The sequence below is a fragment of the Polynucleobacter sp. JS-JIR-5-A7 genome (assembly GCF_018687935.1).
In the GTDB taxonomy this organism is placed as follows: domain Bacteria; phylum Pseudomonadota; class Gammaproteobacteria; order Burkholderiales; family Burkholderiaceae; genus Polynucleobacter.
Window position 1 is genome coordinate 1782253 of the sequence record NZ_CP061308.1, and the last position, 115343, is coordinate 1897595.

General features: G+C 45.5%; 111 protein-coding genes (1 of these 111 running past the window's edge). 60 read left to right on the top strand and 51 right to left on the bottom strand.

Annotated features, from left to right (window positions below):
• Positions 1-454, bottom strand: partial view of an SDR family oxidoreductase gene (locus AOC29_RS09295; RefSeq protein WP_251369984.1) — the 5' portion only. 443 nt of this gene lie to the left of the window's left edge; 454 of the gene's 897 nt are visible here — the first part of the coding sequence; the start codon lies at positions 452-454; its stop codon lies beyond the left edge, outside the window.
• 27 nt (positions 455-481) lie between these two features.
• Between AOC29_RS09295 and AOC29_RS09300 the strand changes: the two genes are divergently transcribed.
• Together AOC29_RS09300 and AOC29_RS09305 are read left to right on the top strand one after the other, a co-directional pair.
• Entirely contained in the window at positions 482-1522 is a 1041-nt protein-coding gene (locus tag AOC29_RS09300) for a CDP-6-deoxy-delta-3,4-glucoseen reductase (protein ID WP_215295716.1), read from the top strand.
• 59 nt (positions 1523-1581) lie between these two features.
• Positions 1582-2772: an acetylornithine transaminase gene (locus AOC29_RS09305; RefSeq protein ID WP_215295717.1), complete on the top strand. Its 1191-nt coding sequence runs from the start codon at positions 1582-1584 to the stop codon at positions 2770-2772.
• A gap of 30 nt (positions 2773-2802) precedes the next feature.
• Here the strand turns inward: AOC29_RS09305 and AOC29_RS09310 are convergent, their stop codons facing one another.
• The 7 genes from AOC29_RS09310 to AOC29_RS09340 all read right to left on the bottom strand — a co-directional run bounded on the left by AOC29_RS09310 (position 2803) and on the right by AOC29_RS09340 (position 8986).
• On the bottom strand, positions 2803-3516 hold the full coding sequence (locus AOC29_RS09310; protein ID WP_215295718.1) for an ABC transporter ATP-binding protein: 714 nt from the start codon (positions 3514-3516) through the stop codon (positions 2803-2805).
• On the bottom strand, positions 3513-4289 hold the full coding sequence (locus AOC29_RS09315) for an ABC transporter ATP-binding protein (RefSeq protein WP_215295719.1): 777 nt from the start codon (positions 4287-4289) through the stop codon (positions 3513-3515). Before AOC29_RS09315 ends, AOC29_RS09310 begins: the two co-directional genes overlap by 4 nt.
• Positions 4289-5350 carry a branched-chain amino acid ABC transporter permease gene (locus AOC29_RS09320; RefSeq protein ID WP_251369985.1) on the bottom strand — a complete coding sequence of 354 codons (1062 nt, stop codon included), beginning with the start codon at positions 5348-5350 and terminating at the stop codon, positions 4289-4291. The genes AOC29_RS09315 and AOC29_RS09320 overlap by 1 nt, the downstream gene beginning before the upstream one ends.
• A 19-nt stretch (positions 5351-5369) precedes the next feature.
• Entirely contained in the window at positions 5370-6305 is a 936-nt protein-coding gene (locus AOC29_RS09325) for a branched-chain amino acid ABC transporter permease (protein ID WP_215295721.1), read from the bottom strand.
• Between the two features lie 72 nt (positions 6306-6377).
• Positions 6378-7541, bottom strand: coding sequence for a branched-chain amino acid ABC transporter substrate-binding protein (locus tag AOC29_RS09330; protein WP_215297490.1), 1164 nt, complete (start codon positions 7539-7541; stop codon positions 6378-6380).
• 53 nt (positions 7542-7594) lie between these two features.
• Positions 7595-8536, bottom strand: coding sequence for a 4-hydroxy-3-methylbut-2-enyl diphosphate reductase (gene ispH, locus AOC29_RS09335; protein WP_215295722.1), 942 nt, complete (start codon positions 8534-8536; stop codon positions 7595-7597).
• Between the two features lie 3 nt (positions 8537-8539).
• Positions 8540-8986 carry a peptidylprolyl isomerase gene (locus AOC29_RS09340; RefSeq protein WP_215295723.1) on the bottom strand — a complete coding sequence of 149 codons (447 nt, stop codon included), beginning with the start codon at positions 8984-8986 and terminating at the stop codon, positions 8540-8542.
• Positions 8987-9016: 30 nt separating this feature from the next.
• Here AOC29_RS09340 and radC point away from each other — a divergent pair, with 30 nt between their 5' ends.
• The 3 genes from radC to rpmG all read left to right on the top strand — a co-directional run bounded on the left by radC (position 9017) and on the right by rpmG (position 10280).
• Positions 9017-9712, top strand: coding sequence for a DNA repair protein RadC (gene radC / locus AOC29_RS09345; RefSeq protein WP_215295724.1), 696 nt, complete (start codon positions 9017-9019; stop codon positions 9710-9712).
• A 155-nt stretch (positions 9713-9867) separates the two neighbouring features.
• Positions 9868-10101: a 50S ribosomal protein L28 gene (rpmB, locus tag AOC29_RS09350; protein WP_088526345.1), complete on the top strand. Its 234-nt coding sequence runs from the start codon at positions 9868-9870 to the stop codon at positions 10099-10101.
• 11 nt (positions 10102-10112) lie between these two features.
• Positions 10113-10280 (top strand): 50S ribosomal protein L33, encoded by a 168-nt coding sequence (gene rpmG, locus AOC29_RS09355; RefSeq protein WP_015421876.1) that lies wholly within the window; start codon positions 10113-10115, stop codon positions 10278-10280.
• A 92-nt stretch (positions 10281-10372) separates the two neighbouring features.
• On the opposite strand, the gene AOC29_RS09360 is transcribed toward rpmG, so the two are convergent.
• From AOC29_RS09360 to purN, 3 genes are read right to left on the bottom strand one after another with little or no spacing between them, the layout of a single operon-like run.
• Complete coding sequence (locus AOC29_RS09360) at positions 10373-11572, bottom strand: acyl-CoA desaturase (protein WP_215295725.1); 1200 nt, start codon at positions 11570-11572, stop codon at positions 10373-10375.
• Positions 11573-11614: 42 nt separating this feature from the next.
• Entirely contained in the window at positions 11615-13159 is a 1545-nt protein-coding gene (locus AOC29_RS09365; RefSeq protein WP_215295726.1) for an RsmB/NOP family class I SAM-dependent RNA methyltransferase, read from the bottom strand.
• On the bottom strand, positions 13156-13785 hold the full coding sequence (gene purN / locus AOC29_RS09370; RefSeq protein WP_215295727.1) for a phosphoribosylglycinamide formyltransferase: 630 nt from the start codon (positions 13783-13785) through the stop codon (positions 13156-13158). Before purN ends, AOC29_RS09365 begins: the two co-directional genes overlap by 4 nt.
• Positions 13786-13824: 39 nt before the next feature.
• On the opposite strand from purN, the gene AOC29_RS09375 reads away from it, so the two are divergent.
• The 5 genes from AOC29_RS09375 to dut are packed head-to-tail and all read left to right on the top strand — an operon-like array spanning position 13825 to position 19843.
• Positions 13825-14775, top strand: a complete 951-nt coding sequence (locus tag AOC29_RS09375) for a bifunctional riboflavin kinase/FAD synthetase (protein WP_215295728.1) — start codon at positions 13825-13827, stop codon at positions 14773-14775.
• Positions 14750-17629, top strand: coding sequence for an isoleucine--tRNA ligase (ileS, locus tag AOC29_RS09380; RefSeq protein ID WP_371819558.1), 2880 nt, complete (start codon positions 14750-14752; stop codon positions 17627-17629). Before AOC29_RS09375 ends, ileS begins: the two co-directional genes overlap by 26 nt.
• Before the next feature lie 25 nt (positions 17630-17654).
• A complete protein-coding gene (lspA, locus tag AOC29_RS09385) occupies positions 17655-18131 on the top strand; it encodes a signal peptidase II (RefSeq protein WP_251369987.1) in 477 nt (158 codons plus the stop codon).
• Positions 18132-18140: 9 nt separating this feature from the next.
• Entirely contained in the window at positions 18141-19352 is a 1212-nt protein-coding gene (coaBC, locus tag AOC29_RS09390) for a bifunctional phosphopantothenoylcysteine decarboxylase/phosphopantothenate--cysteine ligase CoaBC (RefSeq protein WP_215295731.1), read from the top strand.
• Between the two features lie 41 nt (positions 19353-19393).
• Positions 19394-19843: a dUTP diphosphatase gene (gene dut, locus AOC29_RS09395; protein WP_215295732.1), complete on the top strand. Its 450-nt coding sequence runs from the start codon at positions 19394-19396 to the stop codon at positions 19841-19843.
• A 74-nt stretch (positions 19844-19917) separates the two neighbouring features.
• On the opposite strand, the gene AOC29_RS09400 is transcribed toward dut, so the two are convergent.
• From AOC29_RS09400 to clpS, 3 genes are read right to left on the bottom strand one after another with little or no spacing between them, the layout of a single operon-like run.
• Positions 19918-20151 carry a hypothetical protein gene (locus AOC29_RS09400; protein ID WP_215295733.1) on the bottom strand — a complete coding sequence of 78 codons (234 nt, stop codon included), beginning with the start codon at positions 20149-20151 and terminating at the stop codon, positions 19918-19920.
• A gap of 33 nt (positions 20152-20184) precedes the next feature.
• A complete protein-coding gene (gene clpA, locus AOC29_RS09405; protein ID WP_215295734.1) occupies positions 20185-22491 on the bottom strand; it encodes an ATP-dependent Clp protease ATP-binding subunit ClpA in 2307 nt (768 codons plus the stop codon).
• Positions 22488-22844 (bottom strand): ATP-dependent Clp protease adapter ClpS, encoded by a 357-nt coding sequence (gene clpS / locus AOC29_RS09410; RefSeq protein WP_215295735.1) that lies wholly within the window; start codon positions 22842-22844, stop codon positions 22488-22490. Before clpS ends, clpA begins: the two co-directional genes overlap by 4 nt.
• Before the next feature lie 274 nt (positions 22845-23118).
• Between clpS and AOC29_RS09415 the strand changes: the two genes are divergently transcribed.
• On the top strand, positions 23119-23322 hold the full coding sequence (locus AOC29_RS09415) for a cold-shock protein (protein WP_011903586.1): 204 nt from the start codon (positions 23119-23121) through the stop codon (positions 23320-23322).
• Positions 23323-23406: 84 nt separating this feature from the next.
• Positions 23407-23859, top strand: a complete 453-nt coding sequence (locus AOC29_RS09420; RefSeq protein ID WP_215295736.1) for a DUF192 domain-containing protein — start codon at positions 23407-23409, stop codon at positions 23857-23859.
• A 73-nt stretch (positions 23860-23932) separates the two neighbouring features.
• Here AOC29_RS09420 and AOC29_RS09425 read toward each other — a convergent pair whose 3' ends face one another.
• The 3 genes from AOC29_RS09425 to argF form a co-directional block, all read right to left on the bottom strand.
• The gene (locus AOC29_RS09425; protein WP_215295737.1) at positions 23933-24238 is read right to left on the bottom strand and encodes a pyrimidine/purine nucleoside phosphorylase; all 306 of its coding nucleotides are present in this window, start codon (positions 24236-24238) and stop codon (positions 23933-23935) included.
• 42 nt (positions 24239-24280) lie between these two features.
• Positions 24281-25513 carry an argininosuccinate synthase gene (locus AOC29_RS09430; RefSeq protein ID WP_215295738.1) on the bottom strand — a complete coding sequence of 411 codons (1233 nt, stop codon included), beginning with the start codon at positions 25511-25513 and terminating at the stop codon, positions 24281-24283.
• A 68-nt stretch (positions 25514-25581) separates the two neighbouring features.
• Positions 25582-26529, bottom strand: coding sequence for an ornithine carbamoyltransferase (argF, locus tag AOC29_RS09435; protein WP_215297492.1), 948 nt, complete (start codon positions 26527-26529; stop codon positions 25582-25584).
• Positions 26530-26680: 151 nt separating this feature from the next.
• Between argF and AOC29_RS09440 the strand changes: the two genes are divergently transcribed.
• Positions 26681-26995 (top strand): DUF3579 domain-containing protein, encoded by a 315-nt coding sequence (locus tag AOC29_RS09440; protein ID WP_215295739.1) that lies wholly within the window; start codon positions 26681-26683, stop codon positions 26993-26995.
• Positions 26996-27070: 75 nt separating this feature from the next.
• Here AOC29_RS09440 and rpsT read toward each other — a convergent pair whose 3' ends face one another.
• Entirely contained in the window at positions 27071-27337 is a 267-nt protein-coding gene (rpsT, locus tag AOC29_RS09445) for a 30S ribosomal protein S20 (RefSeq protein WP_068949332.1), read from the bottom strand.
• 151 nt (positions 27338-27488) lie between these two features.
• On the opposite strand from rpsT, the gene murJ reads away from it, so the two are divergent.
• Both murJ and AOC29_RS09455 read left to right on the top strand, forming a co-directional pair.
• Positions 27489-29042: a murein biosynthesis integral membrane protein MurJ gene (murJ, locus tag AOC29_RS09450; RefSeq protein ID WP_215295740.1), complete on the top strand. Its 1554-nt coding sequence runs from the start codon at positions 27489-27491 to the stop codon at positions 29040-29042.
• A gap of 5 nt (positions 29043-29047) precedes the next feature.
• Positions 29048-29890, top strand: a complete 843-nt coding sequence (locus tag AOC29_RS09455) for a SirB1 family protein (protein WP_215295741.1) — start codon at positions 29048-29050, stop codon at positions 29888-29890.
• Positions 29891-29919: 29 nt separating this feature from the next.
• On the opposite strand, the gene AOC29_RS09460 is transcribed toward AOC29_RS09455, so the two are convergent.
• Positions 29920-30564: a DedA family protein gene (locus AOC29_RS09460; protein WP_215297495.1), complete on the bottom strand. Its 645-nt coding sequence runs from the start codon at positions 30562-30564 to the stop codon at positions 29920-29922.
• A 58-nt stretch (positions 30565-30622) separates the two neighbouring features.
• On the opposite strand from AOC29_RS09460, the gene miaA reads away from it, so the two are divergent.
• Positions 30623-31627 carry a tRNA (adenosine(37)-N6)-dimethylallyltransferase MiaA gene (miaA, locus tag AOC29_RS09465; protein ID WP_215295742.1) on the top strand — a complete coding sequence of 335 codons (1005 nt, stop codon included), beginning with the start codon at positions 30623-30625 and terminating at the stop codon, positions 31625-31627.
• A 15-nt stretch (positions 31628-31642) separates the two neighbouring features.
• Here the strand turns inward: miaA and purM are convergent, their stop codons facing one another.
• Positions 31643-32695 (bottom strand): phosphoribosylformylglycinamidine cyclo-ligase, encoded by a 1053-nt coding sequence (gene purM, locus AOC29_RS09470; RefSeq protein WP_215295743.1) that lies wholly within the window; start codon positions 32693-32695, stop codon positions 31643-31645.
• A 72-nt stretch (positions 32696-32767) separates the two neighbouring features.
• Between purM and AOC29_RS09475 the strand changes: the two genes are divergently transcribed.
• From AOC29_RS09475 to panB, 6 genes are read left to right on the top strand one after another with little or no spacing between them, the layout of a single operon-like run.
• Complete coding sequence (locus AOC29_RS09475; protein ID WP_215295744.1) at positions 32768-33757, top strand: AI-2E family transporter; 990 nt, start codon at positions 32768-32770, stop codon at positions 33755-33757.
• A gap of 10 nt (positions 33758-33767) precedes the next feature.
• Entirely contained in the window at positions 33768-34532 is a 765-nt protein-coding gene (gene hda, locus AOC29_RS09480) for a DnaA regulatory inactivator Hda (protein WP_215295745.1), read from the top strand.
• 19 nt (positions 34533-34551) lie between these two features.
• The gene (locus AOC29_RS09485) at positions 34552-35232 is read left to right on the top strand and encodes an HAD family phosphatase (protein ID WP_215295746.1); all 681 of its coding nucleotides are present in this window, start codon (positions 34552-34554) and stop codon (positions 35230-35232) included.
• A complete protein-coding gene (pcnB, locus tag AOC29_RS09490; RefSeq protein WP_215295747.1) occupies positions 35229-36632 on the top strand; it encodes a polynucleotide adenylyltransferase PcnB in 1404 nt (467 codons plus the stop codon). The genes AOC29_RS09485 and pcnB overlap by 4 nt, the downstream gene beginning before the upstream one ends.
• A gap of 52 nt (positions 36633-36684) precedes the next feature.
• Complete coding sequence (gene folK, locus AOC29_RS09495) at positions 36685-37212, top strand: 2-amino-4-hydroxy-6-hydroxymethyldihydropteridine diphosphokinase (protein ID WP_215295748.1); 528 nt, start codon at positions 36685-36687, stop codon at positions 37210-37212.
• Positions 37213-37229: 17 nt separating this feature from the next.
• Positions 37230-38045 carry a 3-methyl-2-oxobutanoate hydroxymethyltransferase gene (gene panB, locus AOC29_RS09500; RefSeq protein WP_215295749.1) on the top strand — a complete coding sequence of 272 codons (816 nt, stop codon included), beginning with the start codon at positions 37230-37232 and terminating at the stop codon, positions 38043-38045.
• On the opposite strand, the gene dnaJ is transcribed toward panB, so the two are convergent.
• From dnaJ to hrcA, 5 genes are all read right to left on the bottom strand, one after another.
• Complete coding sequence (dnaJ, locus tag AOC29_RS09505; protein WP_215295750.1) at positions 38046-39185, bottom strand: molecular chaperone DnaJ; 1140 nt, start codon at positions 39183-39185, stop codon at positions 38046-38048.
• Between the two features lie 111 nt (positions 39186-39296).
• Positions 39297-41228, bottom strand: coding sequence for a molecular chaperone DnaK (gene dnaK / locus AOC29_RS09510; RefSeq protein ID WP_215295751.1), 1932 nt, complete (start codon positions 41226-41228; stop codon positions 39297-39299).
• A 192-nt stretch (positions 41229-41420) separates the two neighbouring features.
• Positions 41421-41969: a nucleotide exchange factor GrpE gene (gene grpE, locus AOC29_RS09515; protein ID WP_215295752.1), complete on the bottom strand. Its 549-nt coding sequence runs from the start codon at positions 41967-41969 to the stop codon at positions 41421-41423.
• Between the two features lie 66 nt (positions 41970-42035).
• On the bottom strand, positions 42036-43136 hold the full coding sequence (gene hemH / locus AOC29_RS09520) for a ferrochelatase (RefSeq protein WP_371819559.1): 1101 nt from the start codon (positions 43134-43136) through the stop codon (positions 42036-42038).
• Positions 43137-43171: 35 nt separating this feature from the next.
• Entirely contained in the window at positions 43172-44182 is a 1011-nt protein-coding gene (hrcA, locus tag AOC29_RS09525; protein WP_215295754.1) for a heat-inducible transcriptional repressor HrcA, read from the bottom strand.
• A gap of 37 nt (positions 44183-44219) precedes the next feature.
• Here hrcA and AOC29_RS09530 point away from each other — a divergent pair, with 37 nt between their 5' ends.
• Both AOC29_RS09530 and recN read left to right on the top strand, forming a co-directional pair.
• On the top strand, positions 44220-45125 hold the full coding sequence (locus AOC29_RS09530; RefSeq protein ID WP_215295755.1) for an NAD kinase: 906 nt from the start codon (positions 44220-44222) through the stop codon (positions 45123-45125).
• Positions 45126-45151: 26 nt separating this feature from the next.
• Entirely contained in the window at positions 45152-46822 is a 1671-nt protein-coding gene (gene recN / locus AOC29_RS09535; protein ID WP_215295756.1) for a DNA repair protein RecN, read from the top strand.
• A 6-nt stretch (positions 46823-46828) separates the two neighbouring features.
• On the opposite strand, the gene glnE is transcribed toward recN, so the two are convergent.
• Entirely contained in the window at positions 46829-49633 is a 2805-nt protein-coding gene (glnE, locus tag AOC29_RS09540; RefSeq protein ID WP_215295757.1) for a bifunctional [glutamate--ammonia ligase]-adenylyl-L-tyrosine phosphorylase/[glutamate--ammonia-ligase] adenylyltransferase, read from the bottom strand.
• A gap of 78 nt (positions 49634-49711) precedes the next feature.
• Between glnE and AOC29_RS09545 the strand changes: the two genes are divergently transcribed.
• The 4 genes from AOC29_RS09545 to AOC29_RS09560 are packed head-to-tail and all read left to right on the top strand — an operon-like array spanning position 49712 to position 57339.
• Positions 49712-53842 carry a YhdP family protein gene (locus tag AOC29_RS09545; protein WP_215295758.1) on the top strand — a complete coding sequence of 1377 codons (4131 nt, stop codon included), beginning with the start codon at positions 49712-49714 and terminating at the stop codon, positions 53840-53842.
• A 6-nt stretch (positions 53843-53848) separates the two neighbouring features.
• Entirely contained in the window at positions 53849-54673 is an 825-nt protein-coding gene (locus tag AOC29_RS09550; RefSeq protein ID WP_215295759.1) for a carbon-nitrogen hydrolase family protein, read from the top strand.
• A gap of 20 nt (positions 54674-54693) precedes the next feature.
• The gene (tldD, locus tag AOC29_RS09555) at positions 54694-56184 is read left to right on the top strand and encodes a metalloprotease TldD (RefSeq protein ID WP_251369988.1); all 1491 of its coding nucleotides are present in this window, start codon (positions 54694-54696) and stop codon (positions 56182-56184) included.
• A 30-nt stretch (positions 56185-56214) separates the two neighbouring features.
• A complete protein-coding gene (locus tag AOC29_RS09560; protein WP_215295760.1) occupies positions 56215-57339 on the top strand; it encodes a 3-deoxy-7-phosphoheptulonate synthase in 1125 nt (374 codons plus the stop codon).
• Between the two features lie 39 nt (positions 57340-57378).
• On the opposite strand, the gene AOC29_RS09565 is transcribed toward AOC29_RS09560, so the two are convergent.
• The gene (locus tag AOC29_RS09565) at positions 57379-57948 is read right to left on the bottom strand and encodes a cob(I)yrinic acid a,c-diamide adenosyltransferase (protein ID WP_215295761.1); all 570 of its coding nucleotides are present in this window, start codon (positions 57946-57948) and stop codon (positions 57379-57381) included.
• Between the two features lie 27 nt (positions 57949-57975).
• On the opposite strand from AOC29_RS09565, the gene AOC29_RS09570 reads away from it, so the two are divergent.
• From AOC29_RS09570 to proC, 5 genes are read left to right on the top strand one after another with little or no spacing between them, the layout of a single operon-like run.
• Positions 57976-59481 (top strand): FAD-linked oxidase C-terminal domain-containing protein, encoded by a 1506-nt coding sequence (locus AOC29_RS09570; RefSeq protein ID WP_251370115.1) that lies wholly within the window; start codon positions 57976-57978, stop codon positions 59479-59481.
• Positions 59481-60626: a glycolate oxidase subunit GlcE gene (gene glcE, locus AOC29_RS09575; RefSeq protein WP_215295762.1), complete on the top strand. Its 1146-nt coding sequence runs from the start codon at positions 59481-59483 to the stop codon at positions 60624-60626. Before AOC29_RS09570 ends, glcE begins: the two co-directional genes overlap by 1 nt.
• Positions 60627-60634: 8 nt before the next feature.
• Positions 60635-61912, top strand: coding sequence for a glycolate oxidase subunit GlcF (gene glcF / locus AOC29_RS09580; protein ID WP_215295763.1), 1278 nt, complete (start codon positions 60635-60637; stop codon positions 61910-61912).
• Entirely contained in the window at positions 61909-62634 is a 726-nt protein-coding gene (locus AOC29_RS09585; RefSeq protein WP_215295764.1) for a YggS family pyridoxal phosphate-dependent enzyme, read from the top strand. The genes glcF and AOC29_RS09585 overlap by 4 nt, the downstream gene beginning before the upstream one ends.
• Positions 62631-63500: a pyrroline-5-carboxylate reductase gene (gene proC / locus AOC29_RS09590; protein ID WP_215295765.1), complete on the top strand. Its 870-nt coding sequence runs from the start codon at positions 62631-62633 to the stop codon at positions 63498-63500. The genes AOC29_RS09585 and proC overlap by 4 nt, the downstream gene beginning before the upstream one ends.
• A gap of 1 nt (position 63501) precedes the next feature.
• On the opposite strand, the gene ubiA is transcribed toward proC, so the two are convergent.
• Together ubiA and recG are read right to left on the bottom strand one after the other, a co-directional pair.
• Complete coding sequence (gene ubiA, locus AOC29_RS09595; protein WP_215295766.1) at positions 63502-64365, bottom strand: 4-hydroxybenzoate octaprenyltransferase; 864 nt, start codon at positions 64363-64365, stop codon at positions 63502-63504.
• A gap of 8 nt (positions 64366-64373) precedes the next feature.
• Complete coding sequence (gene recG, locus AOC29_RS09600; RefSeq protein WP_215295767.1) at positions 64374-66440, bottom strand: ATP-dependent DNA helicase RecG; 2067 nt, start codon at positions 66438-66440, stop codon at positions 64374-64376.
• 30 nt (positions 66441-66470) lie between these two features.
• On the opposite strand from recG, the gene queA reads away from it, so the two are divergent.
• The 5 genes from queA to secF all read left to right on the top strand — a co-directional run bounded on the left by queA (position 66471) and on the right by secF (position 71994).
• Positions 66471-67517: a tRNA preQ1(34) S-adenosylmethionine ribosyltransferase-isomerase QueA gene (queA, locus tag AOC29_RS09605; RefSeq protein ID WP_215295768.1), complete on the top strand. Its 1047-nt coding sequence runs from the start codon at positions 66471-66473 to the stop codon at positions 67515-67517.
• Positions 67514-68671 (top strand): tRNA guanosine(34) transglycosylase Tgt, encoded by a 1158-nt coding sequence (gene tgt / locus AOC29_RS09610; protein WP_215295769.1) that lies wholly within the window; start codon positions 67514-67516, stop codon positions 68669-68671. Before queA ends, tgt begins: the two co-directional genes overlap by 4 nt.
• Before the next feature lie 133 nt (positions 68672-68804).
• Positions 68805-69131 (top strand): preprotein translocase subunit YajC, encoded by a 327-nt coding sequence (yajC, locus tag AOC29_RS09615; protein WP_215295770.1) that lies wholly within the window; start codon positions 68805-68807, stop codon positions 69129-69131.
• Between the two features lie 25 nt (positions 69132-69156).
• Entirely contained in the window at positions 69157-71016 is a 1860-nt protein-coding gene (gene secD / locus AOC29_RS09620) for a protein translocase subunit SecD (protein WP_215295771.1), read from the top strand.
• Between the two features lie 3 nt (positions 71017-71019).
• Positions 71020-71994, top strand: a complete 975-nt coding sequence (gene secF, locus AOC29_RS09625; protein WP_215295772.1) for a protein translocase subunit SecF — start codon at positions 71020-71022, stop codon at positions 71992-71994.
• A 24-nt stretch (positions 71995-72018) separates the two neighbouring features.
• On the opposite strand, the gene AOC29_RS09630 is transcribed toward secF, so the two are convergent.
• On the bottom strand, positions 72019-73356 hold the full coding sequence (locus AOC29_RS09630; protein ID WP_371819522.1) for a 3-deoxy-D-manno-octulosonic acid transferase: 1338 nt from the start codon (positions 73354-73356) through the stop codon (positions 72019-72021).
• 2 nt (positions 73357-73358) lie between these two features.
• Positions 73359-74738: an adenylosuccinate lyase gene (purB, locus tag AOC29_RS09635; protein WP_215295774.1), complete on the bottom strand. Its 1380-nt coding sequence runs from the start codon at positions 74736-74738 to the stop codon at positions 73359-73361.
• Between the two features lie 95 nt (positions 74739-74833).
• On the opposite strand from purB, the gene AOC29_RS09640 reads away from it, so the two are divergent.
• Entirely contained in the window at positions 74834-75448 is a 615-nt protein-coding gene (locus tag AOC29_RS09640) for a glutathione S-transferase (protein ID WP_215295775.1), read from the top strand.
• Positions 75449-75463: 15 nt separating this feature from the next.
• Here AOC29_RS09640 and mnmA read toward each other — a convergent pair whose 3' ends face one another.
• Positions 75464-76576: a tRNA 2-thiouridine(34) synthase MnmA gene (mnmA, locus tag AOC29_RS09645; protein ID WP_215295776.1), complete on the bottom strand. Its 1113-nt coding sequence runs from the start codon at positions 76574-76576 to the stop codon at positions 75464-75466.
• Between the two features lie 180 nt (positions 76577-76756).
• On the opposite strand from mnmA, the gene AOC29_RS09650 reads away from it, so the two are divergent.
• The 4 genes from AOC29_RS09650 (at position 76757) to AOC29_RS09665 (ending at position 80741) form a co-directional block, all read left to right on the top strand.
• A complete protein-coding gene (locus AOC29_RS09650; protein WP_215295777.1) occupies positions 76757-77887 on the top strand; it encodes a Re/Si-specific NAD(P)(+) transhydrogenase subunit alpha in 1131 nt (376 codons plus the stop codon).
• Between the two features lie 26 nt (positions 77888-77913).
• Positions 77914-78255, top strand: coding sequence for a proton-translocating transhydrogenase family protein (locus tag AOC29_RS09655; RefSeq protein ID WP_173956392.1), 342 nt, complete (start codon positions 77914-77916; stop codon positions 78253-78255).
• Between the two features lie 29 nt (positions 78256-78284).
• Complete coding sequence (locus AOC29_RS09660) at positions 78285-79652, top strand: NAD(P)(+) transhydrogenase (Re/Si-specific) subunit beta (protein ID WP_215295778.1); 1368 nt, start codon at positions 78285-78287, stop codon at positions 79650-79652.
• A gap of 174 nt (positions 79653-79826) precedes the next feature.
• Positions 79827-80741 (top strand): tripartite tricarboxylate transporter substrate binding protein, encoded by a 915-nt coding sequence (locus tag AOC29_RS09665; RefSeq protein ID WP_215295779.1) that lies wholly within the window; start codon positions 79827-79829, stop codon positions 80739-80741.
• 89 nt (positions 80742-80830) lie between these two features.
• On the opposite strand, the gene groL is transcribed toward AOC29_RS09665, so the two are convergent.
• Positions 80831-82483, bottom strand: a complete 1653-nt coding sequence (gene groL / locus AOC29_RS09670) for a chaperonin GroEL (protein ID WP_215295780.1) — start codon at positions 82481-82483, stop codon at positions 80831-80833.
• A 28-nt stretch (positions 82484-82511) separates the two neighbouring features.
• A complete protein-coding gene (locus AOC29_RS09675) occupies positions 82512-82802 on the bottom strand; it encodes a co-chaperone GroES (protein WP_215295781.1) in 291 nt (96 codons plus the stop codon).
• Positions 82803-83116: 314 nt separating this feature from the next.
• Between AOC29_RS09675 and AOC29_RS09680 the strand changes: the two genes are divergently transcribed.
• Genes AOC29_RS09680 through dacB form a run of 4 tightly spaced genes read left to right on the top strand, consistent with a single transcriptional unit; the run spans position 83117 to position 88585 of the window.
• Positions 83117-83959 (top strand): diguanylate phosphodiesterase, encoded by an 843-nt coding sequence (locus AOC29_RS09680; RefSeq protein WP_215295782.1) that lies wholly within the window; start codon positions 83117-83119, stop codon positions 83957-83959.
• Complete coding sequence (locus AOC29_RS09685; RefSeq protein ID WP_215295783.1) at positions 83959-84582, top strand: response regulator transcription factor; 624 nt, start codon at positions 83959-83961, stop codon at positions 84580-84582. The genes AOC29_RS09680 and AOC29_RS09685 overlap by 1 nt, the downstream gene beginning before the upstream one ends.
• Positions 84583-84587: 5 nt before the next feature.
• Complete coding sequence (locus tag AOC29_RS09690; RefSeq protein ID WP_215295784.1) at positions 84588-87005, top strand: ATP-binding protein; 2418 nt, start codon at positions 84588-84590, stop codon at positions 87003-87005.
• A 47-nt stretch (positions 87006-87052) separates the two neighbouring features.
• Positions 87053-88585 (top strand): D-alanyl-D-alanine carboxypeptidase/D-alanyl-D-alanine-endopeptidase, encoded by a 1533-nt coding sequence (gene dacB / locus AOC29_RS09695; protein ID WP_215295785.1) that lies wholly within the window; start codon positions 87053-87055, stop codon positions 88583-88585.
• On the opposite strand, the gene AOC29_RS09700 is transcribed toward dacB, so the two are convergent.
• The 7 genes from AOC29_RS09700 to AOC29_RS09730 all read right to left on the bottom strand — a co-directional run bounded on the left by AOC29_RS09700 (position 88531) and on the right by AOC29_RS09730 (position 96051).
• A complete protein-coding gene (locus tag AOC29_RS09700) occupies positions 88531-89628 on the bottom strand; it encodes an L-threonylcarbamoyladenylate synthase (RefSeq protein ID WP_215295786.1) in 1098 nt (365 codons plus the stop codon). The two genes, dacB and AOC29_RS09700, sit on opposite strands and share 55 nt — an antisense overlap.
• Before the next feature lie 2 nt (positions 89629-89630).
• On the bottom strand, positions 89631-90815 hold the full coding sequence (locus AOC29_RS09705) for a 5-(carboxyamino)imidazole ribonucleotide synthase (protein WP_215295787.1): 1185 nt from the start codon (positions 90813-90815) through the stop codon (positions 89631-89633).
• A 4-nt stretch (positions 90816-90819) separates the two neighbouring features.
• Positions 90820-91314, bottom strand: a complete 495-nt coding sequence (gene purE / locus AOC29_RS09710) for a 5-(carboxyamino)imidazole ribonucleotide mutase (protein WP_215295788.1) — start codon at positions 91312-91314, stop codon at positions 90820-90822.
• Between the two features lie 68 nt (positions 91315-91382).
• On the bottom strand, positions 91383-92276 hold the full coding sequence (locus tag AOC29_RS09715) for a phosphoribosylaminoimidazolesuccinocarboxamide synthase (protein ID WP_215295789.1): 894 nt from the start codon (positions 92274-92276) through the stop codon (positions 91383-91385).
• A gap of 7 nt (positions 92277-92283) precedes the next feature.
• The gene (fba, locus tag AOC29_RS09720; protein WP_215295790.1) at positions 92284-93348 is read right to left on the bottom strand and encodes a class II fructose-bisphosphate aldolase; all 1065 of its coding nucleotides are present in this window, start codon (positions 93346-93348) and stop codon (positions 92284-92286) included.
• 52 nt (positions 93349-93400) lie between these two features.
• Positions 93401-94837 (bottom strand): pyruvate kinase, encoded by a 1437-nt coding sequence (pyk, locus tag AOC29_RS09725; RefSeq protein ID WP_215295791.1) that lies wholly within the window; start codon positions 94835-94837, stop codon positions 93401-93403.
• Between the two features lie 2 nt (positions 94838-94839).
• Positions 94840-96051 carry a phosphoglycerate kinase gene (locus AOC29_RS09730; protein WP_215297500.1) on the bottom strand — a complete coding sequence of 404 codons (1212 nt, stop codon included), beginning with the start codon at positions 96049-96051 and terminating at the stop codon, positions 94840-94842.
• Between the two features lie 209 nt (positions 96052-96260).
• On the opposite strand from AOC29_RS09730, the gene AOC29_RS09735 reads away from it, so the two are divergent.
• Genes AOC29_RS09735 through AOC29_RS09755 form a run of 5 tightly spaced genes read left to right on the top strand, consistent with a single transcriptional unit; the run spans position 96261 to position 99567 of the window.
• Positions 96261-97184 carry a branched-chain amino acid transaminase gene (locus AOC29_RS09735; protein WP_215295792.1) on the top strand — a complete coding sequence of 308 codons (924 nt, stop codon included), beginning with the start codon at positions 96261-96263 and terminating at the stop codon, positions 97182-97184.
• A gap of 33 nt (positions 97185-97217) precedes the next feature.
• Positions 97218-97406: a zinc-finger domain-containing protein gene (locus AOC29_RS09740; RefSeq protein ID WP_215295793.1), complete on the top strand. Its 189-nt coding sequence runs from the start codon at positions 97218-97220 to the stop codon at positions 97404-97406.
• Between the two features lie 51 nt (positions 97407-97457).
• On the top strand, positions 97458-98492 hold the full coding sequence (waaF, locus tag AOC29_RS09745; RefSeq protein ID WP_215295794.1) for a lipopolysaccharide heptosyltransferase II: 1035 nt from the start codon (positions 97458-97460) through the stop codon (positions 98490-98492).
• 20 nt (positions 98493-98512) lie between these two features.
• The gene (locus tag AOC29_RS09750) at positions 98513-98947 is read left to right on the top strand and encodes a nuclear transport factor 2 family protein (protein ID WP_215295795.1); all 435 of its coding nucleotides are present in this window, start codon (positions 98513-98515) and stop codon (positions 98945-98947) included.
• Positions 98948-98952: 5 nt separating this feature from the next.
• On the top strand, positions 98953-99567 hold the full coding sequence (locus AOC29_RS09755; RefSeq protein ID WP_215295796.1) for a DUF2946 family protein: 615 nt from the start codon (positions 98953-98955) through the stop codon (positions 99565-99567).
• A gap of 16 nt (positions 99568-99583) precedes the next feature.
• Here AOC29_RS09755 and AOC29_RS09760 read toward each other — a convergent pair whose 3' ends face one another.
• A complete protein-coding gene (locus AOC29_RS09760) occupies positions 99584-101287 on the bottom strand; it encodes a M48 family metalloprotease (protein WP_215295797.1) in 1704 nt (567 codons plus the stop codon).
• A 23-nt stretch (positions 101288-101310) separates the two neighbouring features.
• Here AOC29_RS09760 and moaC point away from each other — a divergent pair, with 23 nt between their 5' ends.
• Complete coding sequence (gene moaC / locus AOC29_RS09765) at positions 101311-101790, top strand: cyclic pyranopterin monophosphate synthase MoaC (RefSeq protein WP_215295798.1); 480 nt, start codon at positions 101311-101313, stop codon at positions 101788-101790.
• Positions 101791-101851: 61 nt separating this feature from the next.
• Here the strand turns inward: moaC and AOC29_RS09770 are convergent, their stop codons facing one another.
• The 7 genes from AOC29_RS09770 to AOC29_RS09800 all read right to left on the bottom strand — a co-directional run bounded on the left by AOC29_RS09770 (position 101852) and on the right by AOC29_RS09800 (position 107829).
• Positions 101852-102373: a pilin gene (locus tag AOC29_RS09770; protein ID WP_215295799.1), complete on the bottom strand. Its 522-nt coding sequence runs from the start codon at positions 102371-102373 to the stop codon at positions 101852-101854.
• A gap of 108 nt (positions 102374-102481) precedes the next feature.
• Positions 102482-103186 (bottom strand): TerC family protein, encoded by a 705-nt coding sequence (locus AOC29_RS09775; protein WP_215295800.1) that lies wholly within the window; start codon positions 103184-103186, stop codon positions 102482-102484.
• Between the two features lie 95 nt (positions 103187-103281).
• Complete coding sequence (gene sucD / locus AOC29_RS09780) at positions 103282-104175, bottom strand: succinate--CoA ligase subunit alpha (RefSeq protein WP_215295801.1); 894 nt, start codon at positions 104173-104175, stop codon at positions 103282-103284.
• Positions 104176-104190: 15 nt separating this feature from the next.
• Positions 104191-105360, bottom strand: coding sequence for an ADP-forming succinate--CoA ligase subunit beta (sucC, locus tag AOC29_RS09785; RefSeq protein ID WP_215295802.1), 1170 nt, complete (start codon positions 105358-105360; stop codon positions 104191-104193).
• Between the two features lie 188 nt (positions 105361-105548).
• Positions 105549-106067 (bottom strand): recombination regulator RecX, encoded by a 519-nt coding sequence (recX, locus tag AOC29_RS09790; protein WP_215295803.1) that lies wholly within the window; start codon positions 106065-106067, stop codon positions 105549-105551.
• Between the two features lie 17 nt (positions 106068-106084).
• Entirely contained in the window at positions 106085-107176 is a 1092-nt protein-coding gene (gene recA, locus AOC29_RS09795; protein WP_215295804.1) for a recombinase RecA, read from the bottom strand.
• 119 nt (positions 107177-107295) lie between these two features.
• The gene (locus AOC29_RS09800) at positions 107296-107829 is read right to left on the bottom strand and encodes a DUF2878 domain-containing protein (RefSeq protein WP_215295805.1); all 534 of its coding nucleotides are present in this window, start codon (positions 107827-107829) and stop codon (positions 107296-107298) included.
• Between the two features lie 234 nt (positions 107830-108063).
• Here AOC29_RS09800 and AOC29_RS09805 point away from each other — a divergent pair, with 234 nt between their 5' ends.
• From AOC29_RS09805 to AOC29_RS09815, 3 genes are all read left to right on the top strand, one after another.
• Entirely contained in the window at positions 108064-109374 is a 1311-nt protein-coding gene (locus AOC29_RS09805; protein ID WP_215295806.1) for a hypothetical protein, read from the top strand.
• A 61-nt stretch (positions 109375-109435) separates the two neighbouring features.
• Positions 109436-109870 carry a hypothetical protein gene (locus tag AOC29_RS09810; protein WP_215295807.1) on the top strand — a complete coding sequence of 145 codons (435 nt, stop codon included), beginning with the start codon at positions 109436-109438 and terminating at the stop codon, positions 109868-109870.
• Positions 109867-110031 carry a hypothetical protein gene (locus tag AOC29_RS09815; protein ID WP_215295808.1) on the top strand — a complete coding sequence of 55 codons (165 nt, stop codon included), beginning with the start codon at positions 109867-109869 and terminating at the stop codon, positions 110029-110031. The genes AOC29_RS09810 and AOC29_RS09815 overlap by 4 nt, the downstream gene beginning before the upstream one ends.
• Here the strand turns inward: AOC29_RS09815 and AOC29_RS09820 are convergent.
• Positions 110028-110681, bottom strand: coding sequence for a hypothetical protein (locus AOC29_RS09820; protein ID WP_215295809.1), 654 nt, complete (start codon positions 110679-110681; stop codon positions 110028-110030). The two genes, AOC29_RS09815 and AOC29_RS09820, sit on opposite strands and share 4 nt — an antisense overlap.
• 178 nt (positions 110682-110859) lie before the next feature.
• Between AOC29_RS09820 and AOC29_RS09825 the strand changes: the two genes are divergently transcribed.
• The 4 genes from AOC29_RS09825 (at position 110860) to AOC29_RS09840 (ending at position 113814) form a co-directional block, all read left to right on the top strand.
• Positions 110860-111066: a hypothetical protein gene (locus AOC29_RS09825; protein WP_215295810.1), complete on the top strand. Its 207-nt coding sequence runs from the start codon at positions 110860-110862 to the stop codon at positions 111064-111066.
• Positions 111067-111242: 176 nt separating this feature from the next.
• Positions 111243-111923, top strand: a complete 681-nt coding sequence (locus AOC29_RS09830) for a hypothetical protein (RefSeq protein WP_215295811.1) — start codon at positions 111243-111245, stop codon at positions 111921-111923.
• Positions 111924-112926: 1003 nt separating this feature from the next.
• Positions 112927-113124 carry a hypothetical protein gene (locus AOC29_RS09835; RefSeq protein WP_215295812.1) on the top strand — a complete coding sequence of 66 codons (198 nt, stop codon included), beginning with the start codon at positions 112927-112929 and terminating at the stop codon, positions 113122-113124.
• A 219-nt stretch (positions 113125-113343) separates the two neighbouring features.
• Complete coding sequence (locus tag AOC29_RS09840; protein ID WP_215295813.1) at positions 113344-113814, top strand: hypothetical protein; 471 nt, start codon at positions 113344-113346, stop codon at positions 113812-113814.
• A gap of 49 nt (positions 113815-113863) precedes the next feature.
• Here AOC29_RS09840 and AOC29_RS09845 read toward each other — a convergent pair whose 3' ends face one another.
• A complete protein-coding gene (locus tag AOC29_RS09845) occupies positions 113864-114493 on the bottom strand; it encodes an ATP-dependent Clp protease proteolytic subunit (RefSeq protein ID WP_215295814.1) in 630 nt (209 codons plus the stop codon).
• Positions 114494-115343 lie beyond the last annotated feature (850 nt).

The following is a 115343-nucleotide window of genomic DNA, read 5'->3' on the forward strand; positions in this document are numbered from 1 at the left end:
CCCATAAACGGAGTGCCTGCTCTGCGTCTACTCTTCTCTGGGCTCGCTCACTCTGAGGATTAACGGGGGTTGCCTCACTCACCTTAGCGCCACGATGATCGCCATATACGCCTGTGGTGCTGACATAGATCAAACGCCTGACGACATTGGAGCCTTGGGCTAAAATTCTCAATAGGTTGCGGGTTCGGCAATCACGATTTCCTTGGTTTTGGGGTGGCGCTAAATGAATGACGGTTTGAGCTAAACCGGATAGACGCCATAAAGTTTCTGGATGATCCAGATTCCCCAACATCGGAGTCGCGCCAACCTCCCTCAACTCCTGAAAACGATTTTGCGAAGATGTGAGTGCAAAAACTCGATGACTACGGGAAAGCTGTTTTGCTACCCGAAGACCAATGTCACCGCAGCCAATAATCAGGATTGAAGGTTTACCAAAAGATTGCATAAGTGACATCGTAACGATTTATTGAAAGGAATGAGAGTGTCTCATCAGGTCACGCTCAAAACGAGCGGCAAACAATTTACTGTAACCCAGGATGAAACCGTCCTGGAGGCCGCTCTTCGCCAAGGCATTAAGCTACCCTATGGCTGCAAAAATGGTGCCTGCGGCTCTTGTAAAGGTAAGGTCTTGGAGGGTCAAGTCAGCCATGATCAACACAGCGAGAGCGCTTTAAGCAAAGCCGATGAAACAGCAGGCGGCATCTTGTTTTGCTGCTCTCATCCACAATCCGATCTACTCATTGAGGCTCGTGAAGTCCAAGGCGCAGGCGATATCGCGATTCGGAAGATTCCTTGCCGGGTTAACACCATTACTAAGCCTAGTGACGATGTGGTGATTCTGAAGTTGCAACTTCCAGCTGCTGAACGCTTCCAGTTCTTAGCGGGGCAATACCTCGAGTTTCTTTTAAAAGACGGGCAACGTCGTGCTTATTCGATCGCCACTGCGCCCGAGCAAGAAGGTCCATTAGAACTGCATATCCGCCACTTACCTGGCGGCGTATTTACAGACTTTGTATTTGGGGCTGCAACGCCAGCACTAAAAGAAAAAGATATCCTGCGTTTCGAGGGGCCCTTGGGTAGCTTCTTCCTCAGAGAGGACTCTAAAAAGCCCATCATTTTTGTCGCCGCTGGTACTGGCTTTGCGCCAATTAAATCCATCATTGAACAAATGCAAGCCAAGAAAATGGATCGCCCGATTAAGCTGTATTGGGGCGGTAGGCGCCCAAGCGATCTGTATCTCCATGATCTATGCAAAACCTGGGAACAAGACATCCCCCATTTCCAATACATCCCAGTGATCTCAGACGGTTTACCAGAAGATGCGTGGCAGGGCCGGACAGGCTTTGTACACCTTGCGGTCATAGATGACCACCCTAGCCTCAAGGACTTTCAGGTCTACGCCTGTGGGGCGCCTGTCATGGTCAACGCAGCCCGTGAGGACTTTTCATCCAAATGTCATCTGCCTGAGGAAGAATTCTTTGCTGATTCTTTCACTAGCGCGGCAGATTTAGCCACAAACTAATCTCCATAAAGTTAGATAATAGAAACTTCACTAGCCTTATTTATTTACCCTAGCCCAGCATGAACACTCCAGCCCCTATTGACACCCATTCAGTCATGTTTATTACTCAACGCCCAGACGTAGTGATGGTTGAGGGTGATGGCTCATGGCTAACGGATAACAACGGCAAACGCTATTTAGATTTCTTACAGGGGTGGGCGGTAAATTGCTTGGGTCATAGCAATCCAGGAATGATTGCAGCACTAAATGCTCAAGCCAAGAAACTGATTAACCCCAGTCCAGCGTTTTATAACGAGCCGATGATTGGCTTATCCAACCTCTTGACTGCTCATAGCTGCTTTAACAAAGTCTTTTTTGCCAACAGTGGCGCCGAAGCCAATGAAGGCGCGATTAAGCTAGCCCGCAAATGGGGTCAGCTGAATAAAAATGGTGCCTTTGAAATCATCACTTTTGATCACAGTTTTCATGGTCGCACCATAGCCACCATGAGCGCCTCTGGTAAGCCAAACTGGGACACCATGTTTGCACCACAAGTTGCCGGTTTTCCGAAAGCAGATTTGAATGATTTGGAATCTGTTAAGAAGTTAGTGACGGATAAAACAGTGGCCGTGATGTTAGAGCCTATTCAAGGTGAAGGCGGCGTCATTCCCACCACGAAAGAATTTATGCGTGAACTACGCCAGTTCACTAAAGAAAATAATATTCTGCTCATCGCCGATGAAGTACAAGCGGGCTGCGGCCGCACAGGCACCCTGTTTGCTTATCAGCATTACGGTATCGAGCCAGATATCATGACCTTAGGTAAAGGCATTGGTGGTGGCGTTCCCTTAGCAGCCTTAATGGCGACTGATGCGGTAGCTTGCTTTGTGCCTGGCGATCAAGGTGGCACCTATAACGGTAATCCTTTGATGACTGCGGTAGGCATCAGCGTCATCAAGCAATTACTGGCTCCCGGATTTTTAGAGAGCGTGAAAGCCAAGGGTGAACTACTCAAATCAGAATTACTCAAGCTTTGCGCTGAATTTAATCTGGAAGGTGAGCGTGGTGAAGGTTTATTGCGCGCCCTAATGCTCGGTAAAGATATTGGCGGTAAGCTAGTTGATTTAGCCCGTGAGCGTAGCCCTGAAGGCTTGTTGATTAACTCCCCCAGACCTAACTTGTTACGCTTTATGCCAGCACTCAATGTGAGCGATGATGAGATTCATCAGATGTGCAGCATGCTACGTGAGTTGCTGAAGGAAACGGCTTAAGCAATTTTCCTAACTGCTTAGTCGCCTACCTTACTCCCCTAAATAAGCAGTACGCACTCTCGGGTCTTGGAGCAATTCTTTGCCGGCTCCTGTAAGCGTGATCAAACCACTCTCCATCACATAAGCACGATCGGCCATCTCTAAGGCTAGACGGGCATTTTGCTCAACTAGCAGAATGGTCATCCCGTTTGCTGAAAGATTACGAATCACATCAAAAATTGTTTCCACCATGATGGGGGATAAACCCATAGATGGCTCATCTAGCAATAAGAGCTTAGGTTCAGCCATCATCGCTCTACCCATCGCCACCATTTGTTGCTCGCCACCAGACAGTGTGCCAGCGAGTTGCGAGAGCCGCTCTTTCAGTCTCGGGAAATAAGAAAATACTTCCTCTAGTTTTTGATGGATGGCTTTGGTGTCTGTTTTCAGAAATGCGCCCATCTGCAGATTTTCTAAAATGCTCATGCGCTTAAATACGCCACGCCCCTCAGGAACAAGACCTAAGCCAAGACGAACCAATTCATAAGCGGGTAGCTGATTAGTTTTGTGCGCAAGAAATTCAATCTCACCTGATGTAGGAGTCAGTAAGCCTGCAATCGCTTTCAGAGAGGAGCTCTTACCTGCTCCGTTAGCACCAATCAAGGCTACTAACTCACCTTGATTGACATGTAGGTCAATACCTTTAACGGCGTTAATGCCGCCATAGGCTACCTTGAGATCTTGTACTTGCAGCAAGGCGCTCATGACACTGCTCCCTGACCAAGATAGGCTTTAATCACTTCAGGGTGTATGCGAACATCGGCTGGCTTGCCTGCAGCAATCACCTTGCCGTAATCGAGCACCGTTAAGCTATCGCAAATCCCCATCACCAAACTCACATCGTGCTCTATCAAGAGAATAGTTTTGCCATCCGCCCGAATACGCAGCAACAACTCACGCAGTTCTAATTTCTCGGTCGCATTCATGCCAGCAGCAGGCTCATCTAAAGCGAGGAGCTGAGGCTCAGTTGCTAAGGCTCTAGCAATCTCTAAGCGACGTTGATGCCCATAAGACAAATGACGCGCCTGCATTTCTGCATAATTACTCAAGCCCACGTAAGCCAGCAATACAAGAGATTCCTCCCGAATCGCTTGCTCCTCGTGCTGCGTGGATGGAAAGCGGAAGATAGCGCCCAAGAAACCCGCCTTAGATCGGCAGTGACATCCCACCATCACATTTTCTAAAACAGACATTTCTCCAAAGAGACGGATGTTCTGAAAGGTTCTCGCTAATCCCGATTTAGTGACTTCTGAGACTGACTCTGGGAAATAGGATTGACCATCAAATAAAAAGATGCCGGAATCTGCAGGGTAGAGGCCAGTGATGACATTAAAGAAAGTAGTCTTGCCTGCGCCATTGGGGCCAATCAAACCGACAATCGATCCCTTTGGCACCTGCAAACCGACAGAATCTAAGGCTTGCACTCCACCAAAGCATTTAGAAACATCCGTGACATCAAGTAGCAAAGGAGCAGACATTATTTGCCTCCTCCTTTTTGCCAAATACCGCCTGGGCGATACAGCATGATCAAAATCAGTGCTAAGCCATAGATCAATTGACGAATCACTTCAACATCAACAATTACATGACCAAAGAGCGCCTTTTGCACTGGCTCGGCTACGCCCCGTAATACTTCTGGAAAGACTGCCAATACGATCGCGCCTAAGATCACTCCAGGAATATGTCCAATACCGCCCAACACCACCATCGCTAAAACAACGATTGATTCCCAAAGGGTGAACGACTCAGGGGAAACAAATCCCTGAAATGCAGAAAAGAGCACCCCCGCAACGCCAGCAAATGAAGCGCCAATCGCAAAAGCGAGCAACTTCATATTGCGTGTGTTGATACCCATCGCTTTAGCAGCGATCTCGTCTTCTCGAATCGCAACCCAAGCCCGACCGATACGAGAGTTCTGTAAATGCAAACACACAATGGTCACAGCAATAGCTAAAGCCAGAAAAAGGTAAAACACCAAATACAAACCCGGGATCTGTACAAAGCCCAGGTCAAGCGGTTTGGTAAATGAAACCCCAAACATCTGAATCGGATCAATTGCTGTAATGCCTTTAGGGCCATTGGTGAGATTCAATGGGCGATCTAGATTATTCATAAAGATCCGAATAATTTCACCAAAACCTAAAGTGACGATCGCCAAATAATCCCCGCGCAATTGCAAGGTGGGCAGCCCCAAAATAATCCCGAAGAGAGCGGCCAAGATGATGGAAAACACTGCCACCATCCAGGGAGAAAAATGCATGCCTTGCGGAAATGCAGAGGCAATCGTTTCAAAATGCTGAGGCAAATGTGGCGAAGCTAATAAGGCATAGCTATAAGCACCTAATGCATAAAATGCGATGTAACCTAAGTCGAGCAGACCAGCAAAACCGACAACTACATTGAGGCCAAGGGCGAGAACGATATAGAGCAAAGCAAAATCAAGCACGCGCACCCAATAGTTACCGCCACTCGCACCCACAATCCATGGCAACAGTATTAATGCAAACGCGCCTAAGTAAAGATAGGTAGATTGACTCAAATGATTTGAGACAAGCTTCTTAAGCACGGTCAGAAACCTTCTCACCCAGCAAACCAGTAGGTCGTAATATCAGCACTAAGATCAATACCAAGAAAGCAAAAATATCTTGATAGTTCGAACCAAATACGCCACCAGTGAGCTCGCCAATGTAGCCAGCGCCCAAAGACTCAATTAAACCAAGCAGCAAACCCCCAAGCATCGCACCCTGCAAGTTACCAATGCCGCCCAACACCGCCGCTGTAAAGGCTTTTAGGCCAGGAATAAAGCCCATATAAAAGTGCACATTACCGTAGTTGCTAGCGATCATGACGCCAGCCAAACCTGCTAAAGCACCACCCAACATGAACGTAATTGAGATCACCCGGTTTGGGTTCACACCCATCAAGGCGGCAATTTGGGTTTGCTCTGCAGTAGCGCGCATAGCCCTACCGAGTTTGGTTTTCTCAACCAAGAACAATAGGCCGCACATCACTGCCAAGGCAACCGCAACAATCACAATCTCTTTACCGGTAATCGTTGCACCAGTAGCGCCTATTTCGATAGGACTGGATGGCAATAATTGTGGATAGGTCATCGGATTTCGAGACCAAATCAACATGGCGATTGTTTGTAACAGTATGGACATACCGATCGCAGAAATCAGTGGCGCCAAGCGTGGCGCATGACGCAGAGGGCGATAAGCAATACGCTCAATCCAATAACTCAGACCCGCACAGACAGCCATCATGATGGGCAAGACAATCAGGAGTGTGAGCCAGCCCGGTAAATCACTAGTCAAACTTAAAATCAAGCGCAGCAATGAGAGCGAGACCATTGCGCCGATCATCAACACCTCGCCATGGGCGAAATTGATAATCCCCAGCACGCCGTAGACCATGGTGTAACCCAAGGCGATCAAGGCATAGATACTACCCAGCACCAAACCATTGATGATCTGCTGTAGAAAAATATCCATTAAAAAATATTTATCAGAAATGTAGAGCACAAAAAAAAGAGCACCGCATTTGCGGCGCCCTTTTCATGTTTCTTACATATTGATGACGTCAAGGACCGTTTTCTTTTTGTCTTTAAAGTCATAGAGGGTAATGACGCCCTCTTTCATATCGCCCTTACTATCAAAAGCAATATTACCTACCAAGCCATTCATTTTAGTTTCAGGCATGACTACCAAGATCTTCGCTGGATCAGTTGAATTAGCACGCTTCATCGCATCCACTAATACATAGACAGCGTCGTAAGTAAATGGTGCATAGATTTGTACATCAGCATTAAAGCGCTCTTTATAACGCTTTTGGAAATCAGCGCCTTGCGCCATCTTCGTGAGCGCCTTGCCTGCCTCAGAGCAAGTGACATTGACAACTGCGTCGCCAGCCAATTCAGCCAGCTTCTCAGTGCACATACCATCACCGCCAACAATCTTAGACTTGATGCCCAACTCAGTTGCTTGCTTCGTTAATGGGCCACCGGTTGCATCCATGCCACCGTACATGATGACATCAGGTTTACTGCCTTTGACCTTAGTCAAAATAGCCTTGAAGTCAGTTGCTTTGTTATTGCTCGCTTCACGCGTGACTACTTTCACACCAGCTGCTTTCACCGTCTTCTCAAACTCATCAGCTAGACCTTTGCCGTACTGAGTCGAGTCATCAATGATGGCGACTGTTTTGGCATTCAAAGTCTTGGCAACATAATTAGCTAAAGCAGGGCCTTGCTGCGCATCGGTTGCTACTAGGCGATAGGTAGTTTTAAAGCCTTGCTTGGTGTAATCTGGGTTGGTAGCGGACGGAGAAATCTGCGTAATGCCAGCATCACTGTAGATTTTTGAAGCAGGAATACTAGTGCCAGAGTTCAGATGACCTACAACACCAACGACTTTTGCATCTACTAATTTTTGCGCTACTTGCGTTGCAGTTTTTGGATCTTCAGCATCATCTTCAGGCACTAAAGTGAGAACTACTTTTTTGCCATCAATCGTCAAGCCTGCTTTATTAATTTCTTCTAGCGCCAAGCGTGCGCCATTTTCATTATCTTTACCCAAGTGGGCGATAGGGCCAGTCAATGGAGCTACATGGCCAATTTTGACTTCAATACCATCTGCCGGTACAGCCGCAGATTTATCTGCGCCCTTACCGCAACCTGCCAGAATCAAGGCTGCTGCCGATACAGCAATAGCACTCTTCATAAAAATCATTTTTGATGCACTTGAATGAATCATCTACAGCTCCTTGGTTATAAATCAATACTTCAATCGACTAAATTTTTTGGCAGGGAGAATGTGACATCCTCAACTACCCCAGAGAGAGCCCTTACGCTGCGCGGCCCAAATTCTTGAATGCGCGCAACGATCGCTTGCGCCAAACTCTCTGGAGCAGATGCTCCAGCAGTCAATCCCACGCGCTTCTTGCCAGCAAACCATTCTGGTTTCAATTGATCAGGTGCATCGACCATGTAAGACGGTACACCCAATTTTTCTGACAATTCACGCAAGCGATTGGAGTTCGAGCTAGACGCACTCCCCACCACAATGACTACCTCCACTTGCGGTGCCATAAATTTCACTGCATCTTGACGATTCTGAGTGGCATAACAAATATCTTGCTTACGCGGTTGAACAATATCAGGGAATTTTTGAGTGAGTGCCGCAACAATTTCTTTAGTCTCATCTACTGACAAAGTCGTTTGCGTGACAAAAGCCAGTTTTTTATCGCTTGTAAAAGACAAATTGGCAACATCGGTCGAATTTTCAATCAAGAACACGCCTTCTTTCACTTGTCCCATCGTGCCCTCCACTTCAGGGTGGCCAGCGTGACCGATCATCAAGACCGTGTAGCCTTCTTTACACAACTTAATCACTTCGAGATGCACTTTGGTTACCAGTGGGCAAGTAGCGTCATACACCTGCAAGCCACGTTCCTCAGCATCTTTTCGCACCTCCTGAGAAACGCCATGGGCACTAAACACCACAATGCCACCCTTGGGCACCTCGTGCAACTCTTCGACAAATACGGCGCCCTTACTGCGCAATTCATTCACGACATGGGCGTTATGCACAATTTCGTGACGAACGTAAATAGGTGTACCAAAGCGTTTAAGTGCTTCATTCACAATATTGATTGCACGATCAACGCCCGCACAAAAACCGCGGGGTTGCGCCATCAAGATCTCTGCGTTATCAGTTGTATTCATATATTAGAGAATAGCCACAATTTGTGCTTCAAAGGTAACCTCTCTTCCAGCCAGAGGATGATTGAAATCAAACCAGGCGCCCTGCTCATCAATAGACTGCAAAACACCCGCATATTGAGCTCCACCCGGCGCATTAAATTCAATTACATCACCGGGATTAAATTCAGCATCGTCATCACGACCTTCTTTGAGCGCCTGCAAAGTAACCCATTGCACCAAATCTTTTTTACGCTCACCAAAACTTTCATCGGGCGATAACAAAGCGCTTTTTTTATCGCCAACACTTAACCCTAGCAACACTTTTTCAAAGCAAGGTGCAAATTGTCCAGAGCCCATCAGAACCGTCGCAGGACGATCAACAAAAGTATTGATGTAATCCTCCCCGTTGGGCAGAGTAAGCCGGTAGTTGAGAGTCAAATAGGAGTTGGGCAAAACGTTAAGCTTGGTCATAAGGTAATTGTATCTAGCCCTGCGTCGGCTATGGATTCTCCCATCCCAAATTGGCCCAAAAATGAGCAACCTCGAGAAAAGCTTCGTCTGTATGGCGCCCGCTGCCTCACAGATGCTGAATTACTCGCCATTTTTTTGCGGGTCGGCGTCAAGGGGAAAAGCGCTGTCACCTTAGCCAATGATGTATTGCGCTACTTTGGCAGCCTTCCTCGCCTCTTGGCCAGCACCCCCGAAGAATTGACCCGCATCCACGGCATGGGGATCTCAAAATGGTCTCAAATACAGGCTGCCTATGAACTCGTAAAGCGCAGCCTTGAGGATAGTCTGGCTCAAGGCTCGATTTTTTCATCACCAGGTCACGTTAAGGAGTTTTTACAGGCCAAAATTGGCGGTCTACCCCATGAGGTCTTTTTATGCCTTTATTTAGACTCAAACCTACATCTCATAGAGTGCCAAGAGCTTTTTAGAGGCTCTATTACCCAGACCGCCGTCTATCCCCGAGAAATCCTCAAAGAGGCGCTAGCCAGAAATGCAAGCGCCATGATCGTGGCCCATAACCATCCCAGCGGCAACCCGCTCCCCAGTTCAGCAGACCAAGAACTCACCAAGACCCTGACTAAGGCCCTCCAGTTGGTAGATATTCCGCTTTTAGACCACTGCATTGTCAGTAATAGCGGTTTTTTCTCTTTTTCAGAATCAGGCCTTATGAATATTAAGAAAAATTGATAGTAATTGCTAACTTACAATAATGAGCCAGAGATTTTTGCAGGCCTTATGCACCCTATGAGATTCAAACCCCAAAGCAAAAGCCAATAAGGACTAGCCCAAAATAGGCTTAGGCTGATACAATCTTCTTTTTTCGCAATTAATGGAGTTATGTCATGGCAAAAGTTTGCCAAGTCACTGGGAAGAAGCCGATGGTTGGCAACAATGTATCCCATGCAAACAATAAAACGAAGCGTCGCTTTTTGCCGAATTTGCAAAACCGTCGTTTCTGGGTTGAATCTGAAAACCGTTGGATTAGCTTGCGCTTAACCAATGCTGGCTTGCGCGTTATCGACAAAAACGGCATCGATGCTGTTTTGACTGATCTTCGTGCACGTGGCGAAATTTAAGGAGCACGCAAATGGCTAAAGGCGGCAGAGAAAAAATCAAGTTAGAGTCATCAGCAGGTACTGGTCACTTCTATACAACTTCAAAAAACAAGCGTACTAAGCCTGAAAAAATGGAGATCATGAAGTTTGATCCAACCATTCGCAAGCATGTTGCTTACAAAGAAACTAAGCTGAAGTAACTCATCCTTACTTCATGCAAATAAAAAACCCGCTTAGTTGCGGGTTTTTTATTGCCTCAATCTTTGCGCTCTTTTAGATCGCTACTACCTGCCTAAGCATAACGACGCAATCGCAAAGAGAACTCACGCAAGCTTGTTAGACCGCTATCTTCAGCGCGTTGACACCAAGTATGCAACTGTGAAAGTAATTGCTCTCTGGTGGCGCTAGAACGACCCCAGATTGCCTGTAGATCACGACGCATCTCAATCATCTTACGCAGCTGTGCATTGCTCGCCATCAGCTCCTCTAGCTTAGCCTTCTCATCCTCGCTCAAGCGAGACTCATCCTTGGATAGCCAAGTACGGGCGTCGCTTAAATGTAAGGCAAGAACTTGCATGTGTTGCACTTCATTACTAAAGAAGTTGCGTAATGTTTTGCTATAGCGCGCCATGATTTCATAGCGATTAGCAATGATGGCCTCTAAGGTGTTTTGATCGGCAGGACGCAAATCACTCAAGACGGGTTTAGGTGGCGTTTTCTTTACTGTCGCCAAACCAACTGCACTCATCATCTGAATATAGAGCCAACCAATATCAAACTCGTACCATTTATTGGAAAGCTTAGCACTCGTTGCAAAGGTATGGTGATTGTTATGCAGTTCTTCACCACCAATCAAAATGCCCCATGGGAAAATATTGGTTGAAGCATCTTCGCAATCGAAGTTGCGATAGCCCCAGTAGTGGCCAATACCATTAATCACACCAGCCGCTGTAATTGGGATCCACAGCATTTGCACCGCCCAGACGGTTAATCCAATACCGCCAAACAAGAACACATCAATGATCAACATGATGGCAACGCCCTGCCAAGAAAACTTGGAATAGATATTGCGCTCGAGCCAATCATCGGGAGTGCCGTGGCCAAACTTCTCCATCGTCTCTGGATTCTTGGCTTCATTTTTATAAAGCTCAGCACCACGTGAGAGGACAGTGTTAATGCCTAAAATTTGCGGGCTATGGGGATCATCTACGGTTTCACATTTCGCATGGTGCTTACGGTGAATCGAGGCCCACTCCTTAGTCACCATGCCGGTGGTCAACCAAAGCCAAAAGCGGAAGAAATGGGAAACTATCGGATGCAGATCCAAAGCCCGGTGCGCTTGGCAGCGATGCAAGAAGATGGTGACTGCAGCAATAGTGACATGGGTAACAGCCAAGGTAAACAAGGCAATCTGCCACCAAGACCAATCTAAAGATCCATTGGCAAGCCAATTGAGGAATAAATCAAAACCTGAACTTGAAACTGTATTCAAAAGAGAGTCCTATTTAAGTATTAGCTCTTATTTTAGATCTTTTTAGGTCTTTTTGGGCTTATCTTTCGTTATCTCTGGGGTTTTTGGCTTTTCTGCTTTTTCCAGCTTACTACCTTTTTTCTGGAAAACAGCACCAAAAAAGCCGTCTGTGCCATGAATATGCGGCCACAACTGCCACCAAGGATTATCTGACGAGCACCCTAAAGGAAATTTATCCTTTGGAAACAATGGCTTAAGTGCTTCAGCCGCTGGAACCACCTCAAATTCTGGGTGTTTCACCAAGAAATCTTCTGCAATGGCTTGATTTTCTTGGGGCAAAAGACTGCAAGTGGCATAAACCAGGCGACCACCCGGCTTTAATAAGCGAGCTGCTGAACCCAAAATATTCATTTGCTTCTGATTGAGCTCTAGAACACCTTCTGGAGTTTGACGCCACTTCAAGTCAGGATTCCGGCGCAATGTACCCATTCCACTACAAGGGGCATCTACCAAGACTCGATCAATCTTTCCAGCCAAGCGTTTGATCTTGGCATCGTTCTCGCTATCGATCCATACAGGATGCACGTTTGAAAGGCCACTACGGGCTTGTCTTGGTTTTAAATTTGCCAAACGACGCTCAGATGTATCAAAAGCATAAAGGCGTCCTGTAGAACGCATCAAGGCACCAATCGCTAAAGTCTTACCGCCAGCACCAGCGCAAAAATCAACCACCATCTCACCACGCTTGGGTGCAAGTAAATATGCCAAAAGCTGACTACCTTCATCTTGTACCTCAAACATACCCGCCTTAAAGCCAGCAGTATTTTGTAATGCCGGCTTGCCCATGATGCGCACACCATCGGGTGCATATGGCGTTGGGATCGCTTGGTAGCGACCGCCCAAGGCATTCATCTGCACGAGCAATTCTTCCCGATTCATCTTCATGGTGTTCGCACGCAAATCTAGGAGTGCAGGATGCATCAATGATTTTGCAAGTTCTTCACGGGTTGCTTCACCAGGATATTTTCCAAAAGCATCCCATAACCACTCAGGTAAATTGTTGCGTACCAAAGGATTTAATGCAGCAGGATCAACCATTGGAAATCGTTGCAACCATTCATATTCACCAGGCTTGAGAACATGCGCCAAATCGGCGATAGCACTCTCGGCACGGTTCGCGGAACCCAAACCACCCTCAGACAAAGCGGACAGCAAACCCAATAGGGCTAAGCGTCTAGCCTGTGAGCCTTCACCACTGACAGCAAATTGAGAGAACTCATTTTTACGACGCAAAATAGCAAAGGCACTCTCTGCAATTAAGGCGCGATCACGATTACCGAGCTGTGGTTCTGCGCGAAAATAGCGACTCACTACACGATCTGCTGGCTGCTCAAAACTGAGTAACTCAGGAAGTAGACGCTCCAAGTGAATGGCATGCTGAGGTAATGCTTTTGCATTCGAAAAATTCTTCTGACCTTCGGGCGCAATGAGATTGCCACTCGCATTACGTCGTTCAGGACGGCGCAAGGGATCTTTAGATTTAGCAGCGTAACTTTTTTGTGAGCTTAGGCGGGTGCCGGATTTACGGGGTGGACGTTCTGCGCTCATAATTTAAAAAATTGCGATTCTGGGGGTTGTAACTTCACTTGATTACCTTCTATTCGCAATCGTCCATCAAGGAACCATTTTACGGCCCGCGGGTAAATTTGATGCTCAGCAGTTAAAACACGAGCCGCCAAAGTCTCTGCATCATCCCCACCCAGGACTGGAACAGAGGCCTGGCAAATAATAGGTCCTTCATCAACACCCTCATTTACAAAGTGAACTGTGGCGCCATGCTCTTTAACGCCGGCCTCTAAAGCCCGCTCATGGGTGTGCAATCCTGGGAATGCTGGCAGGAGCGCTGGGTGAATATTGATTAATCGACCATCGAAATGACGAATAAAACCTGGCGTCAGAATCCTCATAAAACCGGCTAGAACCACCAAATCAGCCCCTAAGTCATCAATTTTCTGGGTGAGGGCAGCATCAAAGGATTCGCGACTTGCATGCTCTTTGTGCTCCAGGACATGGGCTGGAATACCCTGCGCGCGAGCAAAATCAAGGCCCTTGGCCCCAGAGCGATTGGCGATGACCCCTGCAAACTTGACTGGCCACTGCTCTTTTTGAGCTGTTTTGACGATCGCCTCGAAATTGGATCCGCGGCCTGAGATTAAGGTAACGATAGAAAGCATGCCCACAATATAATTGATGGCTACCCTGAAAGCGATTTTGTGAACGTATTCCGCGGCCCGACCCAGTTTTCTGCAGGACCTGCTTGTGCCTTAAGCATCGGTAATTTCGATGGCGTGCACAGGGGTCATCGCGCCCTGCTCAAGCAGTTAGTTGATGGCGCCCATGAAAGAGGTTTGGTGAGTTGCGTCATGACCTTTGAGCCGCACCCCAAAGAATTCTTCTCTCCGGAGCAAGCACCACCCCGCATTCTGAATCTACGGGACAAACTAGCCGCCTTAGCCGAACTTGGTATTGACCGTGTCGTGGTCGAACATTTCAATGCTGCTTTTGCTCGCCTCACACCCGATGAGTTTGTTTCAGAAATCATTGTGAAACGTCTCAACGCCAAATGGATTTTAATTGGCGATGATTTTTGCTATGGCGCAAAACGTGCCGGGAATTTTGCAAGCCTCCAAACAGCAGGTGAAAAATATGGCTTCAAGGTATCGAGTATTCAAACTATCTTAGAAGATGGCGAGCGCATCTCCAGCTCAGCCTTGCGTACTGCCCTTGCTCATGGCGATATGACTCTAGCTGAAAAATTATTAGGTCGTCCTTATGGAATTTCCGGACATGTCATACATGGACAGCAACTCGGACGCAAACTCGGATTCCCTACCTTGAACTTAGCAGTTGCCAATCACTTACACCATCGCAAGCCAGCAACTACCGGGATCTTCACTGCACAGGTATTGGGACTTAGTGATAAACCCCTACCAGCAGTGGCTAGTTTAGGAGTAAGGCCTACCGTTGAAGATGAAGGTCGTGTTCTGCTTGAAACACACATCTTTGACTACCAAGAAGATGTCTACGGAAAAATTATTACCGTTGAGCTCTTAGAAAAAATTCGTGATGAGGCCAAGTACGATGACCTCGACACCTTAACAAATGCGATTGCAGCGGATGCACAGCACGCCAGAAATTATTTCCAGAAAAAAGCTTATGTCTGAAAAAGAAAATTCCTATCCAGTCAATTTACTAGATACCTCCTTCCCAATGCGAGGGGATCTGGCTAAGCGTGAACCGCAATGGGTTGCTCAGTGGCAAAAAAATAAGCTCTACGAAAAGATTCGTGCAGCTCATGCTAATCAACCTCAGTTCATCTTGCATGATGGTCCTCCGTATGCAAACGGCGATATTCACATTGGTCACGCAGTAAACAAGATTCTGAAAGACATGATTGTGAAGTCGCGCTGGCTCATGGGTTATGACTCTGCCTATGTACCTGGATGGGATTGTCATGGCATGCCAATTGAAATTCAGATTGAAAAACAATTTGGCAAGAACTTGCCAACTGCAGAGGTGCAAGCTAAAGCACGTGCCTACGCCCAAGTACAAGTAGATAAGCAGAAGATAGACTTTGAGCGCCTTGGCGTTTTGGGTGACTGGAACAATCCCTATCTCACAATGAACTACCGCAATGAGGCTGATGAAATTCGTGCACTAGGTAAGATCTGGGAAAAAGGATACGTCTTTCGTGGTCTCAAACCAGTGAACTGGTGTTTTGATTGTGGCTCTGCACTCGCTGAGGCCGAAGTGGAATACCAAGATAAAACTGATCCAACGGTTGATGTTGGCTTTGCGTTTGATGATGCACAGCGACCACAGCTCGCAAAAGCATTTGGTCTTCCTGAGTTACCTAATAAGCCTGGCCAGATTGTCATCTGGACAACAACGCCTTGGACTATTCCTGCAAACCAAGCAATGAATGTTCATCCAGAGGTGACTTATGCACTAGTAGATGTTGGCGATAAGTTATTGATCCTGGCAAAAGATCTTGTTGACACATGCTTACAGGACTATGGTCTTGAGGGCAAAGTGATTGCTACCTGCCTAGGCGCGCAACTAGCGAATATTTCTTTCTGGCATCCGCTAGCCCCATTACACGAGGGATATAAGCGCCTCTCTCCAATCTATCCCGCTGAATACGTCACGCTCGATACTGGCACAGGCATTGTTCACTCTGCGCCTGCTTACGGCGAAGAAGACTTTAAGTCTTGCAAAGCAAATAAGCTAGCCGATAAAGATATTCTGAATCCTGTGATGGGCAATGGTGTCTATGCCTCTTGGTTGCCACTCTTTGCAAACGAATATATTTGGAAAGCCAATCCCAAAATTGTGGAAGCAATGCGTGAAGCGGGCAGTTTGTTGCGCGACAAAACGTATACCCACTCTTACATGCATTGCTGGCGTCATAAGTCGCCGATTATTTATCGCGCTACTTCACAATGGTTTGCAAGCATGGACAAGAAGCCATCTGATGGCAAAGCTAGCTTGCGTGAGACTGCCTTAGCTGGCATTGATAGTACCGAGTTTTTTCCGGCTTGGGGTAAACAGCGCCTCCATAGCATGATTGCCAATCGCCCTGATTGGACCTTGTCACGCCAACGCCAGTGGGGTGTACCCATGGCCTTCTTTGTTCATAAGGAAACGGGTGATCCACATCCTCGCACTGTTGAGCTACTGGAAGAAGTTGCTAAGCGTGTTGAAAAAGGTGGCATTGAAGCTTGGCAGCAACTGGAAGTTTCTGAGTTGCTTGGTGAAGAAGCATCACAATACGAAAAGAATCGTGACACCTTAGATGTTTGGTTTGATTCAGGGACAACACACTGGCATGTGATTCGCGGATCACATCGCAATGAATTACTAACTACCGATGCTGAGACACCGAACGGTCGATTAGCCGACTTATACCTCGAGGGCTCAGACCAACACCGCGGCTGGTTCCATTCCTCCTTACTCACCGGCGCCATGCTCGATGGCAAGCCACCCTATAAAGCACTACTCACTCATGGCTTTACTGTTGATGGTCAAGGCCGCAAGATGAGTAAGTCCGTAGGCAATGTCATCGCACCACAACAAGTGGCTGACAAACTCGGCGCTGAAATCATTCGCCTCTGGGTTGCCTCAACCGACTACTCCGGTGAAATGACTATCTCTGATGAGATTCTGAAGCGCGTGACTGAAAGTTATCGCCGCATTCGCAATACCTTGCGTTTCTTGCTCGCCAATCTTTCTGATTTTGATCCTAGCAAGCACACAATGCCTGCTGAACAATGGCTTGAGATCGATCGTTACGCAGTGGCACTTGCTAATCAATTACAAGGCGATATCGAAGCCCATTACAAGGCTTATGAGTTTCATCCAGCTGTGACTCGCATGCTCACTTTTTGCTCAGAAGATTTAGGCGGCTTCTACTTAGACATCCTCAAAGATCGTCTCTATACCAGTGCGCCAAACTCACCTGATCGCAGAGCCGCCCAGAATGCGCTCTTTCACATCACTCGCAATCTCTTGAAGTGGTTATCGCCATTCCTCTCCTTCACCGCTGAAGAAGCATGGCAATCATTCCCGCATGGCTCAGGTAGTAAACCGTCTGAATCCATCTTTATGGAAGGGTTCGGCGCATTACCAGAAGTCTCTCATGCCGATGAATTGCTGGCCAAATGGAATCGCATTCGTGAAATCCGCTCTGAAGTGACCAAAGCCATTGAGTTAGAACGTGAGGCCGGTAATGTTGGCTCATCCCTACAAGCTGAGCTGACCATTAAATTAGGTGATGTTGACTTTGCTATCTTGCATTCACTTGAGGATAACTTGCGTTTCGTAACCATCACCTCAAGCGCTAAGATTGAACTCAGCAATGATGGTCTCGAGGTCCTAGTACGCGGTAGTCAATATAAAAAATGTGGTCGTTGCTGGCATCACACTAAAGACGTAGGTGCCAATGCTGATCATCCAGAGCTCTGTGGTCGCTGTATCAGCAATCTCTTTGGCGCCGGTGACCACCGCTTGTTTGCCTAAGTACCAGCAATTGATGAGCCTACCAATGCTTCGCTATCTTGCTATTGCAACGATGATTCTGCTCTTAGACCAGTTGAGTAAGTGGGCTGCGTTAAGCAATTTGCAAATGGGTGTGCCTGAACCCGTCCTTCCTTTTCTGAATTGGCTACTGCTTTTTAATCCAGGCGCGGCGTTTTCATTCTTGGCACAGGGATCAGGTTGGCAGCGTTGGTTCTTTACTATTCTTGGTCTCATAGCCAGTATCTACATCATTTACTTATTACGTAAAAGCCTTGGCGAGAAACTACTGTGCCTGGCACTCAGCCTGATTCTGGGTGGTGCGCTAGGCAATGTTTTAGACCGAATCATGTATGGTGCCGTAGTTGACTTCATCGATTTGCACTACGCCAACTGGCATTGGCCAGCCTTTAATATTGCCGATAGCGCAATCTGTATTGGGGCAGGCCTCATCATCTGGAGCGAATTGCGCAAGTCATTTGGCAAATCCCCTCAATCCCATTAAGCTGGCGCCATGCAATCACTTTTAAATAAGAAAATCGTTCTCGGCATCTCCGGCGGCATTGCTGCCTATAAGACACCAGAGCTCGCTCGCCTGTTAATACAAGAGGGCGCTTCTGTACAGGTAGTGATGACCGAGGCTGCACAACAATTTGTGACATCTGTCACCATGCAAGCGCTCACAGGCAATCCAGTCTTCACCAGCCAATGGGATAACAGCATTAGTAACAATATGGCTCATATCGAGTTATCACGCTCAGCTGACATCATCCTGATTGCGCCAACGAGTGCAGACCTTATGGCCAAACTTTCCCTTGGCTTGGCAGATGATTTGCTCAGCACGCTTTGCTTAGCAAGAGATTGCCCGTTGCTAATTGCCCCTGCGATGAACAAACAGATGTGGGAGCACGCAGCCACTCAGAGGAGTGCTGACCGCCTCCACCATGATGGGGTAACTCTTCTCGGCCCCGCGAGTGGCTTTCAGGCTTGCGGAGAAGTGGGCATGGGCAGAATGCTTGAGCCTGCAGAAATTTCTGAGCAAGTCATTGCTTTCTTTCAAAAGAAATCACTTGTAGGTAAAAAAGTATTGATTACTGCTGGCCCCACCTTTGAAGCGATTGATCCAGTCCGCGGCATTACCAATCACAGCTCCGGAAAGATGGGCTTTGCCATTGCTAGAGCCGCTTTGGAGGCTGGTGCCCAAGTACGTCTGATTGCAGGCCCCTGCGATCTTCCTACGCCATTAGAGGCGACTGGAAAGATTATCCGGACTAATGTCGTGAGCGCTAAAGAAATGCACGCTGCAACATTGGCAGCCACTGATTGCGATGTGTTCTTTGCGGTAGCGGCAGTAGCAGACTGGGGCATTGCAAAGCCTGCCAAAGAAAAAATAAAGCGCCAAGGTGATGGTGCTCCAAACATGGAATTTGTAGCCAATCCAGATATTCTTTTAGATGTTGCCAAGACAGTCAAAACCAAAAACGGCAAACCTTCCCCTTATTGCGTTGGCTTTGCTGCCGAATCCACCGATCTCGAAAAGCATGCGGACGAGAAACTGAAGCGCAAAGGTATTCCAATGATTGTTGGCAACATTGGTCCAGATACCTTTGGAAGCGACTTCAATCAGTTACTCGTTATGGATGCTAGTGGTAGTAAAAAAATAGCGAAGGCTGAAAAACTTCACCTTGCTCGCCAACTCATTCAACTAGTAGCCAAGAAAATTTAACAGCATTCTCTTTACTTACATTCCCTGCTTTAGGAAATTTCATGCAATCTTTACAAGTCAAAATTCTCGATGAACGGATGCGGTCTCAACTACCTACTTATGGCACCCCTGGTAGCGCTGGACTAGATCTACGTGCCTGTATCGATGAAACGATGGAGATTGCTCCGGGCCAAACTATTTTAGTGCCTACCGGTTTAGCCATTTATGTAGAAGATCCACGCTATGCGGCTTTTATTCTTCCTCGCTCAGGCCTTGGTCATAAGCATGGCATCGTCTTGGGTAACTTAGTTGGCCTCATTGATTCTGACTACCAAGGTCAATTGATGGTGAGCACCTGGAATCGTGGATCTACTCCATTTAAGCTTGAGCCAATGGAGCGCCTTGCACAACTCGTAGTGATGCCAGTGCAACAAGTTGAACTCAAAGTCGTCGAGGGGTTCACTGAAAGTAGCCGTGGTGCAGGTGGCTTTGGTAGCACCGGTCGCAGCTAATTCATCTACCAATACGAATGAACAAAAAAGCCACCCGAGGGTGGCTTTTTTCCTTCTATAAATCCTACTACTTATTACTTGCGAATATGCGCTTTACGTGCAGCATCTTGTGACATACCGGCACCCGCACCTTCGCGAGATTCTTTTTCTGCAGTAATTTCCTTGCGACGCTCTTTGCAAGAACCAGCAATCTCTTGCAAAGCCTTGCGAGCACGAGCAGCAGACGCTTTAATGCCTTTGCCTTGGAACTTCTCATTCTCCGCTTTGTAAGTTTCAAAGGATTCTAGCAATTTATCGTGATGAGACATATTTTCCTTTTTGAGTAGTGCGTCTGTGATTGATTACATTTCTTCTGCAGGTGCTACGTCCACCTTGGCGGCTTTGCCAGGCAACTTAGGAGCCTCAAAGTTCAACTGCACTTTGCCATCAGCATCAATATCCACATCGACATGACCGCCTTGCGCCAGCTTACCAAAGAGTAGTTCGTCTGCCAAAGCCTTGCGAACCGTGTCTTGAATGATGCGCTGCATTGGGCGAGCGCCCATTAAGGGATCAAAACCATGTTTTGCAAGATGCGCGCGTAGTGCCGCACTGAAAGTAGCGTCAACCTTCTTCTCATGCAATTGCTCTTCTAACTGCATTAAGAACTTATCAACTACGCGCATGATGATGGTCTCATCCAGTGCCTTGAAGGAAACAATGGCATCCAAGCGATTGCGGAACTCAGGCGTAAAGAACTTCTTAATGTCGGCCATCTCATCGCCAGACTCACGTGCGTTAGTAAAGCCAATGGTCGACTTCTGCATGGCTTCAGCACCGGCATTGGTAGTCATGATGATGATCACATTGCGGAAATCAGTCTTGCGACCGTTGTTATCCGTCAAAGTACCGTGATCCATCACTTGCAAGAGAATATTGAAAATATCAGGATGGGCTTTTTCAATTTCATCGAGCAAGAGGACGCAATGAGGCTTTTTATTCACCGCTTCTGTAAGTAAACCACCTTGATCAAAGCCCACATAACCTGGAGGCGCACCAATTAAGCGGCTCACTGCATGACGCTCCATGTACTCAGACATATCAAAGCGCAAGAGCTCAATACCCAAAATGTAAGCAAGTTGTTTTGCAACCTCGGTCTTGCCGACGCCAGTGGGACCCGAGAATAAGAAAGATCCAATGGGACGATCGATCTTACCAAGCCCAGCGCGAGTCATCTTGATCGCACTCGCTAACGCTTCGATAGCAGGATCTTGACCAAAGACTACGCTCTTGATATCACGATCCAAGGTCTGCAACTTACTACGATCGTCAACGGTGACAGATTGAGGCGGTATGCGCGCAATCTTAGCCACAATCTCTTCAATCTCAGGACGACCAATGGTTTTCTTCTGCTTAGACTTTGGCAAGATACGTTGTGCAGCCCCCGCTTCATCAATCACGTCAATTGCTTTATCTGGTAAATGACGGTCATTGATATAACGAGCAGAAAGTTCTGCTGCTGCCACCAAGGCACCAGCAGCATATTTGACGCTGTGGTGCTCTTCGAAGCGAGATTTCAGGCCACGGAGAATTTGTACTGTTTGATCAACTGTTGGCTCAACCACATCGACCTTCTGGAAGCGACGCGATAAAGCAGCATCCTTTTCAAAGATGCCGCGGTATTCAGTAAAGGTGGTTGCACCAATACATTTGAGTTGGCCATTAGATAAAGCGGGCTTCAAGAGATTGCTTGCATCCAATGTTCCGCCTGATGCAGCACCGGCACCAATCAAGGTGTGAATCTCATCAATAAATAAGACACCATGTGCATGGTCTTTTAATGACTTGAGCACACTCTTCAGGCGTTGCTCAAAATCACCACGATATTTAGTGCCTGCTAACAAAGCGCCCATATCTAAGGAATACACTGTTGCGTTAGCCAAGATTTCAGGCACATCGCCTTTAACAATTCTCCAAGCCAAACCTTCAGCAATCGCAGTCTTACCAACACCGGCCTCGCCGACCAATAGCGGGTTGTTCTTGCGACGACGGCAAAGGACTTGAATCACTCGCTCCACTTCACTCTCACGGCCGATCAATGGGTCGATCTTGCCTTGGCGAGCGAGGGCATTGAGATTTTGGGTGTATTGATCTAATGGACTCTCTTTGCCTGAAGAAGCAGCTTCTTCGGTTTCTTGCGTGTTGTCAGCAGGTTTAACGTGCTCAGCTTGATCTTTACGCACACCATGACTAATGAAGTTCACCACATCTAAACGGGTGACCCCTTGCTGTTGCAAGAAATACACTGCATGAGAATCTTTTTCACCAAAAATCGCCACCAAAACATTGGCACCAGTAACTTCTTTTTTGCCATTGGATGTTGATTGAACGTGCATGATCGCCCGCTGAATCACTCTCTGAAATCCTAAGGTTGGTTGTGTATCCACTTCATCATTGCCTGGAACCACAGGGGTGTTGTCATTGATAAAGTTTTTGAGTTGAGCACGTAGCTCTGCAATATTAACGGCGCAAGCCTTTAATACCTCGACGGCAGTAGCGTTATCGAGCAAGGCGGCGAGCAAATGTTCTACGGTAATGAACTCATGTCTTGATGCCCGCGCGTCAACAAACGCCATATGCAAGCTTACTTCTAGTTCTTGGGCAATCATACTTCCTCCATAGTGCACTGTAGTGGGTGACCCGCTTCACGGGATAATTCAATAACTTGATGCACCTTCGTGGCAGCAACGTCACGGGTAAATATTCCGCAAACACCTTTGCCAACCAAATGAACCTGCAACATGATGCGCGTTGCTGTTTCGTGGTCCTTATTAAAATACTCCTGAATTACCATCACCACAAATTCCATTGGCGTGTAATCATCATTCAGCAATAAAACTTTATACATCGAAGGTGCCTTAACTTGCTCGACCTGTTTTTCGAGAAGAAGGGTGTCCTCAACATAAGGATTGGCAGGGACGCCAGTAGTGGGATTTTTAGGTGTGCGGCTCATGAGAAACATTCTAAACAGATATCTAAACTTGATTTAACCAGGGTCTTGTTGCGAAAACCCCTCAAAAACCCTTGTTTAACCCATATTGGGGCAATTTTCGATAAAAAAAGGGGTAATTACTGAGAGTGAAGTACATATAACTCCTTGACACCCCTACAAAAAGGGCAAACAATCGGGGGGTAGGCTTCAAAAGAGGTTCTATTTAGGCGTGTTGTGGATTGAGACTGATTAAAAAGTATTTACCCTCATCACGGTTGTTTTAAGTTTATGTAATGGAGTTCGCATGGCGACCGGAATTGTTAAGTGGTTCAATGATGCAAAAGGTTTTGGCTTTATCAAACCTGATGATGGTGAAGAAGAGTTGTTCGCGCATTTCAGCGCAATTACTATGCCTGGGTTTAAAACCCTTAAGGAAAACCAAAAGGTAACGTTTGACATTACCCAAGGTCCTAAAGGCAAGCAAGCTACCAATATCCAAGCGGCTTAATAGTCCTTAGATCATTATGGAAAACCCAGGATTCGTTCCTGGGTTTTTTTTCGCCTACAAATTGACTCACCTAAAATTCTCAACATGGATACAAATAACAAACTAGTTCACACGCTTTTCTCTATTGCGTTTCTCATTTGCCCCGCCCTCGCGTTAGCGCAGGTCAATGTTGGGCTACCGAGTATTGAACTCAAAACGGGAATCTATCGCATCCAAGCAGAGCTAGCTGATACGCCCAAGGCGAGAGAAGTGGGTCTTATGAATCGCACTAGCATGCCCACGAATTCAGGAATGCTGTTTATCTTTGAACAAAAAGCAGGTCATTGCTTTTGGATGAATAACACTAAGATTCCACTCTCGATTGCATTCATTGCTGACGATGGCAAGATTGTGAATATTGAAGAGATGCAAGCAGAGACCACCAACAATCATTGTCCCAAAGTAGCAATTCGTTACGCCCTGGAGATGAATAAGCAATGGTTCTCAGAAAGAGTGATTGCGCCTGGCAGCGTGATTAGTGGATTACCTAAGAAATAACTAATCAACACAGAGCAGCAAGGAAATAAAAAACGCAGACCTAGGTCTGCGTTTCCTTTAGGTGTGAATGCGTTTACTCAAAATGGCAAACATAGTGCACTGGCTGTTCAGCACGAATGATGAAATAACCACCCTTTTCTACTTCCCAGCTTTGGCCAGCCTTAAATTCTTGCTCTGGAGCGCCGTTGATGCTGACAAAAGCATTGCCATCAACTACTTCCATGATTTCTTTGGTGCTCAGGTCAAAACGCAAAGTACTGGGTAGCACCACCCCAACCGACTTACGCACACCATTTGGCAAAGTCACTGTGTGGGAAACGCATTTACCGTCAAAATATACATTGGCTTTTTTGCCGACTGAAACTTGGTCAAATTGCATCTGAGTTCTTTCTATTTTCTTCGGTTCTCAATATTTTTCTAATTACTTCTTGGCGCGCTTACGCTTTGCTATTTCGGCAATACGCATACGCAATGCATTGAGCTTGATGAAGCCACCAGCATCCGCTTGGTTGTATGCACCACCATCATCATCAAAGGTTGCAATATTTTGATCAAACAAGGTATTGGCTGAATCACGAGAAATCACCAATACAGAACCTTTGTAGAGCTTTAAGCGCACAACGCCATTGACCATCTGTTGTGTATGATCAATTAAGGTTTGCAAAGCAAGACGCTCCGGAGACCACCATAAGCCGTTATAGATCAAGCTTGCATAGCGTGGCATCAAATCATCTTTCAAATGGGCCACTTCGCGATCAAGGGTAATACTCTCAATGCCGCGGTGCGCCTTCAGAAGAATGGTGCCACCAGGAGTTTCATAGCAACCACGGCTCTTCATGCCAACAAAACGGTTTTCAACTAAATCGAGGCGACCAATGCCATGCATGCCACCAATACGATTGAGCTCAGCTAATAATTCATGTGGCTTGTAGGATTTGCCATCAATCGCAACTGGGTCGCCCGCTTTAAATTCGATTTCAATAATTTGCGGCGCATCGGGAGCTTTTTCTGGAGAAACTGTCCAACGCCACATAGACTCTTCAGCCTCGGCATTTGGATTTTCTAAATGACGGCCTTCATAGCTAATGTGCAATAAATTAGCATCCATAGAGTAAGGAGAGCCGCCTTGCTTATGTTTCATTTCAACTGGAATCCCATGCTTTTCTGCGTAAGCCATCAACTTCTCGCGTGATAGCAGATCCCATTCGCGCCAAGGGGCAATTACTTTGATTCCCGGCTCAAGTGCGTAGTAGCCTAATTCGAAGCGAACTTGGTCGTTACCTTTACCAGTGGCGCCATGAGATACAGAATCAGCGCCAGTTAAACGGGCGATTTCAATTTGACGCTTTGCAATTAATGGGCGGGCAATGGATGTACCCAAAAGATATTCACCTTCGTAAATCGTATTGGCGCGGAACATGGGGAACACAAAATCACGCACAAACTCTTCACGCAAGTCATCAATGAAAATATTTTCAGGCTTGATACCAAACTGTAACGCCTTGGCACGCGCCGGTTCTAATTCTTCACCCTGACCCAAGTCAGCGGTGAAGGTAACGATCTCACAACCATAGGTATCTTGAAGCCACTTCAAGATCACACTAGTATCGAGTCCACCAGAATAGGCTAGTACAGCTTTTTTAATATCAGACATGATTTCTTATTCAATCAAAATTAATTAAAAACAAGTTGCTTAATATTTTATTGCTTACGTTTTATTACTTAATCCAAAGGACCGCAGAGCAAATACTCCATTAACGCTTTTTGAACATGCAAACGATTTTCTGCCTCTTCCCACACAATGCTTTGCGGACCGTCGATCACGCCCGCAGAAACTTCTTCACCACGGTGCGCTGGCAAGCAATGCATGAATAAAGCGTCTGGCTTTGCGACTGCCATTAACTCCTCATCTACCATCCAATCCTGGAAAGCATTCATACGTAAATTGTTTTCAGCCTCATAGCCCATGCTAGTCCATACATCGGTAGTCACCAAGTCAGTACCTTTACAAGCATCTTTTGGATCAACATAAACACTTAAATGTTTTGCGGCGTTCTTTGTTAAACGTGTTGGGTCTAATTGATACCCCTCAGGTGCAGAGAAGTGCAACTGAAAATCTAAGCACTCCGCCGCCTGAATCCAGGTGTAGGCCATATTGTTGGCATCACCAACCCAAGCTACGGTTTTTCCTTGAATCGGTCCACGGGCTTCAACAAAGGTGAAGATGTCTGCCAAAACTTGGCATGGATGATATTCATTGGTTAAACCATTAATTACTGGTACACGAGAGTTTGTAGCAAAACGCTCAATGATCTCCTGACCAAAGGTGCGGATCATGATGATGTCGGTCATCCGTGAAATCACCTGTGCAGCGTCCTCTACAGGCTCGCCACGACCTAACTGAGTATCTCGGGTGTTCAGGTATACAGCGTGGCCACCAAGCTGATGGATGCCCGCTTCAAAGGAGAGGCGTGTACGCGTGGAATGCTTTTCAAAAATCATGGCTAAAGTGCGATCATGCAAAGGGTGCCAAGTCTCATAACTTTTGAACTTGGACTTTAACCATGCTGATCTTTTGAGCAGGTAGTCATACTCCTCACGAGTGAGGTCAGAAAACTGCAGATAGTGCCTTACCTGACCAGGCACTTGAGGCTTTGCCAGAGATGTCATAGTTGAGCTTTCTACTAAAGTTTTGGCTTGCATTTTTTTCTTAAAACATTCAACTGCACGAAAATAGAACATAAAGCCATCTTACGGTCACCTCCGGCTGTTAAGCTAGAGGGCTTAGCAATACGATTCTTACGAACTTCTTTACGCCAACTTGAACCACAAAAAGCTTTTCATTCAAGGCATCAACACTTCTGGCAAACCATTTCGGCCCAGTGATTGGGCGGAGCGTCTTTGCGGGGTAATGGCTACGTTTCGCCCTCCAGGAGATTCTGGAGACCCTCGCTTCACTTATTCGCCCTATGTCAGACCAGTGCTAATTGCAAAAGTGAAATGCGTTGTTATCGATACTAGACTAGGTGACCTCGATCCAAGAGCGCTCGACTTTGTCATGAACTTTGCCAAAGACAACAGTCTACCGATTGAAGAGGCCTGTGAGTTTGAACCCAAACCCCAAACCCAGTCCTAAAAACAAAAACCCGCTCTGATAAGGAGCGGGCTTAGGTCGAAATGATGATTCGACCAGCCTAAAACTTTTACTGAATTACGCTGCCATCGCCTTGATAGCTGCAGATAAACGTGACTTTTGACGTGCTGCAGTATTTTTGTGAGCAATCTTTTTGTCAGCAATCTTGTCGATAGTTGCTTGAGTTGCTGCGAACACTTTCGCTGCAGCAGCTTTATCACCAGTATCGATCGCCTTACGCACTGCCTTGATGGAAGTACGAAGCTTTGAACGCAAGCTGGAATTGTGCTCGTTCTGTTTTACTGCCTGGCGTGCGCGCTTACGCGCTTGTGCTGTATTGGCCATCTTTAAACCTTGCCTCTATAAATTGCAAAATGCGATTAGTTAAAAATCTCGCGGACTTGCCAGATTCATAAGCAAGCTCGCCAAAACCCAAGATTTTACCTGAAAGGGGCAAAAAAGCCCAGTCCACCCATAAATAGGTGAAAATCGGCTCATGAACCTGCTTTCTACCGCCGCCAAGGTTAGTTCCCTGACCATGCTTTCCCGTATTACGGGGCTGCTGCGGGAGACCCTGATCGCACGTAGTTTTGGGGCCTCAGAGTGGACAGACGCGTTTAATGTGGCTTTTAGGCTACCGAATTTGCTGCGCCGGCTTTTTGCCGAAGGGGCCTTTTCCCAGGCTTTTGTACCCATTTTGGGGGAAATCTCCACAAATGAGGACCAAAATAAGGCCAAAATCCTCATTAATGCGGTCGCTACGCTCTTATTTTGGGCCTTGTTGCTGACGGTACTCCTGGGAGTCATCGGCGCCCCCTTGCTCATTTTGGTGATTGCTACAGGCTTTTCCGGTGGACCAGCCTATGACGCCAGCGTTGTCATGACCCAAATCATGTTTCCCTACATTGGGCTCATTTCCATGGTCTCTCTGTCCGCTGGGATTTTAAATACCTATCATCGCTTTGCGATTCCCGCTTTTACCCCTGTTTTACTCAACCTGGCTTTAATCGGTAGCGCCCTCTTTTTGGCGCCCCACATAGAGCAACCCATTTATGCATTAAGCATTGGCGTTCTGTTGGGCGGCGTTTTGCAATTAGCCATTCAAATTCCGGCGCTTGCTCGTCTTGGTCTTTTACCGCGCATTGGTTTATTGCCTGGTGCCATCAAAGCAGCAATCAGCAATCCTGATGCTCGGCGCGTTCTCAAGCTAATGGGGCCAGCAGTCTTTGCTGTATCGGTTGCGCAAATCTCTTTAATCATCAACACCAATATCGCATCGCGCTTACAAGCGGGTAGCGTCTCTTGGCTCTCTTATGCCGATCGTTTAATGGAGTTCCCAACTGCCCTACTTGGAGTTGCATTGGGTACAGTGTTGCTACCCAGTTTGAGTAAAGCCAATGCCAAAAATGACTTAACGCATGCAGGCGAATTACTCATTTGGGGATTACAACTTACCTTCTTGCTTGCAGCACCTGCCGCCATTGCACTCTTTATTTTTGGCGAGCCCTTAGCTGCTGTTTTGTATCACTATGGAAAATTTAATGCGCTGGATGTCTTAATGACGCAACGTGCCTTAGCAGCCTATGGCGTTGGTCTGATAGGCCTAATCCTCGTCAAGATTTTGGCGCCCGGGTTTTATTCCCGCCAAGACATTCGGACTCCAGTGAAGATTGGCTTGTTCGTGCTGGTAGCTACGCAGCTGGCTAACCTGGTATTCGTGCCCTGGCTTGGTCATGCCGGCCTGGCTCTATCAGTTGGCGCTGGCGCCTGTCTGAATGCTGCCCTGCTCTGGGTTGGGCTGCATAAACGGGGCGCACTCCCAAGCGCCTCCTGGGCAAAGTATTTGGGACAACTCTTGCTGGCTTTAATTCCCTTTGCGGCAGTGCTTTTTTATGCGGCAAATGCGCATAACTGGATCACCCTCCAGGCCGAACCCTGGATCCGCATTGGTCTATTGGCGATGTGGCTGGCTGCCGCAGCCTTGGTTTACTTTGGCGCCCTCGCTTTAGTCGGAATTCGCTGGCAAAAATTCTTGCGTCATGCAAAATAGAATGTATGCCAACACAACAACTCGACTATTTCACTTCATTAGTTGCTGAAGACGAACACTTTCCATTAACGGAAGCTGCCATCGCGGTAGCACAACATGCCTATCCAGATTTAGATGTGCAAGGTGTACTCGATCACCTCGATGAGTTAGGCAATAAATTAAAAACACGCATTACGCCAGATACTGCGCCGATGCAACGCTTACAAATTCTGAAGCACTTCTTTTATTCCGAGTTAGGCTTTGGTCCAAACCCGAATGATTTCTACGCACCCGAAAATTCGTATTTGCACTATGTGCTCGAAAATCGCAGAGGTATTCCTATCTCACTAGCGATTTTGATGATCGAGCTAGGCCAGCAAATTGGTTTGAAGATTCGTGGTGTGTCATTCCCCAATCACTTCATGATGCGTATTTCATTACAACAGGGTGAAATCATCATGGATCCGTTGACTGGTGATTCACTTTCGAAGAATCAATTACAAGAGATGTTGGACCCCTACCTTGACGCCAAAGGCTATCGCGGTGAGCTCAGTCTTCCTCTTAACGTCTTCCTGCGGGCCTCTAGTCCAAGAGAGATCTTGTCGCGCTTCCTCAGAAACCTCAAAATGATCTACTCCGAGCATGAGCGCTGGGAGCGCTTACTGGGCATTCAAGAGCGCTTGGTCATTTTATTGCCCGATTCGGTTGAGGAAATTAGAGATCGCGGCTTGATCTTTGCGCAACTAGAGTATTTACGCCCTGCTATAGCCGATATGCATCGCTATCTCAGTGAAGCGCCTGAAGCGGAAGACGCTAGCGACATTCGCGAACACATTGCCACTTTAGAAAGTCAAACCAAGCTGCACTAAGTTAATGATTCAGTTTTGTTTGACTTGATTTAATTTTTCTTGCGTTGAAAAATTTTATAGAGCGCAGCTAAAACGGCTGGTATCGCTGCTGCACCAATACCCACTAGTACTATCACATTTAAGTTTTGACGTATCACTGGAATATTTCCAAAGAAATATCCTGCAATCACCAAGCCAAAGACCCAGAGCACAGCGCCAGTGATATTGAATAACTGAAAGCGTGAGAAATTCATTTCCGAGACACCAGCAACAAAGGGTGCGAAGGTTCTGATGATGGGTAAAAAGCGTGCAACGATGATGGTTTTGCCGCCATGCTTTTCATAAAAAGCATGGGTCTTGAGTAAAGCGCCTTGGTCAATCCAGCGTGATTGACTACTAAATACTTTCTTACCAATCCAACGGCCAATGAAGTAGTTCACTGTATTGCCAGCTATTGCTGCAATCAACAAACCAATACACAAAGTCCAAATGTTGAAGTGCTCGGTTGCACAGTAAGCACCCGCAATAAACAAAAGAGAATCCCCTGGGAGGAAGGGGGCGATAACCAGGCCAGTTTCTGCAAACACAATCGCAAACAGCAAGCCATATGCCCAAGGACCATATTGCGAGATCACAACATCCAAATGACGATCAATATGTAGCAATAAATCGCTTAATTGCAAAAGGGTATCAATCAACTTGCACTCCAAAGATAGGTTTGATGCGGATATTAACAGGCTCTTATAATGGATCATGCAATCTGAACCCTACATTCAGCCTATGCAGTCATCAGAAGTCAATCCCATACTCTGTATTGTGGGGCCTACTGGTGCAGGCAAAACCTATCTCGCCATGTCTTTAGCTGAACATGCTAAATCGATTGGCCTGACCATCGAACTCATCAGTATGGACTCTGCATTAGTCTATCGCGGCCTTGATATTGGCAGTGCCAAACCTAGCAAAGCAGAACAAGCTGCAGTGATTCATCACCTGATCGATATCCTGGAGCCGATAGAGGTTTATTCCGCAGCTCGATTTGCCAAAGATGCAAAACGACTTTGTGAAGAAATTCGTAATAGAGGCAATATTCCGGTAGTAGTTGGTGGAACCATGCTGTATTGGAGAGCTTGGGCGCATGGCCTTTCTACTTTACCAACAGCAAATCCTGAGATTCGTTCCCGCATAGACGAGGAAGGCAAGACTCTAGGTTGGCCCGCGATGCACACCAAGTTGGCCAAGGTAGACCCGGAAACTGCTGCTCGCCTAAAGCCCAATGATTCACAACGAGTGCAGCGTGCGCTAGAGGTATTTGAAATTACTGGCAAACCGATGTCGGCATTGCTCGCAGATTCACCTAGCGAAGATGGCAGAGAAGGATCGGCGATTCCTGCCTGGATTCATCTAGTATCCCTAGAACCAAGTGATCGCAAACGCTTGCATCAAAATTTAGAAAAACGGTTTGACGAAATGTTGCTTGCAGGATTTTTAGATGAAGTCAAAGCTCTACGAAATAATTCTGCGTTACATGCGGATCTGCCAGCCATTCGGTCGGTCGGTTATCGACAGGCTTGGGAATATCTCAACGGAGAAATCGACGCTGAGCAAATGCGCTACAAAGCATTAGCAGCAACCAGGCAACTTGGAAAGCGCCAACTGACATGGCTCAGAGCCATCGCCGGCAGAAGCACCTTCGACCCCTTTAAACCAGCAGAGCTTAAGGCCGCATTGGATTACTGCAAAAGTCATTTGAAGAAGTAGGTTTGCAGCGATCGTTTAGATCACAATCGTTTGTGGTGCACCCTGAGGGCGCTCAAGCACTTCACCAACTGTCCAAGCTTTTAAGCCATGTGCAGTTAATGATTTGATTGCAGCATCCGCTTGGGCTGGAGCAACAATCACCACCATACCAATACCGCAGTTAAATACTCGCACCATCTCCGCATCAGCCACCCCGCCCTTCATCTGTAACCAGCGAAAGAGTTCTGGCATTTGCCAACTGTCACGATGTAAAACTGCTTGCGTATTTTCTGGCAAGACACGTGGCACGTTATCCACTAAGCCGCCACCCGTGATGTGCGCCATCCCTTTGACATCAATCTCAGAAATTAATTTCAGAAGCGGCTTCACATAAATTTCAGTCGGCGCCATCACCACATCGCCTAATGAGCGACCACCTAAATCATCAGTAGGTTTTGCACCAGCACGTTCAATAATTTTGCGTACCAAAGAATAACCATTGGAATGAGCGCCGCTGGAACCAATTGCCAACACCACATCTCCTGGAACAATGGTATTTCCTGTAATAATTTTAGATTTCTCAACTGCACCTACTGCAAAACCAGCCAAGTCATATTCACCTGGAGGGTACATGCCTGGCATTTCTGCAGTCTCACCACCGATCAATGCGCAGCCAGATAATTCACAGCCTGTGGCAATGCCACCAACGACAGTAGCTGCTGTATCTACCGTCAGCTTGCCGCAAGCAAAATAATCCAAGAAGAAGAGTGGTTCAGCGCCTTGGACCAAAATATCATTGACGCTCATCGCCACCAAGTCCTGGCCGATCGTATCGTGACGATTCCATTCAAATGCCAAGCGTAGCTTTGTACCCACACCATCGGTACCGGATACCAAAACAGGCTCTTTATAGCGCTTAGGCACCTCAAATAAAGCACCAAAACCACCAATTCCGGCCAAAACACCTTCCCGCATAGTCTTTTTAGCCAAAGGCTTGATCCGGTCTACCAAGGCATCGCCAGCATCAATATCAACGCCCGCATCACGGTAAGAAAGGCCTTTTGAGGAAGAGTGAGTAGGTGAAGTCATGTCTGAGCTGGAATATTAGTAAAAATTGCTACTGGGTCAGTAGAATCATTGAATTCTAGAGGATTACTAGTAATGGCTGAAATTTTTACCCCTTTTCTGACTGCATTCATTCTGGCATATGCCTTAAGACCCCTTTGCCTGTGGATGGAAAGGCGTCACCTTCCTAGGGCCTTAGCTGCAGCATTGGCCATGCTCATTGGTTTGAGCCTGGTTTTCTTTATTTTTGGTCTGTTGATTAGTCTTCTGAAATTCGAAATTCCCTTAATTAAGGCGCAGCTCCCAGAATGGATTGCCAATACCCAAGCCTGGCTTGGGCCTAAGTTGACTGAGCTTCATATCAATATTGATTGGGGGAACCTCAAAACCAGTGTTACCCAAAAAATCACTGAGCACATTAACGATAACGCTGACACTCTCATTAGCAACACACTGGATACCGTATTGGTATCTGGCAGCTCGGTTATCGCAGGCTTTGTAAATGGCGTATTAATTATTTTTGTGATGTTTTATTTGCTGATCGATTGGGATCATTTTTTCAGCCTTCTCAAAAATACCGTTCCACTCCGCGCGCAAGAAACCGTCCATCACTTAGCGATGCATACCGATGGCTTACTTTCACAATATCTGCGTGGCATGTTGATTGTGATTTCCATCATGACTATTTTCTATGGAGTGGGCTTGAGCATAGTCGGAATAAAGGGTGCCGTTGCGCTAGGTGTCTTTACTGCCCTCATGATTGTGATTCCTTACATTGGGATCGCCCTTGGTTTAACTCTGGCAATTCTTTCTGCGCTCTTGCAATTCGGCCTTGGCGCCCAACTTATTGGGGTGCTCCTTGTGTTTGGGCTTGGGCAATTTTTAGAAGGGTTCTTCTTAACGCCACGCCTAGTTGGTGAGCGCATTGGGCTACACCCTGTTGGAGTGGTATTTGCCTTGCTGCTCTTTGGAAAACTCTTTGGCTTCTTTGGCGTCCTATTGGCTTTACCAATCAGCGCAGTGAGCTTGGTGCTAGTGCAATACCTTTGGTCTGTTTATACGCAAAGCTCTTGGTATCAAAAATAATTTCGCTTGAATGAATACGCCCTCGCTTCCAAGACAATTCGCTTTAGACATCAGTCACACACCCAAAGCAAGTCTCGACAATTATCTGCCTAGCCAAGACCTCGCTCTTCTGTCGACACTACAAACACTTTGTAGCTCTTGGAAAGAATCATCCGAATCATCCGAATCAATACCAAACAATCCTCTGAATCACCGCTGGATGTATTGGTGGGGACCTGAGGGCTCTGGTCGCACGCATTTGCTCACAGCAATGACGAGTGCAGCTGATGATGCCGGCCTTGAATCTTTCTCTCTCAATCCGAATGAGCCAATCTCTTGGGTGCGCCTTGAGGAAAAATTGCCAAGCCTCACCCAAAGTAATGCCCCTTCAGTTATCACCATAGACGATGTGGATCGTTTAGATGAGCGTTTAGTTGGAGCACTCTTTCGCATACTGAACGAGGTGCAAGCCAGTAAGAATATTCACATCTTCATGGCTGGCAACGAGGCCCCTGCCAACCTGACGCTCCGGGAAGACCTCAGGACACGCCTAGGATGGGGTTTGGTCTACCAAACCCAACTTTTAGACGATGATGAGAAAATACAAGCCTTAGAGCAAGCAGCCAAAGCTCGAGGACTAGTTCTATCCCCAGACGTATTGCCATGGTTGTTAAACCGTTTTTATCGCGATATGCCCAATTTGATGGCCCTCATGGATGCTTTGGACGCCTATTCATTAGAAACAAAACGTGCTGTAACCTTGCCACTAGTACGCGAGCTCTTGCAGCCTAAATAATTTATTCAATATTCCATTTGTGACCCAGCTAGCCCTTTTCGATTTAGATCACACCTTACTACCCTGCGATAGCGATTATGAGTGGGGTCAATTTTTAGCGCGTATTGGCGTTGTCGACAGTGCAGACTATGCGCACCAAAATGATCGCTTCTATCAAAACTACAAAGATGGCACGCTTGATATTCATGAATTTCTACGCTTTGCTTTAAAGCCTCTGTCTCAGCACTCCCGTGCACAATTAAAAGAATGGCACGACCAATTCATGGAAGAAGTGATTCATGGGCAGCTGCGTCAAAAAGCAATTGATTTGGTAAAGCAGCATCAAGATGCTGGAGACTTGTGTTGCGTTGTCACTGCAACCAATAGCTTTGTTACCCGTCCGATTGTTGAAAGCTTTGGGATTGAACACCTCATTGCTACAGAGCCAGCAACCAGCAGTGAGAGCCCTTTAGCGAATTTCACAGGCGAAGTGAAAGGTATTCCAAATTTTCGTGAAGGCAAAATTCAGAATGTGCAGGATTGGCTGGCAAAACAGAAGCTTGCCTTGGGCGCATTGCCGCGGAGTTATTTCTACTCTGACTCCATGAACGACTTACCCTTAATGGAGCAAGTCAGCCATCCAGTTGCCACCAATCCAGATGATCGCCTTCGTAGTGAAGCTCAAAAGCGCAACTGGCCTATTCTTGAGCTGTTTGCATGATTACTAAATTCATTAACCGTATTTTGCGTCGTGACCCCATGGTCAAGCATACGCATGCGAACAATACGGGAGCACCAAAGCGTATCCCCAAAAAATCACATCGCATCGATCCACACTTGCTTTCTAAAAATGCTGTCAAAGTAACCCAAACTTTGCAGCAAGCTGGTTATGAGGCTTTCATTGTGGGCGGCGCCGTGCGCGATCTCGTCTTGGGGATTGGCCCCAAAGATTTTGATGTCGCTACTAATGCCACGCCCGATCAAGTACAAAGATTGTTTCGCAAAGCCCGCCTTATCGGGCGTCGTTTTCAGATTGTGCATGTGACTTTCTTTGGCAAAGGCCATCCCGAAATTATTGAGGTTTCTACCTTTAGAGCCTTACTAGATAACGCTGGTGACCATGTGGCAGAAAGTGGTCGCATTTTGCGCGACAACGTTTGGGGCTCACAAGGCGAAGATGCTGCACGCCGTGATTTCACTATCAATGCAATGTATTACGACCCGTCCACCGAGACTGTCTTGGACTATCACGGCGGCATGGTAGACATGCAAAAGAAAACCTTGCGCATGATCGGTGACCCCGCAAAGCGTTATCGCGAAGACCCAGTACGTATGCTCAGAGCAATCCGCTTTGCTGCTAAAACGGGGTTTGCTTTGGATGCCGATACGCGCGCACCAATTGCTAAGTTAGGCAAGCTATTACAAGACGTACCATCAGCAAGACTCTTTGATGAAATTCTCAAGCTCTTAATGTCAGGTTATTCTTGGGCGGCCATTCAGGGCCTCAGAGATGCTGGCCTGCATCATGGCCTGTTGCCGCTCCTAGATCACATTCTCGATAGCAGCGAATCCTCTAAAGGAGCCAATGATTTTGTCAAGCTTGCCCTAGCTAATACCGATCAACGCATTCAATCGGGCAAGAGTGTTTCGGCAGGATTCTTATTTGCCACCTTACTCTGGCCAGATCTCTTACAGAACTGGAAAGCGAATATCGCCAAAGGGATGGCCAACATCCCCGCACTGCATGATGCGATGGACGACACTATTGCCACCCAAAGCAGTGGCATGACGATTCAACGGCGCTTTGAAAGCGATATGCGGGAAATCTGGTCCATGCAGCCTCGCTTTGAAAAGCGGGTTGGACGCTACCCATACCGGCTCATCGAATCGCCCCGTTTTAGGGCAGGCTATGACTTCATGCTGCTACGTTGTGCAACTGGGGAGCAAAACCCAGCCATAGGAGACTGGTGGACTAACTTCATTGCGACCGACCCTGCAGGGCAAGAAGATTTGATGGCTAGTGCCAAAAATGAATCCGGCTTAAGCGCAAGCTCCCCAGCCAAAAGACGGCGGCGCAGAAAACCCAAAGCAGCCATCGCACCAGAACCTTTAGCAGACTAAGCAGACTTAGAGAAATTTCAGTAAAGTAGTTTCATCTCTAGTTTGGAATCGTATGGCACGAGCTTTTATCGGATTTGGTGGCAATATCGGTGATACCCGTCAACTGATCACTGACGCAATCGTCTGCCTTGCGCAACGCTCAGAATTACATGTTCTGGCTAAGAGTTGCTTTTATCAAAGCGCGCCGGTTGAAGCTACTGGCGGTGACTACATCAATGCCGTGATTGAAATCGAGACGCAGTTAAGCCCCTACGGTCTTTTGCATGTTTGCCAAGCCATTGAATTAGAATTTGGCAGAGAGCGTCCTTATGCCAATGCGCCGCGTACTCTTGATTTAGATATTTTGTCTTTTGAGGGCGTTATTCAAAATGAGACTGAGCTCATACTCCCTCATCCAAAAATTATTGAGCGCTCATTTGTTCTTCTCCCCTTGCTAGAAATTGCACCCGACTTCTTTTTACCGAATGTTGGCGAACTCAAGGCTTACCTTCCCAAGGTGGCGCATCAAAAAATCGAAAAACTCACCTGCCGCAACTGCCATTGCGGGGGAAAAGACGTTTATAGCCAAACGGCCCATTAATTCATTAAACTCTCGCCATGGGTTACTTACAGGGCGACAAGCCAATCTCCATTACTAAGCTCTTGGCAATGCATGCCGAGCAAGAAAAAATCACGATGCTGACTGCATATGATTCGACGATGTCTGCATTGTTGAATCGCTGCGGGGTTGAAGTCATCTTGATTGGCGACTCTTTGGGTAATGTGATTCAAGGTCACTCTAGCACTACACCCGTCACGGTTGAGCAAATGGCTTATCACACTGAGTGTGTGGCGCGTGCCAATACCCATGCATTTTTAATTGCTGATTTACCATTTGCTAGCTACGGCGATCCAGTGCAGGCTTTAGATGCTGCAGCAGATCTCATGCGCGCCGGTGCTGATATGGTCAAGCTGGAAGGCGGAGATTGGCAAGTAGAGATCATTCAATACCTAGTTGAGCGTAGCGTTCCTGTTTGCGCCCACCTCGGATTACTGCCTCAATCGGTTCATGTCTTGGGCGGCTATAAGGTGCAAGGCAAATCAAAAGATGCCGCAACCCTCATGTTGGAACAAGCCATTGCGTGCCAAGAAGCCGGTGCTCAAATGGTCGTACTAGAAGCCATTCCTTCATCACTGGGTGAAAAAATTACAGCTGAACTACATATCCCGACGATCGGCATTGGTGCCGGTCTTGATTGCTCAGGTCAAGTATTGGTATTGCAAGATATGCTGGGCATCAGCCCAGGCAAGCCTCCTAAGTTCGTGAAGAACTTTATGGAAGGCCAGCATTCGATTGAAGCTGCTATTAAAGCCTATGTACGGGAAGTGAAGTCCGGAAAATTTCCCGGACCCGAGCATAGCTTTGCTGGCTAATTAACTAAAGAAACTCTTAACACCATCAAACCAGCCTTTTTGCTGCGGGCTATGCTTATCCCCGGCAGATTTTAGACTGTCGTCAAACTGTTGCAGTAATTTCTTTTGCTCATCAGTCAACTTCACTGGCGTCTCTACCAAGACATGTACGAACAGATCGCCAACCAGTGCTGAACGTAGCCCTTTTATACCTTTGTTCCGTAAACGGAATGTTTTACCGGTCTGCGTACCTTCAGGAATCGGAAATTCGACGCGACCTGATAAGGTTGGCACTTCAATCTCGCCACCAATAGTTGCTATCGCAAAAGAGATTGGCATCTGCACATGCAAGTCACTACCGTCACGCTCAAATACTGGATGTGGCTTCACTCGCACTTCTACATAGAGATCTCCAGAGGGGCCACCATTAATACCGGGCTCCCCATTACCAACCGAACGAACACGCATGCCATCATCAATACCCGCAGGGATTTTGATTTCAAGTGTTTTTTGTTCTTTGTGTTTGCCTGTGCCATGACAAGTCTTGCAAGGCTTCGGAATATATTCGCCAGTGCCGCGACACTTTGGACAGGTTTGCTGCATCGAGAAGAAGCCTTGCTGCACACGGACTTGACCATGACCATCACAGGTAGAACACTTCTCCGCTTTGGAGCCAGGCTCAGCACCAGTGCCGTGACATGGTTTGCAGTTACTCCAACTAGGCACCCGAATCTGGGTGGTATGCCCCTCAGCAGCTTGCTCAAGACTAATGTCCATGTTGTAGCGTAAGTCAGCACCTTTGTAGACCTGTGGACCAGCCTGACGACCGCCACCTTGACCAAAGATATCTCCAAAAATATCTCCAAAAGCATCTGAGAAGCCACCGCCAGCAAAACCGCCACCCCCAAAACCCCCACCACCCATAGATGGATCTACACCAGCATGGCCGTACTGATCGTATGCAGCGCGCTTGTTGGGATCGGTCAGCGTTTCGTACGCCTCCTTTACTTCTTTAAATTGGGCTTCAGCCGTTTTACTATCGGGGTTGCGATCAGGGTGATACTTCATTGCCATTTTGCGATAGGCTTTTTTGAGCTCTTCATCGCTAGCACCTTTTGCTACACCAAGCACTTCATAAAAATCGCGTTTACTTTTAGGCACGGCCTATTCCTCTCTACAACCTGAATGACACAAGTCGGCACGGGGCCGACTTGTTATTTAAGCACTGCAAAACTACGTTAATGAGTATGTAATTGAATGTCTAGCATTCGCTTACTTCTTATCATGAACTTCTTTAAAGTCAGCATCAACAACATCTGCGTCTGGAGCAGCTTTAGCTTCGCCGCCAGGGGCTGCACCAGCTGCAGCGCCAGCCTTAGCTTGCTCAGCAGCCATGACTTTTTCGCCCAGTTTCTGACTTGCTTTGCCCAACGCTTCGGTCTTGGCTTCAATCGCTTCTTTATCGCTGCCTTTGATCGCTTCATCCAACTCTTTCAGAGCTGCTTCAATCGCTTCTTTTTCAGCAGCCTCTAAGCTAGCGCCATGCTCTTCTAAAGCCTTCTTAGTAGAGTGAGCCAAGGCATCTGCAGTGTTACGAGCAGTGACTAACTCTAATGCTTTCTTATCTTCAGCAGCATTGGCTTCAGCATCTTTCACCATGCGTTGAATTTCTTCCTCAGTCAAACCAGAGTTTGCCTTGATGGTGATCTTGTTCTCTTTACCAGTGGTTTTGTCTTTTGCAGTGACGTGCAAAATACCGTTAGCATCAATATCAAAAGTCACTTCAATTTGTGGCATACCGCGTTGCGCAGGCGCGATACCTTCAAGGTTAAATTCACCAAGCAACTTATTAGCCGCAGCCATCTCACGCTCACCCTGGAAGCACTTAATCGTTACTGCAGGCTGATTATCTTCGGCAGTCGAGTAGACCTGTGAATGCTTGGTAGGAATCGTCGTGTTCTTTGGAATCATCTTAGTCATGACGCCGCCAAGAGTCTCGATGCCCAAGGACAATGGGGTAACGTCCAAGAGCAATACGTCTTTACGATCGCCAGACAATACGGAACCTTGAATTGCAGCACCTACTGCCACCGCTTCATCTGGGTTAACGTCTTTGCGTGGCTCTTTGCCAAAGATTTCTTTTACTTTGTCTTGAACAGCAGGCATACGAGTTTGACCGCCGACTAAAATCACGTCGTCGATATCTGCTACGTTTACGCCAGCATCTTTAATGGCAGTTAAGCATGGGCCAGCTGTGCGCTTAATAAGCTCTTCAACCAAAGACTCTAACTTGGCACGAGTCAACTTCAAGTTCAAATGCTTAGGACCACTAGCATCAGCCGTCACATATGGCAAATTGATTTCCGTTTGCTGCGCAGATGACAATTCGATCTTGGCTTTTTCTGCAGCATCTTTCAAACGTTGCAATGCCAAAACGTCTTTGCTCAAATCCACGCCTTGTTCTTTCTTGAACTCAGCAATGATCCAGTCAATGATGCGCTGGTCAAAGTCTTCACCACCCAAGAAAGTGTCGCCATTAGTAGAGAGCACTTCAAACTGCTTCTCACCATCCACGTTAGCAATCTCAATGATGGATACGTCGAATGTACCGCCACCCAAGTCATACACAGCGATCTTACGATCGACTTTGTCTTGTTTGTCTAAACCAAATGCCAATGCAGCAGCAGTTGGTTCATTGATGATGCGCTTTACATCCAAGCCAGCAATACGACCAGCGTCTTTAGTTGCTTGACGTTGGCTGTCGTTAAAGTAAGCAGGGACAGTAATGACCGCCTCGGTCACTTCTTCGCCGAGATAGTCTTCGGCAGTCTTTTTCATCTTGCGTAAGATTTCGGCAGAGACTTGCTGTGGTGCCATTTTCTTATCACGCGCTTCAACCCAAGCATCACCGTTATCAGCAGCAATAATTGAATAAGGCATCAAGCCGATGTCTTTTTGCACTTCAGGATCTGTAAATTTACGACCCATTAAACGCTTCACTGCGTAGATGGTGTTCTTAGGATTCGTCACTGATTGACGTTTAGCTGGCGCACCAACCAATACTTCGCCATCTTCAACATAGGCAATGATGGATGGAGTTGTGCGAGCGCCTTCTGCGTTCTCGACCACTTTAGGTGCATTGTTTTCAACGACTGAAACGCACGAATTCGTGGTTCCCAAGTCAATACCGATAATCTTTCCCATAATTGCTCCAAAAAATTAAGTTACTTTGTTGTACTTCTAGTCTGTTTTAGGCAACTCATCTGAACCGCCGCGAATATTCCAATACTCAATAAATGGGGTCTAAAAAAGTGAATTCAAGGGGTGAAATAGCAAAAAAGGCAGAAATCTGCCTTTTTTGTCCCTTTTTTGAGGTTTTAGCCCTTATTGATGCGGCTATTTCGGGGCGCTGACCGTCACTAAAGCAGGTCTGAGGACTCGATCGGCCACGGTATAGCCACGCTGAAGCACCGAAACTACGGTATTAGCTTCCTGCTCAGAAGGCACTGAAGCAATCGCTTGATGGTGGTGTGGATCAAATTTATCGCCCACCGCAGGATTGATTTCAGTCATGCGCCCCTTTTCAAAAGCGGATAAAAGCTGCTTCAAGGTAATTTCTAAACCTTCTTTAAAAGCCTTCGCATCACCCGCATCCGTACTCAAGGCCGCATAGAGACTATCGGTCACTGGAACTAAGTGCTCAGCAAAACTCTCAATCGCAAATTTGTGAGCCTTGGCAACGTCCTCAACAGCACGGCGACGAATATTTTCACCTTCAGCCTTGGCACGCAAAAAGTTGTCTTGCAAATCAGACACCTGCTGATGGAGTTCAGCAATTTCTTGCTCAGGCGTTTTGATAGCCGGCGTTTCTGCTGCAGCATCCGCCGCTGGCTCAGTTGCAGGATTGTCTTGCTCTGGTGAAGGATTTTGATTTTCTTGTGTCATAGACGCTATTTTACTTTTCTATCAAAGTGGCTAGTGCTTCTTCATATTGGGATAATTCTCTTTTTTTCAAGACTTAGATTTTTCGGCTAGCGTTGCTCTTTCGTTCCGCTTAGCTAATTCAGCTTCAGACTCAGTCCCCAAAGACCACCCTAGTAAGTGTTGATAGGCAATATCACGCAGCGCCTTGATCCACTTAGGGTTGCTGTTTAAGCAGGGAATATAACGATAGTCCTTGCCGCCATGCTCTAAGAAAGATTCTCTTGCTTCCATCGCAATCTCTTCTAAGGTCTCAAGACAATCTGCCGGAAAGCCGGGACAAAAAATATCTACTCGCTGGCAACCATCTTTAGCCAAGTTTTCGATCGTTAGTGCCGTGTAAGGCTTTAACCATTCCGCTTTTCCGAAACGGGACTGAAAGGTAACGATGTATTGACCTGGCTCTAAACCCAAAGACTCCCCAAGCAATCGTCCAGTCTTCAAACATTCGCAGTGATAGGGATCGCCCTGCATTAAATTGCGCTTAGGCAGGCCATGAAATGACATCACAAAACGATCACCCTTTGCAAAATCAGGCCGTCCATCTTGATCCCAATGACTGAGAACTTGATCACGCAGTGCTGCAATGTACGCAGGGTTGTCGTGATAGTGCTTTACCAAACGCAGCTCCGGCTGATCACGCCAAGTACTCAGAACACGGAATACTTCATCAAAACTTGAGGCGGTAGTGGTAGCTGAATATTGTGGGTACAGGGGCAATAACAGTAAACGCTCCATCCCTTGAGCCTTCAGGCTCTCTAGGACCTCTTGGGCAGAAGGCTTGCCATAACGCATCGCCAAATCAACCAAAACAGTATGGCCCTCATTCGCAAACTTCTCCCCCAACTCTTTCGCTTGCAAGCGCGAGTAATGCATGAGTGGCGAACCTAATTGTGGCAACCAAATAGATGCATATTTTTTTGCAGAGGCACTACTGCGAATTGGCAAAATAATGCCATTCAAAATAAACCACCAAATAAAGCGTGGAATTTCTACGACGCGTGGATCCGAAAGAAATTCTTTCAAATACGATCTCACCGCTTTTGCTGTTGGCGCAGCTGGCGTACCCAAATTCAATAAGAGCACGGCTGTTTTAGAAGCGCGTAAGTGGGGATTTTGATTCAAAGTAATTTCTCTAGTAAATAATTTTCAGCATCAATGTGGACTCAAGAGCTCAAGGCGCCTGATAATAACTTAGAGGTGATATCCACAATCGGAATCACTCGGTCATAAGCCATACGGGTTGGTCCAATGACGCCTAAGGTGCCCACGATCTGACCATCAACGCTATACGGAGCGCTGATGACCGCTAGGTCCTCATATGGCAAAAGATCACTCTCGCCACCTATGAAAATCTGAATACCGTCGGCATGGCTCGATACGTCTAGCAACTGCATCAAGACCGATTTTTGCTCCAACATATCAAACATCTTGCGCAATTTATCAAGGTTAGAACTTAAGTCTCCTACATTCAGTAAGCGACGCTCACCAGAGAGCACCATCTCACCGCGACTCATATCGTAATCCGCAACGCCACTTTGCAAGGCCAAGGCCATCAAACCAGAAATATCAGCACGCAAAGTATCGAGGTCAGATTTCAAATGTTGGCGCACTTGCTCAAAACTTTTGCCAGCAAATTGTGCATTAATGTAATTTCCCGCCTCAATCAATTGACTTGGTGTGTAGTCTTGATTTGTTGGCAAGATACGATTTTGTACATCACCCTCGGGAGTCACCATGATGAGCAATATCTTGCCATCACCCAAACGAAGAAATTCAATATGTTTAAAAACTTGGGCACGCTTTGGTGTCATCACCACACCAGCAAAATGGGTGAGATTAGACAGAATCTGGGCAGCTGAATTCAAAACCCTTTGCGGGGAGTCTGGCAAAAGCCCTTTTTCAACCTCACGGGCGGCGATCTCTTCGAGAGGACGAACCGTCACCATGGTGTCCACAAACAAGCGGTAACCCCGTGGTGTGGGTATTCGGCCGGCAGAGGTGTGAGGGCTAGTCACCAAGCCCATATCCTCTAGATCAGCCATGACATTGCGGATGGTGGCAGCAGAGAGGTCTAAACCCGAAAACCTTGAAAGCGTCCGCGAGCCAATAGGCTGACCCTCCTCGATATAGCGCTCGATGAGGGTTTTAAGTAAGGCGCGGGAACGTTCGTCCATGGTGGAAGGGATTTTATGCCTATGGTTTAATCGTTATATGTTAAGCCCATCCCCCAATTCCTCCAAGAAGGCATTTAGCCGAGTGGCACTCGTCGGCAAATTTCAAGCGGACGGCATTGAAGATCACCTGCGAGACCTGGCTAAATTGGTCTCAGGCTTGGGCTGTGAGGTCTTTATTGAGGCCGATACAGCCACTCACCTCGGTTTGAGTGACTATCCGACTAAAACCGCACAAGACTTTGCTGGGGCAATTGACCTAGTCGTGGTTTTGGGTGGTGATGGCACCATGCTGGGCATTGCTCGCCAATTAGCAGGCAGCCATGTTCCCCTCGTGGGAATCAATATGGGTCGCCTTGGCTACATGACTGATATCCCGATTCAGTCTGTACAAACTACTTTGCCCAAAATTATTGCGGGCGACTATGAAGCGGATACCAGAACTCTCCTGCATGCTGTTGTTCTGCGTGACGGCAAGAAAATCAACCAGGGCTTAGCGCTTAACGATGTTGTTGTGAATCGCTCCGGCATTTCTGGGATGGTAGAGCTTGCTGTTCATGTCAATGGCTCCTTCATGTACAACCAACGCTCTGATGGTTTGATTGTCTCTACCCCGACTGGTTCAACTGCCTATGCACTTTCTGCTGGTGGCCCGATTTTGCATCCACATGTAGCAGGCATATTGCTCGTACCAATTGCGCCACACTCACTTTCCAATCGACCCATTGTTTTGCCACAAGATAGCGTGACGGTGATTGAGGTAGTCAACGGACTTGAGGTGATCGTCAATTTTGATATGCAATCACAAACAAATTTGCAAAGTGGCGATAAGGTTGAGGTGCGCCAATCCGACAAAACAATCGATCTGTTACACCCCAGCAATCACAGCGACTACAAAACTTTGCGTGAGAAATTGCACTGGAATGAATACCCATCGACTTTCTGATGTCGAGTTTATTGCTACGCTAATACATGCTTCAAACTATCTCCCTTCGTGACTTTGTCATTGTTGATCAGCTTGAACTCGACTTCGCTAGTGGCTTCACGGTGCTCACTGGTGAAACTGGGGCTGGTAAATCTATTTTGCTAGATGCCTTAAGCCTTGTCCTGGGTGAACGCGCAGATAGCAGTCAAATTCGTGAAGGTAGCAATCGTGCAGAGATTTCTGCCCTCTTTCGCATTGACGCAGAACTTATTCAATCCTTTGGCCAATGGTTAGATGCTCAAGGCTTCCCAGTTGAAGATAATGGTCAGAGTCTATTGCTCAAAAGAACTATTGAGAGCAACGGACGCAGTCGCGCTTTTATTAATGGAAGTGTTGCCACGCTAACTCAGTTGCGTGAAGCAGGCGATCAGTTGGTCGACATCCATGGGCAGCACGCGCATCAACTTCTTTTAAAGGGCGGCGCCCAACGTGAGCTCTTAGACCGTCATGCTGGATTACTGCCACTAGCCACAGAAGTAGCACAAGCCTTTAAAACGCTGAACGATTCTCGTCGTCGTTTAGAACAAGCAGAAAATGCTGGTCAGGATGTTGAGCGGGAACGTGAAAGATTGCAATGGCAATTAGAAGAACTCACCGAGCTCGCTCCACAAGAAGGTGAGTGGATCAACATTCAAAGCGAGCATGCTAGATTGGCTAATGGCGCCAAGCTAATTGGCGGCTGCCAAGAAGCTATAGACATATTGAGTGACGCGGACAACTCTCTAGCGTCTTCTCTATCTAAGGTCTGCGGCAATATCAGCGCCTTAGCCGAACACGACCAAGCCTTAAGTGGCATTAGCGAATCCTTGGAGAGTGCGCAAATTCAGCTAGATGAAGCGATTCATGGATTAAATCGCTATCTTCAAAAAATTGATTTAGATCCCGCTCGCCTTGAACAAGTCGAAGAACGTATGCAGGCCCTGCACAGTACTTCTAAAAAATATCGCACTGAAGTAGAGGCACTACCAACACTGCTTTTGGAAACTACCGAACGCTTGGAGGCACTGACTGCCTCACAAAATATGGATGCCCTCCGAGAAAAAGTAAAGCAAGAAGAGGCTGCCTATCTCAAGCTGGCAAAGCAACTCTCCCAAAAACGCAGTAAGGCAGCTACAGACCTAGGTCAGTTAGTGACAGATGCTATGCAAAATTTATCGATGGCTGGCGGACGATTGGAGATTGCTCTATCGCCACTACAAGAAGGTGGCTCGCATGGTCTCGAGCAAATCGAGTTTTTGGTGGCAGGCCATGCAGGTAGTACTCCTCGCTCATTAGCCAAAGTAGCATCGGGTGGAGAACTGGCTCGTATTAGTCTGGCAATTAGCGTAATCACCAGCAAAGCTTCATTCACCCCTACATTGATATTTGATGAGGTCGATGCTGGTATTGGGGGGGCTGTTGCAGAAACTGTTGGCAAACTTCTTCATCAGTTGGGTCAGTCCCACCAAATTCTGTGCGTTACCCATCTCCCGCAGGTAGCCGCCCAAGGCAATCATCACCTTAAAGTCAGTAAATCTCAAAGTGGCGACAAGACTGTGTCACAAGTTCAATCGCTTGGAAGAACAGAACGAGTAGAGGAAGTTGCCAGAATGCTAGGTGGCGCTACCATTACCGATACCACCCGTCGCCACGCACGCGAACTACTTGAGCAAGATTAAATTGATTTAAACGCTGGAAGGCGCTTTAAAAATTTCTTGCCACAGTTGTAAGACACAATCCCTAGCATTCAAGAGCTCAGGCTCACTCTCCAACAGAATACGAGTTTTTTCTGCACCGTCTAAACGTAAACGGTGTTGACGCGCTCTTAATAAACGATAAGCATCACCAACCTGTTCAGCACTAACGCCCTCGATTAGGCCCACTTCACCAGCAATTCGCAGTAAAGCAATATTGCCAAGATTGCCTATCAGCTGAGGATATTGATTTGCATAGGCTAAGACTAAGAACTGCACCATAAACTCAATATCTACCATGCCGCCAGCATCGTGCTTTAAATCAAAATTCCCAGTTCCATTGGGATGCCCCTCATGCACCTTGCGACGCATAGCCAAAATCTCAGCACGCAAATGATCTACATTACGTTTCTGACTCAAGACCTCTGAACGAACTGCATCAAACTCAATACCAACTGAAGCATTACCAGCAGCAAAGCGGGCACGAGTTAAAGCCTGATGCTCCCATACCCAGGCGGCGTTGTCACCCTCACGCATCTGATATTTTTTAAACGCTTCTGTATTGGTCACCAAAAAACCAGCCGATCCATTGGGACGAAGGCGAGTATCAATTTCAAATAAGCTTCCGGTCGCAGTAAAGGTCGTCAACCAATTAATCATACGTTTAGCTAAAAGCGCATAAATTTCTTGGGCGGCATAATCGTTTTCACTCGACTGATATAAGAAGACCAAATCTAGATCAGAGGCATAGCCCAATTCTTTACCGCCCAACTTACCATATGCAATCACAGCAAAAGCGGCGGCTTTATCAGCGGGTAAGCCATACTTTTTCGCTACGGTAGGCCAAACGCGTTCAAGGGTAGCTTGCAAAATCAAATCCGCTAAAGCAGATAAATGATCGCTAACCTTTTCTACAGGAAGAGCGTGGTCCACCCCTACTCCCAAATCTGCTAGTAAGGTAATGAAGGTTTCGGTGTGATGGGTCACGCGCAAAATATCCATTGCCTGCTCTGAACCATCGCCATCAGCCATGACATCGTCTAAACGAATATTTAAATTCATCTTTACTTCATGCCAATAGTCTTCTGGATGCTCAATCAGCGACCTTTCAGTACGAGAGTTCAGCAAATAATCTAATAAGTGTGGATGTTGGGTGAGGTACTGCGCGCCCCACTGAGATGCTTGGAGCAAAGCCAAGATATTCAACAGCGCTTTTGGATATTCGGCCAGGATAGATAAATAAGCGCTACGTCTCACAATGGCTTCGAGTAAATCGAAGAAGCGCAATAAAGTTTGATCTGCAGTCGCTAACTTATCATCTTCAGCCATCAAAATTTCTGCAGCACTACGAATTAAGTTATCAAAAATCAAGCGACTTTTATCTGGTAGCTGCTTTACCTTGGGGCTTGCAATCCATGATTGCCAATGGAGCAAGGACTTAGGAAAACAGGCTGCATCTAACTCCCAGTTATGACTTAAGGGTGCGAGATCCAGACGATTTTCATCATCTAATACAAATGCTTTTTCAAATAGACGCGCTACATTATTTTGATGGCGCTCTAACTCCGTCAAAAAACTTGACTCGTCTGAGAAGCCCATAGTATCAGCCAAACGAGCACGCACAAGCGCATCATCTGATAAATAATGGGTTTGCTGATCATCCCAAACCTGAATGCGATGCTCAAGGCGTCTCAGAAAAATATAGGCATCTTGTAGCTCATCAATCTCTTGTGCTGGCAATATGCCGCGCTGCTTGATAAGAGTCAGCACTTGTAATGTGGGACGCACTCTAAAACGAGGATCAGTACCACCCCGCATCAGTTGAAACATTTGCGCCAAAAACTCAATTTCTCGAATACCGCCGCGACCTAACTTAATGTCGTGTGATCGACCTTGATGTCCAGTAGATCGCTTCTCTGCCTCTTGCTGTATTTGTGCATGCAGATCTCGTATGGAGGCAATCACGCCATAGTCCAAATGCCGGCGATACACGAAGGGCCGAATCAGTTGCTCGAGGGCTTTTTCACAATGGGCAAAATCATGTGCGTCTGGCAAGGGCCTAATAAGCCTACCTTTAATCCAGGCGTAACGCTCCCACTCCCTGCCCTGCACTAGTAAATATTCTTCCAGCATATCGAGACTACATACCAAAGAACCAGAGTCCCCATTAGGTCGTAAGCGCATATCGACACGAAATACAAAACCATTCGCGTCCACCTCTGATATGACCCTCATGAGGCTTCTCCCCAAACGGGTGAACCACTCGTGATGGGATAAGCTTTTGGGACCACCTTGCGTCTCGCCCTCATGCTCATACAAAAAGATCAGATCAATATCCGATGACAGGTTGAGCTCATACCCACCCAACTTACCCATACCCACCACCATCAAGGGCATTTCACTATTGGTTGAAAGACTCCAGGGCAGTCCAAAGCGATCTTGCAAATCTCTGCGCAGAAATGCAATGGAATCAGCAATCGCTAGTTGGGCAAAATGGCTGAGGCTATGCGTGACCTCCTCTAAATCAGCCATGCCATTCAGATCACGAAAGGCCACCCATAGCATGAGGCGTTGACGAGCCAAGCGCAAATTAGCCATCCATCGCGCCTCATCATGCTCGCTACTCAGACTATCGACCTTACAGGTCTCAAGTAGACCTTGAATCCCGGGCAAATCAATTTTTTGGTGTCCATGGGCTTTTAGCCACTCAAGCCACTCGGGCTTGGCATGGAGCCAACGCCGCGCGTAATTGGAGTGCTGCTCTAAAAACGCAGTTTGCCTAGAAATATCATCCATACCCCCATCTTAATACTGACCAAAATTCAAGCTCCCGGTGCTTGGCGGTCTAGCAGAGCCTGACGGATAATAGAGGCCATGCTGCAAAACATCATTCCGCCTCGACTCAAGAGCGTATTCACAAAACGTCCTCCAGGTTTAGGTGGCGAGTGGCGTAAGCGCGCCCTGATTCTGCTAGGTTTTGTGATGGCGCTTTTTCTACTCGGCCATCTTGGTGTGCGCTATGTGCTTTGGCCTCAAATTGAAAAATCCAAGGCTTCAGTTGAAAAGCTCATTAGCAGTCGCGTCGGCGTTAATGTCTCGATTGATGATCTCCGAGTTTCTTGGACAGGCATCAGACCTTCCTTTGAGATGGATGGCCTGCGCTTCAGCAGCCCCGATCATTCAAAATCATTATTGATGATCGAAAAGATTTATGGTGAACTGAGCTGGAAATCTTTTTATCACTTAGCGCCCTATTTTCATGAAATTCATTTTGAAAGCGCGGAAATTTATGCGCAAAGAAACTCCAAGGGTGCAATCACGATTGCTGGAATTTCGATTGATAGCGGCACCAGCGATTACTCTGCAGAGAATTGGTTATTTTCACAAGACGCTATTGAAGTTAGCAAAGTCAAACTCTTTTGGGATGATCAGCTCAACAAAAAATCACAAACCTCTATTGAAGTCTTAAACCTATCGCTTCAGAACGGTATTCGTAGACACGAGGGCTCCATCACCACAACTACCCCGTGGACCAAGGGGCCAACAGAAGTCAAAGTCGACTTCGTTCACCATCTAGGTGGGCAAGCAGGAAATTGGCACGACTGGATTGGCACAATCACTTGGAATCTTACTGACCTAAATCTGAAGCAGATATCTCAAGAGTTCAAAATCGGCCTCCATACCTTAGAAGGGGTGCTGAGCTCAAAAGGAAGTCTCAAGATTGATAACGCCCAACCTGATGGTGGTGAATTTTTTGTCGCGGTTGATGACCTAGTGGTGCAATCTTCAAAAAGCGAAGATGCTATTGCACTAGGAAGACTCGAAGCCAATCTTCTACAAGAAACCAATGATGGCTTAATCGCCATCTCGACCAAAACATTCACTTGGCGCGATATGGATAGCCCAAAATCTGCGCCCTTGGAAAACCTGAGTCCGATGACTTTTCGCTGGCGGCCTCCAGGTGCGGATAGAGAAATCAAAGAATTTGAATTTTCATCGCCAAAGATTTCAGTCGAAGATGTCGCATTATTTGCACTCAATTTACCGCTCTCTAAAAAAGTTCATCAATGGATTAAGACTTCTCAGGCTGAAGGAGATTTGGAAGACCTAAATATTCGTTGGTCAGAAAGCAAATCCCCTTTATCCGCTCTCAATATTCCTGGTGGCTGGTTTAAATCTAATAAATTAGACTTCACCGTGAGCGCCAAACTCATCAACCTCAGTTTTACTGGTATCAATAAATCGATACCTTCTGTTTCCAATTTATCCGGCTTTGTTACTGGCAACCAAAAAGAGGGGAGTTTTTCCTTAGATTCAAGTGATCTTGGTCTAGAGATTTATGACTTTCTGGAAGACCCCAAAATCCATTTGGAGCGTGCCAGCGGACAAATCAATTGGTCAAAGCAAAAAGGGCATTGGGTTGTTAATACTAAAAAGCTTACTTTGAGCAATTCAGAACTCACAACTAATCTGAGCCTGAACTATATCCTCGGCAATCCCAAAGAGGCTGACTTCATGACCATGGACATGGAGCTTGTCAAAGCCAATGCAAAAACTGCCTATCGCTATTTACCGCTTGGCATGGGTAAGGACGCTAGGGTATATCTCAGCAAAGCATTTGATGCAGGTGTCATTCAAAATGGGCAAGTGCATATCAAGGGGGATCCTAATCAAGTGCCCTTTCCCGATAAGCAACAGGGTGAGTTCAGCTTGACGCTTCCGATTGCAGGCGCAGCATTTAGCCCAGTTCCGCTTTTACCAAACAATCAAGGAACTTGGTCTACCTTCACGAATGTGAATGGTAGTGTCGCGATGACAAACTCAAACCTGACTGTAGACATTGCAAAAGCCAATTACAAACAAATTGCCCTGAATACATTTCATGCAGAAATTCCCAATGTCAGTGCAAAACAACTAACACTCTCAGTCACTGGTAAAGCAACCGGTGAAGCGCAACAGATGCTAGAGTATTTTTACGCTTCTCCTGTTGGCAAAAGACAGGCCAAAATGGAACAAAATCTCCGCGTCAGTGGTCCAGTAGATATAGGTCTTGATCTCAAGGTTCCACTCTCTAATTCTGCCGATACCAATGTTGATCTGAAATTAACACTGCCAGGCAATAAAGCGGAATGGGCTGGCATTCCACCTTTTGAAAACCTCAAGGGCAGTATTCGTATCACCGAAATCAATCCTGAATTTGAAGATGTATCAGCTAATTTCTTGGGTGGATCCATCAAAATTAGCAGCGCCGATCAAAATAGCAATAAGCAAAACTTCAAAATTGCTGGCGACATTCAAGCAAATTTTATAAAAGAATATTTTGCAAAATCTGCTCGTTCAGAGCTTAGCTCAATACTGAATGCCATGAATGGCTCAGTTAAATATGACGGCACTCTCAGCTTTAATAAACAAGGTAGTGACTCTAATATCCACTTTGATCTTCGGAACTGGTCCATGAATTTACCAGCGCCAACTAGGAAATTAGCGGGCACTTCCATGGCTGGTGATATCAACGTTAAAACTTTCTCCAATGACAAAACAAATCCTAATCGACTAAGCTGGTCTGGAAAGATTGGCGATCTCTATTCCATTCAAGGAGCACTAGGTCGTGATGACGAATTGCGTTACAGCCTGGGAATTGGCGCAGCGCCGAATCTACCTCAACAAGGGTTTAACTTAAATCTCGTTAGCAATGAACTCAATCTTGATGCCTGGCAAGATTTCTTGGGGAGTAAGAAGGGGTCGCGTAGTCAAGAAGCAGAAATGAGTTCAAGCTTTCAAGTCACAGCGCAAGTTAAAAAACTGACCTTATTTGAACGTCTCTGGCAGGATGTGAATATCCTTGCAAACAATAAGAAGAATGTTTGGGATATACGTCTTGGATCACAACAGGCTACTGGACAAATTCAGTACTATGAATCCGACAAGACTCATACTAGCGGCCTTGTTAGTGGGCGTTTTGCAAAGCTCAAAATCGCCGAGTCAATTCCCCAGCCCCCTGCAAAAGCAAATGCTCCTGTCAAAAAGGCACTGAGTCCTGAATCCATTCCCAGCTTAGATATCAGTATCGATGACTTATCTTGGATGAAAGCCCAGCTTGGTCAAGTCAAAATCAAAACCAAAACAAGTGACAACACTCTAAAAATTGATTCCATCCAGTCCAACAATCCCCAGGGCTCAAGCACCATCAACGGCCAATGGAGTGGTAGCACGAAAAATACCATGAATCACAGCGTTCTCAGTATCGATATGAACGTAAAAGATGCTGGCCAAATTATTGCGCATTGGACCCCTCAAAAATCGATTGAAGGTGGACAAGGAAAAGTTACTGCGAGTATGGAATGGGATGGCTCACCCTTCAGCCCGAAATTCGAAACACTTTCTGGCAAGGTAGGCATTAATCTTGAAAAGGGTCGATTGTTAGAGGTAAATACTAGTGGCGCCAAAATATTAGACGTACTTAGTCTGCAAAGTTTATTCCGCTTTGCTACGCTCGACCTGCAAGGCAGTCTTGGCAACATTGTGACCAAGGGGACACCCTTTAACTCGATTAACAGTAACTTCGATATCAGCAATGGTGTTGCACAAACTCAGCAATTCAATATGAATTTAGACCAAGCTCGTGTGGCGATGAGCGGTCAAATTAATATTCCAAAACAAACGCAAGATCTGCGGATCACAATCTTTCCAACGATTGATGCCACAGCTGGCTCACTGGCTGCTTTTGCAATCAACCCCATTGTTGGCTTAGGCGCTCTCGTTGGGCAATATCTCCTCACGAGCCAGATCAACCGTAGCCTGCAATCAGATTACTTAGTCCAAGGATCTTGGGATGACCCTGAAGTCATCCCCTTAGATCAAAAGGGTCAACCCATTGACACCAAAACACTCAATTCCATTCGCAGCAAAGAATTGCTGAAAGAGCAGAGCAAACCGAACTCCAATGCCACCCCAAACTCCCCACCCCAAAATAATTTGGGCAATCCTACTAAATCCTCCAATTAGATTCTTATGAGCACCTCAACGACACTGAAGATCGCATCTATTCAGATGGTCTCCTCTCCAGATCTTCAAGAAAATCTCAATACTGCGGGCAGGCTCATTAGCGCAGCTACCCAAGATGGCGCACAACTCATCGTACTTCCGGAATACTTTTGCATGATGGGCCTGAAAGACACTGACAAAGTACGTGTTCGAGAGACTTTTGGCAGCGGTCCAATTCAAGAGCAGCTTGCTAGCTTTGCCAAAGACAATCAAATTTATCTTGTTGCAGGCACAATCCCACTGGAGTCCAAAGACCCAGGCAAGGTACTCAATACGATGCTCGCATTTGATACGGCAGGCCAACATATCGGACGCTACGACAAAATTCATTTATTTGGTTTTCAAACCAAAACCGAGCGCTATCAAGAATCCGAAACGATTGAAGCTGGTATTGCGCCAGGGATTCTCAACATCACTCACAATCGGCAAGATTGGTCTTTTGGGCTGAGCATTTGTTATGACTTGCGATTTCCCGAACTATATCGAGCAATGGGTGCTGTCGATTGCCATATCATTCCTGCAGCCTTTACTTACACTACCGGCAAAGATCACTGGGAGATTCTCTTGCGCGCTCGCGCCATTGAAAATCAATGCTATGTTTTAGCTTCGGCACAAGGCGGTATTCACCTCAATCAACGACGCACATGGGGTCACAGCATGCTGATTGACCCTTGGGGCACCGTATTAGCCGATCTGCCCGAAGGAGAAGGCTTTATCTCAGGGGTTTTAAGCAAAGAAAAATTAAACGAGGTACGCTCTCAGTTACCAGCTCTTGCGCACCGCAAGCTTTAAAGAAAGACCTGCCGAATCACATGAATGCACCAGAAGCACTATTTCCAGCCAATTGGACAAAAACCAAAAAGCAGGCAGACCTCATCAAAGTAGCGAAATCCATCTTGCTTGAGCCAACCGGTTTATCAGAGCAAGACCTTCATCGCACCTTTGGCAATATGTTTTCTCATCGGCTAGACGATGCTGACCTCTATTTTCAACATACTCGCAGTGAAAGCTGGAGCCTTGAAGAAGGAATTGTGAAATCTGGCAGCTTCAACATTGACCAAGGTGTTGGGGTACGCGCTATCTATGGTGATAAAACTGCTTTTGCCTATTCTGATGAAATCAATTTAGAGGCTTTAAGCAAAGCTGCAAAAGCGACCCGTGTGATTGGCCCAGAGGGTGGCAAACAAGCGGTGGCAAGTAAGTTATTCAACCCCCTATCAAATAAGCTGTATTCGGATCTAAATCCCCTTGATTCATTACAACCTAAAGAAAAAATTGCTTTGCTCGAAAGCATTGAGCGTCGTGCCAAAGCTCGCGACCCTCGCATCATTCAAGTCATGGCTAGCCTTGCTGGTGAATTTGATGTCGTCTTAGTTGCAAGAGCGGATGGATTACTTGCAGCCGATATTCGCCCGCTAGTGCGTGTCTCTGTTCATGTCATTGCGGAACAAAATGGCCGACGTGAATCTGGCTCTTCGGGTGGTGGCGCTCGCCATGACTACCTCTACTTTAATACTGAGTTGATCAATAGTTATGTTGATGAGGCGGTCGATGGGGCGCTAGTCAATTTAGAATCGCGCCCTGCACCAGCTGGTCCAATGACAGTCGTTATGGGTCCAGGCTGGCCAGGCGTACTCTTACATGAAGCAGTAGGTCACGGTCTTGAGGGTGACTTTAATCGCAAGGGCTCCTCTGCATTTGCAGGACGCATTGGTCAACGCGTTGCAGCCAAGGGTGTCACTGTAGTGGATGATGGAACATTATCTGGGCGTAGAGGTTCTCTCAATATTGATGATGAAGGTACTCCGACGCAGTGCACTACATTGATTGAAGACGGTATTTTGAAGGCTTACATTCAGGATAGCCTCAATGCACGACTCATGAATATGCCTTTAACAGGTAATGGGCGCCGCGAAAGTTTTGCTTCCTTGCCCATGCCGCGCATGACGAATACCTATATGTTGGCCGGCAAAGATGATCCCCAAGAAATTGTGGCCAGCATTAAGCGAGGCCTATATGCAGTCAATTTTGGCGGTGGCCAAGTAGATATCACCAGCGGTAAATTTGTATTTTCAGCTTCAGAAGCCTACTGGGTAGAGAATGGAAAAATTCAATATCCCGTGAAAGGCGCCACTATCATCGGTAGCGGGCCAGAGTCCTTAAAACAGGTCTCCATGATCGGTAATGACCTCAAATTAGATGGCGGCGTTGGGGTTTGTGGCAAAGAAGGTCAAAGTGTGCCAGTTGGGGTTGGACAGCCCACTTTAAGAATCGACAGCCTGACTGTTGGTGGCACTGCCTGATATTGGCAAATTACGGCTTAAAATAGCCGGATGAGCCAACAAAATACTAATCCCGCTAATTGGTACTCCGCCGTTGATAAAACGTCGGATACCGACGATCAACGCATTGATAACATCTCTGTTCTGCCACCTCCAGAACATCTGATTCGTTTTTTTCCGATCTCCGGAACGCCGACTGAAGCATTAATCAGTAAAACTCGGAAAAAGATTCGCGACATTATTCACGGTAAAGATGATCGCTTACTCGTCATCATTGGGCCTTGCTCGATTCATGATCCAAGAGCAGCATTGGAATATTGCCAACGACTCTTAGCCGAGCGTGAACGCTTTGCTGGTGAATTAGAAATCGTGATGCGGGTCTATTTTGAAAAACCTCGCACTACTGTTGGCTGGAAGGGTTTAATTAATGATCCTTACCTCGATGAGTCCTATCGCATTGAAGAAGGTCTCCGCCTTGCTCGCCAAGTACTCATGGAAATCAATCGTCTTGGCATGCCTGCTGGCAGCGAATTCTTGGATGTGATTTCTCCGCAATACATTGCTGACCTGATTTCTTGGGGCGCTATTGGTGCGCGTACAACCGAGAGCCAAGTACATCGTGAGCTCGCTTCCGGTTTATCTGCACCCATTGGGTTTAAAAATGGCACCGATGGCAACATCAAAATTGCAACAGATGCGATTCAAGCGGCAGGTCGTCCACACCACTTCTTGTCAGTTCATAAGAACGGTCAAGTCTCTGTTGTGGAAACTAAGGGCAATAAAGATTGCCACGTTATTTTGCGCGGCGGTAAAGAGCCTAATTATGAAGAAAAATATGTTCAGGCAGCCTGCTCTGAGCTAGCAGCTGGCAAGCTTCGCGGTAGTTTGATGGTTGATCTGTCTCATGCCAATTCTAGTAAACAGCATGAGCGTCAAATCCTAGTGGCAGATGACGTTGCCAAGCAAATTGAAGCTGGTTCTCAACAAGTTTTTGGTGTGATGATTGAAAGTCATCTCAACGATGGTGCTCAGAAATTTACCCCAGGAAAAGATGATCCTAGCAAGCTGGAATACGGCAAGAGTATTACGGATGCCTGTATTAATTGGGATGATTCAGTTCAAGTACTGGAGCGTCTTGCTGCGGCCGTAAAAAAACGCAGAAGTAAGAAAAAGTAATGCTTTAAAAAATAATTAGAGCAAGTAGAAGAGACTAATTTACTTAGTCTCTTTTTTTTCGTGCTTCCACAATACATCGGTACCGCCCGCAGCTCTATTGAGAATGCGTGCGATGACAAACAAAAGATCTGATAAACGATTAACGTACTGTCGTGGCGCGTCATACAAAGGTTCTTCCCAACCTAAACGTACAATCGAGCGCTCTGCTCTTCTGCATACCGTGCGGCATACATGAGCTTGTGCAGCAGCACGAGTACCACCCGGCAGAATAAATTCTGTTAGCGGAGGTAATTGCTGGTTGTATTTCTCTAGCCAGATATCCAATTGAGCTACGTGTTCTGGATTGAGTAACTTGTAGTTCGGAATACAGAGTTCGCCGCCTAAATCAAACAAATCATGCTGTATTTGTAAAAAGAGGGGTTTTAACTCATTGGCAATGCTTTCTGGGATCTCTTCGGTAATCAAAACACCGATTTCGGAGTTGAGCTCATCGACATCACCCATAGCGCAAATGCGTAAATGATCCTTTTCAACGCGACTGCCGTCTCCAAGGCCAGTCATGCCAGCATCGCCCGTTCTAGTGGCGATTTTTGATAGTCGATTTCCCATGAGCTTAATTATAGGTAAATGGCTAAAATGGTTGTCATGAATATGGTGACCCCGCCCCCCGATCTTGCTGCGATTAGCGCCCTTCAGTCCAAACTGGTTTCGGCTCTACGCCCAATCCTCCCAGAACATGCCCTCCTTTGGGAGCCTGAAGACACCATTCCCTATGAATGTGATGGTTTAGCAGCCTATCGGCGTATGCCCTTAGCTGTTGCCCTTCCAGAAACAGAAGCACAAGTAGCCCAAATTCTGAAGATTTGCTCTGAGATGCAAATCCCAGTAGTACCTCGGGGATCTGGTACCGGTCTGTCTGGAGGAGCAATGCCGCTTTCTCAAGGTCTTGTACTTTCGCTAGCGAAGCTCAAAAAGATCATCAGCATCGATCCATTTACTCGAACTGCAGTGGTTCAGCCGGGCGTTCGTAATTTGGCAATCTCAGAAGCAGTAAGTCATTTAGGTTTGTATTACGCTCCAGATCCGTCATCTCAAATTGCTTGTTCAATTGGAGGCAATGTCAATGAGAACTCTGGGGGAGTGCACTGCCTTAAATATGGCTTGACTCTTCATAACGTCTTGCGTGTTCGTGGCGCACTCATGAATGGCGAGATCGTAGAGTTCGGTAGCTTGGCTCCAGATTCTCCTGGCTTAGATTTACTCGCGATTGTTCTGGGCAGTGAAGGCATGCTAGCGGTTGTCACGGAAGTCACTGTGAAGTTAGTTGCTAAACCAAAACTAGCCCGCGTGATCATGGCTAGCTTTGACGATATTGAAAAAGGTGGCAATGCTGTTGCGGCAATCATCGCTGCCGGCATTATTCCTGCCGGTCTTGAGATGATGGACAAAGCCACCACTCGTGCAGTAGAAGAATTTGTGCATGCAGGCTATGACCTAGAGGCTGCAGCCATTTTGCTTTGCGAATCTGATGGTACGCCTGAAGAAGTCGCCGAAGAAATTGAACGCATGACTAAAGTGCTTGAGCAATCTGGTGCTAGTGGTATTAGGATCTCCAAAGATGAGACTGAACGCTTGAAGTTTTGGAGTGGTCGCAAGAACGCCTTTCCCGCTGCTGGTCGCATTGCTGCTGACTACTACTGTATGGATGGCACGATTCCGCGTCGTCACATTGCAACCTTGCTAAAGCGTATTCAAGGCATGGAAGCCAAATACGGTCTTGGCTGCTTAAACGTATTTCATGCGGGTGACGGCAATATGCACCCTCTCATTTTGTTTAATGGTGCAGATGAAGAAGAGTGGCATCGCGCAGAAGAATTCGGCACCGAAATATTAGAAGCTTGTGTTGAGCTCGGTGGCACAATTACAGGCGAACATGGTGTGGGTATTGAAAAAATTAATTCAATGTGCGTGCAGTTTGGCGAAGGTGAGCGCGAATCTTTCTGGGGTGTCAAAGCAGCATTTGATCCTGAAAAACTTCTGAATCCTGATAAGGGCATCCCAACACTGAGTCGCTGCGCTGAATATGGCCGCATGCGCATTAGTGGAGGCAAACTACCGCATCCGGAACTGGAGCGCTTCTAATGACCAGCTCCAACAGCCAGATTGATGAATTCCGCGAACAAGTCCTGAACGCAGCAAAAAATAAAGCGCAACTCTCCATTGAGGGCGGCGGTTCGAAAGCTTGGTACGGCAACCCAAATCAATTTACAAAATTAAATACGCGCAGCTATTCCGGTATTTTGGAATATCAGCCTGAAGAGTTGGTCATTACCGCTTGCGCTGGTACCCCTCTGCAAGAAATTGAAGCAGCTCTCGAGGAAAAAAATCAGGTACTCGCCTTTGAGCCACCTCACTTTGGTGAGCATGCTACTTTTGGCGGTGCGATTGCTGCAGGGCTCGCTGGGCCTGGTCGTATCAGCGCCGGTAATTTCCGCGACTTTGTTTTAGGCGCCCGCATTCTAGATGGTAAGGGACAAGATCTATCCTTCGGCGGCAAAGTCATGAAGAATGTTGCCGGGTATGACATTTCTCGTTTGCTACCTGGATCTATGGGTACATTTTCTTTATTACTAGAAGCGTCAGTTAAGGTATTGCCAAAACCTGCTGCAACAGCAACACTACGTTGCCAAATCCCTCAAGAGAAAGCGTTGAAAGTTTTAAATGAGTGGGCAGGACAACCTTTTCCTCTTTCAGCTAGCTGCTGGATTGGGAATAGCAAAGATGGAGATGGCGAACTGACGATTCGCCTAGCAGGCGCTGCAGCAGCAGTGAAAGCTGCCATTCCTTTAATGAGCTCTCTAGTGCTTGCCAAGGAAATAGATCCTGAAACAGCTGAGCTTTTTTGGAAAGATTTGCGTGAGCAAAAACTTACATCATTTGCCAATCTTGGCGTAGACCAAACTCTCTATCGCTTAGCGCTTCCAGCAGCCTGTGGCCCACTTGCAGTACCCAACTCCAGCGATGATTTCGTGCTGGAGTGGCATGGGCAGCAACGCTGGATGAAAGCTGCTGGTGATGAAGCTACATTTACCGCTATTAAGCAATTGGCTAATAGTCATGGTGGTCATGCAACGCGCTTCAGGCAGGGTAGCAAGGTTAATCCCTCTTTTGAGCGCTTCACCTTGCTAAGCGAGCAAGCGTACTCTAAAGCTCTTGAAGCAGTACAAGCACGCCTGAGATCTGCATTTGATCCAGCTGGTGTATTTGCCACTAACCGTCTTCCATAAGTATTGCTATGTACACTCAACTTGCTCCTCAATTTGCTAATACACTAGAAGGTATAGAGGCAGCGCGCATTCTTGGTAATTGTGTTCACTGTGGTTTTTGTACTGCCACTTGCCCAACCTATCAAATACTGGGTGACGAACTCGATGGTCCTCGCGGTCGCATCTACCTCATCAAGCAAATGGCTGAAGGGCAAGCGCCGACCGAAAAGACTCGCTTACATTTAGATCGCTGCTTAACATGCCGTAACTGCGAAAGCACTTGTCCTAGTGGCGTGCAATATGGCAACTTGGTAGATATTGGTCGTAAATGGGCAGAAGAAAATACTCCCGAGCGCCCTTTAGGTGAGCGCCTTACTCGTTGGGCTCTCAAGGAAGGCTTAACCAAGCCAGCCTTGTTTAATTCCGCGATGGCATTAGGTCGTTTAGTGCGCCCCCTCATGCCAAGTAGCGTCAAACGCAAGATTCCACTTGCTAAAAATAAAGCCTTAGATCAAACAACCGATCCTTATGCAAGACCCAGCACACAACATACGCGTAAGATGCTGATTCTGGAGGGATGCGTTCAACCTGGCATGCTGCCCAACATCAATTCAGCAACAGCAAGAGTATTAGATGCACTCAAGATTCAACTCATCAGCGCTCCCAATGCAACTTGTTGTGGTGCGCTACGCTATCACCTAAATGATCAATCAGGTGGTCTAGAGAATGCCAAGCAAAATATTGATGCTTGGTGGCCCCTCGTTGAGCAAGGCGTTGAAGCAATCGTAATGACTGCATCTGGATGTGGTGTGATGGTCAAAGATTATGGCCATCTCTTGGTGAACGATTCTTTATATGCTAGCAAGGCAAAAAAGATTTCTGAGTTAGCTAAAGATATTGCGGAGATTTTGCCTTCATTACAAAATGAGCTAGTTCAACTCATTGGCGCGGATCAAAAACCAGGCGTGGTCTATCACCCGCCTTGTACTTTACAGCATGGCCAACAAATACGCGGCAAAGTTGAAGGCTTGCTTTCTGGCTTGGGAATTGGTGTGCGCTTGTGTAGTGACAGTCACCTTTGCTGTGGCTCGGCTGGAACCTACTCAGTCACTCAGCCAGAGCTCTCAGAACAATTACGCAAGAATAAACTGACCCACCTAAATGCAGCCTGTGAGGAGTCAGGAGCTAATGTGATTGTCTCCGGAAATATTGGGTGCATTGCCCATCTCCAACAAGACGACACACCAGTACTTCACTGGATTGAGATCGTAGATCAACTAATTAGTAAATCATCTAAGGCCCGATGAATTCAATTGTTGTTAATCTCATGCAGGTTCGGCAGCGCATTGAACTTGCAGCCCTAGCTGCAAAACGTGAGCCTGAAGAGATTGAACTCTTGGCGGTTAGCAAAACCTTTCCAGCATCTGCCATTGAAGAAGCGATGCATGCAGGTCAATCGGCTTTTGGTGAAAATTATGTCCAAGAGGGCGTTGAAAAAATTATCCAGCTTGAAAAGCTACGTCCTTGGCTGGTGTGGCATTTTATTGGGCCACTCCAAAGCAATAAAACCAGGGAGGTCGCTGAGCATTTTGACTGGGTGCATAGCGTGGATCGACTCAAAATTGCAGAGCGCCTATCAGCGCAGCGAGGAGAGTTTCCGCACTTGGCAGAATTACAAGTTTGCGTACAGGTCAATGTCAGCGAAGAAGATAGTAAAAGTGGTGTTCCGCTTGCAGATGCACAGGCTCTTTGCGACGCCATCAGCAAATTACCAAACGTGATCCTGAGAGGCTTAATGGCCATCCCAGCACCCAACCCAGATCCCAAGATTCAGCGGGAGGCATTTGCTGCCGTCCGCGCTTGTTTTCAAAGTATTCAAGCGAGTCATTTGGTTGATCCAGGCTATCAATTCTTCGACACCTTATCCATGGGGATGTCCGATGATTTAGAGGCAGCCATAGCCGAAGGCAGCACCATGGTTCGTATTGGAACTGCTATTTTTGGGAAGCGCGATAAGATTAGCAAATGAGCCAACAAAAGAACCTGCAAAAGAATAGTAATGCACACATCACCTTTATTGGTGGTGGCAATATGGGTCGCGCCTTAATTAGCGGTCTATTGGCAAATGGGTTTGAATCTAAGCAAATTTCAGTGGTTGAAACAAATGCAAGCACTGCCTTAAAGCTATATGAAGATTTTGGTGTTCAAGGTATCGGCGCCCTGGAACAAATTGCATTCGATTTTTCAAAAAATAATGTAGTGGTTATGGCCATCAAGCCACAAGACTTTAATGTCGTTGCCAAAAACTTAGCCTCCAAACTCAAACATGCCAGCGCACCTGGCCCACTGATTCTGAGTATTGCTGCAGGCATTCGACTCAAAGATATGAGTCGCTGGCTCGACCATACGCGTTGCGTGCGCGCTATGCCCAACACGCCTGCTCTGATTGGTAAAGGCATCACAGGGTTATTTGCAGATGCTGCAGTCAATGAATCTGATCGCGACCTAGCAGAAACGATTTGTAATGCTGTTGGTCAAGCGGTTTGGGTTTCTGAAGAAAAATTGATGGATGCCGTAACAGCAGTCTCTGGTAGCGGCCCTGCTTATGTGTTTGCATTTTTAGAAGCCATGCAATCCGCTGGTGAAAAGCTGGGGCTTGACGCACAAACTGCTCGTCAATTAGCATATGCGACCCTCGAAGGCGCTACCCAGCTAGCGCACAACTCTGATGAGCATGCTGGCATCTTACGTGAACGCGTCACCTCCAAAGGCGGCACAACCGCAGCTGCACTTGAGGTCATGCAGCAGCATGGCTGGCATGAGATCTTGGAAAAAGCGATTGATGCAGCAAGTCAGCGTGGCAAAACGATGGGCGATGAATTAGGTAAAAACTAGCTTAGTGAATACTGAGTCCCAACACAATTCCCAAGAATAAAAATCCGCCCAACCAATTATTGTGACGGAAAGCCAAAAAACATTGTTCTCGCCCTCTAGTAGAGATGAGTTTAAGGTGATATATCGAGCAACCTAAAGCTATGAACCAGCCGACTAAAAAATAATTGCTTAAGTCCGCTAGTTGCGCCACCCAAAGTTGACTTACAAACAAGATGCCATAACTTACAGCGATTGCTAGCACGTCATACTTTCCGAAAGTAATCGCCGAAGTTCTCAGACCTAAACGCAGGTCATCATCTCGATCGACCATTGCGTATGCCGTGTCATAGGCAATGGCCCAAAAAATATTCCCCACAAACAAGACCCACGCTTCCAAAGGAATGAAATCCAAAATCGCTGCATAAGCCATGGGAATCCCAAAACCAAATGCAATCCCTAGCACAGCCTGCGGCATGGCAAAGAAGCGTTTGGTGAATGGATAAACAAAGGCTACCAATAAGGCGAGTACTGAAAGTTGCTTAGTAAAAGTATTGAGGGGTTGAATCAGCAAAAAAGCAATTAGGGCCAAGCTAGCCGCTACAGCAACTGCTTCTTTCCCAGAAATTTTTCCACTAGTGACAGGGCGCCCTTTCGTTCTCTCTACATAACGGTCAAAGCCACGATCTGCATAATCGTTGATGGCGCACCCCGCACTACGCATCAGAAACGTACCGACTATAAAAATAAACAAAATAGTCAAATCCGGAATGCCCGAGCTTGCCAACCACAGCGCCCATAAAGTGGGCCATAAGAGCAAGAGCGTACCAATCGGCTTATCTAGGCGGATTAAGTAGGCGTAAGCTTTCAGACGTTCAGTGAGTGGCATAACTAGAATTATGCCTTCAGAAACTCTGCTCGAGAGCCTAGCCAACGCTCTAAATGACGCTCAACGATATCAGCATGGTCCGCCAGCAAACGTTCTGCTGCCTGCTGAGCCAACTCAATCAGCCAAGCATCCCGTTGCAAGTCTACAAAGCGCAACATGGCATCACCAGATTGCTTTGCACCCAATAGCTCACCAGGACCCCGAAGGGATAAGTCGCGCTCGGCAATCACAAAACCATCAGAGATCTCGCGTAGAGTTTGTAGGCGCTCTTTAGCTGCTAAAGACAAAGGTTCTGCATACATCAAAATACATACTGAATCCGCAGAACCTCGGCCTACGCGCCCGCGCAACTGATGAATCTGGGCATAACCAAATCGTTCAGCGTGCTCAATTACCATTAAGGCCGCATTAGGAACATCAACACCCACTTCAATAACGGTGGTAGCTACTAGTAATTGGATTTCATTGGCTTTAAATGCTGCCATCACTGCTGCTTTTTCTTCTGCCTTTAAACGTCCGTGTACTAGGCCGACTTTAAATTCTGGCAAGGCCTGAGTGAGCTGCTCAAAACTTTCCACAGCTGTTTGTAATTGCAAAGCTTCTGATTCTTCAATTAAGGGGCAAACCCAATAAGCTTGCAAACCTTTAGAGAGCCAGCTTTGTAGACCACCAATCACTTCATCACGACGGGTAGCCTTCACAACTTTGGTAGTAATTGGCTTACGCCCTGGCGGCAACTCATCAATTACGGATACATCTAAATCAGCGTAATAGGTCATTGCTAAAGTACGAGGAATGGGTGTGGCAGACATCATCAACTGATGGCAGTAAAATAATTGAGAGCCTACCCGTTGCTGAATTTCTAAACGCTGACGTACTCCAAAACGATGTTGCTCATCTATCACCGCTAAACCTAATTTAGCAAAACTCACATTCTCCTGAATCAGTGCATGCGTACCAATAATGAGTTGAGCGCTACCACTCTCAATCATTTCTTGCGCTAATCTTTTTTCTTTTGCTTTTAAGCTACCTGATAACCAGGCAACTTGAACTCCCAAAGGCTCAAACCACTCTTTCATCTTCAGATAATGTTGCTCAGCTAATATCTCAGTAGGCGCCATCACTGCTGCTTGATAGCCATGATCTATGACACGCGCTGCTGCTAAGGCGGCCACGACTGTCTTACCACTACCAACGTCGCCCTGAAGAAGGCGATTCATTGGGAATGATTTGGATAAGTCATGACCAATTTCATCCCACACACGTGTTTGGGCAGTGGTTAATTCAAATGGCAAAGCCTTCAGCAATCCTACTTCAAGACTCTGAGCCTTTTCAGCTTGTTTAAAGCTCGGTGCATGACGCTCTTGACGAATGGCATGTGCACGCTTTAAAGAAATTTGTTGGGCAAGGAGTTCTTCAAACTGTACGCGGCGCCATGCAGAATGAGTCCGCTCTAGTAAAGCCTGTGTATCAGCATCTGCTGGTGGTTGATGCAAATAGGTGATTGCAGACTGCAAGTTAGGCCAATCGTTACTAGGCAGTAATTCAGCCATCAGTTTTTGAGGTAAAAACTCGGCCAAACTCTCATGCAAACTTGGATCACGTAATGCCTGAGTGACCGCCTTACGAATTGCTAGTTGCGATACGCCAGCGCTTGCTGGATAGACTGGCGTCAAACTGGTCGGCAGCGGTGCATCTGCAGTGACCGCCCGCACAGTTGGATGAACTATCTCGGGACCTTGAAAGCCCTCACGCACCTCTCCTCGTACACGAAGATGAGCGCCTACTGCCATCTGCTTTTGCTGACTTGGATAAAAATTCAAAAACCGTAGCTGCAAAGTTGCAGAGTCGTCTTCAATAGTGACAAGCATCTGCCGTCTAGGTCGAAAAAGGACTTGATTTCGAATCACTACGCCCTGAGTTTGTACCGAGTGAAAGCGCCCTTGAATCAAGCCTTCTTCGATAGTGCATAACTCTGTCTCATCCTCATAACGGGATGGAAGATGCAAAGCAAGGGCCATTGGGCTGTCTAAACCCATTTTTTGGAGTGTGTTTGGCGCTGGCTTAGTGGTCATCGTTAAAATCCAATACCTGATGGTAATGCTATGCAACTCTCCGACTTTAATTACGAACTCCCAGCCGAACTAATCGCCCAACATCCCTTGGCGAATAGAACCGACAGCCGCCTGCTTGAGCTCAAGCTTGATGGGGGAAATCATGTCCATTTAATAGATCGTCAGTTTAAGGAAATTCTGAGCCTACTTAAGCCAGGGGACTTATTGGTATTTAACGATACCAAGGTCATTCCAGCTCGACTACACGGCAAAAAAGAGACGGGGGGTAATGTCGAGCTCCTGATCGAGCGCATTAGCGGCGATAAACAAGCCTGGGTCCAGATCAGGGCATCCAAAGTTCCCAAGACTAGATCTATTGTTCATATCCATAACCAGGCTGGAGAGAGCTTTCCTGTTGAAATGATTGGCTACGACGGACGCTTTTATGAAGTTCGCTTTCCAGAGAATGTATTTGGATTGCTTCAGCGTTTTGGTGAACTCCCCTTACCGCCTTATATTGAGCATCAACCCGACGGTGAGGATGTTCAGCGCTATCAAACTGTCCTTGCTAAAAATCCGGGCGCAGTTGCAGCGCCCACAGCAGGGCTGCATTTTGATGAAGATATTCTGAGGCGATTAAATGATCTGGGAGTTGAGCAGGCTACAGTTACCTTGCATGTTGGTGCTGGTACCTTTACCCCAGTTCGTGAAGAAGACCTCTCTAAACATAAGATGCACTATGAGTGGTTCTCCATTCCAGAGACGACATTACAAGCCATTGCAAAAACCAAGCGTCATGGTGGACGAGTCATTGCAGTTGGCACTACCAGCCTACGCGCCCTAGAGAGCCAAGCTTTGAATGGTCAAAGCAGTGGTGAAACCAATTTATTTATTACCCCGGGTTTTCAATTTAGGACCATAGATTGTTTGCTAACTAACTTTCATCTGCCAAAATCTACCTTATTGATGTTGGTGAGTGCTTTTGCCGGCATGAATCATATTCATACTGCATACCAACACGCTATTCATCAGAAATATCGCTTCTTCAGTTATGGAGATGCCATGTTTCTGTGTCGACTTGAGAATACAAAGCCATGACCAAACCTGTTCACTTTAATATTTTGGCGCGCGACTCCCAAAGTCCTGCGCGTCTTGGTCAGCTTGACCTGCCCCATGGCAGTGTGCAAACCCCCATCTTTATGCCGGTCGGAACCTATGGCACTGTAAAGGCGATGACTCCGCGTGACCTCAATGAAGCCAAAGCACAAATCATTTTAGGAAATACTTTTCATCTTTGGTTGAGACCAGGTTTAGATGTCATCAAAAAACATGGCGGCTTACATCGCTTCATGGCCTGGGATAAGCCCATCCTGACTGACTCAGGTGGCTTTCAAGTATTTAGCTTAGGCGCATTGCGCAAGATCTCTGAAGAAGGCGTGACCTTTGCCTCCCCAATTAATGGTGACAAGCTGTTTATGTCTCCAGAAGTTTCAATGGAGATTCAGGCGGTTTTAAATAGTGATATTGCGATGCAATTTGATGAATGCACACCTTATGAGATCAAGGGTCAGCCTACCTCTGAGAAAACAGCGCGTGCCTCACTCGAAATGTCACTGCGTTGGGGCGATCGCTCACTCAAACGTTTTAGAGAACTTAATACAGGTAATGGGCTCTTTGGGATCGTGCAAGGTGGCATGTTTGAAAATTTGCGGGAATTTTCTTTAGACGCTGTGAGTCAGCAAGGTTTTGATGGCATTGCCATTGGTGGTTTATCTGTTGGAGAGCCAAAGCCTGAGTTTGAAAGAATTCTCAATTTCACAGCACCCAAATTGCCGGAACACATGCCTCACTACCTCATGGGGGTAGGAACTCCTGAAGATCTCATCTTGGGAGTAAGCCTAGGAATTGATATGTTCGATTGCGTCATGCCTACTCGCAATGCTCGCAATGGCTGGCTATTCACGCGTTTTGGCGACCTTAAATTACGCAACTCTGGCTATAAGGACGATGATCGCCCGCTTGACCCCACATGCGCTTGCTATACCTGCCAAAACTTCACTCGCTCCTACTTAAATCATCTACAAAAAGCGAATGAAATTTTAGGCTCACAGCTTAATACCATCCATAACCTCACTTATTACCTTCAACTGATGACCGAGGTTAGGGAAGCCCTCAGCAAGGATCGTTTTAGCGCCTATCGCGAGGAATTCCATGCCAATCGCCAGCGGGGCGTCGAGCCTGGGCAGGATTAATCACCCTAAGAGGGGTATTGACCCCTTCAAATCACCTCTAAAGCCCCATACCGTTTAGAATTGTGGGTTTACGGCTTCTTTTTAAGGCCTAAAAATAAAGCAGTTTCCAATTGGTAATTAACGGAGGTTTTGTATGTGGATTAGTAATGCTTTTGCTCAGGCTCCAGCCGCGGGCGCAGATGCGGGTGGCTTAATGAGCTTCCTTCCTTTGGTGTTGATGTTTGCAGTGTTGTACTTCATCATGATTCGCCCACAAATGAAGCGTCAAAAAGAAACCAAGGCAATGCTTGAGGCTCTAGCAGTTGGCGATGAAGTGCTCACTGTTGGCGGCATTTTTGGCAAAGTAACAGTGCTAAAGGATGATGCAGTCACTGTTGAGATTGCTACTGGCACACAAGTGCAAATGCAAAAAGGCGCTATCACCACAGTCTTGCCTAAAGGCACTCTGAAGTCTGCTTAATACGTTTGTTTAAAAGTATCTCGATATGAATCGCTACCCTCTCTGGAAATATATAGTTATCGCTGTTGCATTACTGATTGGCGGACTGTACTCATTACCTAATTTCTATGGTGAGGCGCCAGCGGTTCAGGTCTCGTCCGCCAAACCAACCATCAAGGTTGATTTGGCGACACAGTCTCGAGTTGAAAAGATCCTGACTGATGCTGATATCAAGAGCACTGGGATATTTTTTGAGAGCACTGGTAATGTAGGCTCCATCAAAATTCGCTTTAACAATACCGATATTCAATTACGTGCACGAGATCTCTTGCAGCAAAAATTGAATCTTGATCAAAATGATCCTAATTACACAGTTGCATTAAACCTTTTATCCAATACACCTGGCTGGTTAAATGCAATTAACGCCCTTCCAATGCCGCTAGGCCTGGACTTACGCGGTGGCGTCTATTTCCTTCTTCAAGTGGATATGAAGGGTGCAGTGCAGAAGAAAGTGACTTCTTTAGCGACCGATATTCGCAGTCAATTGCGAGATAAAAATATCCGTCACCAAGGCATTGATCGCGGCCCAGATTCTATCTCCATTAATTTTGGCAGCACTGCAGATGCCGATGCTGCGCGTTCGATCTTGATGACTTCTCAACCAGAGCTCATTTGGCAAGTGAAACCAACTGGGCTTTCACCAAAATTAGTTGGTGAATTTAAACCAACAGCCTTAAAAGAAATTCAAGATAGCGCGGTTAAGCAAAATATTATTACCTTGAACAAGCGTGTCAATGAGTTAGCAGTAAAAGAGCCGGTCATTCAACAGCAAGGTGCTGAGCGTATCGTGGTACAGCTCCCGGGCGTTCAAGATACCGCACGTGCCAAAGATATTATTGGTCGTACAGCAACCTTAGAATCTCGCCTTGCCGATCCAATCGTTTCTTCGATTGGTCTTGGCGAAACGCCTCCTCCAGGTATGGATACCTTCCGCTTTGGTGAGAACCGCTTAGGTGTATTTAAAAAATCCGTGATTTTTAGCGGTGATCGTATTACTGACGCTAGCGCTGGCTTTGATCAAAACCAACGCCCTGCGGTCAATATCTCCTTGGATGCTGCTGGTGGTCGCGTGATGCAAGAAGTCACTCGTGAAAACATCGGTAAACCCATGGGCATGATTTTGTTTGAGAAGGGTAAGGGTGAAGTTCTCACGATTGCAACTATTCAAGGTGAATTCGGCTCTAAATTCCAAATTACCGGTCAACCGACTACTGAGAGCGCTAATGATTTGGCCCTGCTGCTTCGCGCTGGCTCTTTAGCGGCTCCAATGGAAATTATTGAGGAGCGCACTATTGGACCAAGCTTAGGCGCTGAGAATATTGAGAAGGGCTTCAAGTCTCTCTTAATTGGATTTGCTGCAATCGCGATTTTCATGATGGCTTACTACTTATTATTTGGCACTTTCTCAGTCCTTGCTTTGGCTGTGAACTTGCTATTGTTGATTTCTGTACTGTCGATGCTGCAAGCCACTCTCACCTTACCGGGTATTGCAGCGATGGCATTGGCACTCGGTATGGCTATTGACTCCAACGTGTTAATTAACGAACGTATTCGCGAGGAGTTGCGTAACGGCGCACCTCCACAAACTGCGATTGCCGTTGGCTTTGATAAGGCTTGGGCAACCATCTTGGACTCTAACGTGACCACCTTGATCGCTGGCTTAGCGCTCCTTGCCTTTGGTTCTGGCCCCATCAAAGGCTTTGCAGTAGTTCACTGCTTGGGCATTCTGACTTCAATGTTCTCGGCTGTCTTCTTCTCACGCGGTCTTGTCAATCTTTGGTACGGCAGAAACAAGAAAACTCAAAAACTCGCGATCGGCCAAGTTTGGCGTCCACAGGGGAAATAAGCCATGGAATTTTTTCGAATCAAAAAAGATATTCCATTCATGCGCCATGCATTGGTGCTCAATGCAATATCTTTGATTACCTTCTTAGCAGCAGTTTTTTTCCTTTGGCAAAACGGCCTTCATCTTTCGATTGAATTTACCGGCGGTACGGTAATGGAAGTTGCCTATCCTCAAACTGCTCCGCTAGAGTCCATTCGCTCTAAAGTCGAAAAACTGGGATATGCAGATAGCCAAATTCAGAACTTTGGTAGTTCACGCGATGTGATGATTCGCTTGCCTTTGCAAAAAGATGCTGAGGGCAAACTGATTTCCTCTGCAGACCAAAGCAATGCTGTGATGCAAGCGCTTGACCCAGCGACTTCTGGAGTGAAGCTGCAACGTGTTGAATTCGTTGGTCCGCAAGTCGGTCAAGAGTTAGCGATTGATGGCTTAAAAGCCTTGATATTTGTGATTATTGGCATCGTGCTGTATCTCTCCTTCCGCTTTGAGTGGAAGTTTGCTCTTGCCGGCATTATTGCAAACTTACATGATGTGGTGATCATTTTGGGCTTCTTTGCCTTCTTCCACTGGGAGTTCTCGCTCTCCGTATTGGCGGCCGTCCTCGCAGTTCTAGGCTACTCCGTAAATGAGTCTGTGGTGATCTTTGACCGAATTCGTGAGAACTTCCGCAAATATCGCAAGATGAATACCCGTGAAATTATTGATAACGCTATTACCAGCACCATCAGTCGGACCGTCATTACTCACGGCAGCACCGAGATGATGGTACTTGCTATGCTCATCTTTGGCGGACCAACACTGTTCTACTTTGCCTTGGCGCTGACTATCGGTATTTTGTTTGGTATTTACTCTTCAGTCTTCGTTGCTGCTGCATTAGCAATGTGGCTTGGTGTCACTCGGGAAGATTTGGTGAAGGGCGATAAAAAGCCAGATGACAATGCTCGCAATGATGACCCGAACTTCGGAGCACGGGTTTAAGCGAAACTAGCTTTAAGCCATTTTTTATTGATCAAGAGCAGCTAAGATTCTTTTGCTTGCCCCTTGATGCTCAATTGAGTACGTCTTCGCAGCCTCACTCATCTTGGTAAGTTCTGAGGAGTTTAAGAGTAAGCTCTTTAAAGACTCCACTAAAGCAGTCGTGTCACCCAAGAGCAAATCACCCTTGATTCGCTTTGCGGCGCCAACCGTAATTGCATCTAAAGCAGCTTGCTGAAAGTTATAAGTATGCTCACCAAGCAATACTGGGCAACCAGCTGCACAAGCTTCAATGAGGTTCTGGCCGCCGAAGGGCAATAGGCTTCCACCCATCACCACTAAATCAGATGCGCTGTAGTACAGGGGCATCTCACCCATAGAATCGCCTAGGATCACATCTAATCCTGCACTATCTTTTGGTAAGCCAGACCACTCAGAACGGCGGCGAAACTTGAGATCAGCAGCATGAATTTGATTAGCCACTTCGGCAAAGCGTTCTGGGTGACGGGGCACTAACAGAAGTAAAGGCTGTGCTTCAAAAGCATTGCTCAGGAGCAAATCTTTCCAGGCCTTGAGAATAAGCCCTTCTTCGCCATCACGCGTACTAGCAGCACATACCATGAGGCGCTTAGTAGCACGCAAATCATGTTGCCACTCTTTTCCTTTAGCAACTAGCTGAGGATCAAGGGGCACATCAAATTTCAGATTACCGGTGATGAGAACATTCTTTACGCCAAGGCTGCGATAACGCTGCGCATCAAATTCGGTTTGTGCCAGAACGCCTGCAAATGCCTGGAATAAAGCACGTCCGGCCTTACCAAAGCGCTTGATTCGACGAACACTTCTTTCTGATAAACGGGCATTAACTAAAAATAAAGGCAAGTCAATTTCGGCACAACGAAATACTACGGTTGGCCAAGCCTCGGTTTCCATAAAGAGACCAAACTTGGGCTTGAATGTTTTTAAGAAATGTTCTACACACCAACAGAGGTCATAAGGCAAATACACCTGACGAATTTGTCCTGCGGCAATCGCTTTAGCAAAGAGTTGCTTACCAGTACGACGACCATTTAAAGTCATGTGCGTGAGCAAAATAGATTCGCCCCTCGCAAGGTAGGCATCAATCAATGGTTGAGCTGCGCGAGTCTCACCAACAGAAACTGCATGAATCCAAATCGAGTCTTTGGTAATTGGTTTGTCATAACCAAAACCAAGACGCTCTGGGATGTGATGCAGATAGGCAAATGAATGGCGTGCGCGCCAAGCTAAACGGACAAAAGCCAATGGCAGCAAGAGATGCCAGAGCAGTTGATAAACAGCAAACCAGAATAGAGGACGCGCCCCATATTCTGAATGGGAAGTCACACTCACTTTTTGAGACGTTCGGTCAATTCAACCGCCTTGCCAAGATAAGAAGATGGTGTCATCTCTAGTAAGCGCGCTTTTGCATCATCTGGAATCTTCAAACCACGAATGAAGTTTTGCAGATCTGCTTGATTAATCCCTTTACCTCGAGTCAATTCTTTTAATTGTTCATAGGGATTCTCAATGCCATAGCGACGCATCACAGTTTGTACTGGCTCAGCCAATACTTCCCAACATCCGTCTAAATCAGCTGCAATTGCAGCATGATTAACTTCCAATTTGCCAAGACCGCGCAGTGCGCTGTCATAAGCCAATACGCTATGGCCAAATGCAGGGCCTAGATTACGCAAAACCGTTGAGTCAGTGAGGTCGCGCTGCCAACGAGAAATCGGTAACTTCCCCGCCAAGTGACGCAACAACGCATTAGCAACACCTAAGTTACCTTCAGAATTTTCAAAGTCGATAGGGTTGACTTTATGTGGCATGGTAGATGAACCAATCTCACCCGCTTTAGTGCGCTGCTTAAAGTAACCGACAGAAATATATGCCCAGAAATCACGATCCATGTCCAAGAGAATCGTATTCGCACGCGCAATCGCATCAAACAATTGCGCCATACCATCATGCGGCTCAATTTGAATCGTGTAGGGATTGAAAGTTAAACCGAGGCGCTTCTCAACAACGCTCTTGGAGAAATTCTCCCAATCAAAATCAGGGTAAGCAGACAAATGTGCGTTGTAGTTACCAACGGCGCCATTCATTTTGCCAAGTAATGGGGCTGCGACAATGGATTCAATTGCGCGCTCTAGACGCTTGGCAATATTGGCAATCTCTTTGCCCAGAGTACTTGGTGAAGCTGGTTGCCCATGTGTGCGCGAGAGTAATGGCACCTTGGCATGCTCAATAGCCAAATCAGTCAATACTGAAAGTACTTTGCGAAGCTGTGGCAAAAGTACTTCGTCACGCGCACCACGCAACATCAAACCATGCGAGGTATTGTTGATATCTTCAGATGTGCAGGCGAAATGAATGAACTCGCTCGCTTTTAATAAATCAGGGCGACCAGCTACTTTTTCTTTTAAGAAATATTCAACTGCCTTAACGTCATGATTGGTTACTGCTTCAATATCTTTAATACGCTGCGCATCGGCATCAGAAAAGTTTTCCGGCAAGGAAAGCAAAAAGGCTTCATCAGCGGCATTGATTTTAGGTACATCTGGGAGGCCCGCCCCCGCCAAAGCCAGCAACCAATGAATCTCCACAAAAACGCGCTGGCGCATGAAAGCAGCTTCAGATAGCCATGGACGTAAAGCGTCTAGTTTTCCAGCATAGCGGCCATCTAGAGGGGAAAGGGCATTGAGGGTAGAAAGCGGCTGACTCACGAATATTGCCTTTGCATTGGATATTTCAATAAAACTTAATTTTAATGCGTTCTGCGCCTGGGTAAACCTGAGTTTGCTTGGCTATACTGTGCCCTATGAAACTGATCGGATCCCTTACCAGCCCCTATGTACGTAAAGTACGTATCGTTTTCTTGGAAAAAAAGCTTGATGTAGACCTTGAATTAGAGAATGTTTGGGCTGCAGACACCAAAATTACCAATTCCAACCCTTTGGGGAAGGTTCCGTGCCTGATTCCAGATGATGGCGAGCCAATCTATGACTCCCGCGTGATTGCAGAATATGCCGACGCCTTAAGCCCCGTCAGCAAGCTCATTCCTTCGAATAATCGTGAATGTGCGGCGGTTAAAACTTGGGAAGCCCTTGCTGACGGCGTGATGGATGCTGGTATTTTGGCTCGCCTAGAGCGCACTTGGCGCCCAGCGGACCAACAAAGCTCTGCTTGGGTTGATCGTCAAATGGGCAAAATTCAAAACTCGCTACGCCAAATGTCCGAGAAACTCGGTGGGAATGCATGGTGCCATGGCAATCAAATGACCTTGGCTGATGTTGCTGTTGGATGCGCGGTTGGCTATTTGTTGCTGCGTTTTCCAGATATCAAATGGCAAGCACAATACCCAAACTTAGACCGCTTATATCAAAAATTATTACAACGCCCTTCGTTTATTGAAACTGAACCACCCGCTGCGTAAATTCTATTTTTACAATTAGGCGGAAATAATACCGCCGCCTAAACAGATATCGCCGTCGTATAAGACAGCAGATTGTCCAGGCGTTACTGCCCATTGAGCCTCTGAAAAATTCAAGCTGAAATTCAAGGACTCAGCGCCTGGATTCAAAGTGCAAGCTGAATCCGCTTGACGATAGCGTGTCTTTGCAGAGTAATTTCCAGGAGAGGGTGCAGTGCCCGCAATCCAACTAGCATCGATGGCCTCAAGCCGATTGGCCAATAGCCACGGGTGCTCATGACCCTGAACGACATACAAGGTGTTATTGACTATATCTTTGCGCGCGACATACCAAGCATCTCCGTTGCCATCTTGGCTCCCGCCTAGTCCAATACCCTTACGCTGGCCGAGCGTAAAAAACGCTAAACCCATATGTTCACCCACTATTTTTTCTTCGGGGGTTTTAATGGGACCCGGCACGCGCGGTAAGTAGCGATTTAAGAATTCTCTGAATGGTCTCTCGCCAATAAAACATATTCCAGTCGAATCTTTTTTGCGGGCGTTATGTAAACCAATTTTTTCTGCAATCGTGCGCACTTCAGTTTTTGGAATTTCCCCCAAAGGGAATAAAACATTGGCTAACTGCTGCTGAGTTAAGCGATGCAAAAAATAGCTTTGATCTTTGGTGGCGTCCAAGGCCTTCAATAATTGCACCCTGCCGCCCTCATGACGTACTCTTGCATAGTGACCTGTAGCAATCGCATCTGCGCCCAAGCTCATGGCGTGATCTAAGAAGGCCTTGAACTTAATTTCAGCATTACAAAGTACATCGGGATTAGGGGTTCGCCCTGCAGCATATTCGCGCAAAAACTCGGCAAATACCCGCTCACGATACTCGGCAGCAAAATTGACTGCCTCAACATCAATGCCGATCAAATCCGCTACAGAAACGACATCCAACCAATCCTGGCGGGCTGAACAATATTCATCGTTATCGTCATCCTCCCAATTCTTCATAAAAAGGCCAATAACCTCATAGCCCTGCTCCTTCAGCATCCAAGCAGCAACTGACGAATCTACCCCTCCAGACATGCCTATGACGACTTTCTTGGGTGTTTTAAGGGGGGTTTCAGAAGAATTAGGCTGGCTCATCAAAAAAATGCGAAAATGCTTTATAGACAGATAAACCCCATTGTAGAAGTCTCAACCAGACTTAGCATGATTTTAGGCAAAACCATAGCCGGCAGACCTGGGGTCCCAATAGATAGGTAAAACCTTCCCTGTTTATCTATAAAATAGATTCTTTATAAATTTTGCTTTTGGAGACATGCCATGCGCATAGGAGTGCCGCTGGAAACTAAATCTGGGGAAACGCGGGTTGCTGCCACACCAGAAACTGTTAAAAAATTAATTGCTCAAGGCCATACTGTTGTCATCCAAAAAGATGCTGGTGTCCAAGCAAGCCAACCTGACTCTGCTTATGCAGCCGTTGGTGCATCTATCGGTAGCGCAGCAGATGCCTTTGGCGCGGAAATTGTTCTCAAGGTGCGCGCTCCCGAAGCTGCAGAGCTGAAGCAAATGAAGTCTGGTAGCGTGCTCATTGGCATGCTCGATCCATTTGATAACGACAACATTGCTGCAATGGCTGCGCAAGGCATTACTAGCTTCTCATTAGAAGCTGCGCCACGTACAACTCGCGCACAAAGCATGGACGTCTTGTCATCTCAAGCAAATATTGCTGGCTACAAAGCCGTGATGGTTGCTGCCAATGAATATCAACGTTTCATGCCAATGCTAATGACAGCTGCTGGCACTGTTAAGGCAGCGCGTGTATTGATCTTGGGTGCTGGCGTTGCTGGTTTACAAGCAATTGCAACAGCAAAACGTCTGGGTGCTGTGATTGAAGCATCTGATGTTCGTCCTGCGGCGAAAGAACAAATTGAATCTTTAGGCGCCAAGTTTGTTGATGTTCCGTATGAGACCGATGAAGAACGTGAAATTGCTAAAGGTGTTGGTGGCTATGCTCGCCCAATGCCAGAAGCTTGGATGAAGCGTCAAGCAGCATTGGTTGCAGAGCGTGCACAACAAGCTGATATTGTTATTGCCACTGCCTTGATCCCAGGTCGTAAACCGCCTGTTCTCTTGCATAGTGATACGGTTGCCAATATGAAACCAGGCTCAATTGTGATCGACTTGGCTGCTGGTAAAGGAGATAACGGTTCAGGTAACTGCCCTCTCACTCAAGCAGACAAAGTAGTTGACGTTAATGGCGTGAAAATTGTCGGCTATACCAATTTAGCAAGCATGGTAGCTGCTGATGCTTCTGCGCTCTATGCACGCAACTTGCTTGACTTTATGAAACTCATCGTCGACAAAGAAGCGAAGTTAGTGATCCCAAGTGATGACGACATCGTGACTGCCTGCTTAATGTGTCGTGATGGCCAAGCCATCCGCAAAAACTAATAGAACATTCATACTAAGGAAACATCATGGATCTCGCTGCTTTTCAAAGCATCCTCACTGTTCAAAACATCACTGTGTTTGTATTGGCCATTTTTGTTGGCTACCACGTGGTTTGGAACGTCACTCCTGCGCTACACACACCTTTGATGGCTGTTACCAATGCTATTTCTGGAATCATTATTGTTGGCGCACTCTTGCAGACGGAAGTCATCGGCGGCGATGAAATTACTCTCACTAGCGTGATTGGTGCCGTTGCGGTTTTCTTAGCCTCTATTAATATTTTCGGTGGCTTTATGGTTACCCGTCGCATGCTAGAGATGTTTAAGAAAAAAGCACCTAAAGCAAATGCGGCTGATGCAGCCAAATAAATAGAACAAGATCTATAGAGACCAAAATAATGTCAAACATAACCGCTATTTCTTATCTCATTTCGTCGGTGTTATTCATCCTCGCATTGCGTGGCTTGTCATCACCAACTACCTCACGCCAAGGCAATACCTTCGGTATGGTTGGTATGTTGCTCGCCGTCATTACTACTTTCTTCATTCCGGACTTTAAGCCAGTCTTTTCGCTCATCATTGGTGCCGTTGTCGGTGGTGCCATTATTGGTACGATCGCAGCTAAACGTGTGCAAATGACCAAGATGCCTGAGCTCGTAGCATTGATGCACTCCTTTGTTGGTTTATCAGCAGTATTGATCGCGATTGCAGCAGTCTTTAATCCAGCACAAGACCATACTGGCGCGCAAAAGATTGAACTCTTTATTGGCGCATTTATTGGTGCCATCACCTTTACTGCATCAGTGATTGCTTTCGGTAAATTATCAGGCAAGGTCAGCGGTAAGCCGGTGACCTTCTCTGGTCAGCACTTACTCAACTTAGTCTTAGCTATTGCGATGGTTGGCGCTGGCATCGCTTATTACATGGGCGATAGCCATGCCGCTTTCTTGGCAATGTGCGCGATTGCCTTGGTATTAGGGGTGACCTTAATTATTCCTATCGGTGGCGCTGATATGCCAGTAGTGGTCTCCATGCTAAACAGCTACTCTGGTTGGGCAGCGGCAGGCATCGGCTTTACCTTGAATAACCCAGTATTGATCATTGCAGGCGCTTGCGTAGGTTCTTCAGGCGCAATTCTGTCCTACATTATGTGTAAAGCAATGAACCGCTCTATTGTTGCGGTATTGCTTGGTGGCTTTGGCGCTGAAGCAGCCGCTGGTGGCGGCGATGATGGTGGTCCTAAGAACTACAAAACTGGCTCCCCAGAAGATGCGGCTTTCCTAATGGAGAATGCTGATACTGTCATCATCGTTCCTGGTTATGGTCTGGCAGTTGCGCGCGCTCAACACGCCTTAAAAGAATTAACTGAGAAATTAACTCACCATGGTGTGACAGTGAAATACGCGATTCACCCAGTGGCAGGTCGTATGCCTGGTCATATGAACGTTCTTTTAGCAGAAGCTGAAGTGCCATACGATCAAGTATTTGAAATGGAAGATATCAACAGCGACTTTGGACAGGCTGACGTTGTCTTAGTGCTAGGTGCAAACGACGTGGTGAACCCTGCCGCTCGCACGCCCGGTAGCCCCATTTTTGGCATGCCGATTTTGGAAGCCTTTAAAGCTAAAACAATTATTGTGAACAAACGCTCTATGGCTGCTGGCTACGCTGGTTTGGATAATGAACTCTTTTATATGGATAAAACCATGATGGTCTTCGGTGATGCGAAGAAGGTGGTTGAGGACATGGTCAAGGCTGTTGAGTAAGAGTAAACAATGAGTAACTTCATAAACCGCCTACGGGCGGTTTTTTAATGCGCTAAGATATGCCAAAGAAGTGTCAACAGAATGCTTCATCACTTCATAAGTTGAGACAATATGCAAATCAAGTCAGTATTACGAGCTTTACTCTTTTCCACATGTAATCTATTTTGGATTGGGTTGGCACACGCACAAACCAACTATCCCACTCGTACTATCCAAACCATCATGCCACTTCAAGCTGGTAGCGGTGTTGATATCTTGATGCGCCCGATTGCACAGAAAATGAGTGAGAGCTTGGGTCAAGCAATCACGATCGAGAATATTCCTGGAGGTGCAGGGTTAATTGGGACAGCCAAGGTCGCACAAAGTCCAGCTGATGGTTATGTTTTAGGTGCATTTAATGACAGCATCCTAACCATGTTGCCGAATCTTTATAAAAAAATTGATTACGATCCCGTACAAAGTTTTGCACCAATATCTGAAGTTGCTGCAATTACCTTTGTGATGGTTGCCAATCCGTCCTTTCCTGGAAACACTGCAGCAGACTTAGTGCGCATTGCCAAAGAGAAACCCGGCAAGATTGACTATGCCTCTGGAGGCAATGGCTCGCCACAACATATCGGCATGGAAATCTTCCGTCAATATACGGGCGCTCCCATTGTGCATATTCCTTATCGTGGTGCGGCTGCTGCAGTCACTGACGTCATGGCTGGCCAAGTGCCCGTAATGATTAGCGCCCTGTCTGTAGTGCTTCCCCATATTCGCGCCGGGAAGCTAAAGGTATTAGGAGTTGCCAGTAAAGCACGGTCTCCATTGCTACCCAACACACCAACAATCAACGAAAGTGTGAAAGGGTATGAGTTCTCAACCTGGGGCGCTCTGCTAGCACCCAAAGGTACTTCACCAGTCATGATTGAAAAACTAAATGAGTCTTTAGCTACCGCTCTAAAGGACCCAAAAATACGGGAACAACTCATTCAGCAAGGCTTTGAATTTGTCCCACTTGGCCCAGATCATCTAAAAGAAATGATTGCACAGGGATTGGTGAGGATGAAAAAGGTCATCAAGGATGGCGGCATTCAGCCTGATTGATAAAGAAGAGTAAGCAATAAAAAACGCCTGGTCTTTTGAACCAGGCGTTTTTACTTCAACGATCAGATGACCGCAGAAATGAACAGCTATTACATCATGCCGCCCATTCCACCCATACCGCCCATGCCACCCATATCAGGCATACCGCCACCAGCAGACTCATCTTTTGGTGCTTCGGAGATTGCGCAGTCAGTAGTCAACAACAAACCAGCAACAGAAGCTGCATTTACCAATGCTGTCTTCGTCACCTTAGTTGGGTCGATCACACCTTGTGCAACGAGGTCACCGTATTCACCGGTAGCTGCGTTGTAGCCATTATTACCTTTACTTTCTTGTACGGCATTCACAACTACACCAGCATCTTCACCGGCATTGCTGACAATAGTACGAAGTGGCTCTTGCATAGCGCGCAATACGATGCTGATACCAGCGTCTTGATCGGCGTTATCGCCTTTCAAGCCCTTGATGCCTTGCATCGCACGAATCAAAGCCACACCACCGCCAGGAACAATACCTTCTTCAACTGCGGCACGAGTAGCATGTAATGCGTCATCAACGCGAGCCTTCTTCTCTTTCATCTCTACTTCAGTAGCTGCGCCAACACGAATCACTGCAACACCGCCTGCCAACTTCGCAACGCGCTCTTGCAATTTTTCCTTGTCGTAGTCGCTAGTCGCTTCGTCGATCTGAACACGAATATTTTTCACACGAGCTTCAATCGCTTTAGCATCGCCAGCACCGTCAATAATGATGGTGTTTTCTTTGCCTACTTCGATACGCTTTGCTTGACCTAAGTGCTCAAGAGTTGTCTTCTCAAGCGTCAGGCCAATTTCTTCAGCAATAACAGTACCGCCAGTCAATATAGCGATGTCTTCTAACATTGCCTTACGACGATCACCGAAACCAGGAGCCTTAACAGCACAAGTTTTGATAATGCCGCGAATATTGTTTACAACCAAAGTTGCCAAGGCTTCACCTTCAACATCTTCAGCGATAATCAACAATGGGCGACCAGACTTAGCCACTTGCTCGAGCACTGGGAGCAAATCACGGATGTTGGCAATTTTCTTGTCAAACAAGAGAACGTATGGAGATTCCAATACCGCTACTTGTTTTTCTGGTTGATTAATGAAGTATGGAGAGAGGTAGCCACGGTCAAACTGCATACCTTCAACTACTTCAAGCTCATCTTCTAAAGACTTGCCATCTTCAACGGTGATAACACCCTCTTTACCTACCTTTTCCATTGCTTCTGCAATGCGCTGACCAATGCTATGGTCGCTGTTTGCAGAAATAGAACCTACCTGAGCAATTTCTTTAGTAGTAGTGCAAGGCTTGCTAATTTTTGCGAGCTCACCGATTGCGGCTGTCACTGCCTTGTCGATACCACGCTTCAAGTCCATTGGGTTATGACCTGAAACTACATACTTCATACCTTCGCGAACGATAGATTGCGCTAAAACAGTCGCTGTCGTTGTTCCGTCACCAGCGATATCTGCAGTTTTAGAAGCAACTTCCTTCACCATCTGCGCGCCCATGTTTTGAAGCTTGTCTTTGAGTTCGATTTCTTTTGCGACAGTTACACCATCTTTAGTGATGGTTGGACCACCGAATGAACGTTCAATAACTACGTTACGACCTTTTGGCCCCAAAGTAGTTTTTACTGCGTTCGCCAGAATATTGACGCCTTCGACCATCTTGGTGCGAGCGTTATCTCCAAATACAACGTCTTTTGCTGCCATGATTAAATTCCTCTCTTAAATACCGAAATTACTTCTGTACAACAGCCATGATGTCGTCTTCACGCATCACGATGAGTTCGTCGCCATCGACCTTAACGGTTTGACCAGCATATTTGCCAAACAACACGCGCTCGCCAACTTTGACGTCGAGTGCATTTAACTTGCCAGTTTCATCGCGCTTTCCTGGGCCAACTGCCAATACTTCACCTTGATCAGGCTTTTCTGCAGCCGCGTCAGGAATGATGATTCCAGATGCAGTTTTTGATTCTTGATCTAAACGCTTGATGATTACGCGATCATGTAAGGGACGCAAATTCATCTCTTCTCCTATGTTAGTAAGTGTTAACTCATTAAAAATCTATATAAATCAATGCTTTATAATCTCCCACAAACAAACTAAAGCTAATTTACTGGAAAACCAACTTTTTAGCACTCGCGTGTAGGGAGTGCTGATTATATAGGTCTGATTGCCAGGATTTCAAGGGCATATCTCCATAAATTCTTTAAGGATTTAACTCTTCCCTATACTTTGGACAGGCTGGTAGGACTATTCCTACAGATAAATCAGCCCAAAGCCCTTACCGCTCCAATCCGTCCTGCCTAGACTGGACAGTCACCGATTGGAGAATGCTGATGAGCCCGAAATCCCGGCTGTACACGCTTGTAAAGGCATGGAAGAACAAACCCTTCCAAGAAGTACGCGACGCCTGTGGCGCACCCTGGCTTGGCCTAAGTGGCCAAGCTCTTGAAGAACACCAATCCTGGTCCAAGCGACAAGCGATTAGTCATGAACCCATTTTTAACTGCAAGGGAACAAAACTGACCAGCTCTTTATTTAGACCATTGCTCGCAGCCTCCGATATGCAATTACTGCGTTTATTTATGGAGGGCTTAGATACGATTTCTTACTGGTATCGAAGTGGCCGTTTTATTCCTGGCATTTTGCCCATCCCAACGCACGTCATTGCCTCGAGTGCTTATGTGGATGCTTTGAGCGACCTCATTCTCAATTCACGACTGCCAGTAGGTCTAGTGACTCTGGGTATGCAAACACTTCCAACACCAGAACTTGTGGATGACTGTAAAGAAGGCTTGCTGCGCATGCGTCGACTTGGCGTCTTACTGCACTACCTTCAATTCACAGGAAGTGGAGATCAGCTGCATTGGGTTGAAGAGATGCAGATGGAGGGAGTCCATTTAGATATGAGCGTTCTTCGCGAGCAAACACTCTCACATGATGCGCTCGCAAAAATCAGACGCTCACCATATTCACCAACACAAATTTATGCAAGCAATATAGGACTCGTTAAAGATTTAGAGAATGCCTCAGATTGGCAAATGGATCACTGCTATGGCGGCCTTATGATGGCGCCAATAAGCCGACATCAAATGCTCCAGATCAACGATAGCCGCATAGCAAAAGCCATTTTTTCGCTGCACCCTCATCAACACCTAAACCTAAACGGAGACAAGTAATGAGAAAACGCGTGATGTTGGTAGATGACCATCCAGCAATGCTGATGGCTCTTAAAAGTATGTTGCAAGACCAGTTGCTATTCGAGGTAGTGGGCCAAGCCCAGAATGGCGAGGAATGCCTTCGATCCATTAAAGAGGTCAATCCAAATATGGTCATTCTAGATTTGGATATGCCCAAAACAGATGGGTTTGATGTTATTCGACGCATTGGTCTTATTTACCCGGATGTGCGCATGTTGATTTTATCCAGCATGGATGAAGCAGTTTATGGCGGTAGAGTGCGATCTTTAGGCGGTCATGGCTTTGTCAATAAAACGGCTGGTGCTGATGTCATCTTGGCAGCTTGTGTTGCAATCTCTCAGGGTTATAACTTTTTCACCCACGGGAAAAATGGTAATAGCTCTTTAACTGATAACGACAAACTTGCCCTGATTTCAGACCGAGAATTACAAGTCATGAAATACCTTGGTAAAGGTAATACCAACCAACAAATTTCTGACATGCTTCACATCAGCAATAAAACGGTGGCTACTTACAAGACACGAGTCTTTGACAAGCTTGGTATTAATAATATTGCGGATTTGATTTTGTTCTGCCGAATGAACAATATTATCGAAAGCTAAACAGTATGCATCGATTCATCATTCGCTCTATTGTTATGTCTGGCTTAATTTCTAGTGGTGCATTACACTCCATGAACTTGAGCCCTGCAGAGCAACGGTGGATCGATGCCCATCCAGTAGTGCACTTTAGTATTCATGAAAAATATGCCCCATATATTGAAAATCAACCAGGCCGGGGAACAGCTGGAGTTTTCAATGGATTACTCCAAAAGCTTGGGAACTTTACCCAGCAAGAATTTCGTCCAAAGTGGAGACGATCAGAGCAGGAAGGATTAAAGCAACTCTCTAGCGGTGAAGTTGACTTCATGATTGATCCACCCACCATGAATGATGACTACCTTCGCTTTGGCTCCTTATCAGAAGCTATCTTTTGGGGGCAGGATGCAGTTGTTACTAGAACAGATAGAGCAAGTAGCATGATTTCTCCAGCAAACATTGCTTACTTTGATCGCGGCTATGAAAACTCACCAATAAGATCTGACCCACAAGCCCGCGTTTCAAATCATGCAGAAAAACTCATGGTCGATCTCTTAAAAAATGATATCGAGGCATTAGTACTTCCCATTCGTTTGGCACAACAACTCATTGAGAGGCTGGATAAACCCCAACTACAGATTGATGGCTTGTATCAGCGCAAGCCTTTTGCCTATCGATGGTTGGTTTCCCATGAAGATGCTGCGCTTCATGTAGTGCTCGATCGATTTCTAGATAACCTTGACCCCATAGAGTCACGTCAACTCTTTGCGCTAGAGATCAACAAGCCAGAAGTCAGAAGCAATTACTGGAAGACGCTACCCTGGCTATCGACCTTAGCAATATTTTTAGGTGGAAGCTTGCTGCTGTGGCAGATGCGTAAAAGACAGTTACTTCAAGAGCAAGAGGCTGCCACTCTACTCTCTTCAAAAGAACTGGCTGAAAAAGCAAACGCCGCCAAGTCCTCCTTCTTAGCAACCATGAGCCATGAAATTCGTACGCCGATGAACGCCATTCTTGGAGTGCAAGAGCTGCTCTTAAATAGTCACCAATTTCCACCGCATGAAAAGTCTCTACTAAAGAGCGCTCATACTTCTGCCGAATCCCTTTTGGGAATCCTCAATCAAGTATTAGATCTTTCTAAAATTGAAGCAGGTAAGCTGATCTTGAACCCAGAACCCTGCTGCCTCAATAGTTTGATCGACAATATTGATCATGCGTTCTCGGCGGTCGCTCAAAAACAAAATCTCAGACTCCATACCTCCAAGGATCCTCGGATTGCTGAAGTGCTCATGATTGATTCATTGCGCCTACGTCAAACCTTACAAAACCTCATTAGCAATGCCATTAAATTTACCAATCATGGTGAAATTTACTTCTCCATAAGTGTTTTAGCAGATGATCATGCGGGTCAACTCATTGAATTTCGTGTAATTGATACTGGCGTAGGCATGGGTGCAGAAGAAATTCATCTTGCTCTACAAGCCTTTGAACAGATCCCAGGCAAAGGTGATCAAGAGAATGGCACTGGTCTTGGTCTAACGATTACCAATCATCTTGTCACTTCCATGAACAGTCAACTTTACTTTGAGAGTGCTCCTGGTTTTGGAAGTAATATCCATTTCTGCGTAGCCTTCCCACGTACGAGCATTGCACCATCAAAAAATCAATGCCCTACAGGTTTAACCTCTAGAAAACTCGTCTCAAAAAATCCTCAGGAGAAAGATCGGGAACTATTTGCCTTAGTGGTTGAGGATCATCCTGCAAGTAGGCAGATTATCTCCTTGCAGCTTCAAGCGCTTGGCATCCAAGTATCCGTCTGTGATAACGCCAACATAGCACTTAAGATGATTACTGAAGATGACTTTGATCTTTTAATCACAGATCAATCAATCCCGGGTATGCAGGGCTCTGAATTAGCGCAAAAAATTCGAGCACTGGGCCTTAAGAATCTTGTCATCATTGGGGTAACGGCAGATATCTACGCCCTTGAATCTCGCTACCAGTTTCTAGCAGCGGGCATGAATGGTGTACTCATTAAACCCCTCAGCCTCATGAGTCTTGAAAATGAGCTCGCACGTTATTTTGACTCCAAAGAGGTAGTTCAATATGGATCGCCTTCTGAGGGAGATTACCGGTTTGATGCCTTCTCCAATCTTCTGAAAAATAATCCTGCACATATACTCGTCATACTGGATGAGATTAAAAAAGTGCATGACGAAGCTCTACTAGCGATTGACTCTGAGGCCCTCGATGAAGCGACCGTATCAAGTCTCATTCATAAGGTGAAGGGTGGCGCACAATTGCTTAATGCAAAGAAATTTATTCAATCCTGTGAATCTTTAGAAAAAGAGCAGGATCTTCAAAATAAGATCTCTTCTTTCCAAAAGCTTCTTGAGGAACAAAACCAAGTAATCAAGCGTTACCAAACAAAGTATGCTGCCCCCTAAACCTGGGGAGATTTATATTCTGGCTCTCTAGGTTTATTCTATGGTGAATGAAACAAGCCATTCACCGATTAGCTTACCTATTTTTAGCAATCCTTTGGATTGGTAACCCCCTCATCGCTCATGCTGCGAAATCGGGAAATCCTGTAATCCCTCCTGTTATTGCAGGCAGCTTAGAGCGCAATCAGATCCCACTAGATGCTATTAGCATTTCAGTAACCGAAATTGAGCAGAGTAAGTCTGGCAAGTACGAAGCCAAAACTATCCTAGACTGGCGCGCTACTGAGGCCATGAATCCCGCCTCAACCATGAAGGTGCTTACAACGCTGGCTGGCCTGGATATTCTTGGGCCACAGTATCGCTGGCGTACCAAAGTATTTACTGATGGGTTTATTCGTAAGGGTACACTTAAAGGCAATCTCTATTTGCAAGGTAGTGGCGATCCTAAAATGATCCCCGAAGAGCTTGCCAAGCTCATGAAGAACTTGCAAGCACTGGGTATCCAAAAAATTGATGGTAATTTATTGTTTGATCGAAGCGCCTTTGCTCCCAACGTCATGGAACACAATACGATTGATGGCGAATCACTGCGTGCGTATAACGTGCCGCCTGACCCCTTGCTATACGCGTTTAGAACGCTGTCCTTTCAAATAGGCAAATCACGCACGGCTGACTTCATCGATCTTAGCTATACACCTGCATTATCCCAACTCAAGGTTGTAAACCAAATGCAATTGGTTGACCGTTCCTGTGATAGCTGGAAAAGTAATATTCGCTTTAGCCTAGAACCAGAAACAGGGATCAATACAGATCGATTACTGACTGCTCAGTTCTCAGGCCCCTTTCCTAGTGGGTGTAAGGGGGTTGATTACAACGTGGTCGCTCTTGATGCCAATACCTTTCTAACACAAGGATTTACTGCAGCCTGGGAATTAGCTGGCGGCACTTGGGCAAAGCCCCCTACCGGCAAAGATGCCGTAGTCCCAATAGCTGCCAGACTTTTGCTGCAGTTCGAAGGCATCAATTTGGCTGAAGATGTACAGGATATTAATAAATACTCCAACAATGTGATGGCGCGCCAACTTTTACTCACACTAGCACTAGAAAAAATGGGTAAACCAGCAACCACTAGTAATGGGGAGCTTGTCATACAAGGTTGGCTCAAACAAAATAGTTTGGAGTTCCCTGGCTTAGTGATCGAGAATGGCTCTGGTCTATCTCGCAATGAAGCTATTTCTGCAGGGCAAATGAATCAACTATTACTAACTGCCCACAACCTACCAATTAAAGAGGTGTTTTATAACAGTCTGCCAATTGCTGGGGCAGATGGCACTATGCGAAATCGCTTAATGACGCAACTCCGCAAATTTTTACATCTTAAGAAAAAGCCTGAGGCCAGAATTAAAACGGGATCACTTGCTGATGTACGCGCAATTGCTGGCTACGTAGTGAGTAAATCTGGAAAGATGTATGCAGTAAGCTCTTTTATTAACCATCCTAATGCATGGCGTGGCTTAGATGCCCACGATCAATTGCTGTCGTGGTTATTAGAAGGTGGCCCTGAACCAAAACAAGCGCGCTGAAGTCGATCTCTAACGCCATCCCATTCCTCACCAGTAGGAGGCTCAGGGAATAAAATGAGATCCCAGCCCTGCTGGTCCAGATCCCTGAGCGTACGATAGAGATGACTTGCAAAAGTAGCGGCATCACTAGATACAACTATTTCTTCAACATCAATTGAGGGATGGTCTTCCAAAACCAAGGAAGACTCTGAGTCCCACACTGCTACTGCCACTCGTGACTTAGTATCTGGGAACTCACTGAGCGTATCTAGCACTCGCCCTGGAGCATATAAGCGCAATGGAGTTGTTGGCGCGTAGTGCGCCTTGAGGTTACCTGATACTCTGGGTAGACTATCAAGGTCTTTCAATACTTCACCGACTTGATAGATCTTGATTCCCGTCTTGGCAAAAATTGCTTTCGGAGTAATCAATCCTGGTCGAAGCAAGACTGCATGATCGCCACTTGATAAATCAATAATGGTCGACTCGATCCCCACTTCACAATCGCCACCATCAAGCACCATCAATCCTAATTCACCTTCAAACTCACTGCGAACATCAGCCGCACTGGTGGGAGATACCTTACCAAAACGATTTGCTGACGGCGCTACAACACCGCCCTTAAATTTTCGCAATAACTCTTGAGCCACTGGATGGGCTGGTGCGCGAATCGCAACAGTGTCTTGACCTCCAGTAAGATCGCTCAGAACACTCTTATCTTTTTTGAATACCAGCGTTAATGGTCCAGGCCAAAATGTATTCATGAGTTTGAGTGCATTCTCAGATAAATCTCTTACCCATGGTGCTAAGACTGGGACCCAATCCACTTGAGTTTGGTCAAATTTATCTGGTGCTGCTAAATGCACAATTAAGGGATGGTTTGAAGGCCTACCTTTCATTGTGAAGATCTTTTTGATGGCCTCAGGATTTCTGGCATCTGCCCCTAAGCCATATACCGTCTCAGTAGGGAATGCGACTAATCCGCCATTACGCAAGGTTTGAACCGCTTCATGAATCACTGCAGAAGATTGCAGTGGCGCACTGTCCGATGTGTCCCTAGACATTTCTAGGGCTCGATACCTAATTCAGTAGCAACAGCTGCACAATTTTGGCGTGCTTCATTTAAAACTTCACCTAAGCAATTAATGTGCCCCATTTTTCTGCCAATACGGGGGGCTGATTTTCCATAGAGGTGTAACTTCACATCGGGATGAGCAAGCACTTTATCCCAAGCAGGTTCTTTTGCCTGATCTTCGCTACCCTCGAACCAAAGATCGCCTAGAAGATTTAACATCGAAACAGGCGCCAATTGACGAGTGTCACCTAATGGCAGGCGAGCCATAGCTCTGACTTGCTGCTCAAATTGACTACTCACACAAGCATCCATGGTGTAGTGACCGGAGTTATGGGGGCGTGGTGCGATCTCATTAGCAACGATGTCGCCATTCTTCAGAATGAAAAATTCAATACACAGTACGCCTACATAATCAATCTTCCGAATCAGCGCTTTGGCCGCTTCAATAATTTTCTTTTCTTGAGCAGGCTTTAAGGATGGTGCTGGCACCGTAGAGGTATGCAAAATACCATCGCGATGAATATTTTGAGAGACGGGATAAGCAACTACCGTATCGTCATAGCCCCGCACCACCAAAGCAGAGACCTCAAAATCCAATTCCATACGCTTTTCTAATACGCAAGGCACTTTACCTAGCTCCGCCCAAGCAGCGGGCAAGTCAGCAGCAGCAAGGACGGTGATTTGACCCTTACCGTCATAACCCATGCGAGCTGTTTTCAAAATCCCAGGGAACAGTTCTCCTGGCGTATGCGCAATATCAGCATCGTGCTCAATGACAAAGTTTGGAGCTGGCCCAATATTGGTTTCAGACTTCCAGGTAGCCAAGAAATTTTTTTCAGCAATCCGGTTCTGCGCCAAAGAAACACAGCTACTACGAGGAGCAACAAAAACGCCTAAAGATTCCAACTCATCCAATGCTTGTGCAGGAACATTTTCAAACTCAGTACTCACAGATGAGCAAAGAGATGCCATTTCCTTTAAAGCTGCAGAGTTGGTGTAATCAGCTTGGATAAATTTTTCAGCAATCGAACCTGCGGGACTATCAGAGCCCGGATCTAGAACGCAAACTTTGTAGCCCATCGCTTGAGCAGCCTGAGTAAACATCCGCCCCAATTGACCGCCACCTAATATTCCTAAATACGAACCCGGCAAAATGGGCTCCATGCGATCTGCCATGTAATTAATATCCCGGCAAGTTCATAGAACGCGCGGTATCTGATTGCTTCACGCGGAACTCTTCAAGACGCTTAGCCAAATCAGCATCATGCAAGGCTAAGCCTGCAATAACATGCAAAGCCGCGTTTGCTGCACCAGCTTCGCCAATCGCAAAGGTTGCTACAGGAACACCCTTTGGCATTTGTACAATCGAATATAAAGAATCTTCACCACGCAAATATTTGCTGGCGACTGGAACACCATAAATCGGAATAATTGTTTTAGAGGCCAGCATACCTGGTAAGTGAGCTGCTCCACCTGCACCAGCAATGATGGCTTGCAAGCCATTAGCTTGAGCGTTTTCAGCATACTGAAACATATCATCGGGCATGCGGTGTGCGGAGAGTACTTTTGCTTCGTGAGCAATACCAAATTGCTCAAGCATCTGAGCGGCGTGCTGCATGGTATCCCAATCTGAATTGGAACCCATCACTATTCCGACTATTGGCATCTTGCTCATTTACCTCTCCAAATACCCTAACTATCGAGTCAATATCTATTAAGGACTCTATTATCCCTGAGTTAGGTCTACTCAGTTAAGCGACTCAGGGCTTCACGATACTTTTGAGCCGTCTTTTCAATTACTTCAGCGGGTAATTGCGGGGCAGGCGCTGTCTTAGGCCATAGCTGGCCATTTACCTGAGCAGTTTCCAGCCAATCACGCACAAACTGCTTGTCATAGGACGGTGGGTTTGAGCCCACGTAATAGGTCTCAGCTGGCCAAAAACGTGAAGAATCTGCCGTGAGAATCTCATCCATTAAAACCAATTGACCGGCATCATCCAGACCAAACTCAAACTTAGTATCGGCAATGATGATTCCGCGAGTAGCAGCATATTCAGAAGCTTCTTGATAAAGACGAATGCTGACTTCACGAATTTGATTGGCCAATTTTTCGCCAATCAACTCAATAACTTTTTCAAAGGAAATATTTTCATCATGCTCACCAACTTCAGCTTTAGCGGCAGGAGTAAAAATAGGTTCGGGTAATTTTTGGGCGTTCTCTAAACCAGCGGGCAATGCAATGCCACAAACTTTACCGGTGTCTTTGTAATCCTTCCAACCGCTACCAGCAAGATAGCCGCGCACCACTGCCTCAACTAATATAGGCTTTAAGCACTTCGCAACTACTGCGCGCCCCTTAACTTGCTCAACTTCATCAGCTGCGACGACAGTTACAGGATCGATACCAGTCAAATGGTTTGGGATTACCTTGCTTAACTTATCAAACCAAAAGTTAGCCATTTGATTGAGGACAATACCTTTTTCTGGAATAGGCTCGCCCATCACTACATCAAACGCAGATAAGCGATCCGTTGTAATCATGAGAAGCTTGTCATCGCCCAGTGCATAGACATCACGCACCTTGCCTTTGGACAGCAAAGGCAATGACTTAATCGAAGTTGCGTATAGAGCGGGCATATTTAAATCACTTGACGATCTGAGCTAACTTACCGCTCTTATACAGCTCAGCCATTTTTTCCAAAGGAATCGGTTTAATTTTAGAAGCTTGGCCAGCAGAACCAAATGCTTGGAAACGTGCAATACAAACTTTCTTAGCCGCTTCGCGGGCTGGCTTCAGATAATCACGTGGATCAAATTTGCTTGGGTTCTCAAACAGATAACGGCGGATAGCACCAGTCATCGCCAAACGAATATCGGTGTCAATGTTGATCTTACGAACACCATTCTTGATGCCCTCTTGAATCTCTTCAACTGGCACACCGTAGGTTTCTTTCATATCACCACCAAACTCACGAATCTCAGCGAGCAACTCTTGTGGCACGCTAGAGGAGCCATGCATTACCAGGTGGGTATTCGGAATACGCGCATGAATTTCTTTAATACGATCAATTGCCAAAATATCGCCCGTAGGTTTTTTGGTGAATTTATAGGCCCCATGACTGGTACCAATCGCAATAGCCAAGGCATCACACTGAGTTGCCTTCACAAAGTCCGCGGCCTGCTCCACATCCGTTAATAATTGCTCGCGAGTCATCTTGCCATCAGCACCATGGCCATCTTCTTTGTCGCCCTGCATAGTTTCTAAAGAACCTAATACGCCAAGCTCAGCTTCAACGGTAACGCCAATAGAGTGAGAGAACTTCACGACTTCTCTAGAAACATCTACGTTGTATTCATAACTTGCAACGGATTTGCCATCAGCCTCTAGAGAGCCATCCATCATGACACTCGTAAAACCGCTCTTGATAGCAGCCATACAGACTGCTGGGCTTTGACCGTGATCCTGATGCATCACTACTGGGATGTGGGGATAAGCTTCAACTGCTGCAGATATCAGATGACGCAGGAAGGCTTCACCAGCATATTTACGAGCGCCAGCGGATGCTTGCATGATCACTGGAGAATCAGCCTCATTTGCAGCTTCCATAATCGCAGTCACTTGCTCTAAGTTATTGACGTTGAAAGCTGGTAAGCCATAGCCATTTTCGGCAGCATGATCCAAGAGTTGTCGTAAAGATACTAAAGCCATGATGTTCTCTTAATGTGTATTGAGTAAATAGTTAAATTTGATGAGTGGTGAATTACTTCACATGAATGATCTTGAGAGTATTGGTACCACCGGGCTCACCCATTGGCTCACCAGAAGTTAATACCACCGTATCGCCTTTTTTGACTGCCCCTAATTTCTTTAAGCATGCCTCTACTTCTTGCAAGGCAGTGTCACGATCCTTGGTGTAATCCAAGCCAATTGGCGTGACATTACGGTAAGTACTTAAGGCACGTTGAGTGGCAATCTTAGAGGTCAATGCAAAGATGGGCACATGAATATTGTGACGACTCATCCAAATTGCCGTTGAACCTGAATCAGTCAAAGCAGCAATCGCGTTTGCATTGAGGTGATGAGCGGTAAATAAAGCGCCTAAGGCAATCGTTTGATCAATCCGCGTAAAGGTTTGATCCAAGAAATCGGTATCTATTTTCACGCGATCTGACTTCTCTGCCTCCACACAGATCTCTGCCATCGCTTTGATGGTTTGAACTGGATACATGCCAGCGGCAGATTCAGCGGAAAGCATAACGGCATCAGTACCATCAAGCACTGCGTTTGCCACGTCGCTGACTTCTGCACGCGTTGGCACTGGAGCATTAATCATGGACTCCATCATTTGGGTGGCAGTGATTGTGAATTTATCAGCCTCAAGAGCCCATGCAATCATTCGTTTTTGCAAAGCAGGTACTGCGGCATTGCCAACTTCAATCGCTAGGTCACCACGGGCAACCATGATGCCATCGCTTTCAGCAATAATACTTTTTAATGCTTCAGGCTCAATCGCTTCTGCACGCTCTACTTTAGCAATTGTTCTTACCTTACCAACGCCATACTTAGCGCTAGCAGCATCTGCTAACTTGCGCGCGTAAGCCATATCAGCACCATCTTTAGGGAAGCTGATCGCTAAAAAATCAACGCCCATTGCAATGGCTGCATCCAAGTCAGCAATATCTTTTTCAGTCAAAGCGGGTGCGGTTAAGCCACCGCCAGCACGGTTAATGCCTTTATTATTTGAGAGCGGGCCACCTTGCTCCACGAGCGTGAAAATTTCTCCGCCCTTAACGCTTTCAACACGGAGTACAACTAGGCCGTCATTTAATAAAAGACGATCGCCCGACTTCACATCGCTAGGCAGCTCTTTATAGTCGAGGCCAACACGTTCTTGATTGCCAAGCTCACAAGCCACATCGAGAATAAATTTCTCGCCCTCTTTCAGCAAAATTTTGCTGTCCACAAATTTGCCAACACGAATCTTTGGTCCTTGCAGATCGGCCATGATGCCAACTTCTCTGCCGACCTCAGCAGAAATGCTGCGGACTAAATCGTGACGTGCCTTATGATCTGCCACGGTGCCGTGTGAAAAATTCATGCGGACCACATCAACACCCGCACGAATCATGTCGCGTAAAACTTCAGGCTTTTCTGATGCTGGCCCTAAGGTTGCAATAATTTTGGTCGCTCTAAGCATAATTAGTCTTTCGCCCTTTCGGCAAGCACTGCAAAGGCTGGGAGGGTTTTGCCTTCGAGAAATTCCAAGAAAGCGCCCCCGCCAGTTGAGATGTAATCCACTTGATTTTCAATACCATACTTGGCAATCGCTGCCAAAGTATCGCCACCACCTGCAATCGAAAATGCAGGTGAATGAGCAATTGCTGCAGCCAACATTTTCGTACCGCCACCAAACTGGTCAATCTCAAATACACCGAGAGGACCATTCCAAACGATCGTGCCAGCATGCGCAAGCATGATCGATAAACGTGCCGCCGTCTTGGGGCCAATATCCAAAATCATGTCATCTTCTGCAACTTGATCTGCAGGTACACGGTTTGCGCGAGCTAGTGGCGAGAGTTCATTCGCGACCACGACATCTTCGGGAATGGGCACATGTGCGCCACGCTTTTCCATGAGATCCATGATTTCTCGGGCCTCATTAACCAAGTCTGGCTCAGCAAGAGACTTCCCAATTGACAAGCCCTTCGCCAACATAAATGTATTCGCAATACCACCACCAACAATCAATTCATCTACTTTTTCAGAGAGTGCTTTGAGAATGGTCAACTTAGAAGATACTTTAGAGCCTGCCACAATCGCTACGAGCGGGCGCTTCGGACTTGCTAACGCACGACTCAAAGCATCTAACTCAGCCGCCATTAGTGGCCCAGCACAAGCAATCGGTGCAAACTTCGCCACCCCATTCGTGGTTGCCTCAGCACGATGTGCTGTGCCAAAGGCATCATTTACATATACATCACACAGAGCAGCAATTTTTTTTGCTAACCCATCATTATTCTTTTTTTCGCCAACATTTAAACGGCAATTTTCGAGGAGAACTATTTCACCTGGATTGACTTCAAAGCCGCCGTCTACCCAATTACTAATTAGAGGTACTTTACGATTGAGTAAAGTGGCAATGCGATCCGCTACCGGAGCCAAACTATCTTCAGGCTTAAATTCACCTTCAGTGGGTCGACCTAAATGTGAAGTGACCATCACCGCTGCGCCAGCATCCAAACACATTTGTACCGCTGGCATGGATGCCCGAATACGAGTGTCTTCGGTAATATTTCCAGCCTCGTCTTGCGGCACATTGAGGTCAGCGCGAATGAAGACCCGTTTTCCCTTTAATTGGCCTGATTGGGCCAATTCGCTTAAGCGCTTAACTTTAAATAAGGATTCCGGCATGAAGATGGCTAAATATGGTGATTTATGGGAAAACTCCATTCTAAATCCTCTAGCCCTGCCACACCGAAGGACACAAGCATCTGACTCGGCAGCCTGCTCTACAATAGAGGTTTGGACGCACTTTGAGTCAAAAGGCCTAAAACCCCCTGACCTGGCATCCCGATTAATCCGCTATTACATATAGCCTATAGACATAAAAGGTAGAGAAAATGTCGATGTCCGACCGCGATGGCTTTATTTGGTCCGATGGGAAGCTAATTCCTTGGCGTGAGGCCAATATTCACGTTCTAACCCATAGCCTACATTACGGCATGGGCGTATTTGAAGGTATTCGTGCCTATAAAACCCCCCAAGGTACCGCGATTTTCCGCCTCCCAGAGCACGTTAAACGTCTCTTTAATGGCACCAAGATCTTCCAAATGAACATGCCTTATAGCCAGGAAGAGATCACTAACGGCATTATTGATGTAGTGAACAGCAATAAGCTGGAATCCTGCTATATCCGCCCCATCATCTTTATTGGCTCCCAAAAACTGGGCATCTCCCCTAAAGGCAATAGTATTCATACTGCCATCGCCGCATGGGAATGGGGTGCTTATTTAGGCGAAGATGGCCTCAATAAAGGCATTCGCGTTAAGACCTCCTCCTTTACCCGCCACTTCGTGAATTCTTCACTCGTGCGCGCCAAAGCATCTGGCTATTACATCAACTCCATTCTGGCTAATCAAGAAGTCACCGCCAATGGATACGACGAAGCGTTATTGCTTGATACCGAGGGTTATGTTTCTGAAGGCTCCGGCGAGAATATTTTTATGATCAGTAATGGCATTGTTTACACGCCTGACTTAGCCTCCTGTCTTGACGGCATCACCCGTGGCTCGATCATTCAAATTGTGAAAGACATGGGACTTGAGTTGCGTGAAAAACGTATCACTCGCGATGAGATCTACTCTGCTGATGAAGCCTTCTTTACTGGCACCGCCGCAGAAGTGACACCAATTCGTGAACTTGATGACCGGACGATTGGTGACGGTAAGCGCGGCCCTATCACTGAAAAAATTCAGAAGATCTATTTCGATGCGGTCTATGGCAGAAGCGACAATTACAAATCCTGGCTTACTTACGTTAAATAAGTTAAATCAAATTTAGCTAATAGGAAGTAGAACATGACTCAAGCTCAAGCAATGATGGTGGATGGTAAAGATCTACCATTACATTGCCCTACCAATAAAACGCCGGCATGGAACTCTCATCCACGAGTATTTTTGGACATCACTAAAACCGGGGAAGCAAAGTGTCCGTATTGCGGCGCTGAGTACAAACTCATTCCTGGCACAGAGCCACACGGACACTAAGCCTTATCAGCACCTCCGGCTAACTCGGGGTGCTGAGTCGGGATACATCACATGCAAGGTATTCTGATCATCGCTCCCAACTGGATTGGGGATGCTGTCATGACACAGCCTTTATTGACAAGGCTTAAGGCGCAATATCCAGAATCAAAAATAGATGTACTTGCTAGCACCTGGGTTGCGCCTATTTATCGCGCCTGTCATGCAGTGAACGAAGTCATTGAAGCAAAGTTTGAGCATCAGCAATTACAGTGGAGATTGCGCAAGCAGCTAGCAAAAGATCTTCAATCCAAAAACTATCAAGCCTGCTTTATTTTGCCGAATAGCTTTAAATCCGCACTCATTCCCTGGTTGGCGAACATTCCATTCCGCATTGGGTATCGCGGTGAACTTCGTTATGGCTTAATTAATTTATCACTTGATAACCCAAGCAAAATCAATCGCCCACCGATGGTAGAGCACTACCTCGCCCTTAGTCAGCTCTTACAAGATGACGAAGAAAGTTCATCATCCGCATTAAGACCAACACTTAATGTTTCATCTCTTGCAAAGCGGTCCGTAGAGCAAAAATTGGCGGGGGCCAACATCAACCCCAAGTCTCTTTTTATATTCTGCCCAGGCGCTGAATACGGTCCCACAAAGCGCTGGCCCACCAAGCATTTTGCACAGCTTGCAAAAAATATTCTTGAAGGAGATGCAAACGCCCAAATCATTCTTTTGGGTGGTAAAGGTGATCAAGAAATTGCACAAAATATTCAAGCAGAAACTGGCCTTCACGCTAACATACATAACTGGTGTGGCAGTACTTCTTTGGATGAAGCGATTGCTCTGATTGGCATAGCTAAGGCCGTAGTGAGCAATGACTCTGGATTAATGCATATTGCAGCGGCACTGAAAACTCCTCAGGTAGCCATTTTTGGGTCTAGCGACCCCGCTCATACTCCACCCTTGTCTGATAAAGCTAAAGTGCTTTGGCTTAATCTTCCCTGTAGCCCTTGTCACCAAAAGATCTGTCCATTAGGTCACTTACGGTGCCTCAATGACATCCTCCCGCAGCAAGTTTTGGCTACACTGAATACCTTGCAATAAATTCTCAGGAAACTTGAGCCATGACCAAACTAGCCAGACTCTTTCACAATGCAGATGAGGTGGTTGAGGCTTGGCGTGATGCTCTGCGTCATCGAGACGTTAAAGGTGCGTTAGACATTTGGTTAGATGATGACTCCATCACTTGCGTACTTCCTGAGGGACATCGTCTCAGTGGTCACGCAGAAATTCGTGAAGGTTTAGAAAGACTGTTATCTAAACAAGCCTTATTTTTAGAGCCGATTGCTTGCATTAGCCACTCTATTCTTGGAGCGGCGGTGTATGACACTACAGAAGCCGTTCACCTAAGAGCAGATCAAGTCGAAGCTGAATTTTTTCTCAACATCACTTTAGTACTGTTACAAGATAGTCAAGGTTGGCGTATTGCTCACCTGCATGCTAGTCGTTCAACGGATGATACATTTGATGCACCCTCTACTCCACACGGCTTGCATTAATTAATATGGACGAGCAAGTACTGCGCTCGCTCATTAAATGGCCCAATGTGCCAGATTGCTTTGGCTGGTTAGCCTTAGACCGCCGTGGTCAATGGCGGATGGTTGACGAATTTGCACAACAAAATAAATTACCAGGTCAAGTCATTCAGCATATTGCTTTAAATGAATTCATCTCCCGCAATTACGCGAGCGACCAATTAGGAAGATTCTTTTTCCAGAATGGTCCGCAACGGGTTTTCATTAGTCTAGCAGCAACGCCTTGGATCGTTCGCATCATCCCAAGCGAACAAGGTCAGCAACTCATGACCCAATGTCAAACGCAAATGAAACCAAGCGCTGCGCTTAGTGATGAAAATGGCAGTATCTATATTCTTGGATCGATTAAGCAAGCAATTTATCAAGACCTTAAGACCCAACAGTTTGAAGTCGAAGAACACGATAGCATCGGTCTCTTACATGATCACGATTTAGATCAATTTTCCGAGCTAGCCCAGCTTCGCGAAGAGGCCTGTAGTTTCGGTGGTTCTTGGAATTGGCATGGCGAACAATTACCTCTAGATCCAATACATTCTGAAGAGCTAGCTAAGCGATTTGGTTTCGTTAAACAACCAAAGCCTTAACTCCAAAAACCTAAACCTACCCAGGAAGTTGTTTGCCCTGCTCTTTGAGCTCGTCTTGGTATTGCCTTTGCATTTCACGAAGACGCGCATCAATGCTCGAACCTTGGTAAAAATCTGAGCCGCCGGCACTGCGAGCAATTTTGAGTTGCTCAATTGCAGATGGCCAAGCACCCTCAAGCGCATATTTCTCACCCAAAGCATAGTGACGCATAGGCACATTATTTGCCTGATCATACGCATTTGATAGCATACTCCACCAAACAATTTCATTTGGCTGGGATCTGGTGCGAGCCTTGAGCCAAGCAATCGCATCATTAGTGCGACCTGTCTTGAGCTCGGCATTCACCATAGCTGCTCCAGCAGCGTAAGACTGAGGATAAGCACGCAATGCAGCCTGTGCAATCTGTAAAGCTTCTTCTTTTTTACCCTTAGCCAAAGCAAGCTCTGAGGCGGTAATCTCAAGAGATAAGCTTTGACGCTGAATCGGCGAGCCCGGTGCACTAGCCTTTTGCGTTAAATTGCGGGCCTGTTGTAAATCGACTTCTGCCTGATCCCATTTACCCTGACGCTGAGCGATGAGTGAAAGCCCATAAAAGCCTTCTATCTGTTTACCAATTGGTTGCTGCTTACTGAGACTATCAAAAGTATTTTTTAAGTCGTAGAGCCCACTCGAGCTACCAGCCTGCTCCATTCGAGCGCGCGCCTTAATAAAATAAAACTCAACAGCAGTTGGTACATTGCGAGAAGGAACAGTACGTGCGCGATCCTGCATATCAGCGATACGATCAGTAGTTAAAGGGTGAGTACGCACATATGCTGGTACGCCCTTATCCATAATGCCAGTCGCTTTTTGCAAACGCTGAAAAAAACCGGGGGCACCATTCACATCATATCCACTAGCATCCAAGATCTGAAAGCCAATACGATCCGCCTCACGCTCTGCATCTCTTGAATAAGACAGTTGATTATTGATTGCTGCGGCTTGACCACCCTGCATTAAGCCAGCAGCGGCCTGAGGATTGCGTGACATCGCCAATGCACCTAATACCATGCCAGCAATCGCAATCATAGTATTTGTTGTCTGCTTATCCATTTGTCTGGCTAGGTGGCGCTGCAAGACGTGACCTGTTTCATGACCCATGACTGAAGCAACTTCAGAGTCCGACTCTGCACTGACTATCAAACCAGTATGAAAACCAATAAAGCCGCCCGGTAAGGCAAACGCATTAATGCTGCTATCTTTGACCGCAAATACTTCAAAGTTATAGGCGCCGCTACCTTGTTCGTTCGCACCACCAAGTTGTAATTTTTTAGCGGCCTGTATTAAGCGGCGCTCCATTTGATTGAGATAGTCATATATAGGCAAATCATTTGAATAATCTGCGTCAGGCCTAATTTGGCGCATGATCAACTCACCGTATCTTCGCTCGTCTACCCGACTTAAAGCATCACCGCCTGGATCACCCATGTCAGGCAAAATAATCGTTGGCTGACTTTGAAGAGTATTGCGTGTTGGAGCATTAGCAGGACGGGCATCTGGAGACTGCATCGCCCGACCAATATTTTGGATGGCGGCAGAATTTCCCTCTACAGAAACATCTCCAGTAGCAGGTGCGGCATACAGAGGAGTAGTCCCAGTACAAGCCAGCCCCAGAACGAGGTGCATCGCTAAAAGACGCTGCCAAACCGAAATATTTTTAACAGACTTTATATCTTGCATCCCTATATGGTAAAACTTATCCCATGAACAAACTAACTCATTTTGATGCCAGTGGCCAAGCCCACATGGTAAATGTTGGCAATAAGCCCAATACTCATCGCATAGCAATTGCTACCGGGACTATTACGATGCTTCCGGAGACCTTTAAAATGGTTGAGGCTGGCACCCATAAAAAGGGTGATGTTTTAGGAATTGCTCGTATTGCAGGTATTCAAGCTTCCAAAAGAACTTCGGATCTGATTCCTCTGTGTCATCCACTGGCACTCACCCACGTAAGCCTCGAATTCCAACTAGATCAAAAAACCAGCAGCATCGCTTGCCAAGTTAGGGCTGAAACTACGGGGCCAACAGGCGTTGAAATGGAAGCCCTCACCGCAGTCCAAGTCGCCCTCCTCACAATCTACGATATGTGCAAAGCAGTAGACCGTGGCATGGTGATGAGTGATGTCAAGCTGTTAGAAAAAAGTGGTGGTAAATCTGGGGAATGGAAGGCTGAACAATAACAGCTCATCAAAAAGCCACCCGAAGGTGGCTACCCATTGATAGTTACAAAAGAAGAAATTTTTATTTACTAATTCTGCACTCAGAAGGTAGTAACTGAGAAATCAGATTGGTCTCAGTCGATCTGCATGACCAACCTCCTGCCCAAGCTGAGCCCTCAGGTTTTGACAAATCAATTGGCTTAGGTGAGTTTGCATCTGGCTCATTGGTGGGAACAAGGTGCAATGTATTTTTACCTTCAGGCGCCACACTAATTTGATAATCAATCGCAATTGCCCCTGATGGGGTAACTTCAATCAATTTAACGCTTCGTGTTGGCGTAAAGGTGAAAGACCCACTTGTAGCTTCATCCATAGGCACAGTTCCACGACTAGCAAATGCTTCTGTGACGGCAAGCTTGGCGCTGGAGGAAAGATTCATGCCTTCAATAACTCGGCTACGAGCAATGTAGTCCTGATACTGAGGCACTGCCACTGCAACCAAAATTCCAATGATCGCCACTACCACCATGACTTCTATCAGCGTAAAGCCAGACTCTTGATGAGTCTCTTGTTGTCCCTGCTTGTCCTGATTTTTACTTTGCATATCTTCTAGCTCCTGAGGTGAAATACCTCATCATCCAGTCTATACCTCTTGAACTCAATGAGGCTAAGAAGTAAAAAAGCCGGCTTTTCTGATTACCTAGAAAGAAATTTACGCTTCTTTGTGAGCATTCTTTTTCTTTAAATAGGTTCCAACCAAAATAACAACTGCGATACCAATCACCTCAAAGGCGAGCTTTGCATCGCCTAATGCCTCTTGGATACTATCTTTAATAGCTGGATCATCAACCAACATACCACCAGCTAGAAGGCCTAATAAACCAGCACCCAAAGTAATAATGATTGGGAAACGCTCCATCACCTTTAACAACATAGCGCTGCCAAAAATGATTAATGGGATAGACATTCCAAGTCCAATAATCAGAAGCAATAAACGAGTTTCTTCTGGACCCTTTTGTGCGGCCGCGGCTACAGCTAAAACGTTATCCAAACTCATGACTAAGTCTGCAATCAAGATTGTACGTATGGCCGCCCAAATACTTGTCTTAGCCTCCATATGCTCTTCCCCGCCGCTATCAGACAATAACTGAATGCCGATATACAACAGCAATAAACCGCCGACGATTTTTAGATAAGGCAAGGTTAGTAAGGCCACTGCAGTAATGGTTAGTACTACACGCAAAATAATCGCTGCTGCACTACCCCAAAAAATGGCTTTCTTTTGCTGGGCTGGCGGCAGGTTACGTGATGCTAAAGCAATCACTACTGCGTTATCACCCGATAACAAAATATTCGCAACAATAATTGATAAGAGTGCCGCCCAAAAAGTAGCGTCAGAAAATGCCGAAAAATCCATGATGTCTCCTACGTTTTTATGTTTTAACTTCTTTTTAATTACTGATTACTACGAAAAAGGATACTGAATATTCAGCATCCTTTTTTGACCGCTCATTACAACATAGCTTTTAATAATGCAGCCATTTCCGATGGGTTCTTTGTCACTTTGAAACCACACTCTTCCATCACGGCAAGCTTTGCGTCAGCTGTATCTGCGCCCCCAGAAATCAACGCGCCTGCATGACCCATCCGCTTACCTGGAGGGGCAGTAACGCCTGCAATAAAGCCAACTATTGGTTTCTTCATATTGTCTTTACACCAGCGAGCTGCCTCAGCCTCATCAGGCCCACCGATTTCACCGATCATAATGACAGCGTCTGTTTCTGGATCTTCATTAAACATGCGCATCACATCGATGTGCTTCAAACCATTAATCGGGTCGCCACCAATACCTACTGCAGTAGATTGGCCCAAGCCAATTGCAGTCAATTGACCAACCGCTTCGTATGTCAAAGTTCCAGAGCGGCTCACAACACCAATACGACCTTTCTTGTGAATATGGCCAGGCATGATACCGATCTTGATTTCATCAGGAGTAATAATTCCTGGGCAGTTAGGGCCAAGTAACAGAGTTTTCTTGCCGCCCTTAGCTTCTTTAGCTTTCATCTTGTTACGTACTTCCAGCATATCGCGTACTGGAATACCTTCTGTAATACAGATCACGAAATCGAGGTCAGCTTCAACTGCTTCCCAGATTGCAGCGGCTGCGCCTGGAGGTGGAACATAAATGACAGAAGTAGTTGCACCAGTTTGGGCCGCAGCCTCTTTAACAGTCGCATAAATTGGAATATTAAAAATAGACTCGCCAGCCTTTTTAGGATTTACGCCAGCAACGAAACAGTTTTTACCGTTTGCGTATTCCTGACATTTTTCAGTATGGAACTGACCGGTCTTACCAGTAATACCCTGTGTAATGACTTTGGTGTTTTTATTGATCAAAATAGACATATTGAAATTCCTGGATTATTTGTTTTTGGCAACAGCCGCAACTACCTTAGTAGCGGCTTCAGCCATTGAGTCGGCGCTAATGATTGGCAAACCAGAGTCCACAAGAATTTTCTTGCCTAACTCTTCATTAGTGCCCTTCATGCGCACTACCAAAGGAACTGTGAGGTTTACTGCCTTACAAGCAGTAACAACACCGTCAGCGATCACATCGCAACGCATAATCCCGCCGAAGATGTTGACCAAAATGGCTTCAACACTCTTATTCTTGAGCATGATCTTGAATGCTTCGGTCACTTTTTCTGCAGTAGCACCCCCGCCAACGTCTAAGAAGTTTGCAGGCTCGCCACCGAATAACTTAATCGTATCCATGGTTGCCATTGCTAAACCAGCGCCGTTTACGAGACAGCCAATATTGCCATCTAATGAGATGTAAGCCAGATCAAATTTAGAAGCTTCAATCTCAGCAGCATCTTCTTCATCGATATCACGGTAAGCAACGATTTCTGGATGACGGAATAATGCGTTTGGATCAAAGTTGAACTTAGCGTCCAAAGCCTTGATCTTGCCATTACCTTCAAGAATCAATGGGTTAATTTCAACCAATGAAGCATCGGTATCCCAATAGGTCTTGTACAAGTTTTTGAATACATCACGTGCCATCGGAATAGAGGCTTCAGGAACACCAATACCTTTTGCGACGATATCGCAGTCAGCATCTGTCATTCCAATCAATGGATCAACAAACACTTTGATAATTTTTTCTGGATGAGATGCAGCGACTTCCTCAATATCCATACCGCCTTCGCTAGAAGCCATGATCACATTTTTTTGTGTCGCGCGGTCTGTAACGATACTGAAGTAATACTCTTTTTTGATATCTGCACCGTCTTCAATTAAAAGACGATTGACTTTTTGACCTTCTGGGCCTGTCTGGTGAGTCTTGAGTTGCATACCCAAAATTTCGGATGCGTACTTCTTTACGTCATCCATGCTTCTCGCCAACTTCACACCACCGCCTTTGCCACGACCACCAGCATGAATTTGAGCCTTCACAACCCATACTGGACCGCCGAGCTTTTCAGCAGCCTTCATAGCTTCATCTACACTAAATGCAGGAATGCCATTTGGAACAGGCACATTAAATTGGCGCAGAAGTTCTTTGCCCTGGTACTCGTGAATTTTCATAATTACTCCGAAACGGTATCTTTTGTAGCAAGCGATGAGGATTAGTAAAACCGATATTGCCTTGATCCCATACTTACTCGAGAAATAGCTAAATTAGCCAAATTTGAATAAATGCGAACGGCTTGACCGACTTCATAAGTCTATCATGTTGCAATGCCGCAAATGGCAATTTTTGATCCGTAATTGCCCTAATCAGGGCTTTGACCGCCAATTATTCTGGCCACCACATCTGAACTAAAACCCTTAGACGCCAAAAACCGATATTGCCTTGCGCGTTCTTTTTGATCCTGGGCTTTTTCCCCGTATTTTCTTGCCCAAAGTTCATATGCCCGCTGAAATTCAGTTTCCTTTAAAGCCCCAAGGAGCTTGGCTGATTGCTGCGAATCCACCCCCGCCCTCTCTAGCTCATCAGCAATTTTTCGAGTCCCATATCGCTCACTACGCCTTCGCACCAAGGCTTCCGCAAATCGCTCGTCGGATAACCAACCACGAGTCTCAAAATCATCCAAAACAGCCTCAATACTAAGAGTGGTAGCTTGCGAGGTTTGCTCCAGTTGCTCAGCGCCCAACCTTGCCCATCTAGCCTCTGATTCGGCCAACTTGGCGGCTAAAGTTTTGCGACTATATTCTCGGAGCGATAAAAGACGCAAAGCCCGAGCTTTGAGACTCGGGCTTTGTTTAGGTTTTTTACTAGCTAATTCTGACATCGAATGATTCAACGCAGTTATTCGACTTCCTCTTCCTCACTTAAGACATCGGTCACTACTGCAGAACCAGATTTGACGCCTAGTTTCTCGCGAATTTTTGCTTCAATATCTTTAGCAATCGCTGGATTCTCTTTCAAGAAATCGCGCACATTGTCTTTACCCTGACCAATACGATCGCCGTTATAGCTATACCAAGAGCCAGACTTTTCAACGATATCAGCTTCAACACCCATATCAATGATTTCACCTTCTCTTGAAATACCGGCACCGTACATGATGTCAAAAATGGCTTCGCGGAATGGAGGAGAAACTTTGTTCTTCACAACCTTCACACGGGTTTCATTACCAACGACTTCGTCACCCTTCTTAATGCTACCAATACGGCGAATATCTAAGCGCATAGAAGCGTAGAACTTCAGTGCATTACCACCAGTAGTAGTCTCTGGGGAACCAAACATCACACCAATCTTCATGCGAATTTGGTTAATAAAGATCACGGTGGTGTTAGTGCGCTTGATAGCGCCAGTCAATTTACGCAATGCTTGACTCATCAAGCGAGCTTGCAAGCCGGGCAATGAGTCGCCCATATCGCCTTCAATCTCAGCTTTGGGAACCAAAGCTGCAACGGAGTCAATGACGATCAAATCGATTGAGCCGGAGCGCACTAGAGCATCTGCGATTTCTAAAGCTTGCTCACCAGTATCTGGTTGAGAAATCAATAAATTATTCACATCCACACCTAAGCGGGATGCGTACTGAACATCTAAAGCATGTTCAGCGTCGATAAATGCGCAAGTACCACCAAGCTTTTGCATTTCTGCAATCGCATGCAAAGTTAAGGTTGTTTTACCGGACGATTCTGGGCCGTAGATTTCAATCACACGACCACGTGCTAGACCGCCAACTCCCAAGGCGATATCCAAGCCAAGTGAACCACTCGATACCACTTGAATATCTTGGCTAATTTCAGCATCGCCCAATCTCATGATCGAGCCCTTGCCAAATTGTTTCTCAATTTGCGCTAAGGCTGCTGTTAACGCCTTTTGCTTATCTCCACTCATCCCCTCAAATTCTGAGGAAGCTGATTTTCTTTTGTCATCCAAGGCCATTTTTTATTCCTTTTTCACTGTGTATTGGGCTTTTTCCCGAAGTTTCATCTACTGTTTAACAACTTAGGATTTACTGTATATAAAAACAGTAGTATTTGCAAGCGACTTTTCAAGGGAATTTACAGATTTTTTACTAGTCCCTGCTCGATTGGGGTGCGGTCCCAATAGAAAAAGAGAGGCATTGCAATCGCCCATACGACGCCAACCAGGATAAAACCCGTGATTTGACCTCCGGGGCCCCATCCTCCAGCCCCTAATCGAATGCCAGCCTCATAGGAAAGGGGGCCAGAAATAGCGCCCAATACGGCTGCCCAGATGGGTCTACCCCGCAACCAAGATAAGGAACCGTTTACGGTAGTGGCCACTAACACCCAAAGAGTCCACATCCATAAAGGGGATAGAAAGGGAGAAGGCCAATCATCTCGGAAATCCAAGTAGCCTAAATACATGATGAGGGAGTCAGTACAAATTCCAAAGAAGAGGGCTTTTAATAGGAGGCTCAATTCGGCTCTAGGGGATGGAGAGCGCCATGCATGAAACGCTATATAGGCCAAAGTACCAATTACCGGCCATAGCACCTGCTGATTAGCTGCACCCAATACACAAGCAAACCAACCAGCTTGAAAAAAGACAAAGTTCCAAAATTTAGCCATATATGAATTCTAGCCAGCCTAAGAAAAAAGCCACTGCCGGTGGGCAATGGCCTGTAGATTTGGTGGCGAATCAGGGATTTGAACCCCGGACCTGCGGATTATGATTACGATTTAGTCCGCAGAACCACTCATTATACCCTTATATCTATTGGGCGCCAGAGCATCACCATCAAAAAGTATCTAACTGTGTATCTAACTCGTAATACAATAATTGAACCCAATTATTGAACAAATATGAGTAGAACCACCCCTATTCCATCGAGTATTCAGACGATTTCTGGATACCCCAAGAAGTTAGTAGTGTATCTAACTTCTTCTAGTAAATATTACTGGGTCAGAGTGTTCTTTCAAGGGAAATATTTCACAAAATCGACTAAATCTACAAATTTGGTGGAATCAAAGAAATTCGGAATTAAGTTTTACGAACAAGTTCTTTTAAATAGTGTCATCACCAAGACTTCAGACACAAACAAGTCATTTACGGTGGTGGGTCGAAATTACTTAGATTCAATTAAACCCATCACCATTCCTTCTGTATACCGAAATGATGAATCTCGATTTAAGAATGAACTCTCCCCATTCTTTAATGAACAAGATATCTCCACCATCACTAATTCACAGATTAGTCGTTTACTACAAAAACTCACTGAAAAAGAACGTTCACTCTCGACTCTCAAACACTACATGGTAGTTCTACGAAAGATTTTGAAATACGGTATCTCAAATGACTTATTAGATAAGTTACCTGTTTTTCCGAAACTTTCTAGTAAAACAAGAACAACACAAAAACGAGATTACTTAACAGACGAAGAATATGAATCAATCGTCAGAATGAGTGAACTTTGTTCTGATGAGAAGTTAGTAGTGAGAGGTGTAGAAATAACACTAGAGATGAAATATCTGATTCAGTTCATGATTAATTCATTTATACGACCATCCGACTTACGAGTGATTAAACATAAACACATCACGATTAAAAAAGAAAATAAAGATGAGTGGATCGTGTTGTCACATCCCGCAACCAAGACAAACGCAAATGAAGTTCAATGTATGACTGCGTCAGTCGGTATATACAAGAAACTTTGTGAACTCAGATTAAAAAATCAGAAGACGATTTCTCCTGACGAATATGTGTTCTATCCACAATACAAGAATCGTGACACGATGATGAGTGTTGTCGGTAGATTATTCAGAAAGATTGTAGAGAGAACAAATCTCGAAACAACGACAGATAAGAACATCACACTCTACTCATTACGTCACACGTCAATCATGATGAGATTAGTAAAGGGAAATGTAAATACATTACATCTTTCAAGAAACGCAAGAACATCCCAACAGATGATTGACCAGTTTTATAGTTCACACTTAACTACCGACCAAGTTCGTGTTCATCTACAACGATTTGAAAGTGTTGAGAAGAAAAAAGAAGAACAACTCAAAAAACGACTAGAACGAGAGAAAGAAAAAGAAATTAAGAGAAAAGTCGAAGAAAAGTTGAAATCTAAGACCCCCTCAAAAACCACCACAAAAGTTCAAAAATAGTTCGGAATCAGAGTTAATATATCTCTGTCAAAACATCAATAAATTGATTGGGGTCTCCACCATGAAATTATCAAGAATGAGAAACTTTCTGATTCCAGTATCTCTAGGACTCATCATCTCAACGAATGTATTTGGTCAATCACAATCATTCAGGTGTAATTTTTCAGATGGTCTATCAACAAACTGGGATTCGGGGAAACCATCTTCTAAGAGAACTTCAGATATGAGTGAATTAATATTTGACCAAATTGATATTAAAAAAGGAACCGGTCGAATGATTGGTAATTCAGGATCTGAAACTGTTCAAGTTCTTAAAGGTGATAGTTCAACTCATATTGTCGAAAGAACACCATCTGGAAATATGAATATCACAACTATATTTAATCCCACTCAAAAATATTCTGATTTGTATCCAGTAGTTCACAGTCGTCATATTAATTTGATGAGTGGTCCATTTCCATCTCAGTATGTTGGTTTATGTAAAAATTTAAAATGAATACTAATCTAATATTAGATTTTTACGTTATTGGAATAGTAATATTTGGGGTGTTAGTTGGATACTTTATCAATAGAAATGATATAAAACATAACCCAAGAACAAAAGAAGACTTACTGAATAATTTCTTAGACAACTTAGAGAAAAAGAAAAAAGACTAATACTTCCCTGGAAACTCACCATTCGAAACATTCAACATGATTGTTTCACCCCACTTCATCCATCTTCCTAAGTTTCTCAATACATTGTCTAAGTCATTCTGATTAGTATTCAGAGTAGTCGGTAAAGTCATCTTCTTTTTACCTTCATAGTATTGAACAACCATTGGTAAGAGTTTGGGTATCTTAGGTTTATTGTTCTTGAGATACACATCACGATAGATATTCAATACACTTCGAATTGTCTTGAGTTTAGGTTCCGATCCTTCTGTTAACTGATATCTACCAATCAAAACAGTCTTTTTCTTCTTACTTGATGACTTCTGTTCTTTTGTCAGGATATCTTTAAGTTGAGAAAGTGTTTCTGTGACAGATTGATTGAGTGGTACTTCTATCAAAATCCCATAAGGTGATTCCATCTCATCTTCTGACTTAACGACTTTGACTACAGGTTGTTCAAAGAGTTTTGAATGAGTCTTCCACCAGTCATCAAACTTGATATTCGTTATATCACCCCATGAATCATAAAAGTGTTTCGACTTCCTCAAATTTGATTGAACATCATTTATCAATGACTGATGACATAACTTATAGAACTCAAACCAGAGTCTGTAGTTCTCTTTACGAATGAGTAAGTTTGAGGTGTTGTTCATAGTAGGAACAATCTACCATAAAAAGACAATACTATCTATCCGACAATTGTCGTAAATAGACTTTTATCGTTCTAAATCAATGACTTAAAGTGTATAGTGGTAAGTATAGATTGAGATTGATTGATTCAATTCCGAATCCAATATTCGATTTATATGACATCACTTATAGGAGATTTAAATGAGTAAACCAATGTTACAAATAAACTTAACGATGACTCATGGTGTTTGGGTAAAAGAATTCTCGGATCCAGAGGAAATGACAAAACAAATTGAAGAATTAATAAACAATAAAACTATTTCATTTGAGATGAACGATAAATCATATTTAACTGACGACCATCATGAGTGTTATCTAGAAAAAATTAATTATCAGTATTTCAGATAATTTATATGTAACTGTCCATTCCTAAAGAATCATCTAGATTCCTGAAACGACAGAATAGTGACAACTAATAAAAATAACTAAGTCACTACACCCTTAATTTTTTTGATGTGAATAAAAGAACCTTTTTAAAGGGTGTGGGATTCTTTTGTTCAAAATTTATTGAAAGTAACTAAATTATGAAATTATCAAATCAACTACAACTTCAAACTTATCAAACTACCTGTAAAAACATGACTGTCGTAAATGAATACATCACTTCTTTCCAACAGTACACAAGAAACACCGTAGAGAACATCCTCAAATTAAGTTCACTAATTGTTGAGATGAAAGAAAAAGAAAAGTCTGGTGAACTGGATAAAACAGATATGAACTACTTCTGTTTCTCAGTCGGACTCAAAAGAGATGGTTCAACATTTAGAAAGTTTGAACAGATTGGTAAACACTCTGAAATTTTCTGGAAGTATGTAGATAAGTTACCTGACTCTTACACTGTTCTCTATGAAATCACCACTCTTGATCCTGATAAGTTTGAAGAGTTAATGTGTAATGATGAAATTCATTCATATGTGACATTGAGGGATGTAAAGAGATTAGGAGGAAAAGTTCCTAATATGAACAGTTCCAATAAATTCTCATCTTCTTCCGTTAGTCCAGTTCAAATGAAGAAGTTAATAAAGTCTATAAATCGTTTCACGATAACTGTTTCAAGAGATATACCAAAAACAGAATTTGATTCAATAATTAAATTTCTAGATAAACTTCAGGAAAAACAACTTGTCAGATTTGAAATACCACAAATTACAGAGTATCAAGAAGATGATGAAAATGTTGTTGATGAAGAAGTTGTAACAATGTAATAAAAATTCTCCCCACCACGAAACTGATTATTTCCAATAATTTTTTTCTGGTGGGGTTTTTGTTATTTTGAAATTTTTTTCAGGAGGTGAAATGGTAAATATGACTTTATCCATACCTACAGACAACAACTTGTATAAATATAAGTATGAGTAGTAAATATTGGACAAGTCCCATGTGACACAGTCACTGATTACGGAACGACAGAAGTTAAGGACCGTGTCGTATCAAACTGTGAGACTAAGACAAATTACATAATGAGGACACCAAAGACGAAGATGGGTGTTATTCAATAAAGATTATCGTCACGATGGGATGAAAAGACTCCCAAAACAGTCTGTATATCGTTTGTGTGGTTTCAGATTGTTACCGTTGGAAGAAACAGATGTAAAGGAAAAAGACTAACCGTCCTTCCTGATTAATCAACGAATCAGGTTATCTACACAAATGTGTCTGAGAGTTCCACACTCAGGTAATGATTCATCTATCTTCGGATAGGTGAATTGTATCTTCAAATTCCTCCTCAGATACATTGGATCTAGATAAGTTCTAGTTAATTGATTTCATCAATGTTACTTCGTAACAATCCTATTTAATTTAATTATATGAATCTTGATACGAGGAACGAGTATCAAATGACGAAGTCATCCACTAGATTGTTCCTCCTGTGAACAAGTATGGTGACCAGTAACTTTCACCAGATTCCATTCCTTATAAATAACCATATAGAACTTACTTGTCGTTAACCATGTCGTTAGATGTTAGTTCTCACTAGTCTTAGTTTCTATTCACTATCCAAAGGAAATCAATGTCATTACAAATTCAATCTACACCACAAGTTCAATTTCCATTACGAATGAATCATGAACTTCATACACGATTTACCAAGATATCCACCACTACCAAGATTCCTAAATCAACACTAGGAAGACTTTCTATAACAAGATTTCTAGATGAAATCGATAAAAAAGGAATAACAACTGTACTAAAAGAACTGGAGAACATATGAACAAAATTAAATCATTTCGTCGTTTTATGAAAGAAGAGAAAGAGAAGTATTACACCTGTGACCTGAATCCTGATATGAGTAAAGATGATGTTATCTATCTCTTTAATGAACTCATACCACTCACTATGAAGATGTTAAAGAACGGTCAAGTTCTTATTACAGTCGAACCAGTTCTTGATGGTGAAGAAGAATGAATAAACAACTGACAGACCATCTCGTAAAAGAATCAATACATTCTTACTTCTTTAATCCCAAGATGAAAGATTCCTCCATACAGTCTGACTTACAAGAACTGACACAAATAGTGAAGAAATTATCTAAAAAGAAACACTATGTTGTTTTTATAGTGGAAGATAAAGTATATTAATTATGTAATTTATATCATTTTTAAATCAACAAATCGGTGGATCTTTATGACTAACAATCGTGATGAAGAAATTGAAAAGTACTTAAAACATCTTCAAAAAGAAGAGGAAGAAAATGAGTATGAAGATGATGAAGATAATCGTTTCAGAATCGAAACTACCACCACTAATAGTATTGTTGAGAGAAGAACGTACGGTGGGAATGGAAAAGACTTTGTCATTGAAACACTTTGGAGGTCGGGTTATGTGATTGTTGTAGATGAACCCTATCTACCAGATGACTACGATCCTGAAGTGGGAATCGATATTCTTAAACTTGATACAGATATCGATGACCAAGATTTCACAGATGGATCATCAGAATTTATATTTGGGGATGGTTTCACCATCGAAGAACAGGAGGAAATTAAGAGTATTTACGAAGATGAAGATGAAGAAGGTCTAAGAGAGTTAGGTTACGAATTCTATGTTGGTGAATATTGTTTCTTCGGTAAGTTAAAGATAGAAAAGGTTGAGTGATCTTCTATCTTCACACTACGAATCAATGATGACTTAAATGATCAGGTTATCAATCAAATACGGTATCAACAATTCCATCTTTCAATAGTTCTGATGAACCTACCTGAAGCATATTCTTGCAACTTGTCATTTCTTCATAACTAATCCATTTTTTTGAAGATTTGTCATTTAACATCATTTTGATATGGTTATATCCAAGTTCAATAATTTTCCTATCAATTGAGTCAATTGCAGTTTTCATTGAGATACACCTTCCATCGTCAACAGATGCTTGATGAAACCCCATCGTTCTATATTTTTGTATATTTCTTTTAACACCACCAACAAATATGTAACCACATGCTGAGTCACAAGAATCAGTTATGAATGTTTCAATATTTTTCTCTCGTACCGTCTTACCAATTTCTATACTGTAAAGTAACTTACCGCCATTTGAATTCAGGTATAGAGATATTTTTTTACAATTTTTCTTTTCAAAGAGAGACAGAACATCACTAAATTTATAACCCAAGTCTTCATCAACTAGACCAGATATTTTTATCACGCAGTTATTTGGATTCGAGAATTGATATGTAATGAGTCCATTGTCATATCTTTGTGTAGCAATTTGTTCATTTGTAAAGAGGATAAAAATAAGTACCGAACAAATGCAGAGGAATGTGAGTGTGATGTATTTCAAAAGAGAATTTTAAAAAATAATTAGAAATATTCTGTAAAAAAGAAGAGTTAAGTTAAAACCTATTAGAGAATTTTTTACAAATACCCTCGAGATTAATAAAAAGTTCTACCGTATTTAATTACTTTTTATATAGAGTACTCACTATAGTTTTAGTTTCACCACATTCATTACTGTAATCATTCTCTCGAGAAACGTTCCTTTGTATCTCTTGTCATCATCCCTATAGATAACCTTTCCATCCTCTACAGATCCATGTGACGGAGTCCATTTACATATTTCTAGTAAAGGAACTTCTCTATTCTCAAATTGAATACAACGAAAGTAATATCGAAAATACTTGTTATCACCTGAGTTCTTAACCAGAGTGAGATTAGTGAAATTCTGAAATTGAACGTAGTAACCAGACTTCATGGACTTATAACGTCTAATTTTTCCCATTACCTTCAAGGGGTATTTGGAGACTATCGAACCGGTCTCCTTACATGACTTTATTACAAGTTTTTCTAGTGTGGACTTCACTTCTTTGTCATTCATTATCTTATGATCCACTTCAGTTTTATCAGACCAAAATTCCCACAAAGGGTTTGAAGTTAAATTAAACTTCTCACCATAACTACTCAATAAACCCTGAGTAATTACCAACTATTTTTATTGATGCAAAATTTTTCACTCATTCCGCTTCTAATGCATGTTTGAGTCGGCGATACAAGAAAATATAATAGAAAGACAATAATTAATCCAAGGTACAAATACAGAATCTTGCGTAGAAAATTTGGAACTTTAATTAATTCATTTTCAATTGTATTTTTTGCATTTAAGTGAAAAATAACTATCTTACCCAACACAATAT

Coding starts and splice junctions, on each gene's coding strand:
- radC (WP_215295724.1), top strand. CDS start 9,017: ATGGATTCTCCCATCCCAAATTGGCCCAAAAATGAGCAACCTCGAGAA.
- waaF (WP_215295794.1), top strand. CDS start 97,458: ATGCAAGGTATTCTGATCATCGCTCCCAACTGGATTGGGGATGCTGTC.
- grpE (WP_215295752.1), bottom strand. CDS start 41,969: ATGACACAAGAAAATCAAAATCCTTCACCAGAGCAAGACAATCCTGCA.
- rpmB (WP_088526345.1), top strand. CDS start 9,868: ATGGCAAAAGTTTGCCAAGTCACTGGGAAGAAGCCGATGGTTGGCAAC.
- miaA (WP_215295742.1), top strand. CDS start 30,623: ATGCAATCTGAACCCTACATTCAGCCTATGCAGTCATCAGAAGTCAAT.
- recA (WP_215295804.1), bottom strand. CDS start 107,176: ATGGCCTTGGATGACAAAAGAAAATCAGCTTCCTCAGAATTTGAGGGG.
- secD (WP_215295771.1), top strand. CDS start 69,157: ATGAATCGCTACCCTCTCTGGAAATATATAGTTATCGCTGTTGCATTA.
- rpsT (WP_068949332.1), bottom strand. CDS start 27,337: ATGGCCAATACAGCACAAGCGCGTAAGCGCGCACGCCAGGCAGTAAAA.
- ispH (WP_215295722.1), bottom strand. CDS start 8,536: ATGAATACAACTGATAACGCAGAGATCTTGATGGCGCAACCCCGCGGT.
- AOC29_RS09570 (WP_251370115.1), top strand. CDS start 57,976: ATGGTTGTCATGAATATGGTGACCCCGCCCCCCGATCTTGCTGCGATT.
- sucD (WP_215295801.1), bottom strand. CDS start 104,175: ATGTCTATTTTGATCAATAAAAACACCAAAGTCATTACACAGGGTATT.
- AOC29_RS09415 (WP_011903586.1), top strand. CDS start 23,119: ATGGCGACCGGAATTGTTAAGTGGTTCAATGATGCAAAAGGTTTTGGC.
- recX (WP_215295803.1), bottom strand. CDS start 106,067: ATGTCAGAATTAGCTAGTAAAAAACCTAAACAAAGCCCGAGTCTCAAA.
- AOC29_RS09840 (WP_215295813.1), top strand. CDS start 113,344: ATGACTAACAATCGTGATGAAGAAATTGAAAAGTACTTAAAACATCTT.
- AOC29_RS09760 (WP_215295797.1), bottom strand. CDS start 101,287: ATGCAAGATATAAAGTCTGTTAAAAATATTTCGGTTTGGCAGCGTCTT.
- AOC29_RS09815 (WP_215295808.1), top strand. CDS start 109,867: ATGAATACTAATCTAATATTAGATTTTTACGTTATTGGAATAGTAATA.
- folK (WP_215295748.1), top strand. CDS start 36,685: ATGGCACGAGCTTTTATCGGATTTGGTGGCAATATCGGTGATACCCGT.
- moaC (WP_215295798.1), top strand. CDS start 101,311: ATGAACAAACTAACTCATTTTGATGCCAGTGGCCAAGCCCACATGGTA.
- dut (WP_215295732.1), top strand. CDS start 19,394: ATGCAATCTTTACAAGTCAAAATTCTCGATGAACGGATGCGGTCTCAA.
- mnmA (WP_215295776.1), bottom strand. CDS start 76,576: ATGAGCCAGCCTAATTCTTCTGAAACCCCCCTTAAAACACCCAAGAAA.
- tgt (WP_215295769.1), top strand. CDS start 67,514: ATGACCAAACCTGTTCACTTTAATATTTTGGCGCGCGACTCCCAAAGT.
- purN (WP_215295727.1), bottom strand. CDS start 13,785: ATGCTTTCTATCGTTACCTTAATCTCAGGCCGCGGATCCAATTTCGAG.
- recN (WP_215295756.1), top strand. CDS start 45,152: ATGCTTCAAACTATCTCCCTTCGTGACTTTGTCATTGTTGATCAGCTT.
- argF (WP_215297492.1), bottom strand. CDS start 26,529: ATGACATCTCTGGCAAAGCCTCAAGTGCCTGGTCAGGTAAGGCACTAT.
- AOC29_RS09585 (WP_215295764.1), top strand. CDS start 61,909: ATGAATTCAATTGTTGTTAATCTCATGCAGGTTCGGCAGCGCATTGAA.
- AOC29_RS09420 (WP_215295736.1), top strand. CDS start 23,407: ATGGATACAAATAACAAACTAGTTCACACGCTTTTCTCTATTGCGTTT.
- AOC29_RS09730 (WP_215297500.1), bottom strand. CDS start 96,051: ATGCCGGAATCCTTATTTAAAGTTAAGCGCTTAAGCGAATTGGCCCAA.
- AOC29_RS09340 (WP_215295723.1), bottom strand. CDS start 8,986: ATGACCAAGCTTAACGTTTTGCCCAACTCCTATTTGACTCTCAACTAC.
- lspA (WP_251369987.1), top strand. CDS start 17,655: ATGCTTCGCTATCTTGCTATTGCAACGATGATTCTGCTCTTAGACCAG.
- AOC29_RS09400 (WP_215295733.1), bottom strand. CDS start 20,151: ATGTCTCATCACGATAAATTGCTAGAATCCTTTGAAACTTACAAAGCG.
- pyk (WP_215295791.1), bottom strand. CDS start 94,837: ATGCTTAGAGCGACCAAAATTATTGCAACCTTAGGGCCAGCATCAGAA.
- AOC29_RS09675 (WP_215295781.1), bottom strand. CDS start 82,802: ATGAATTTGCGTCCCTTACATGATCGCGTAATCATCAAGCGTTTAGAT.
- AOC29_RS09750 (WP_215295795.1), top strand. CDS start 98,513: ATGACCAAACTAGCCAGACTCTTTCACAATGCAGATGAGGTGGTTGAG.
- AOC29_RS09755 (WP_215295796.1), top strand. CDS start 98,953: ATGGACGAGCAAGTACTGCGCTCGCTCATTAAATGGCCCAATGTGCCA.
- AOC29_RS09825 (WP_215295810.1), top strand. CDS start 110,860: ATGAGTAAACCAATGTTACAAATAAACTTAACGATGACTCATGGTGTT.
- clpS (WP_215295735.1), bottom strand. CDS start 22,844: ATGTTTCTCATGAGCCGCACACCTAAAAATCCCACTACTGGCGTCCCT.
- murJ (WP_215295740.1), top strand. CDS start 27,489: ATGAACCTGCTTTCTACCGCCGCCAAGGTTAGTTCCCTGACCATGCTT.
- AOC29_RS09640 (WP_215295775.1), top strand. CDS start 74,834: ATGAAACTGATCGGATCCCTTACCAGCCCCTATGTACGTAAAGTACGT.
- AOC29_RS09305 (WP_215295717.1), top strand. CDS start 1,582: ATGAACACTCCAGCCCCTATTGACACCCATTCAGTCATGTTTATTACT.
- rpmG (WP_015421876.1), top strand. CDS start 10,113: ATGGCTAAAGGCGGCAGAGAAAAAATCAAGTTAGAGTCATCAGCAGGT.
- pcnB (WP_215295747.1), top strand. CDS start 35,229: ATGATTACTAAATTCATTAACCGTATTTTGCGTCGTGACCCCATGGTC.
- AOC29_RS09365 (WP_215295726.1), bottom strand. CDS start 13,159: ATGAGCGCAGAACGTCCACCCCGTAAATCCGGCACCCGCCTAAGCTCA.
- AOC29_RS09715 (WP_215295789.1), bottom strand. CDS start 92,276: ATGCCCGCTCTATACGCAACTTCGATTAAGTCATTGCCTTTGCTGTCC.
- AOC29_RS09830 (WP_215295811.1), top strand. CDS start 111,243: ATGAAATTATCAAATCAACTACAACTTCAAACTTATCAAACTACCTGT.
- AOC29_RS09770 (WP_215295799.1), bottom strand. CDS start 102,373: ATGCAAAGTAAAAATCAGGACAAGCAGGGACAACAAGAGACTCATCAA.
- AOC29_RS09325 (WP_215295721.1), bottom strand. CDS start 6,305: ATGGATATTTTTCTACAGCAGATCATCAATGGTTTGGTGCTGGGTAGT.
- glnE (WP_215295757.1), bottom strand. CDS start 49,633: ATGGATGATATTTCTAGGCAAACTGCGTTTTTAGAGCAGCACTCCAAT.
- AOC29_RS09545 (WP_215295758.1), top strand. CDS start 49,712: ATGCTGCAAAACATCATTCCGCCTCGACTCAAGAGCGTATTCACAAAA.
- glcE (WP_215295762.1), top strand. CDS start 59,481: ATGACCAGCTCCAACAGCCAGATTGATGAATTCCGCGAACAAGTCCTG.
- proC (WP_215295765.1), top strand. CDS start 62,631: ATGAGCCAACAAAAGAACCTGCAAAAGAATAGTAATGCACACATCACC.
- AOC29_RS09810 (WP_215295807.1), top strand. CDS start 109,436: ATGAAATTATCAAGAATGAGAAACTTTCTGATTCCAGTATCTCTAGGA.
- AOC29_RS09310 (WP_215295718.1), bottom strand. CDS start 3,516: ATGAGCGCCTTGCTGCAAGTACAAGATCTCAAGGTAGCCTATGGCGGC.
- AOC29_RS09455 (WP_215295741.1), top strand. CDS start 29,048: ATGCCAACACAACAACTCGACTATTTCACTTCATTAGTTGCTGAAGAC.
- groL (WP_215295780.1), bottom strand. CDS start 82,483: ATGGCAGCAAAAGACGTTGTATTTGGAGATAACGCTCGCACCAAGATG.
- AOC29_RS09565 (WP_215295761.1), bottom strand. CDS start 57,948: ATGGGAAATCGACTATCAAAAATCGCCACTAGAACGGGCGATGCTGGC.
- coaBC (WP_215295731.1), top strand. CDS start 18,141: ATGCAATCACTTTTAAATAAGAAAATCGTTCTCGGCATCTCCGGCGGC.
- AOC29_RS09835 (WP_215295812.1), top strand. CDS start 112,927: ATGAACAAAATTAAATCATTTCGTCGTTTTATGAAAGAAGAGAAAGAG.
- AOC29_RS09735 (WP_215295792.1), top strand. CDS start 96,261: ATGTCGATGTCCGACCGCGATGGCTTTATTTGGTCCGATGGGAAGCTA.
- secF (WP_215295772.1), top strand. CDS start 71,020: ATGGAATTTTTTCGAATCAAAAAAGATATTCCATTCATGCGCCATGCA.
- AOC29_RS09650 (WP_215295777.1), top strand. CDS start 76,757: ATGCGCATAGGAGTGCCGCTGGAAACTAAATCTGGGGAAACGCGGGTT.
- sucC (WP_215295802.1), bottom strand. CDS start 105,360: ATGAAAATTCACGAGTACCAGGGCAAAGAACTTCTGCGCCAATTTAAT.
- clpA (WP_215295734.1), bottom strand. CDS start 22,491: ATGATTGCCCAAGAACTAGAAGTAAGCTTGCATATGGCGTTTGTTGAC.
- dacB (WP_215295785.1), top strand. CDS start 87,053: ATGAAACAAGCCATTCACCGATTAGCTTACCTATTTTTAGCAATCCTT.
- fba (WP_215295790.1), bottom strand. CDS start 93,348: ATGGCTTTAGTATCTTTACGACAACTCTTGGATCATGCTGCCGAAAAT.
- AOC29_RS09475 (WP_215295744.1), top strand. CDS start 32,768: ATGGCTGAAATTTTTACCCCTTTTCTGACTGCATTCATTCTGGCATAT.
- ubiA (WP_215295766.1), bottom strand. CDS start 64,365: ATGCCACTCACTGAACGTCTGAAAGCTTACGCCTACTTAATCCGCCTA.
- AOC29_RS09430 (WP_215295738.1), bottom strand. CDS start 25,513: ATGTCTGATATTAAAAAAGCTGTACTAGCCTATTCTGGTGGACTCGAT.
- AOC29_RS09775 (WP_215295800.1), bottom strand. CDS start 103,186: ATGGATTTTTCGGCATTTTCTGACGCTACTTTTTGGGCGGCACTCTTA.
- dnaK (WP_215295751.1), bottom strand. CDS start 41,228: ATGGGAAAGATTATCGGTATTGACTTGGGAACCACGAATTCGTGCGTT.
- AOC29_RS09800 (WP_215295805.1), bottom strand. CDS start 107,829: ATGGCTAAATTTTGGAACTTTGTCTTTTTTCAAGCTGGTTGGTTTGCT.
- AOC29_RS09550 (WP_215295759.1), top strand. CDS start 53,849: ATGAGCACCTCAACGACACTGAAGATCGCATCTATTCAGATGGTCTCC.
- yajC (WP_215295770.1), top strand. CDS start 68,805: ATGTGGATTAGTAATGCTTTTGCTCAGGCTCCAGCCGCGGGCGCAGAT.
- AOC29_RS09330 (WP_215297490.1), bottom strand. CDS start 7,541: ATGATTTTTATGAAGAGTGCTATTGCTGTATCGGCAGCAGCCTTGATT.
- AOC29_RS09700 (WP_215295786.1), bottom strand. CDS start 89,628: ATGTCTAGGGACACATCGGACAGTGCGCCACTGCAATCTTCTGCAGTG.
- glcF (WP_215295763.1), top strand. CDS start 60,635: ATGTACACTCAACTTGCTCCTCAATTTGCTAATACACTAGAAGGTATA.
- AOC29_RS09655 (WP_173956392.1), top strand. CDS start 77,914: ATGGATCTCGCTGCTTTTCAAAGCATCCTCACTGTTCAAAACATCACT.
- AOC29_RS09690 (WP_215295784.1), top strand. CDS start 84,588: ATGCATCGATTCATCATTCGCTCTATTGTTATGTCTGGCTTAATTTCT.
- AOC29_RS09685 (WP_215295783.1), top strand. CDS start 83,959: ATGAGAAAACGCGTGATGTTGGTAGATGACCATCCAGCAATGCTGATG.
- AOC29_RS09660 (WP_215295778.1), top strand. CDS start 78,285: ATGTCAAACATAACCGCTATTTCTTATCTCATTTCGTCGGTGTTATTC.
- AOC29_RS09315 (WP_215295719.1), bottom strand. CDS start 4,289: ATGTCTGCTCCTTTGCTACTTGATGTCACGGATGTTTCTAAATGCTTT.
- hda (WP_215295745.1), top strand. CDS start 33,768: ATGAATACGCCCTCGCTTCCAAGACAATTCGCTTTAGACATCAGTCAC.
- AOC29_RS09820 (WP_215295809.1), bottom strand. CDS start 110,681: ATGAACAACACCTCAAACTTACTCATTCGTAAAGAGAACTACAGACTC.
- AOC29_RS09740 (WP_215295793.1), top strand. CDS start 97,218: ATGACTCAAGCTCAAGCAATGATGGTGGATGGTAAAGATCTACCATTA.
- AOC29_RS09680 (WP_215295782.1), top strand. CDS start 83,117: ATGAGCCCGAAATCCCGGCTGTACACGCTTGTAAAGGCATGGAAGAAC.
- queA (WP_215295768.1), top strand. CDS start 66,471: ATGCAACTCTCCGACTTTAATTACGAACTCCCAGCCGAACTAATCGCC.
- purM (WP_215295743.1), bottom strand. CDS start 32,695: ATGACTTCACCTACTCACTCTTCCTCAAAAGGCCTTTCTTACCGTGAT.
- AOC29_RS09530 (WP_215295755.1), top strand. CDS start 44,220: ATGTTAAGCCCATCCCCCAATTCCTCCAAGAAGGCATTTAGCCGAGTG.
- panB (WP_215295749.1), top strand. CDS start 37,230: ATGGGTTACTTACAGGGCGACAAGCCAATCTCCATTACTAAGCTCTTG.
- AOC29_RS09560 (WP_215295760.1), top strand. CDS start 56,215: ATGAGCCAACAAAATACTAATCCCGCTAATTGGTACTCCGCCGTTGAT.
- hrcA (WP_215295754.1), bottom strand. CDS start 44,182: ATGGACGAACGTTCCCGCGCCTTACTTAAAACCCTCATCGAGCGCTAT.
- recG (WP_215295767.1), bottom strand. CDS start 66,440: ATGACCACTAAGCCAGCGCCAAACACACTCCAAAAAATGGGTTTAGAC.
- AOC29_RS09705 (WP_215295787.1), bottom strand. CDS start 90,815: ATGGCAGATCGCATGGAGCCCATTTTGCCGGGTTCGTATTTAGGAATA.
- tldD (WP_251369988.1), top strand. CDS start 54,694: ATGAATGCACCAGAAGCACTATTTCCAGCCAATTGGACAAAAACCAAA.
- AOC29_RS09805 (WP_215295806.1), top strand. CDS start 108,064: ATGAGTAGAACCACCCCTATTCCATCGAGTATTCAGACGATTTCTGGA.
- purE (WP_215295788.1), bottom strand. CDS start 91,314: ATGAGCAAGATGCCAATAGTCGGAATAGTGATGGGTTCCAATTCAGAT.
- AOC29_RS09425 (WP_215295737.1), bottom strand. CDS start 24,238: ATGCAATTTGACCAAGTTTCAGTCGGCAAAAAAGCCAATGTATATTTT.